The 115343-nt window shown below is 65.9% G+C and carries 103 protein-coding genes, 1 other RNA gene and 2 pseudogenes (2 of these 106 running past the window's edge); 48 read left to right on the top strand and 58 right to left on the bottom strand.

Annotation, left to right across the window (positions count from 1 at the left end; all coding sequences use genetic code 11):
* From M2319_RS02635 to M2319_RS02610, 6 genes are all read right to left on the bottom strand, one after another.
* On the bottom strand, positions 1-283 hold the 5' portion of the coding sequence (locus M2319_RS02635; RefSeq protein ID WP_264599871.1) for an adenylosuccinate synthase. 1010 nt of this gene lie to the left of the window's left edge; the window shows 283 of its 1293 coding nt (coding positions 1-283); its start codon is at positions 281-283; its stop codon lies beyond the left edge, outside the window.
* 224 nt (positions 284-507) lie between these two features.
* Positions 508-2199, bottom strand: a complete 1692-nt coding sequence (locus tag M2319_RS02630) for a mucoidy inhibitor MuiA family protein (protein ID WP_264599870.1) — start codon at positions 2197-2199, stop codon at positions 508-510.
* A 91-nt stretch (positions 2200-2290) separates the two neighbouring features.
* A complete protein-coding gene (locus M2319_RS02625) occupies positions 2291-3667 on the bottom strand; it encodes a cation-efflux pump (RefSeq protein ID WP_264599869.1) in 1377 nt (458 codons plus the stop codon).
* 115 nt (positions 3668-3782) lie between these two features.
* Entirely contained in the window at positions 3783-5369 is a 1587-nt protein-coding gene (serA, locus tag M2319_RS02620; protein ID WP_264599868.1) for a phosphoglycerate dehydrogenase, read from the bottom strand.
* Between the two features lie 72 nt (positions 5370-5441).
* Positions 5442-6614, bottom strand: a complete 1173-nt coding sequence (locus M2319_RS02615; RefSeq protein ID WP_264599867.1) for a phosphoserine transaminase — start codon at positions 6612-6614, stop codon at positions 5442-5444.
* Positions 6615-7117: 503 nt separating this feature from the next.
* Positions 7118-7513, bottom strand: a complete 396-nt coding sequence (locus M2319_RS02610) for a hypothetical protein (protein WP_264599866.1) — start codon at positions 7511-7513, stop codon at positions 7118-7120.
* 531 nt (positions 7514-8044) lie between these two features.
* Here M2319_RS02610 and M2319_RS02605 point away from each other — a divergent pair.
* The 4 genes from M2319_RS02605 (at position 8045) to M2319_RS02590 (ending at position 13902) form a co-directional block, all read left to right on the top strand.
* Complete coding sequence (locus tag M2319_RS02605) at positions 8045-9238, top strand: FAD-dependent oxidoreductase (RefSeq protein ID WP_264599865.1); 1194 nt, start codon at positions 8045-8047, stop codon at positions 9236-9238.
* A 4-nt stretch (positions 9239-9242) separates the two neighbouring features.
* A complete protein-coding gene (locus M2319_RS02600; RefSeq protein ID WP_264599864.1) occupies positions 9243-10157 on the top strand; it encodes a glycosyltransferase family 2 protein in 915 nt (304 codons plus the stop codon).
* Between the two features lie 143 nt (positions 10158-10300).
* A complete protein-coding gene (glmM, locus tag M2319_RS02595) occupies positions 10301-11644 on the top strand; it encodes a phosphoglucosamine mutase (protein ID WP_264599863.1) in 1344 nt (447 codons plus the stop codon).
* 605 nt (positions 11645-12249) lie between these two features.
* On the top strand, positions 12250-13902 hold the full coding sequence (locus M2319_RS02590) for a hypothetical protein (RefSeq protein WP_264599862.1): 1653 nt from the start codon (positions 12250-12252) through the stop codon (positions 13900-13902).
* Between the two features lie 24 nt (positions 13903-13926).
* On the opposite strand, the gene M2319_RS02585 is transcribed toward M2319_RS02590, so the two are convergent.
* A complete protein-coding gene (locus M2319_RS02585; protein WP_264599861.1) occupies positions 13927-14853 on the bottom strand; it encodes a DMT family transporter in 927 nt (308 codons plus the stop codon).
* Between the two features lie 346 nt (positions 14854-15199).
* Here M2319_RS02585 and M2319_RS02580 point away from each other — a divergent pair, with 346 nt between their 5' ends.
* Positions 15200-15934 (top strand): outer membrane protein, encoded by a 735-nt coding sequence (locus M2319_RS02580; protein WP_264599860.1) that lies wholly within the window; start codon positions 15200-15202, stop codon positions 15932-15934.
* 170 nt (positions 15935-16104) lie between these two features.
* Here the strand turns inward: M2319_RS02580 and ftsH are convergent, their stop codons facing one another.
* The 16 genes from ftsH to ruvC form a co-directional block, all read right to left on the bottom strand.
* Entirely contained in the window at positions 16105-18024 is a 1920-nt protein-coding gene (ftsH, locus tag M2319_RS02575; RefSeq protein ID WP_264599859.1) for an ATP-dependent zinc metalloprotease FtsH, read from the bottom strand.
* A gap of 149 nt (positions 18025-18173) precedes the next feature.
* Positions 18174-19523 carry a tRNA lysidine(34) synthetase TilS gene (gene tilS / locus M2319_RS02570; RefSeq protein ID WP_264599858.1) on the bottom strand — a complete coding sequence of 450 codons (1350 nt, stop codon included), beginning with the start codon at positions 19521-19523 and terminating at the stop codon, positions 18174-18176.
* A gap of 13 nt (positions 19524-19536) precedes the next feature.
* The gene (ybgF, locus tag M2319_RS02565; protein WP_264599857.1) at positions 19537-20523 is read right to left on the bottom strand and encodes a tol-pal system protein YbgF; all 987 of its coding nucleotides are present in this window, start codon (positions 20521-20523) and stop codon (positions 19537-19539) included.
* A gap of 351 nt (positions 20524-20874) precedes the next feature.
* A complete protein-coding gene (gene pal / locus M2319_RS02560; protein WP_406682064.1) occupies positions 20875-21357 on the bottom strand; it encodes a peptidoglycan-associated lipoprotein Pal in 483 nt (160 codons plus the stop codon).
* Positions 21358-21685: 328 nt separating this feature from the next.
* A complete protein-coding gene (gene tolB / locus M2319_RS02555) occupies positions 21686-23020 on the bottom strand; it encodes a Tol-Pal system beta propeller repeat protein TolB (protein WP_264599855.1) in 1335 nt (444 codons plus the stop codon).
* Between the two features lie 184 nt (positions 23021-23204).
* Entirely contained in the window at positions 23205-24161 is a 957-nt protein-coding gene (locus M2319_RS02550; RefSeq protein WP_264599854.1) for a cell envelope integrity protein TolA, read from the bottom strand.
* A 4-nt stretch (positions 24162-24165) separates the two neighbouring features.
* A complete protein-coding gene (tolR, locus tag M2319_RS02545; RefSeq protein ID WP_264599853.1) occupies positions 24166-24618 on the bottom strand; it encodes a protein TolR in 453 nt (150 codons plus the stop codon).
* 118 nt (positions 24619-24736) lie between these two features.
* Positions 24737-25450, bottom strand: coding sequence for a protein TolQ (tolQ, locus tag M2319_RS02540; protein WP_264599852.1), 714 nt, complete (start codon positions 25448-25450; stop codon positions 24737-24739).
* Between the two features lie 240 nt (positions 25451-25690).
* A complete protein-coding gene (gene ybgC / locus M2319_RS02535) occupies positions 25691-26137 on the bottom strand; it encodes a tol-pal system-associated acyl-CoA thioesterase (protein ID WP_264599851.1) in 447 nt (148 codons plus the stop codon).
* A 73-nt stretch (positions 26138-26210) separates the two neighbouring features.
* Positions 26211-27359 (bottom strand): methyl-accepting chemotaxis protein, encoded by a 1149-nt coding sequence (locus tag M2319_RS02530; protein ID WP_264599850.1) that lies wholly within the window; start codon positions 27357-27359, stop codon positions 26211-26213.
* On the bottom strand, positions 27356-27997 hold the full coding sequence (locus M2319_RS02525; RefSeq protein WP_406682063.1) for a PAS domain-containing protein: 642 nt from the start codon (positions 27995-27997) through the stop codon (positions 27356-27358). Before M2319_RS02525 ends, M2319_RS02530 begins: the two co-directional genes overlap by 4 nt.
* 203 nt (positions 27998-28200) lie before the next feature.
* The gene (locus M2319_RS02520; RefSeq protein WP_264599848.1) at positions 28201-28539 is read right to left on the bottom strand and encodes a hypothetical protein; all 339 of its coding nucleotides are present in this window, start codon (positions 28537-28539) and stop codon (positions 28201-28203) included.
* 136 nt (positions 28540-28675) lie between these two features.
* A complete protein-coding gene (gene ruvB / locus M2319_RS02515) occupies positions 28676-29710 on the bottom strand; it encodes a Holliday junction branch migration DNA helicase RuvB (RefSeq protein WP_264599847.1) in 1035 nt (344 codons plus the stop codon).
* The gene (locus M2319_RS02510; protein ID WP_264599846.1) at positions 29707-30189 is read right to left on the bottom strand and encodes a GNAT family N-acetyltransferase; all 483 of its coding nucleotides are present in this window, start codon (positions 30187-30189) and stop codon (positions 29707-29709) included. The genes ruvB and M2319_RS02510 overlap by 4 nt, the downstream gene beginning before the upstream one ends.
* The gene (gene ruvA, locus M2319_RS02505; protein WP_264599845.1) at positions 30186-30803 is read right to left on the bottom strand and encodes a Holliday junction branch migration protein RuvA; all 618 of its coding nucleotides are present in this window, start codon (positions 30801-30803) and stop codon (positions 30186-30188) included. The genes M2319_RS02510 and ruvA overlap by 4 nt, the downstream gene beginning before the upstream one ends.
* Positions 30800-31321, bottom strand: coding sequence for a crossover junction endodeoxyribonuclease RuvC (ruvC, locus tag M2319_RS02500; RefSeq protein ID WP_264599844.1), 522 nt, complete (start codon positions 31319-31321; stop codon positions 30800-30802). Before ruvC ends, ruvA begins: the two co-directional genes overlap by 4 nt.
* 256 nt (positions 31322-31577) lie before the next feature.
* Here ruvC and M2319_RS02495 point away from each other — a divergent pair, with 256 nt between their 5' ends.
* Positions 31578-33122, top strand: a complete 1545-nt coding sequence (locus tag M2319_RS02495) for a calcium-binding protein (protein WP_264599843.1) — start codon at positions 31578-31580, stop codon at positions 33120-33122.
* Between the two features lie 218 nt (positions 33123-33340).
* Positions 33341-34102, top strand: coding sequence for a sulfite exporter TauE/SafE family protein (locus M2319_RS02490; RefSeq protein WP_264599842.1), 762 nt, complete (start codon positions 33341-33343; stop codon positions 34100-34102).
* A 354-nt stretch (positions 34103-34456) separates the two neighbouring features.
* Here M2319_RS02490 and M2319_RS02485 read toward each other — a convergent pair whose 3' ends face one another.
* From M2319_RS02485 to M2319_RS02450, 8 genes are all read right to left on the bottom strand, one after another.
* Positions 34457-35206 (bottom strand): YebC/PmpR family DNA-binding transcriptional regulator, encoded by a 750-nt coding sequence (locus M2319_RS02485; protein ID WP_111432885.1) that lies wholly within the window; start codon positions 35204-35206, stop codon positions 34457-34459.
* A 161-nt stretch (positions 35207-35367) separates the two neighbouring features.
* The gene (locus tag M2319_RS02480) at positions 35368-36321 is read right to left on the bottom strand and encodes an MBL fold metallo-hydrolase (protein ID WP_264599841.1); all 954 of its coding nucleotides are present in this window, start codon (positions 36319-36321) and stop codon (positions 35368-35370) included.
* A gap of 164 nt (positions 36322-36485) precedes the next feature.
* Positions 36486-38063 carry an alkaline phosphatase D family protein gene (locus M2319_RS02475; protein ID WP_406682062.1) on the bottom strand — a complete coding sequence of 526 codons (1578 nt, stop codon included), beginning with the start codon at positions 38061-38063 and terminating at the stop codon, positions 36486-36488.
* A 270-nt stretch (positions 38064-38333) separates the two neighbouring features.
* A complete protein-coding gene (locus M2319_RS02470; protein WP_264599840.1) occupies positions 38334-39152 on the bottom strand; it encodes a TIGR00282 family metallophosphoesterase in 819 nt (272 codons plus the stop codon).
* Positions 39149-39748 (bottom strand): 5-formyltetrahydrofolate cyclo-ligase, encoded by a 600-nt coding sequence (locus tag M2319_RS02465; protein WP_264599839.1) that lies wholly within the window; start codon positions 39746-39748, stop codon positions 39149-39151. Before M2319_RS02465 ends, M2319_RS02470 begins: the two co-directional genes overlap by 4 nt.
* 49 nt (positions 39749-39797) lie before the next feature.
* A non-coding RNA gene (gene ssrS, locus M2319_RS02460) (6S RNA) lies at positions 39798-39952 on the bottom strand.
* A 94-nt stretch (positions 39953-40046) separates the two neighbouring features.
* Entirely contained in the window at positions 40047-40421 is a 375-nt protein-coding gene (locus M2319_RS02455) for a cell division protein ZapA (protein ID WP_264599838.1), read from the bottom strand.
* Between the two features lie 53 nt (positions 40422-40474).
* Complete coding sequence (locus tag M2319_RS02450) at positions 40475-40756, bottom strand: DUF4164 domain-containing protein (RefSeq protein ID WP_111432880.1); 282 nt, start codon at positions 40754-40756, stop codon at positions 40475-40477.
* 333 nt (positions 40757-41089) lie between these two features.
* On the opposite strand from M2319_RS02450, the gene tkt reads away from it, so the two are divergent.
* From tkt to M2319_RS02395, 11 genes are all read left to right on the top strand, one after another.
* A complete protein-coding gene (gene tkt, locus M2319_RS02445; protein WP_264599837.1) occupies positions 41090-43084 on the top strand; it encodes a transketolase in 1995 nt (664 codons plus the stop codon).
* Between the two features lie 107 nt (positions 43085-43191).
* Positions 43192-44199, top strand: a complete 1008-nt coding sequence (gene gap, locus M2319_RS02440; protein WP_264599836.1) for a type I glyceraldehyde-3-phosphate dehydrogenase — start codon at positions 43192-43194, stop codon at positions 44197-44199.
* 168 nt (positions 44200-44367) lie between these two features.
* Positions 44368-45561 carry a phosphoglycerate kinase gene (locus M2319_RS02435; RefSeq protein ID WP_264599835.1) on the top strand — a complete coding sequence of 398 codons (1194 nt, stop codon included), beginning with the start codon at positions 44368-44370 and terminating at the stop codon, positions 45559-45561.
* Positions 45562-45873: 312 nt separating this feature from the next.
* Positions 45874-46518 carry a thiamine phosphate synthase gene (locus M2319_RS02430; protein ID WP_264599834.1) on the top strand — a complete coding sequence of 215 codons (645 nt, stop codon included), beginning with the start codon at positions 45874-45876 and terminating at the stop codon, positions 46516-46518.
* Positions 46515-47567 carry a tetratricopeptide repeat protein gene (locus tag M2319_RS02425; RefSeq protein WP_264599833.1) on the top strand — a complete coding sequence of 351 codons (1053 nt, stop codon included), beginning with the start codon at positions 46515-46517 and terminating at the stop codon, positions 47565-47567. Before M2319_RS02430 ends, M2319_RS02425 begins: the two co-directional genes overlap by 4 nt.
* Positions 47568-47772: 205 nt before the next feature.
* Complete coding sequence (gene efp, locus M2319_RS02420; RefSeq protein ID WP_264599832.1) at positions 47773-48336, top strand: elongation factor P; 564 nt, start codon at positions 47773-47775, stop codon at positions 48334-48336.
* 39 nt (positions 48337-48375) lie between these two features.
* Positions 48376-49167 (top strand): inositol monophosphatase family protein, encoded by a 792-nt coding sequence (locus M2319_RS02415; RefSeq protein ID WP_264599831.1) that lies wholly within the window; start codon positions 48376-48378, stop codon positions 49165-49167.
* Positions 49168-49268: 101 nt separating this feature from the next.
* Entirely contained in the window at positions 49269-50267 is a 999-nt protein-coding gene (locus M2319_RS02410; RefSeq protein ID WP_264599830.1) for a flagellar motor protein MotA, read from the top strand.
* Between the two features lie 3 nt (positions 50268-50270).
* Positions 50271-51299 carry a peptidoglycan -binding protein gene (locus M2319_RS02405; RefSeq protein ID WP_264599829.1) on the top strand — a complete coding sequence of 343 codons (1029 nt, stop codon included), beginning with the start codon at positions 50271-50273 and terminating at the stop codon, positions 51297-51299.
* 104 nt (positions 51300-51403) lie between these two features.
* Positions 51404-52051: a CatB-related O-acetyltransferase gene (locus tag M2319_RS02400; protein WP_264599828.1), complete on the top strand. Its 648-nt coding sequence runs from the start codon at positions 51404-51406 to the stop codon at positions 52049-52051.
* Between the two features lie 133 nt (positions 52052-52184).
* The gene (locus tag M2319_RS02395) at positions 52185-53474 is read left to right on the top strand and encodes a hypothetical protein (RefSeq protein WP_264599827.1); all 1290 of its coding nucleotides are present in this window, start codon (positions 52185-52187) and stop codon (positions 53472-53474) included.
* Positions 53475-53562: 88 nt separating this feature from the next.
* Here the strand turns inward: M2319_RS02395 and M2319_RS02390 are convergent, their stop codons facing one another.
* Positions 53563-55401 carry an ABC transporter transmembrane domain-containing protein gene (locus M2319_RS02390; protein ID WP_264599826.1) on the bottom strand — a complete coding sequence of 613 codons (1839 nt, stop codon included), beginning with the start codon at positions 55399-55401 and terminating at the stop codon, positions 53563-53565.
* Positions 55402-55717: 316 nt separating this feature from the next.
* Here M2319_RS02390 and rpmE point away from each other — a divergent pair, with 316 nt between their 5' ends.
* On the top strand, positions 55718-55933 hold the full coding sequence (gene rpmE, locus M2319_RS02385) for a 50S ribosomal protein L31 (RefSeq protein WP_264599825.1): 216 nt from the start codon (positions 55718-55720) through the stop codon (positions 55931-55933).
* 93 nt (positions 55934-56026) lie between these two features.
* Here the strand turns inward: rpmE and rcdA are convergent, their stop codons facing one another.
* A complete protein-coding gene (gene rcdA / locus M2319_RS02380) occupies positions 56027-56569 on the bottom strand; it encodes a protease adaptor protein RcdA (protein ID WP_264599824.1) in 543 nt (180 codons plus the stop codon).
* A 576-nt stretch (positions 56570-57145) separates the two neighbouring features.
* Positions 57146-57340 (bottom strand): DUF1192 domain-containing protein, encoded by a 195-nt coding sequence (locus M2319_RS02375; RefSeq protein ID WP_264599823.1) that lies wholly within the window; start codon positions 57338-57340, stop codon positions 57146-57148.
* Between the two features lie 168 nt (positions 57341-57508).
* On the opposite strand from M2319_RS02375, the gene M2319_RS02370 reads away from it, so the two are divergent.
* The 3 genes and pseudogenes from M2319_RS02370 to M2319_RS02360 form a co-directional block, all read left to right on the top strand.
* Entirely contained in the window at positions 57509-58516 is a 1008-nt protein-coding gene (locus M2319_RS02370) for an NAD(P)H-quinone oxidoreductase (protein ID WP_264599822.1), read from the top strand.
* Positions 58517-58687: 171 nt separating this feature from the next.
* The gene (locus M2319_RS02365) at positions 58688-59935 is read left to right on the top strand and encodes a GNAT family N-acetyltransferase (protein WP_264599821.1); all 1248 of its coding nucleotides are present in this window, start codon (positions 58688-58690) and stop codon (positions 59933-59935) included.
* A gap of 162 nt (positions 59936-60097) precedes the next feature.
* A pseudogene (locus M2319_RS02360) lies at positions 60098-60823 on the top strand (DUF1013 domain-containing protein); the annotation flags it as partial.
* Positions 60824-61304: 481 nt separating this feature from the next.
* Here the strand turns inward: M2319_RS02360 and M2319_RS02355 are convergent.
* Both M2319_RS02355 and M2319_RS02350 read right to left on the bottom strand, forming a co-directional pair.
* Complete coding sequence (locus tag M2319_RS02355; protein WP_264599820.1) at positions 61305-62096, bottom strand: SDR family NAD(P)-dependent oxidoreductase; 792 nt, start codon at positions 62094-62096, stop codon at positions 61305-61307.
* Positions 62097-62423: 327 nt separating this feature from the next.
* Complete coding sequence (locus tag M2319_RS02350) at positions 62424-64328, bottom strand: propionyl-CoA synthetase (RefSeq protein ID WP_264599819.1); 1905 nt, start codon at positions 64326-64328, stop codon at positions 62424-62426.
* On the opposite strand from M2319_RS02350, the gene M2319_RS02345 reads away from it, so the two are divergent.
* The 4 genes from M2319_RS02345 to M2319_RS02330 all read left to right on the top strand — a co-directional run bounded on the left by M2319_RS02345 (position 64327) and on the right by M2319_RS02330 (position 67740).
* Positions 64327-64569, top strand: coding sequence for a hypothetical protein (locus M2319_RS02345; RefSeq protein ID WP_264599818.1), 243 nt, complete (start codon positions 64327-64329; stop codon positions 64567-64569). The genes M2319_RS02350 and M2319_RS02345 overlap by 2 nt on opposite strands.
* A complete protein-coding gene (locus M2319_RS02340) occupies positions 64566-65327 on the top strand; it encodes a sulfite exporter TauE/SafE family protein (protein WP_264599817.1) in 762 nt (253 codons plus the stop codon). The genes M2319_RS02345 and M2319_RS02340 overlap by 4 nt, the downstream gene beginning before the upstream one ends.
* 153 nt (positions 65328-65480) lie before the next feature.
* Positions 65481-67121 carry an acyl-CoA synthetase gene (locus M2319_RS02335; RefSeq protein WP_264599816.1) on the top strand — a complete coding sequence of 547 codons (1641 nt, stop codon included), beginning with the start codon at positions 65481-65483 and terminating at the stop codon, positions 67119-67121.
* A 184-nt stretch (positions 67122-67305) separates the two neighbouring features.
* Positions 67306-67740, top strand: coding sequence for a hypothetical protein (locus tag M2319_RS02330; RefSeq protein WP_264599815.1), 435 nt, complete (start codon positions 67306-67308; stop codon positions 67738-67740).
* A 339-nt stretch (positions 67741-68079) separates the two neighbouring features.
* Here the strand turns inward: M2319_RS02330 and M2319_RS02325 are convergent, their stop codons facing one another.
* Positions 68080-68247 carry a DUF465 domain-containing protein gene (locus tag M2319_RS02325; protein WP_264599814.1) on the bottom strand — a complete coding sequence of 56 codons (168 nt, stop codon included), beginning with the start codon at positions 68245-68247 and terminating at the stop codon, positions 68080-68082.
* 189 nt (positions 68248-68436) lie between these two features.
* Here M2319_RS02325 and M2319_RS02320 point away from each other — a divergent pair, with 189 nt between their 5' ends.
* The gene (locus M2319_RS02320; RefSeq protein WP_264599813.1) at positions 68437-68694 is read left to right on the top strand and encodes a YdcH family protein; all 258 of its coding nucleotides are present in this window, start codon (positions 68437-68439) and stop codon (positions 68692-68694) included.
* Here the strand turns inward: M2319_RS02320 and M2319_RS02315 are convergent.
* Positions 68674-69381 (bottom strand): GGDEF domain-containing protein, encoded by a 708-nt coding sequence (locus tag M2319_RS02315; RefSeq protein WP_264599812.1) that lies wholly within the window; start codon positions 69379-69381, stop codon positions 68674-68676. The two genes, M2319_RS02320 and M2319_RS02315, sit on opposite strands and share 21 nt — an antisense overlap.
* 379 nt (positions 69382-69760) lie before the next feature.
* Between M2319_RS02315 and purE the strand changes: the two genes are divergently transcribed.
* The 4 genes from purE to M2319_RS02295 all read left to right on the top strand — a co-directional run bounded on the left by purE (position 69761) and on the right by M2319_RS02295 (position 72958).
* The gene (gene purE / locus M2319_RS02310; RefSeq protein WP_264599811.1) at positions 69761-70258 is read left to right on the top strand and encodes a 5-(carboxyamino)imidazole ribonucleotide mutase; all 498 of its coding nucleotides are present in this window, start codon (positions 69761-69763) and stop codon (positions 70256-70258) included.
* A gap of 6 nt (positions 70259-70264) precedes the next feature.
* Positions 70265-71380, top strand: coding sequence for a 5-(carboxyamino)imidazole ribonucleotide synthase (locus M2319_RS02305; protein WP_264599810.1), 1116 nt, complete (start codon positions 70265-70267; stop codon positions 71378-71380).
* A gap of 133 nt (positions 71381-71513) precedes the next feature.
* Entirely contained in the window at positions 71514-71741 is a 228-nt protein-coding gene (gene rpsU / locus M2319_RS02300; protein WP_264599809.1) for a 30S ribosomal protein S21, read from the top strand.
* A gap of 353 nt (positions 71742-72094) precedes the next feature.
* Complete coding sequence (locus M2319_RS02295; RefSeq protein ID WP_264599808.1) at positions 72095-72958, top strand: tetratricopeptide repeat protein; 864 nt, start codon at positions 72095-72097, stop codon at positions 72956-72958.
* Between the two features lie 6 nt (positions 72959-72964).
* Here M2319_RS02295 and M2319_RS02290 read toward each other — a convergent pair whose 3' ends face one another.
* The 6 genes from M2319_RS02290 to M2319_RS02265 form a co-directional block, all read right to left on the bottom strand.
* Positions 72965-73909, bottom strand: coding sequence for a hypothetical protein (locus M2319_RS02290; protein WP_264599807.1), 945 nt, complete (start codon positions 73907-73909; stop codon positions 72965-72967).
* 172 nt (positions 73910-74081) lie between these two features.
* Positions 74082-75479: an NAD(P)(+) transhydrogenase (Re/Si-specific) subunit beta gene (locus M2319_RS02285; RefSeq protein WP_264599806.1), complete on the bottom strand. Its 1398-nt coding sequence runs from the start codon at positions 75477-75479 to the stop codon at positions 74082-74084.
* Positions 75480-75492: 13 nt separating this feature from the next.
* Positions 75493-75954, bottom strand: a complete 462-nt coding sequence (locus M2319_RS02280) for a proton-translocating transhydrogenase family protein (protein ID WP_264599805.1) — start codon at positions 75952-75954, stop codon at positions 75493-75495.
* 14 nt (positions 75955-75968) lie between these two features.
* The gene (locus tag M2319_RS02275; protein ID WP_264599804.1) at positions 75969-77099 is read right to left on the bottom strand and encodes a Re/Si-specific NAD(P)(+) transhydrogenase subunit alpha; all 1131 of its coding nucleotides are present in this window, start codon (positions 77097-77099) and stop codon (positions 75969-75971) included.
* Positions 77100-77111: 12 nt separating this feature from the next.
* Entirely contained in the window at positions 77112-77396 is a 285-nt protein-coding gene (locus tag M2319_RS02270) for a hypothetical protein (protein ID WP_264599803.1), read from the bottom strand.
* A gap of 192 nt (positions 77397-77588) precedes the next feature.
* On the bottom strand, positions 77589-78977 hold the full coding sequence (locus tag M2319_RS02265; protein WP_264599802.1) for an ABC1 kinase family protein: 1389 nt from the start codon (positions 78975-78977) through the stop codon (positions 77589-77591).
* A 357-nt stretch (positions 78978-79334) separates the two neighbouring features.
* On the opposite strand from M2319_RS02265, the gene M2319_RS02260 reads away from it, so the two are divergent.
* Entirely contained in the window at positions 79335-80300 is a 966-nt protein-coding gene (locus M2319_RS02260; RefSeq protein WP_264599801.1) for a polysaccharide lyase, read from the top strand.
* 12 nt (positions 80301-80312) lie between these two features.
* Here M2319_RS02260 and M2319_RS02255 read toward each other — a convergent pair whose 3' ends face one another.
* The 3 genes from M2319_RS02255 to M2319_RS02245 form a co-directional block, all read right to left on the bottom strand.
* Positions 80313-81548 (bottom strand): MFS transporter, encoded by a 1236-nt coding sequence (locus tag M2319_RS02255; RefSeq protein ID WP_264599800.1) that lies wholly within the window; start codon positions 81546-81548, stop codon positions 80313-80315.
* 541 nt (positions 81549-82089) lie between these two features.
* Positions 82090-83085: a heme-dependent oxidative N-demethylase family protein gene (locus M2319_RS02250; protein ID WP_264599799.1), complete on the bottom strand. Its 996-nt coding sequence runs from the start codon at positions 83083-83085 to the stop codon at positions 82090-82092.
* A gap of 136 nt (positions 83086-83221) precedes the next feature.
* Positions 83222-83563 carry a hypothetical protein gene (locus M2319_RS02245; RefSeq protein WP_264599798.1) on the bottom strand — a complete coding sequence of 114 codons (342 nt, stop codon included), beginning with the start codon at positions 83561-83563 and terminating at the stop codon, positions 83222-83224.
* Between the two features lie 476 nt (positions 83564-84039).
* Here M2319_RS02245 and M2319_RS02240 point away from each other — a divergent pair, with 476 nt between their 5' ends.
* On the top strand, positions 84040-84621 hold the full coding sequence (locus tag M2319_RS02240) for a DoxX family protein (RefSeq protein WP_264599797.1): 582 nt from the start codon (positions 84040-84042) through the stop codon (positions 84619-84621).
* A gap of 56 nt (positions 84622-84677) precedes the next feature.
* Here the strand turns inward: M2319_RS02240 and M2319_RS02235 are convergent, their stop codons facing one another.
* Positions 84678-85016 carry a hypothetical protein gene (locus tag M2319_RS02235; RefSeq protein WP_264599796.1) on the bottom strand — a complete coding sequence of 113 codons (339 nt, stop codon included), beginning with the start codon at positions 85014-85016 and terminating at the stop codon, positions 84678-84680.
* A gap of 234 nt (positions 85017-85250) precedes the next feature.
* Here M2319_RS02235 and M2319_RS02230 point away from each other — a divergent pair, with 234 nt between their 5' ends.
* From M2319_RS02230 to M2319_RS02220, 3 genes are read left to right on the top strand one after another with little or no spacing between them, the layout of a single operon-like run.
* Complete coding sequence (locus M2319_RS02230; RefSeq protein WP_264599795.1) at positions 85251-85529, top strand: type II toxin-antitoxin system ParD family antitoxin; 279 nt, start codon at positions 85251-85253, stop codon at positions 85527-85529.
* On the top strand, positions 85457-85828 hold the full coding sequence (locus M2319_RS02225) for a type II toxin-antitoxin system RelE/ParE family toxin (RefSeq protein ID WP_319801759.1): 372 nt from the start codon (positions 85457-85459) through the stop codon (positions 85826-85828). The genes M2319_RS02230 and M2319_RS02225 overlap by 73 nt, the downstream gene beginning before the upstream one ends.
* Positions 85829-85837: 9 nt before the next feature.
* Complete coding sequence (locus M2319_RS02220) at positions 85838-86206, top strand: hypothetical protein (RefSeq protein WP_264599794.1); 369 nt, start codon at positions 85838-85840, stop codon at positions 86204-86206.
* A 101-nt stretch (positions 86207-86307) separates the two neighbouring features.
* Here the strand turns inward: M2319_RS02220 and M2319_RS02215 are convergent, their stop codons facing one another.
* A complete protein-coding gene (locus tag M2319_RS02215; RefSeq protein ID WP_264599793.1) occupies positions 86308-88182 on the bottom strand; it encodes a M3 family oligoendopeptidase in 1875 nt (624 codons plus the stop codon).
* Between the two features lie 264 nt (positions 88183-88446).
* Between M2319_RS02215 and M2319_RS02210 the strand changes: the two genes are divergently transcribed.
* The 3 genes from M2319_RS02210 (at position 88447) to M2319_RS02200 (ending at position 93745) form a co-directional block, all read left to right on the top strand.
* Positions 88447-90003, top strand: a complete 1557-nt coding sequence (locus M2319_RS02210) for a sigma-54-dependent transcriptional regulator (RefSeq protein ID WP_264599792.1) — start codon at positions 88447-88449, stop codon at positions 90001-90003.
* 129 nt (positions 90004-90132) lie between these two features.
* Positions 90133-91785 carry a L,D-transpeptidase family protein gene (locus M2319_RS02205; protein WP_264599791.1) on the top strand — a complete coding sequence of 551 codons (1653 nt, stop codon included), beginning with the start codon at positions 90133-90135 and terminating at the stop codon, positions 91783-91785.
* A 256-nt stretch (positions 91786-92041) separates the two neighbouring features.
* The gene (locus tag M2319_RS02200; RefSeq protein ID WP_454557346.1) at positions 92042-93745 is read left to right on the top strand and encodes a DUF882 domain-containing protein; all 1704 of its coding nucleotides are present in this window, start codon (positions 92042-92044) and stop codon (positions 93743-93745) included.
* Positions 93746-93833: 88 nt separating this feature from the next.
* Here M2319_RS02200 and M2319_RS02195 read toward each other — a convergent pair whose 3' ends face one another.
* The 4 genes from M2319_RS02195 to M2319_RS02180 all read right to left on the bottom strand — a co-directional run bounded on the left by M2319_RS02195 (position 93834) and on the right by M2319_RS02180 (position 98699).
* Positions 93834-96521 carry a sensor histidine kinase gene (locus M2319_RS02195; RefSeq protein ID WP_264599789.1) on the bottom strand — a complete coding sequence of 896 codons (2688 nt, stop codon included), beginning with the start codon at positions 96519-96521 and terminating at the stop codon, positions 93834-93836.
* On the bottom strand, positions 96521-96778 hold the full coding sequence (locus M2319_RS02190; protein WP_264599788.1) for a hypothetical protein: 258 nt from the start codon (positions 96776-96778) through the stop codon (positions 96521-96523). Before M2319_RS02190 ends, M2319_RS02195 begins: the two co-directional genes overlap by 1 nt.
* 34 nt (positions 96779-96812) lie before the next feature.
* On the bottom strand, positions 96813-97190 hold the full coding sequence (locus M2319_RS02185; protein WP_264599787.1) for a response regulator transcription factor: 378 nt from the start codon (positions 97188-97190) through the stop codon (positions 96813-96815).
* A 117-nt stretch (positions 97191-97307) separates the two neighbouring features.
* Positions 97308-98699, bottom strand: a complete 1392-nt coding sequence (locus M2319_RS02180) for a helix-turn-helix domain-containing protein (protein WP_264599786.1) — start codon at positions 98697-98699, stop codon at positions 97308-97310.
* A 250-nt stretch (positions 98700-98949) separates the two neighbouring features.
* On the opposite strand from M2319_RS02180, the gene M2319_RS02175 reads away from it, so the two are divergent.
* The 8 genes and pseudogenes from M2319_RS02175 (at position 98950) to M2319_RS02140 (ending at position 106523) form a co-directional block, all read left to right on the top strand.
* Entirely contained in the window at positions 98950-100290 is a 1341-nt protein-coding gene (locus M2319_RS02175; RefSeq protein ID WP_264599785.1) for a substrate-binding protein, read from the top strand.
* A 72-nt stretch (positions 100291-100362) separates the two neighbouring features.
* A complete protein-coding gene (locus tag M2319_RS02170; RefSeq protein ID WP_264599784.1) occupies positions 100363-101391 on the top strand; it encodes a branched-chain amino acid ABC transporter permease in 1029 nt (342 codons plus the stop codon).
* A gap of 3 nt (positions 101392-101394) precedes the next feature.
* Complete coding sequence (locus tag M2319_RS02165; RefSeq protein WP_406682060.1) at positions 101395-102588, top strand: branched-chain amino acid ABC transporter permease; 1194 nt, start codon at positions 101395-101397, stop codon at positions 102586-102588.
* 11 nt (positions 102589-102599) lie between these two features.
* Complete coding sequence (locus tag M2319_RS02160) at positions 102600-103355, top strand: ABC transporter ATP-binding protein (RefSeq protein WP_264599782.1); 756 nt, start codon at positions 102600-102602, stop codon at positions 103353-103355.
* Positions 103352-104179 (top strand): ABC transporter ATP-binding protein, encoded by an 828-nt coding sequence (locus M2319_RS02155; RefSeq protein WP_264599781.1) that lies wholly within the window; start codon positions 103352-103354, stop codon positions 104177-104179. Before M2319_RS02160 ends, M2319_RS02155 begins: the two co-directional genes overlap by 4 nt.
* A gap of 125 nt (positions 104180-104304) precedes the next feature.
* The gene (locus tag M2319_RS02150; RefSeq protein ID WP_264599780.1) at positions 104305-104970 is read left to right on the top strand and encodes a hypothetical protein; all 666 of its coding nucleotides are present in this window, start codon (positions 104305-104307) and stop codon (positions 104968-104970) included.
* Positions 104971-105089: 119 nt separating this feature from the next.
* Positions 105090-105380, top strand: a pseudogene (locus M2319_RS02145) (co-chaperone GroES); the annotation flags it as partial.
* Between the two features lie 141 nt (positions 105381-105521).
* Positions 105522-106523 carry a hypothetical protein gene (locus M2319_RS02140; protein ID WP_264599779.1) on the top strand — a complete coding sequence of 334 codons (1002 nt, stop codon included), beginning with the start codon at positions 105522-105524 and terminating at the stop codon, positions 106521-106523.
* A gap of 111 nt (positions 106524-106634) precedes the next feature.
* Here M2319_RS02140 and M2319_RS02135 read toward each other — a convergent pair whose 3' ends face one another.
* The 3 genes from M2319_RS02135 to M2319_RS02125 all read right to left on the bottom strand — a co-directional run bounded on the left by M2319_RS02135 (position 106635) and on the right by M2319_RS02125 (position 111077).
* Positions 106635-107798, bottom strand: a complete 1164-nt coding sequence (locus tag M2319_RS02135) for a NapC/NirT family cytochrome c (protein WP_264599778.1) — start codon at positions 107796-107798, stop codon at positions 106635-106637.
* Positions 107799-107880: 82 nt separating this feature from the next.
* Entirely contained in the window at positions 107881-110304 is a 2424-nt protein-coding gene (gene torA, locus M2319_RS02130; RefSeq protein WP_264599777.1) for a trimethylamine-N-oxide reductase TorA, read from the bottom strand.
* A 125-nt stretch (positions 110305-110429) separates the two neighbouring features.
* Complete coding sequence (locus M2319_RS02125; protein ID WP_264599776.1) at positions 110430-111077, bottom strand: TorD/DmsD family molecular chaperone; 648 nt, start codon at positions 111075-111077, stop codon at positions 110430-110432.
* A 149-nt stretch (positions 111078-111226) separates the two neighbouring features.
* Between M2319_RS02125 and M2319_RS02120 the strand changes: the two genes are divergently transcribed.
* Positions 111227-111934, top strand: a complete 708-nt coding sequence (locus M2319_RS02120; RefSeq protein ID WP_264599775.1) for a response regulator — start codon at positions 111227-111229, stop codon at positions 111932-111934.
* 127 nt (positions 111935-112061) lie between these two features.
* Here M2319_RS02120 and M2319_RS02115 read toward each other — a convergent pair whose 3' ends face one another.
* Entirely contained in the window at positions 112062-114470 is a 2409-nt protein-coding gene (locus M2319_RS02115) for a hybrid sensor histidine kinase/response regulator (RefSeq protein WP_264599774.1), read from the bottom strand.
* 195 nt (positions 114471-114665) lie between these two features.
* A protein-coding gene (locus M2319_RS02110; RefSeq protein WP_264599773.1) for an NAD(P)/FAD-dependent oxidoreductase crosses the window boundary here: on the bottom strand, positions 114666-115343 show its 3' portion. It continues 648 nt past the right edge of the window; 678 of the gene's 1326 nt are visible here — the last part of the coding sequence; its start codon lies off the right edge, out of view; it ends in the stop codon at positions 114666-114668.

Genomic DNA, 115343 nt, shown 5'->3' with positions numbered 1-115343 from the left:
GGCTGACGGTGACGCCCTGGTCCTTCAGCCGGCCGATCTCGGCGATCAGGGCATGCGGGTCGAGCACCACGCCATTGCCGATGACGCCCAGCTTTCCCTCGCGCACGACGCCGGACGGCAACAGGCTCAACTTGTAGGAAACGCCGTCGATGACCAGCGTGTGGCCGGCATTGTGCCCGCCCTGGAAGCGCACCACCACATCGGCACGCTCGCTCAACCAGTCAACGATCTTACCCTTACCTTCGTCGCCCCACTGCGAGCCGACGACAACCACATTCGCCATTAACGCGCCCCGAAATACGCTCTTTTTTTCCGCTGAGTCTTGCTGGAGCCCTGCGGCTCCCACCCATTTGCGGGCGCGCGACTATAACCACTCGGCCGGGCCGTGGCGAGACCTTCCAATGTCTCAGCGGGGGACGGGCGGCGCCCCGGCCCGATTCCGCGCCGGGGCTGTGTCGCAAAGGTCACGTGACCCGATCAGCTTAGACGCCGAAGGACCTGGCGCGATCAGCGCACCGGGCCGTCATTCCACATGATCCGCTCGTCGTCCGGCCAGCGCACGGTATAGCCGATGAGGATCTCGCGCGCCTTTCCGGCATCGAGATCGAAGGCCCAGCGCACGACACCGCGCCTGCCGTCGACATCGGTCGTGGTCGGCTCGGTGGTGTCCGACGCCCGCTCCACCTCGATCTTCTCGTTCTCCGACTGCGGCAGCCGGTCGTCGATCTCCATGCGCATGGTGCGGTCGTGGCGGTTGGTGACGGTGATGCGATAGCGGCGCTGGTCGATCTTGTCGGTGGAGAGCATGCCGCGCTCGCCCTCGCTTTTCTCCAGCGTGATCCGTTCCACGACCACCGCCGGATCGGCACCGAAGCCGAACGCGACCTCCTCCTTCGGCGCAATGAAGCCGATCCCGCCCTTGCCGACGAAGACGCCGTCGCGGAAGAGCTGAACCTCGCCCGGCAGGATCGGCCCCGCGCCTTCGTTGTCGAAGCGCACGGTCAGATAGGCCGTCGGATCGAGCACCGGCACGGAGCGCACGACGAGTTCCGGAGAGATGGTGTCGCTGCCGATCTTCAGGGTCTTCGGCGTGCCGTCGCCAACGATCGAGGTGCGGCCGGGAATGCGGTAGACGAGGTCGAAACCGCGGGTCTCAAGGGCTGCGGCGCGCTCGGTGGCGGGCATTGCCCGGACCATCGCGCCGCCGGCCGGCGCTTCCATGGGCGCGGCCTCCGCCATTTCATTGTCGGCGAACATGCGCATCGTCTTGCGGCTCTGGGCCACTGGCACCGGCCGCGGCTTCGGCGCGATGCGGACGATCAGCGGACTGAGCTCCGGCGCCTCGGCGCGCCCGCCGGGCCGTGCGGTGGAAAGGGTCAGCTCGGCGTCGGTCCAGTCCTCGCCGGTCGCCTGGGTGACGACGGCCCGGCGCACCAGTTCCAGCGACGGCGCCTCGCCATCAAGCGACAGCCGCGCGTCATAGACCGGACGCCAGACCGCGCCGGCCGCCGCATAGCGCAGGGTCAGAGCGGCATCCGCCGCCGTGTCGGCAACGACGGAAATGCGGGCCTGATAGGTCGGCTTTGCCTCCGGGAAACTCTCGTCCTGCTGGTCCTGCAGGCGCGCGATCTCGTCCTTGATCTCTTGGAGGCGGACGGTCGATGCGCGCACCGTCTCGCGCAGCGTCGAGAGCGAGGTGCCGAACTTGCCGAGCATCTCCGACCAGTCCGGAGCGGGGCGTTCGCCCTTGAGGTCGAACAACTGCTTGGGCGCTTCGGAGACGATGTTGCGCACGAAGCGGATCTGCTCGTTGGCCGTGGCGATGGCGTCTTCGACCGCCTGGCGCTCGCGCTTCAGGACCTCGATCCTGGCGCCGATCTCGCCCGGCACGTCGTGCGGCTTCGGCATCATCCGGCGCATGTCGACCGAGACGATCTCCAGCCCGGCCGTCGCCTCGGCTTCGACCCGCACCGAATCCGGATCGAGGCTAAGCGGCAGGTTTTCAAGGACGATGACGGATTCGCCGGCCGGCACCGCGGCCGTCGCGTCGCGGGCCACGGTTGCTCCGTCCGGATAGACCTCCACCTGGGCGATCCGCGAGGGTGCCGTGACATCGGCGGCCCATGCCGGGGGGAGAGCCGTGCCCGTCCCCATTGCCGCAACGAGGAGCGTTGCCGCGAAAATGCCGATCGGTTTCATCTGCCGAATTCCTCCCTCAGGAAACGCGTGAAAATCGTGCCCGCGATTGTGCCCGCAAATGCGGCGGCCTGTGGGCGCCGCAGGATGTCGCCTAGCGTTCCGCGCCGTGCGGCTCGGCGTGGGTGACGATGCGGCGCACGCCCGGATGGCTCTCCCGGAACGCCCGCTCGAAGCGGTCGACCGCGGTATGGACCTCGTCGACGCTGCGGGTCCGGTCGACCCAGCAGTGCAGCGTCACGAACAGGCCGAGGCGGTTGCGCCGCACCCGGACATCGTGGATGTGGGTGACCAGCGGATGGCTTTCGGCAAGCACCTCCAGCTTGTCGACCACCTCCAGGATCATCTCCTCGGAGACGTCGGCACCGTCGACGCCGATGACGTCGGCGGGCTCGATATGGCTTTCCACCTCGACGTCGTCGCCGAGCTCGTTGCGAATCGCCTCTTCCAGGCCAGAGGCGACGTCATGCGCCTTCCAGTAGGGCCAGTCGGCATCGACCTCGATGTCGAAACTGACCGAGAGCGCGTCGCTGACATGCTGCACCGTCAGATGATGCACGGCGACGCCGCGCCGGGCCGCCACCAGCATGACCTTGTCAAAGATCGTCTCGTCGTCGAGCGCGACGGGATGGGCGGTCAGCGAGATGTCGGCGTCCTCGATCTCCCGGTGCACCCGGTCGATGAACTTGGCCTTGATCGCATTGACCCGGTCGAAGGCGAAGGTGCGGCGGACATTGACGTCGGCATCGATGAAGACCGTCGATCCGCCACGTCGGATCCGTGCCCGCTTCAGGGCCAGCACGCCCTCGGCGTCCCGGGCGATATTGGCGATGATGTCGGCATAGCCCGCCGGTGCCGTGTCGGTCAGGGACTCAATGGTGCGCCGCCCGAGCCGGTAGCCGGCAAGCCCGACGACGATGGCAACCACAATGGCGGCAAAGGAGTCGCCGGCCGGAAAGCCCGCCCACGTCGCCGCAAGCCCGATCAGCACCGCCGCGGAACTCCACAGGTCCGAGGCGAAATGCAGCGCATCGGCGGCAAGCGCCTCGCTGCGCGTCGCCTCCGCTGCCCGCTTCAACGCCCGGGAGCGGTTGAAGTCGACGACCATCGACCCGCAGATGACCGCAACCGCCCACCAGGTGACCTCGACGCCGTTGCCCGGTGCGATCAGCCGGTGGATGGCCTCATAGACGATCCAGCCGGCGATGACGAAGAGCAGGCCCGTCTCGGCGAGCGCGGTGACGCTCTCGATCTTGCCGTGGCCGTAATGGTGTTCCTCGTCCGCGGGCTTGTCGGAAACCCGCACCGCAAAGAAGGTGATCGCCGTTGCGCCGATATCCATCAGGCTGTGGAAGGCATCGGACAGGATACCGAGACTGCCGGTGGCGAGCGCAACGGTAAACTTGCCGATGGTCAGCCCGACGCTGGCCAAGAGCGAGATGAGCGCGACTCTGGTCTTTTGCGAGGTCATCGTCTGTCCGGCCCGGCGGCGGTCCTCAATGCGGGCCGTTCATAGCACGAGCAGACGACAAAAAAAGCCGCGCGGCGAACCGCGCGGCATTCTCTCATAGGTTTTAGCACCGCCGTCAGAAGGCGAGCGGCGCGACCTGGACGACGCTCGGCAGCGCCAGCACCTTGGCCAGCACGTCTTCGGCGATCGGCCCGTCGACCTCAACGAGGCTGATGGCATCGCCGCCGCGCTCCGAGCGGCCGAGATTGAAGGTGGCAATGTTGACGCCGGCATCGCCCAGCACCGTGCCGAGATTGCCGATGAAGCCCGGCTTGTCCTCGTTGGTGACGTAGAGCATGTGGGGGCCGAGCTCGGCCTCCATGTTGATGCCCTTGATCTGGATGATGCGCGGCTTGCCGTCGCCGAACACCGTGCCGGCCACCGAACGCGACTGGCGCTCCGTGGTGATGGTGAGGCGGATATAGCCCTCATAGGCGCCCTGCTGCTCGCGCCGCACCTCTTCCACATGGATGCCGCGTTCCCGGGTCATCGCCGGGGCCGAGACCATGTTGACGGTCTGCAGCATCGGCCGAAGGACGCCGGTCAGCGCCGCAGAGGTCAGTGCACGCACGTTCATCTCCGCGACCGTGCCCTCATACTCGATCTTGATCGCCTTGATGCCGGTCTGGGTGAGCTGGCCGGCGAACAGGCCGAGAAGTTCGGCAAGCCGGACGAACGGCGTCAGCTTCGGCGCTTCCTCGGCCGAGATCGACGGCATGTTGAGGGCGTTGGTGACGGCGCCGTGCAGCAGGTAGTCGGACATCTGCTCGGCGACCTGCAGGGCAACGTTCTCCTGGGCCTCCGAGGTCGAGGCGCCGAGATGCGGCGTGCAGACGACGTTCGGCGCATCGAAGAGGACGTTCTCCTTGGCCGGCTCGGAGGTGAAGACGTCGATGCCGGCGCCGGCGACCTTGCCGGACTTCAGGGCCTCGGCCAGCGCCTCTTCGACGACCAGACCGCCTCTGGCGCAGTTGATGATGCGCACACCGTCCTTCATCTTGGCGATCGCCGCCGCGTCGATGATGTTGCGGGTCTTGTCGGTCAGCGGCGTGTGCAGGGTAATGAAGTCGGCGCGGCGGAACAGCTCATCGAGATCGACCTTTTCGACCCCGAGAGTCATCGCCCGCTCCGGCGACAGGAACGGATCGTAGGCGATCACCCGCATCTTCAGGCCGATGGCGCGCTCCGCGGCGATCGAGCCGATATTGCCGCAGCCGATGATGCCGAGCGTCTTGGCGGTGATTTCCGTGCCGACGAATTTCGACTTCTCCCACTTGCCGGCCCGTGTCGAAGCATCGGCCTCGGGAAGCTGGCGGGCGACGGCGAACATCATGGCGATGGCGTGCTCGGCCGTGGTGATGGAATTGCCGAAGGGCGTGTTCATCACGATGATGCCCTTGGCGGTCGCCGCCGGCACGTCGACATTGTCGACGCCGATGCCGGCCCGGCCGATGACCTTCAGATTGGCGGCATTGGCGATGATCTTTTCCGTCACCTTGGTGGCGGAGCGGATGGCGAGGCCATCGTAGTTGCCGATGATCTCGGCGAGCTTGTCCTTGTCCTTGCCGAGGTCCGGCTGGAAATCGGCATCGATGCCGCGATCCTTGAAGATCTGCACCGCGGTCGGCGAAAGCTTGTCGGAAATGAGAACCTTGGGAGCCATGGGAGTATCCTCATGCGGCACCGGCGAGCGCCGGCGCCTTAAAGAAAGACTGAGTTCGGAAAGGCGCGGGGATCAGGCCGCGTGGGTCGGAACCTTGACGGAGGCATAGGCCCAGTCGAGCCACGACATCAGCGCTTCCAGGTCGGCGCGTTCGACGGTAGCGCCGGCCCAGATGCGAAGGCCCGGAGGCGCATCGCGGTAGGAGCCGATGTCGTAGGCGACGCCCTCCGCGTCGAGCGCGGCCGTCAGCGCCTTGGCAAAGCCGGCCTGGCCCGCGGCATCGAGCGCGGTGATGTCCGGATCGACGATGGTCAGGCACACCGAGGTGTTCGAGCGCGTCAGCGGATCGGTGGCGAGGAAGTCGATCCAGTCGGTCCTGTCGACCCACTCCGCAATCACCGCCGCATTGGCGTCGGCCCGTTCGACGAGGCCGTCGAGGCCGCCGACCGACTCGGCCCAGGTGAGCGTGTCGAGATAGTCCTCAACGCACAGCATCGACGGCGTGTTGATGGTCTCGCCGCGGAAGATGCCCTCGTTGAGCTTGCCGGCCTTGGTCATGCGGAAGATCTTCGGCAGCGGCCAGGCCGGGGTGTAGGTCTCCAACCGTTCAACGGCCCGCGGCGAGAGGATCAGCATGCCATGCGCCGCCTCGCCGCCGAGCACCTTCTGCCAGGAGAAGGTGACCACGTCGAGCTTGTCGAAGGGCAGCTTCTGGGCAAAGGCCGCGGAGGTGGCGTCGCAGATGGTCAGGCCCTCGCGGTCGGCCGGGATCCAGTCGCCGTTCGGCACGCGCACACCGGAAGTGGTGCCGTTCCAGGTAAAGACCACATCGTTGGAAAAATCGACGGTCGTGAGGTCCGGCAACGCGCCGTAATCGGCTTTCAGGGTTCGCGCGTTGTCGAGCTTCAACTGCTTGACCACGTCGGTGACCCAGCCGGCGCCGAAGGATTCCCAGGCCAGCATGTCGACGCCGCGGGCGCCGAGCATCGACCACAGCGCCATTTCCACGGCGCCGGTATCGGACGCGGGAACGATGCCGATGCGGTAGTCGGCGGGAACCTGCAGGATCTTGCGCGTGTCGTCGATGGCCTTGGCGAGCTTCGCCTTGCCGATCTTGGCACGGTGCGAGCGTCCGACGGCGGCGTCGGTAAGGACCGAGGGCGTCCAACCGGGACGTTTGGTGCAGGGGCCTGAGGAGAATTGGGGATTTGCCGGCTTGCTGCCCGGCATGGCAGGTGCTGTCATGTCTCTACCCTTCCAGATAGTAGCCCCTCGTTGGGGAGGGGTGTCCCACTGGCGCGTATAGACCTCGCGCCGGCGGAGCGCAACAGGCTTTGACGTGAATTTACCGTGACACTGTCGTCGGCGATCGCTCCTGCGGTTCGGGAAACGACCGGCAAGGGCCGCTTTGCGACCGCGGTCGGCCGCCGCCATGGGGCGGATCACCGCACCGACGTTTCGCCGGCTACCGTCCGCACTTCTGCCAGCCATGAAAGCTCGTGGATTGCGGGAAATTTCCCCTGCCGCCAGGCTGGCGCGCCATCCGGACAACTGGAGACGTGGACGCCGCAAAGGTTACCGATGCGCTGGTCGGCGGTGCCCCATGGTCAACGGACCGTTACCGGGAAAGCGCCCGGCAACGGACGGCTAACCATTTGCAGCATAACGAATTGTTAGGATTTGGCCGGCGCGGGGAGCATTCCCCGGCCAGCCGCTGCCCGATTCGAGACTGGTAAAAACTGTCCCTGTTACAAATACCGATCGTCAAAAATCCGACGCTTGCGAATGCTTTCCACAATAACGCGGCGAATCTTGATGTAGTCGATGGGAATCGGTCGCGTATCGATTTCGCATTTGAAGATGAAGCGATCGAGATTGTTCTTGATGTGGAAGAGTTCCCTGTCCGTGACGTTCATATCGCCGGCGATATCCGTCGCCAGAAGCTCGATGTCTTTTTTTCGCAAGGTTCTCATCGGTTCAGGAATCCCATGTTCGCCCCCCGGCAGATGACCGGCATGAAGCGCCCGAACCGTGAATCCATCAATGACGCGCTCGGCGTTTGCTGAGCGGACCTTTAACGGAACCGCTACATTTCGTTTCGAATTTGCCTTTGATTTGAAGGGTGGCGGTAAGACTACCCTCACTGCAGGACCGGCCGCGAGCGCCTGTCAGGGCTAGCCGATTGAAAGGCCGACGCATTCCCACCTCACTGTATACAGTGCCCGCGCAATCCGACGCGAGGCGCGGCACGCCTACAACCGGTCCCGAAATGGGTCACACCGGAACGTGTACTCATGGTCGCGAATATCGATGCCTGGCAGATGCGCCGTCCGGCCCCTTGCCCCGCTCCGGCGAAAGCGCTCTCGTCGCGTTAGACGGCCAACGCGACCGGGCGTGCGGAACCCGACGCTAACGCCCCCGCGCCGCGGGAGCGTTCCGCGGCCGATGTCGAGGCACGGTGCAGAAACGGCCCCCGACATTTGAGCCGGCAAATGAATCCGGTGGCATGCCCGGCGGGATCGGCATGCGTTGCCGCGAGCGCTATGACGACAGGGCAAACGTCGGATTTTTCCGTTGTATACAACCAGATTTTGAGGCAAGACAGGCGCTCATACCGCTGATCGGCACGCCTCCCCGTGCCTTTCGTCTCCCCTGTAGCGCGTGTCAGGCCAACCTTGAGGAATACGGGACGCACCATTGCCATCGTCGGCGCCGGCCTGCTTGGCTGCCTTGGCGCCATCGCGCTGTCGCGTCGCGGCAGGCGTGTTGTCCTGTTCGAGCGCGATGGCGATATTCTCGGCCGGGCCAGCCGCTTCAACGAGGGCAAGGTGCATCTCGGCTTCACCTACGGCCTCGACCGGTCCGGCGAGACCGCCGCCCGGATGTTCGCCTATGGCATTCGGTTCAAGGAGGAACTGGCCCGCCTGCTGGACCGGCCGGTCGAGGAATTCTTTCTGCACCAGCGCTGCATCTATGCCGTTGCCGGCGATTCCGCGCTGGCGCTGGAGGACGCCCTCCTGCACCTGGACACCCTCGACGGCCTCCATGCGTCCCATCTGGCGAGTGGCGGCGCGCCGGCGACGGCGTCCGGACCCTTCATCCGCCGGCTGACAGGGCGCGAACTTGCGGCCCGGTTTTGCGACACGGTAACGGCGGCTTTCGATGTGGCCGAACCGATCCTCGATTGCGACCGGCTGTGCGACGGCGTCGCCGCCGCCGTGCGGGCCGAGCCCGGGATCGAGATCGTCGCCGGCTGCGCCGTGCATGCCATCGAAGCCGCGCCGGTGCCCACGGTCGTCGACGCGGACGGCAACCGCCACGGCCCCTTCGATCGGATCGTCAATGCGGCCTGGGACGGCATGCCGGCGATCGAGCACAACAGCGGCCGCCCGGCCGAGGGCCACAGCCTCAGGGGCAAGACGGGTTTCGTCGCGGAAGTCCGGAAGGGCATGCCGGAGGCCCCGGTGACGTTCTGCTGGGGCATGTATGGAGACATCGTCCCGCAATCGCGCGACCACGCCTACGTCTCCTGGTACCCGTCCTGCCGGATGGGGTTCACCACCGGCGTCTCCGCCGGCTCCGGCTGGTTCGATGCCGTCGCCGAGTCCTTCGATTTCGACCGCGCCTACCAGGATTGCCGCGCGGCGTTCTCCCGGCTGCTGCCGAACCTGGAACTGGCAGAAGAGCCCGCCGCGAGCCGCGCCGGGGCGATTCTGGCGCATGCGCGAACCGACCTCCAGGACCCCGGCAGCGGCCTGCACCGGCGGACCGATTTCGGCATCCACCCCCATGACCGGGTGCTGGCGGTCAACACCGGCAAGCTGTCCTGCGCGCCGGGGCTGGCGGCCCAACTTGCGGAAATCGCCTGAGACCATGGCGAGGGAGCGACCACCCGTCAGCATCTGCATCCCGGCCTATCGGGCACAAGGGTTCATCGAAGAGACGCTCGATTCCGTCCTCGCCCAGACCTGGCCCGTCGACATCGCCGTCTCGGTCGACCCCTCTGACGATGCCACGGCGCAAACGGTGCGCAAGATGCTGGCCGGCAGGCAGGCGCGGGTCGTCGAACAGCCGCAGCGCCTCGGCTGGCTCGGCAACTGCAATGCGGCGCTTGCCCTGGCGAGCCGGGACCACGCCATGCTGATGCCCCATGACGACGCGCTCGACCCGGACTATGTCGCCACCTGCATGGAGACACTCGCGGCGACGCCCCGGGCGGTCCTTGCCTTCACCGATATCGACGGCCTCAACAAGGCGGACGTCCTCGGCACGGAGCCATCGGAAACCGGGCCGACCCGCCAACGCGTCGCCGCCATGTTCCGCCGGCATTTCCCGGCCATCGCCTTTCGCGGCGTCTTTTCGCGCAAGCGCGCGCGACACCACGCCGTCCCCCGGACCATCTCCGGGTTCGGCGCCGATTCCCTGTGGGTTCTGAGGATGGCCGTTAAGGGCGATATCGTGCGCATACCGGGCCCGCTCTATCACAAGCGCTTCCACGACCAGACCGCCCACCAGCCCTGGTATCGCGCGTTGCCTGCCGAACGCGACGAGATGTGGATCGCGCATTGTGTGGAAGCCTTGCGCACCGTGGCGCTGCAGCGCCCGGACGTGTTGCTGGACGCCGACCTGCGCCGGGCCTGGCGCCAGCGGCTTGCGCGCGTCGAGGTGCGCTTCCACACACCGCCCGGCCTGCCCGCCGAACTCGACCCGGACCGGCCGCTTCTGCCGCAGGCCGTTCGCGTCTACCGCCGCATAGCCCGGCGCACGCCGCCCTATTCCTGGAGTTGAGCCGGCTCCGCGACTGCAAACACCAAGAGAAACCGTGTGTTACAGTCGCACACCATTTTTGAACGCTTTTCGGGGACCATTGCGGCTATAAGACCCCAATCCATTCCTCGATATGAACGACAATCGCCGTGACGGGAGGCGATATGACACGCAAGTTTTTCGGAACCGACGGCATGCGCGGCCGCGCCAACACCTGGCCGATCACGCCGGAAATCGCCCTCAAGGTCGGCATGGCCACGGGCCTTGTCTTCACCCGCGGCGAGCACCGCCACCGGGTCGTCATCGGCAAGGACACGCGGCTCTCCGGCTATATGATCGAGACGGCGCTGGTCTCCGGCTTCACCTCGGTCGGCATGGACGTCTTCCAGCTCGGGCCGATCCCGACGCCGGCTGTCGCCATGCTGACCCGCTCGCTGCGCGCCGATATCGGCGTCATGATCTCCGCCTCCCACAACGCCTATCACGACAACGGCATCAAGATCTTCGGACCCGACGGCTTCAAGCTCTCCGACGACATCGAGGGCGAGATCGAGGCAATGATCGAGACCGACCTGACCGAGCGTCTCGCCGTCTCCGACAAGCTCGGCCGCGCCAAGCGCATCGACGGCGTCCATGACCGCTATATCGAGGCGGCCAAGCGCACCCTGCCCCGCAATCTCAGCCTCGACGGCCTCCGGATCGCCATCGACTGCGCCAATGGCGCCGCTTACCGGGTCGCCCCGGAAGCGCTCTGGGAGCTCGGCGCCGACGTCGTGCCGGTGGGCGTCACCCCCGACGGCTTCAACATCAATGACGGCTGTGGCTCGACCAGCCCGGCGGCGCTGGCCGAAAAGGTCTACGAGGTCCGCGCCGACATCGGCATCGCGCTCGACGGCGACGCCGACCGCGTCCTCATCGTCGACGAGAAGGGCCATGTGGTCGACGGCGACCAGTTGATGGCCGTCGTTGCCGAAAGCTGGAAGGAGGATGACCGCCTCTCCGCCCCCGGCATTGTCGCCACGGTGATGTCCAATCTCGGCCTGGAACGCTTCCTCGGCTCGCTCGGCCTGACGCTGGACCGCACCAAGGTCGGCGACCGCTACGTGGTCGAGCGCATGCGCCAGATGGGCTTCAATGTCGGCGGCGAACAGTCCGGCCACATCATCCTGTCCGACTTCGCCACCACCGGCGACGGCCTCGTTGCCGCCCTTCAGGTGCTGGCCGTCGTCAAGAAGCTCGACAAGCCGGTGAGCGAGGTCTGCCACCGCTTCGACCGGGTGCCGCAGATCCTGGAGAACGTGCGCACCCGTGGCGCCAAGCCGCTGGAAAACGAAGCCGTGCTGAGCGCCATCCGCGACGCGGAGACGAAACTCGGCAATTCCGGCCGCATCGTCATCCGCCCGTCCGGCACCGAGCCGGTCATCCGGGTGATGGCCGAGGGCGACGACGAAGTGCTCGTGGCGCGCCTCGTCAAGGAGATCTGCGGCGCCGTCGAAGCCGTCGTCTGACGGGCTTCGCACGGCCACACTCCCTGCCTCGCGATCGCGCGCCGGCGCGCAGCAAGAGATGGCAAGGCCCCCTCTCGGCGCCCGTCGCATCGCCGGACCGCCCCGCCATCGCCACAAAAATCCGCCGGTTGGCGCCACCAATGCGCCCGGCCCGCGATTTTTTTTGCATTGGCATACCTAGAATTTTGTAGGCATGCCGCGACCGGCGGAAATATATACCGCGAATATCTTTCATCGCGTGATGAAAAGTCGCGACGCCGGTAACGAATTGCGGCTCGGCGATATTTGACACATCGGTGGATACATCGTCCCGCGCCGCGCGCATGAGCCGCCCGACAGGCTTCCACAACAAATGCAAAGCGGCTTTGATCTGAATGTATATTTTTCAGATGTGATTTTATACTAGTATATTAGAAATATGCCACATTCCGAACGTTCCGGAACTGGCAAATTCCACTTCCTATTCTTGCCGTTTCACGGATATTCTCTGACCGTCGAACCGTGTTGCCATGTGATCGCCATCTCGAAGCGTCCAGGCACCGGCTCGCGCGTTTGCGGAACGGTCCGTCGGATGGATCGCGGAAACCAGGGAAGGGGAAGGGCTCATGGCGACCGGCAACTCTTATGTCGACTCGATCAGTTGGGGAAACTGGGGCTGGTACAATCCGGGCGGCAGGGTCGTCATCAAATACTATTTCGACAACGACTATTCGGTCTGGTCGAACTCCGAAAAACATGCCTACCGCACCGCGCTCCAGGAATGGGCGAAGGTCGCCAATTTCACCGTCCAGGAAACCCAGAACGAGAGCGAAGCCCAACTCGTCGAGCACAGCCTCAGCAACGCCCAGATCAATGCCAAATACGGCGTGCAGCCGGGCTCGGTGCTGTTCGGCGTCCACGACACCCCGCAAACGGCCGCATCGAGCTTCGACGGCAAGGCGCACGGCTACTACAATTATCAGGCCTATAGCTGGCCCTCCTCCGGCATCGCCTACGATACCGGGGGCCTGAAGAAGGGCGGCTGGGGCTACACGACCATGCTCCACGAGCTCGGCCATGCGCTGGGCTTCGCCCATCCGCACGACAATGGCGGCGGCTCACCGCAGATGCCGGGTGTGAGCAGTTCCGACGACCTCGGCTACAACAAGCTGAACCAGAGCCTCTACACCGTGATGTCCTACAACAGCGGCTGGGAAGCGGTTCAGCGGCCGGAAATGAACGACGTTTCCGACTACGGCTACAATTACGGCCTAGGCGCCTACGACATCGCCGCGGTCCAGATCAAATACGGCGCCAACACGACCTATGCCAGCGGCAACAACACCTATGTCATCCAGAACAACGGCGCCTGGATGTCGATCTGGGATACCGGCGGCACGGACCGCATCGTCTACAGGGGCTCCCACGATGCCGTGATCAACCTCAACGCGGCGACGATCGACGGCACGGCCCATGGCGGCGGCTACCTCAGCTACGTGAAGAACGCCGGCAGCCAGAAGCACTATGGCGGCTTCACCATCGCCGACGACTTCACCAACGCGCTGGCCAACCGCAACGGCGAGACCGGCGTCATCATCGAGAACGCCGTCGGCGGCAGCGGCGACGACAAGATCACCGGCAACGGCGTCAACAACAAGCTGATCGGCGGCGCCGGCGACGACACCATCTTCGGCCTCGGCGCCAACGACAAGCTGATCGGCGGCAACAACGACGACCTCCTCTTCGGCGGTGGCGGCAACGACCGCGTCGCCGGCGGCAAGCACAACGATACCCTCGCCGGCGGTTCCGGCAACGACTGGGTCGCCGGCGGCGCCGGCAGCGACAGGGTCAACGGCAACGGCGGCGACGATCGCGTCCTCGGCGGCGCCGGCAACGACACCCTCGCCGGCCAGTTCGGCGACGACAAGATTTACGGCGGCAACGGCTCCGACTACCTCAACGGCAGCCAGGGCAACGACCTCCTGCAAGGCTCCAAGGGCACCGACCGCCTCATCGGCGGCGGCGGGGACGACACCCTTTACGGCGGCAAGCACGCCGACGAGTTCGTCTTCGGCGGCAAGACCGGTCGCGACATCATCGAGGATTTCCATGTCAATTCGGACCTGATCGACCTGTCGGCCTACAAGAGCCTGCACGACATGTCCGACCTCACGATCTACATGCGCCACGGCGACACGGTGATCCGGTTCTTCAACAACGTCATCGTCCTCGACGACGTCAGCAAGGGCGCCCTCGACAACGGCGATTTCATATTCTGACGGCCGCCCGGCGGCTGCCAGTTCCTAGGACCGGGCGCCGCCGGGCCGGTGCCGCGGCCGGGCAACGGTGATGCCCGCCAGCACCATGGCAAAGCCGGCAAAATCCATCGTCGTGAAGTGCTCGCCGAGGAAGGTGACGCCGACGGCGAGCGCAAAGGCCGGCACCAGATAATTGGTCAGCGCCGTGAAGCCGGCACCTGCCGAAGCGATCAGCGGGAACAGTACGATGCCGGCGATCGCCGTCGGAAAGATGCCGAGAAGCGCCAGCGAGGCGAGGGTCTCCGCGCGCTCCGCCGCATAGCCGTCCGGCGCCGTGACGAGCGCCAGGGGCAGGGCCATGGCGCTTGAGGCGACGATCATGCCGGTTGCCCGCTCCAGCCCCGCCATCGGCCGCATCAGCCGCACCGTCACCGCCTGGCTGGCATAGCCCAGGGACGCCGAGACGACCGCCAGCGCGCCGAGAAGCTGCATGTTGCCGGCATCGAACGACAACAGCGCGCCCGGCCCGATCAGCACGACGACGCCGGCGAACCCGGCAACGAAGCCGATGCCCTTGCGCACGGTCAGCGGCTCGTCCTTGAGGAGCGCCGCCGCCATGACGATGACGACCAGCGGCACCGCCGCCATCAGGACGCCGGCAAGGCTCGACGAGATGTACTGGGTTCCCCAGGAAATCAGCCAGAACGGCGCGACGGTGCCGACGAAGGCGAGCCAGGCAAAGCCGGCCCAGTCGCGCGGCCGGCGCGACAGCCCTCCGCCGCTGATGAGGAGCACCGGGATCAGGACGGCGGTCGCCAGAAGCACCCGCCACGCCACCACCCAGACCGGCGCCACCTCGCCGACGGCCACCTTGGTGAGCGCGAAGGACGAGCCCCAGACGACGACCAGGACGGAAAGATCGGCCCAGTCGCGCATCGGATGTCGGGTGGCTGCGTGCGGCTCCGGGCCCATCAGATCCTTCCATTGTGCGGGCAAGCGGCAAACGCCGTCCCCTGCCCCCGACGACGAACCGGGCCAAGGCCGCTCGCCGTTCCGGCGCCGGGCGCCCGCGCCCCGGCCCGCCCTTCTTATCGCAATCCCCGCGCCGGGCAACAGGATCGCCGGTCGCAGGTGCAAGATCGAAACCTTTTGTTTACAAAAGTTTCCATCGTTAAATATTCGGTAATATTAATATTCGTGGTTAAAAATCTCGGTTAATTCAGCCTTAAGATTTTCCTCCCATAGTTCTGCCCTGAAGTAAGGGTCCGGGGTGTTGCGTCGAGTGAGTGACCGGGACCGGCAACGGAAGGGATGAGTAATGGGCAGCCTGAAGAAAACGATCCTGTCGACGTGCGCAGCGATGCTGCTGTCGTCGACGGCCTTTGCGGCGGATCTCCTGGAACCGCCGATCATTGAGCACACGCCGGAGGTCATTCCGGTGGAAGTCGGCGCCGGCTGGTACCTGCGCGGCGACATCGGCTATGCGGTGATGCAGGCGCCCGACGCCTACTGGAACGGTACCAATTTCCACGGCGAGTCCCTCGACGACACATGGACGGGCGGCGTCGGCTTCGGCTACGACTTCACCGAATACTTCCGCAGCGACCTCACCTTCGATTACCACGGCAATTCCGAATTCCGGGCCCGCACGCGCTGCGCCCCCGGCTGCGGCACGACCCGCGAGCGTTCGACGCTCGACGCCTGGAGCATCATGCTGAACGGCTATCTGGACATCGGCACCTGGCAGGGTTTCACCCCCTATGTCGGCGCCGGTATCGGCACCACCTACATCAAGACCGACAACGTCATCGGCCGCAATCCGGTGCCGCCCGCCAGCCGCTTCGAGGGCGGCGAACAGTGGAACCTGTCGGCCGCGGCGATGGCCGGCGCGTCCTACGAGATCGCACCGGGCCTGCTGGTCGATGCCGGCTACCGCTATCTGTGGATGGGCGACGCCATCTCCGGCAACGCCCGCGGCTTCCGCGGCAAGGTGCATTTCGAAGACGTGGCCGCGCACGACATCCGCGTCGGCCTGCGCTACATGATCGAGTAGCACGGAAAAGATCACGTATTCCGGCGGCAACGCCGGAGGGGCTGCCGGGCGCGGTGGAGGTTTCATGCCTCCGCCGCGTTTGCGTTTCGGGCGGCCCCAAAGATATGCGAACAAAAAAACGCCCGGGCGCTCCGCCCGGGCGTTTGTTGTTTCCAATCGCGGCAGGCCGGTCAGGCCTGCGGCTGCGGCTCCATTCCGCCGGCATCGTCCTCGCGCGGACGGGTGCCGCCGGCCTTGGGGACCGCGGACGACCGGCTCGGGGGCGGCTCGTCGCCGGAATCCCGGATCGGCGCCTTGCCCTTCAGGAGATCCATGATCTCCTTGCCGGAGAGGGTCTCGTATTCCAGGAGGCCCTTCGACAGGGTGTGCAGCTCGTCGATGTTGTCGGTGAGGATCTGGCGGGCCTTGCCCTCCGCCTCGTCGATGATGCGACGGATTTCCTCGTCGATGATCTTGGCGGTGTCCTCGGAGATGTTCTGGTGCTGGGTCACCGAATGGCCGAGGAACACCTCTTCCTGGTTCTCCCGGTAGCGCAGCCGGCCGAGCTTCTCGCTCATGCCGTATTCCATCACCATCGCGCGGGCCATGTTGGTGGCCTGCATGATGTCGTTGGAAGCGCCGGTGGTGACGTTCTCCTCGCCGAAGATCAGCTCCTCGGCGACCCGGCCGCCGAACAGCATGGCAAGCCGCGCCTCCATCTCCACCTTGCGGATCGACAGGCGGTCGCGCTCCGGCAGGTTCATGGTGACGCCGAGCGCCCGGCCGCGCGGGATGATCGTGACCTTGTGCAGCGGGTCGTTGCCGGGCGTGTGCAGGCCGACGAGGGCGTGGCCCGCCTCGTGATAGGCGGTCAGCTTCTTCTCGTCCTCGGTCATGGCGAGGGTGCGGCGCTCCGCGCCCATCATCACCTTGTCCTTGGCGTCCTCGAACTCGGCCATGGTCACCATGCGCTTGCCGCGCCGGGCGGCAAGGAGGGCGGCCTCGTTGGTGAGGTTCATCAGGTCGGCGCCGGAAAAGCCGGGGGTACCGCGGGCCAGCACCTTCAGCTCCACGTCGGGAGCCAGCGGCACCTTGCGCACATGGACCTTGAGGATGCGTTCCCGGCCGATGACGTCCGGGTTCGGCACCACCACCTGGCGGTCGAAGCGGCCGGGGCGCAACAGCGCCGGATCGAGCACGTCGGGCCGGTTGGTGGCGGCGATCAGGATGACGCCCTCATTGGCCTCAAAGCCATCCATCTCGACAAGGAGCTGGTTGAGGGTCTGCTCGCGCTCGTCATTGCCGCCGCCAAGACCGGCACCGCGATGGCGGCCGACGGCGTCGATTTCGTCGATGAAGATGATGCAGGGCGCGTTCTTCTTGGCCTGTTCGAACATGTCGCGGACGCGCGATGCGCCGACACCGACGAACATTTCCACGAAGTCCGAGCCGGAAATGGTGAAGAACGGCACGTTCGCCTCGCCGGCGATCGCCCGGGCGAGCAGCGTCTTACCGGTGCCCGGAGGGCCGACCAGCAGCACGCCGCGCGGGATGCGCCCGCCGAGCCGCTGGAACTTCTGCGGATCGCGCAGGAATTCCACGATCTCGTGCAGGTCTTCCTTGGCCTCGTCGACGCCGGCCACATCCTCGAAGGTGACGCGGCCATGGGCCTCGGTCAGAAGCTTGGCCTTCGACTTGCCGAAACCCATCGCCTTGCCGCCGCCCGACTGCATCTGCCGCATGACGAACAGCCATATGCCGATGATGAGGAGCATCGGCAGCCAGTTGATGAGGACCGCAATGAACGAATAGTTGTCGCCGGCCGGCTTGGCGGTGATGCTGACGCCCTTCTGGCGCAGGCTGTCGATGTAGGACGCATCGCGCGGCGCGTAGGTCTGGAACGTCGTGCCATCGGTCAGGTGGCCGGAGATGTTCTGTTCCTGGATCACCACGTCGCGCACGTTGCCGCGGTCGACGTCGCTCAGGAACTGCGAAAAGGCGATTTCCTTGGAGCCGGTGCGCTGTCCGGGGTTCTGGAAAAGCTGGAACAGCGCAATCAATAGGAGGCCGATAATGACCCAGAGCGCAAAATTGCGGAAATTTGTGTTCATTTTGGTCCCTTGCATCCGGAAGACGCGCGCACGGCAGCGCCGGCGCAGCGTTCCGTTGTCCTCGCGAGGTAAGATAGGTTCCCCTGCCACCCTTGCCAAGTCATGGGCCTGTCAAGTCGCTGCAACTTTTTCTTAACCTAAACGAATGGCTAATCCGTGGCGAACGCACCGACGCCTTGGATATCCCCGCAAAGGGAACGCTCAGTGAGTCCCCGCGGTTCCTGCCAGACGGCGGAAAACGGCACGGCCGGTCCGGCATTCGCGAGCCGCACGGAAAGCGCGGGAACGGCGGCAAGCCGCCCCGCGGCGAAGGCCGCCGGCACGGTCTCAAGCGCAGCCGCGGGCATGCCCGCAGCCGTTGTGAGCCCGAGCGCCGCACGCCCGTCCCGGCCGAGCGGGCCGACGACGACCGGCGTCGCCGCATCCTTTGCCAGCGTCACTTTGAAGCGGTGGTCCCAGATCGCCTTTTCGCCCGGAAACAGCGGGATTTCCGGCATGCCCGCCCGGCCCGCCTCGCGGTAGAACCAGAGCCGGCCGCGGCGCGCCTCGACGACGACGCCGGCAAGCGTGCGTTTCATGCGCCGGCCGGTATCGCCGGACCGGATCGCCGCAACGAGGGTCTCCAGCCGCTCCTGGCGCGGCGGATAGACGGTGCCGCCAATGGACGACAGCAGCCGCGCCACGAGCCGCAGCGCGATCTCGTCCGGGCAATCGGCAAAGACCGTCGGGTCGAGCGCCCCGAAGCCGCCCGGATGGAACCGGGCGAAGGTGGTGAGGCGCCCCGATGCCTCCGCATCCAGGGCGTCCGACGCCTTTCGCATGCGTCGCGCCGTCGCCGCCAGCCGCTCCGGCGTCAGCCCTTCGGCGGCAAGGACGGGCAACAGCCTGCGCAACCGGATGCGCTCAAAGGCCGTGTTGTCGTTGGAGGGATCCTCGATCCAGTTGATGCCGGCCGCCTGGAGCGTCACCACGAGCCGCGCCTTCGGGATGTCGAGGAGCGGCCGCAACAGCCGGACGCCGCCGATCGCGCGCGCCGGCGCCATGGCGGCAAGGCCGTCGACGCCGCTGCCGCGGGCAAGCCGCATCAGCACGGTTTCCGCCTGGTCCTCCAGATGGTGAGCGGTGACGATCGCAGTAAGGCCGGCGAGCACGGCCCGCTCGGCCAACAGCCGGTAGCGCGCCTCGCGCGCCGCCGCCTGCAGGTTCGTCTTCGGCTTGTCGCCGGTCCAGCAAAGCGTTTCGTGGCCAAGGCCGAGCGCGGCGGCAAGCTCCGCGACCTGGGCCGCCTCCCCGGCCGCCTCCGGCCTCAGCCCGTGATCGACGGTGAGGACGGCAAGCCTCGGCGCGTTGCTGCGCCGTCCGGCCCAGCGCGCCGCCAGCACCATCAAGGCCGTGGAATCGGCGCCGCCGGAGACCGCAAGGCCCACGGCCTCCTCGCCGGCGAGCGGCGAGAACAGCGCCTCCAGCTCGTCGTCGCGGATCGGATCGGCGGCGGTCATTACGGTTGTCGGGTCAGCCCTTGCAGCCGGCGCTGCGCATTTCCTTGGTGACGCGGGAGCGCAGCGCCTGCGAGGCGTTGCCGTGGTTTTCCAGCACTTCCGAATAGGTGGCGCAGGCCGCCCCCGTCTCGCCCATCGCCTTCAGCGACTGGCCGAGCTTGAACAGCGCGTCCGGCGCCTTCGGGTCGGTCGGGTGCTCGGTGTAGACGGCGAGATAGACGTCGGCGGCGTCCTGGTAGCGGCGCTGGCCGAAAAGGCTCTCGCCGAGCCAGAAGCGGGCGTTGACGGCAAGGTCGTCATCGCCGTGGAAGTCGAGGAAGTTGCGGAACGCGGTCTCGGCCCGGGCGTAGTCGCCGGCGAGGATGTAACCATAGGCAACGTCGTAATCGGCGCGCGGATCGCCGCCACGGGCAGGGGTGACGTCACTGCCGCCATCCGCCGGTCCCGGCGCCGTCAGATTGTTGCCGCCGGCGAGCGTCGACAGGTCGAGCGGCTGGCCGATCGCCCGGCCGATGGCGTCTTCCTGGCTGCCGGGCTGCGGCGCGTCGGGCGCTTCCAGCACCATGGTGCCGAGGGTCTGGTCGTCATTGGACGATTGCGGCTGGGTGGAGAACTGGCTGTTGTTCGCCGTGTTCCGCTGCGGCTGCGGCTGCGTCGCCTGGGAACGCCGGCCGGTGCCGCCCGGATTCTCAAGCTGCTGGAAGCGGAATTCGTTGTCTTCCTGCATCCGCTGGAGCTGGTCCGTCAGCGTACGGACCTGGTAGCTGAGGTCCTCGACCTGGCCGGTCAGCTTGCGGATCTGCTCCTCGAGCTGGCTCATGCGCAGCGACTGCGAGGCGTTTTCGCGGCTCGACGACCCGAAGAACCCGCCCTGGGCGAGGATGATCGGCGATTTGAGCTCGCTGGCGGCAACGCCGGTGTCGGAAAGCCCGATCGTCGCCAGCACCGCCGCGGAAAGGGCGACCGGCAGAATGCGGTGTCGGATGCCGCTGGTGATCATGGTGTCCTTGCCTCGTCGTTGCACCGTCCGGAAAATGAAAACCGGCGTCTATCGGGCAACGCGCCCGACCTTTCGAAAAGACCGCGGACGGCAGGCCGCAAATAAACGCGCGAAACCGGCCAAAGTTTGACGGCCCCGGTCAGGGCCGCCGCTCCGGCATCGGCTGTAGCCGCACTATAAAGGGATTCACGAAAAAAGGGGCGTGCCTTTTCAAGGCCGCCCGCCAGTCCGACCGCAATCGCGCGGCGCCAACGTCCGAAGTGCCGCGGTACCCCAAATCGAAACGACGCCGGAGCCCGTTGTCGGGGCCCCGGCGTCGCCGTCGGATAGGGGCGGAACGTGGCGTTGGCGTCAGCTTCCGGCGCCGCTGACGACGGAGACCGCACGGCGGTTCTGCGACCAGCAGGATTCGGCCGAACAGACGGCGACGGGCCGTTCCTTGCCGTAGGAAATCGTGCGCAGCCGTCCCGGCGAGACGCCCTGGCTGGCGAGATAGTCGCGCACGGCAGACGCGCGCCTTGCGCCGAGCGCCAGGTTGTATTCGCGGGTGCCGCGTTCGTCGGCATGGCCCTCGATGGTCAGCGAGTACTGCGAGTACTGCGCCAGCCAGCGGGCCTGGCCGTCCAGCGTCGAGCGGGCCGAGGCGTCGAGCGACGAAGAGTCGACGTCGAACAGCACACGGTCGCCGACATTGACGACGAAGTCTTGCGGGCTGCCCGGAGCAACCCCGTTGATATTCGATTCCGGTTTGTTCGCGCAGGCCGCGACGGTCAGAGCCACGACGGCCACTGCGAACAGTCGCATTGCACCTGCAAAACGCGCGTTACTCAGCATGCGATCACTCCCAAAAAGTCCCACCCAGTAATGATCAGGGTTACCAGTGCGATGGTTAAGCCGCGGTTTTCCAGAATGGTAAACACTTCGTTGCGGCGGTTTCCAGAACAATTCCGGCGCAAGGAGGCCCCCAGCCGCCGAATTCCGCTGTCTGATGGCAATGAATGCGGTCAAGACTATGTCCGCATTGCGCCAAATCGGTGATGAACGCCGCCTGGGCGGCGCAAAACCCTTCGCCGAAACAACGTTGTGGCCAACTGTGTTCCTGCGGCAACAGTCCCCGGCATCAATTCAATCGGTTAGCCACACCGTTCGGCCGGCCAGCCCTTTACGGGAGCGGCGGCGACCAGGCCGGGTCGGAGGCGAAGGACGGCGTTCCGATCTGCCGCTCGTGCCGGCCCGTCAGGTCGATGGCCCACAGCTTCGGCCCGCCATTGGCGCCCGGCGTCTCGCGGAAGAACATCAGCACCCGGCCGTTCGGCGCCCAGGTCGGCCCCTCATTGTGGAAGCCTTCCGTCAGGATGCGCTCGCCGCTGCCGTCGGTCCGCATGACGCCGATCTGGAACTTGCCGCCGACCTGCTTGGTGAAGGCGATGAGATCGCCGCGCGGCGACCACACCGGCGTCGAATAGGAACCGCTGCCGTTGCTGATGAGCCGCGCGCCGCCGCCATTGGCGCCCATGACATAGAGCTTCTGGCGCCCGCCGCGGTCGGATTCAAAGACAATCTGGCGCCCGTCCGGCGAATAGCTCGGGCTGGTGTCGATCGAGGGCGAGGAGGTCAGACGCGTCGTCTGGCGGGTCCTCAGATCCAGCGAATAGATGTTGGCGTTGCCGTCCGACTGCAGGCTCATCACCACCCGGTTGCCGTCCGGCGAGAAGCGCGGCGCAAAGGTCATGCCCGGGAAGTTGCCGACCAGTTCGCGCCGGCCGGTCTCGATGTCGAGCAGATAGACCCGCGGCTGGCCGTCGGCATAGGACATGTAGGTGACGACCTGGTTCGACGGGCTGAAGCGCGGCGTCAGCACCAGGTCGCGGCCTTGCGTCAGGTAACGCATGCGTGCGCCGTCCTGGTCCATGATCGCCAGCCGCTTGACGCGCTTGGTCTTCGGCCCGCTTTCGTCGACAAAGACGATGCGGGTGTCGAAATAGCCCTTCTCGCCGGTCAGTCGCTCGTAGATCGCATCGGCGACGATATGGGCGATGCGGCGCCAGTTGTCCGGCGAGGTGAAATATTGCTGGCCGGTCATCTGCTCGCCGGCAAACACGTCCCAGAGCCGGAATTCGACCTTCAGCCGCCCGTCGGGCTGCTGGGTGACGGCGCCGACGACGAGCGCCTGGGCGTCGATCACGCGCCAGTCGCCGAAGCGCGGCGGCTGGCCGACATCCGGGTTCTTCTGGATGAAGGAGGCCGGGTCGAGCGGTTTGAACAGGCCCGAATTCTTCAGATCATTGCTGATCACATTGGTGATGTTGCGGCCGATCTCTGCCGACGCACCGGAGCCGACGAAATCCGGCAGCGCGATCGGCAACGGCTCGATCACGCCCTGGGTGATGTCGATCTCGATCAGCGCCGAGGCCGGCAGCGCACCGGCCGCCGTCAGCACGCATGCAGCGACCGTCGCGCGGACGAGTGTCGCGATCCTTGACAGTGACGACCGCATTGTCTGCTCCCAGCCCCGTTTGGTCCGCGACACAACGATATCGACCATCCCGTGGTTCCCCTTCGTGTTCCGTCTCGTCAACGCTTCTGCCTTATCGCGTGACAACTTTCCAGCGCACAGTTGGCCGATCCCCATGACGAAACGATGGCCGCCGTCGCTGCGGATCGTGCCTTGCCGCCGGAACTCACCCGCCGAGCATCTCGCGCGGATCGAAATTGACGATGACCTCTTCCCAGGCATCGTATTTGTCGGCCGGCAACTGGTAGGGCTGGCAGCGCAGGACCGCGCGCGTCGCCGCACTGGCAGCGGCCCGGAAGAACGGGCTCGACCCGGAATTGACCACCTTGGGCGGCGCCGCGACCGTGCCGTCCCGGTTCAGTTGCATCTTCACCTTGACCAGCAGCCCCTCGGCCTCGGCCGCGCCGATCGGCGGGCTCCAGCAGCGGCCGATCTGGCCGCGCAGCGAATCGAGCTCCGATTGCGTCATGCGAGCATTGTCGTTGCCGCGCCGGGCGCCGAGCGAGGCCGGCTGGTTGTTGCGCTGCGAGCCGCCGCCGGCCGGCTGGACCTTGTTGAGAAGGGCCGCCACCTGGTCGTTCCGCTTGTCCTTGTTCTGCGCGGTCTCTGTCCGCTTCGGCGGCGTCGGCTTGGAGCGCGGCCGCACGGTGTCCGGGATCTCCGACGGCGCTTCGGCCTGCTCCTGCGGCTGCGGCTCGGGCTCCGGCACGGGTTCGGGCTCCGGCGCACTCTCCTGCGCGGGCTCGGGTTCCGGTTCGGGCGGCGCAGGCTCCGGCTCGGGCGCCGGTTCCGGTGCGGCCGGCTCCGGCGTTGCCTGCTGCGGGGTCGGCTCCGGCGTCGGCGGTGTCGGTTGCGGCGTCGGCTGGACGCCGGGCGGCTCGGGCTGTGGTTCCGGTTCAGGCTCCGGCGTCGGTTCGACCTCGGCCTCCGAGGGCACCTCGCGGATTTCCTTGGCGGTCCGGTCGCCGCGCTGCAGGTCCGTCAGTTCGGAGATCGGCACCAGGTCGACGGGCAGCGATTCCACGGCCGTTACCTCGAACGGCGTCGCATCCGGCAGGGCGAGCGTGCCCCACAGGATCAGGCCGACATGGACGACTGCCGAGGTGACGAGCCCGACACGCACGTGATCAGCCTCCCTGTTCCTCCAGCGTCACCAGCCCGATCCGCTTGTAGCCGGCGGCGCTGATGCGCCCCATGATCTGCATGATGACGCCGTAGTCCGCGTCCCGGTCGCCGCGCACATAGATGCGCTCGTCGTAACCGGTCTTGGCGATCGCCTGCAGCTTGGCGACGATCTCGTCCGGATCGATCTCGGTGTCCTGGATGAAGACCTGGCCGGAGTTGCGGATCGAGATGGTGATCGGCTCGGTGTCGCCCTCCATCGGCTTGGCGCGGGTCTCCGGCAGGTCGATGGGAACGCCCACGGTAAGGAGCGGCGCCGCCACCATGAAGATGATCAAAAGCACCAGCATGACGTCGACGAACGGCGTCACGTTGATCTCGCTCATCGGCGCATGGTGCACCTTCCGGCGCCCGCGCCTGCGACCGCCCTTGTAGGCGGGCTTGACCCCGGCACCCATGCCTATGCCTCAGCCCCGGCAGGGGCCGGCGGGCGCACGTAGAGGGATCTGCAATCGGTCATCGTTAGTCCCCACGAAAATGACAGGTGCTCTTGGCGGCCGGCGGCGCGGACGGCGCTCACAGGCGCTCGTCGATCTGGCGCGACAGGATCGCGGAGAACTCGTCCGCAAAGCCTTCCATGCGGCCGCTCAGCTTGCCGACGTCGTTGGCGAACTTGTTGTAGGCGATCACCGCCGGGATCGCGGCAAAGAGGCCGAGCGCGGTGGCGAACAGCGCCTCGGCGATGCCCGGCGCCACCACCGCCAGATTGGTGTTCTTGGAGGCCGCGATCGCCTGGAACGCGGTCATGATGCCCCAGACCGTGCCGAACAGGCCGATGAACGGCGCCGCCGCGCCGACGGTGGCCAGGAACAGGAGCCGGTTCTCCAGCCGCTCCACCTCGCGCGCGATCGTCACGTCGAGCACCTTGTCGATGCGGATGTTGAGCGAGCCGAGCGCCGCCCGCCCCTTCTCATGGCTGCGCTTCCACTCCCGCATGGCGGCGACGAACAGCGCCGCCAGCGCGTGGTTACCGCGCCCGGAGAGCGAGCGGTAGAGCTCCTCCAGCGACTGCCCAGACCAGAAGATCTTCTCGAACCGGTTCATCTGCGAGCGGGTGCGCGCAAAAAGGATCGACTTGTCGATGATGATCGCCCAGCACCAGATCGATGCCAGCAGAAGTCCGATCATGACGAACTTGACGACGATATGGGCGTCAAGGAACAGGGTCAGCAGCGACAACTCGCCGACCGGGGCCTCCAGGGCCGACTGGGCCAAATCCACCGGGTTCATGTAAAAAAGACCTCTTGTCCGTCTCGATAGTGGTCGCCCGGCGTCACCAGACGAGACTTCCGCGCAAAACCGTCACCGGCCGCGTATTCGCCTGTCTGATCGCCAAACATGTCAAAACTTGGAACGTTTGCCGCTCGCAAGGTCTACCCGCTTATGCCCCGCACCAGCAAGACTTCGGCAAGGTTAATAGAGCATTAACGAAAGTGGAGCCGGAAAAGTTTCCGCGCCGACGCGCACCGGTCAGCCCGCGACGACGCCCAGTTTTTCGCGCATTTGCGGCGGCAGGCGGCGCGGCCGGCCGGCGGCATTGATGACGGCGGCGGTGACCGCCGCGCCGATCAGGACCGTCTCCCCGCGGCGCACCACCTGGTCCAGAACCATCCGCGCGCCCCGCAATTCGCGGAATCGCGTCTCCACGGTCAGGACGTCGTCGATCCGGGCCGAGGCATGGAAATCGATCTCCATGTGCCGGACAACGAAATGCAGCGCCTCACCGCCGTGGCCGGCGGCAAGCTCGTTGTGGTGAATACCGCAAAGGCGCAGGAAATCGGTCCGCCCGCGCTCCAGGAATTTCAGGTAGTTGGCGTGATAGACGATGCCGGAAAAGTCCGTGTCCTCGTAGTAGACGCGGACCTGCAAAAGGTGATGGCCGGCCTCGATGCGGCCGGCAAGCGCAATGTCATCCATGTGAAAGGTCGTCGAAGGTCGAGGGTTTGTGAACGGCGGTCGGCGGCTCGAAAGAAGCCAACCGCCCTCCCCTTTACCCCACCTTTGTGACGACGGCGAGGAATTCGCCCATTTCGCCGCGCAGATCGTCCAGCGACTTCTGCTGATCGGCGAGCTGGCGGGCCGACGTCATCACCTTTTCCGCTGCCTGTGCAGTGACTTGGGCCACCTCCTGGACGTTGGTGATACTCGTCGTCACATCCCGCGTTCCGCTCGCCGCCTCGGCGATGTTGTGGCTGATCTCGCCGGTCGCCGCGCTCTGCTCCTCGACCGCGGAGGCCACCGCCGTGGAGGTCTCGCTGACCTTGTTGATGGCCGAATTGATTTCCTCGTTGGCCTTCACGGCCTGGGTGGTCGCGGCCTGCAGGCTGTTGACCTGCACCGAGATCTCCTCAGTCGCGGTCGCCGTCTGGCCGGCCAGCGCCTTGACCTCCTGGGCAACGATGGCAAAGCCCCTGCCTGCCTCGCCGGCCCGCGCCGCCTCGATGGTGGCGTTGAGGGCAAGGAGGTTGGTCTGCGCGGCGATGTCGTTGATCAGGCTGACCACCTCGCCGATGGTCTGGGAGGCGCCCGACAGGCCGCGGATTTCCGCGTCCATCGCCGCCGACTTGGCGACCGCGCCGTTGGCGACCTCAGCCGACAGCACCATCTGCCGGTTGATCTCGGTGATCGAGCTGGTCAGTTGTTCCGTGGAGGCAGCGACGTTCTGCATATTGGCCGAGGCCTGCTCGGCGCCGGCCGCCGCGGTCAGCGACTGCTGATTGGCGCTGTTGGCCGAATCGGTAACGTTCGCCGCCGCACCGTTCAGATCCTCGACCGCTGCCGAGACCGACTGGACGATGCCCTGGAGCTGGGTCTCGAACTTGCCGGCGAGATCGCAGAACGAGTCGTGGCGCTGCTTGATGCCGGCCATCGCCGTGTTGATGCTGCGCGCCGCCCCGGCGAAGGCGCCGACCATGCCGCGCTCCGCGATCAGGCGGAAGTGCTGGTTCTTGTTGACGTAGTCGAGGCAGGCCTTGGACTCGCGCAAATAAGCGTCGGTCCGGTCGATGAGGAGATTGATGGCGTGCATCAGCTCTCCCATGTCGCCCTTTTCCGTGATGTTCAGGATCCGGGCCTCGAAGTCGCCATTGGCGACCGCCTTGCAGACTTCCGTCGCTCGTCTCAGGGAAGATTTTCTCATGCCCACACGCACCGTTCCGTTTCCTTGTCATAGCCCTGGCGCCGGCGTCCCGACGGCCGGGACCCGTGCCGCTCCTTGCCGACGGTTGCGATAAATTCGTCATAGTCCATGCCGAGGTCGTCGAGCATGGATTCCAGCATCTTGGTCGACGCCGTCAGGCCGTCCTTGGCCGAGGCGTGCCGGTGCTCCTCTTCGCGCAGCTTGGCGTAGAGCGGGATGATGTGCTCTTCCAGGATGCGCCGGTCCGGCACCCGCCGGTTGGAGTGGTAGCCGATGATGTTGCCCTTCATGTCGAAGCTCGGCGTGGCATGGGCATAGACCCAGTAGTGGTCGCCGTTCTTGCAGCGGTTCACCACATAGGCGAAGATCTCGCTGCCCGACTGCAGCATGCACCACAGCACCTTGAACATCACCCGCGGCATCTGCGGATTGCGCAGGATCGAGTGCGGCTGGCCGATGAGTTCCTTTTCCGTGTAGCCGGAAATATCGATGAATATCTTGTTGGCGTAGGTCAGGTTGCCCTTCAGGTCGGTCTTCGACACGATGATGTCGTTCTCCGGGAAGGTTCTCTCCACGCCTGAGAGATGCACCTTGTCGTTGCGCTTCAAGACCTGACTCCTCGCTCGCGGCCAGCCCATTCTGATTGTTGCTGGACGGTTGTGCCCGGGCGCGAGTTTCACGAGAAAGGCGTAAATGACTGGTTAAGCAAACCTTCGAAAGCAATTAAAATTGTAAGAATTCAATGTATAATATGGAATCACGAACAATAATATAGTAGTATTCTCTGTCGGAAACCATAGTATTCATAAATCATCGAGCCGGCGACGACGCCGGCAACACCTTACCGCCCGCGCAGCCGCGCGCCGAGCGCTTCCTCCATCAGCCTCAAACACCGTCCGCGCAGCGCCGAGGCGGCGAAGTGATAGTAGTTGAGCTTGCAGGCAACGTCGGTGTGGAGGGCGCTGCGGTTTTCGTCTTCAAGCTCGACCCAGGCGATCACCGGCACGTCGTTCTTGCTGGCATCGACGCAGACCCAGTAGCTATCCGCAAGCACCAGCTCCATTTCCTTCAGGTCCGCAAAGTGCAGTCGCAGCGGCGTGCCCCAGCGGCCGCGGGCGCGGCGCCACAGATTGTAGGTGCGGGCGTCTATGCGGTCCGGCCGCTGCGCCAGGACCGGCACTGCGGCAAGCCGCGCATCGAAATCGGTCAGGTCTTGGTGTCCTCGCCTCGTATCGTGCCGGCAGCCCATTCTGCCTGAGGACGGGGAAGAAACGCCAGCCTCGCGGAAAGGTTGCTTCCAGCAAGGACCGAAAAGCCTACTCGTCTTCCGTGAAAAGTCCCATCTGCGCGGCGATCGGCGGGGGCGCCGCAAGGCCGAGATGCTTGAAGGCGTGCGGGGTGAGGATGCGCCCGCGGGGGGTGCGCTGGACGAAACCCTTCTGGATCAGGAACGGCTCGACGATTTCCTCGATGGCATCGCGCGGCTCCGACAGCGCCGCGGCAATCGTCTCGATGCCGACCGGTCCGCCGCCGAAGCTCATGGCGATGGTCGTGAGGTAGCGCCGATCGAGGGAATCGAGCCCGGCCGCGTCGACCTCAAGCTGCCGGAGCGCCCTGTCGGCCGCCGCCCGGTCGATGGCATCGACGCCGGCGACGGTGGCGAAGTCGCAGACCCGGCGCAGGAGCCGGCCGGCGATGCGCGGCGTGCCGCGCGCTCTTCTTGCGATCTCGTTGGCGCCCTCCTCGGTGATGCCGGTCGCCATGATCCGCGCGCCGCGTTTCACGATCAGTTCCAGCTCTTCCACCGAATAGAAGTCGAGCCGCACCGGAATGCCGAAGCGGTCGCGCAGCGGCGTCGTCAGAAGGCCGAGCCGTGTCGTCGCCCCGACCAGGGTGAACTTCGCCAGATCGATGCGCACCGACCGCGCCGCCGGCCCCTCGCCGATGATCAGATCGAGCTGAAAATCCTCCATCGCCGGATAGAGGATTTCTTCGACCGCCGGATTGAGCCGGTGGATTTCATCAATAAAGAGGACGTCCCGCTCTTCCATGTTCGTGAGCAGCGCCGCGAGGTCCCCGGCCTTGGCGATCACCGGACCGGAGGTGGCGCGGAAATTGACGCCGAGCTCGCGCGAGACGATCTGGGCGAGCGTCGTCTTGCCGAGCCCCGGCGGGCCGACGAAGAGCACGTGATCGAGGGCCTCGCCGCGCCGCCGCGCCGCCTCGATGAAGACCTTGAGGTTGGAGCGCGCCTGGGCCTGGCCGACGAAATCGTCGAGCTGCTGCGGGCGCAGGGTCCGGTCCTCGTCCTCCTCGCGCACCTCGGCCGAGATCATCCGGTCATCGCTCATAGACACATTTCCAACTCGATTTCGTCGCGGATCGGGATGCCGTTCGCCCCGATCGCGGGGATCTCAGGCTTCAGCTTGCGCGCCGCATCCATCGCGCCCGGATAGACGGCGACGATCCGGAATCCCCGCCGCTGATAAAACCGCAAAGCATGGAGATTGTCATTGGTGGTCACCAGCCAGACCTTTGAGCAGCCCTTTTCCCGCGCCTCGAAGAGCACCCGCGCGACCAGCGCCTGCCCCGTACCGCCGCCCTCGAAAAAACTGTCGAGGGTGACGATCTGGAGTGCATCGTCTTCGATCCGGTAGCTAGCAAAACCCTTCAGCGTGCCGTCCCGGTCGACGGCGCGAAAACCAGACAAGCTGGCGGCCTCGATCACCTCGCCGCGAGCGACGATGGTCGGGGCGCCCCAATATTTGGTCAGGAAGTCGGCGATCCAGTCGGCATCGGATTCCGGGATCAGGTCGACCGGCGCGGTCACGTCGCCAGTTCCTTCAGCGCCAGCCGGATGAGCGTTTCCGTCGTCGCCTCCTCGCCGACCTGGCGGGATGCCGCGTTGACGGCGGCGCTCGCCCGTATCTGCTGGTAGCCGAGATTGACGAGGGCGGAGACCGCATCGGCGACCGGCCGCGGCGCGCGTTTCTCCGCGATGTCGTCGACGAGCTGGATATGCCCGAGATCGGCGTCGGCATAGCTCGGCGCCTTGTCACGAAGTTCCGCCGCGATGCGTTCGGCCACCTTCTTGCCGACCCCCGGCGCGCGGGTGATCTGGGCGACGTCCTTCAGCGCGATCGCGGTGGCAAGGTCCGACGGCTTCATGATGCCCAGCACCGCGAGCGCCACCTTGGCCCCGACCCCCTGCACGGTCATCAACAGCCGGAACCATTCCCGCTCGGCGTCCGACAAAAACCCGTAGAGCCGGATCAGGTCGTCGCGCACATAGGTCTCGATGGACAGCACCGCCGCCTCGCCCGCCGCCGGCAGGTTCTGCAGCACCCGTGCCGGGCAATGCACCTCGTAGCCGACGCCCTGGACGTCGAGGATGACGTAGTCGTCGCCGAAACTGTCGACGACGCCCTTCAGCTTGCCGATCATCGCCCGCCTCCCGCGGCCATCGCGATCCGCGCGCTCGCCGAGCCGCGATGGTGCGCATGGCAGAGCGCGATCGCCAGCGCGTCCGCCGCATCGTCGCTGTCGAAGGTCGCCTTGGGTAAAAGCACCTTCACCATCACCCTTATCTGTCCCTTGTCGGCATGGCCGGCGCCGACGATCGCCTTCTTGATGGCATTCGGCGCGTACTCGGCAACGGAAAGCCCCATGCGGCCGGGAACGAGCAGCGCAATGCCGCGCGCCTGTCCGAGTTTCAGGGTCGCCTTGGCGTCGCGGTTGACGAAGGTCGCTTCCACCGCCGCCTCGTCCGGCCGCACCTTCGCAACGACGGCATCAAGCGCATCATGCAGCGCCACCAGCCGCTCCGCCAACGTGCCCTCGATCGGCGGATGCACCGTGCCGGAGGCAACAAAGCCGATATTGTTGCCCGACACCTCGATGACGCCCCAGCCGGTGTGCCGCAGCCCCGGATCGATGCCGATGATTCGAATCGCCTTTTCCATGACAGGATTTTTAGCGCGTTGCCGGCACAAAAAGGTAGGCCGGCAATTCACGGCACCGCGCTGACCGGCCGCTAACGTTTTCGCGGGCGCGCGCAGATATGCCGCAGCACGTGTCGAGTGGTGTTTATACACTGTAAACGGGCCCGACATATCCTTGCGCTAACCGTGAGTCGCGCCAAACCCAGCGTCATTTCAACCAAACCGCATCGAAACCTATCGTTATTTTACCGATCGACGCCACGAGGAGCCCGTCATCATGGCAAGCAATTCATTCGACAATCTGATCATCGGCACCGCCGGAAACGACACGCTTGACGGTACGACCCAAAGAGACCTGCTTCTCGGCCTGGACGGCAATGATTACATTTTTCTTTGGACCGCTTCGGCCGATACGCTCGTTGGCGGCAATGGAGAGGACCATCTCGAAGTCGTCAATGCCAGCGACAATCGATTGGCTGGCGGGACCGGCGACGATTTTGTCAAGGTCTGGGACGGCTTCGACGCGACGGATGGGGCCAGAGATAACAACACGCTGGAGGGCGGCGCGGGTGACGACCATCTCGAAGTCATTAGTGGCAGCAACAACCGATTGATTGGCGGTACCGGAGACGATTTTATCAAGGTTGAGGATAGCTACGGTGGGACCGGAGCTTTAAGCCGCAACAACACGCTGGAGGGCGGTGCGGGAGACGACCACCTCGAAGTCGTAAACGGCAGTGACAATCGATTGATCGGCGGTGCCGGAGACGACTACATCCATATCTGGGATCGCTCCGACCCAACTGTTGGAACCAGAAATAACAACACGTTGGAGGGCGGCGCCGGTGATGACCATCTCGAAGTCGTGAACGGCAGTGACAATCGATTGATCGGCGGTGCCGGAGACGACTTTATCAAGATCTGGGATGACTTCGACGCGACGGCTGGAGCCAGAAACAACAACACGCTGGAGGGCGGCGCGGGAAACGACCACCTCGAAGTATCCTCGGGCAATAACAACACGCTCATTGGCGGCGGGGGACGGGACACCCTGCGTGGCTATGGCGAGAATGATACTGCCGAATATTCCGGCAATCGCGACGACTACAAAATCGTCAAAATGGGTAACGGCGACCTCAAAATCATTGACCAACGCGGCGTCCCGGAAGACGGCGCCGACGAACTGTACGGCATAGAGAAAATAGCTTTTGCGGACGGAACCGTGTGGGTCGGCGACCTTAGCCTCGATCAGGTCGACGGCACGGCAAGGAGCCAAAAACTCGCCGGCGGAGCCGGCGACCAGACGATTTTCGGAAAAGCCGGCAATGACACACTCGCCGGAAACGGCGGAAGAGACGAAATCTTCGGCGGCAAAGGCAGCGACAGTTTGCTTGGCGGCGCCGGCAAGGACGAGTTGTTCGGCGGCAAGGGCAGCGACAGCGTCCTTGGAGGCACCGGCAAGGACCTGCTGCTCGGCGCCCAGGGAAAGGACATGCTTGCCGGCCAGGCCGGCCGCGACAAGATCTACGGAGGTGCCGGCGAGGATCGCCTGTTCGGTGGTAACGGAAAGGACGCCCTTTTCGGCGGAAACAACGATGATTTGCTGTCCGGCGGGATCGGCGATGATCGCCTGGTGGGCGGCAAAGGCAACGACACAGCGCTGTATGCCGGCGGCAAAGGCCGCTACGAGATTACCGAGACCAGCAGCGGCAATATCAAGATCACCGACCACCAGGGTCACTTCGGAACCGACATCCTGAGTAGTATCGAGCAGATCAGTTTCGGCGGAAAGGTTTTTGACCTCGACGACCTGCTGAGTTGATCGCCCGGGCTGTTCGAGCGGCGACGGAACGGGTGGCTTGCGACGCGGGTGCAGGTGCTCTTCGCGAAAGCACAGGTGCCGACGGCCGGCGGCGAACGTTTTGAAGCGCCGCTTCCGTCGTTGGCCGGTCTGACCGCCCCTGCCCATATCCGTTGACATGCCGCGCCCGACCCGGAATTGTGCGCCGGTCCCGCCCGTCGCTTCCGGCATCCGCGCAAATGTTGTCCTGGACCGCACTGATCACCGAGCCGGCGATGCTCGTCCTCATGGGTGTCGCCTTCGTCACCGCGCTGGTGCGCGGCTTTTCCGGCTTCGGCGCGGGCATGCTGTTCATGCCGCTGGCGGGCGCCCTGTTCGATCCCAAGCTCGCCATCGTCATGATCTGGATGATCGACAGCGTGCCGGCCTTCCCGATCCTGTTTCCGGCGCTGAAGAAATGCGTCTGGCGGGAGATCATCCCGATGGCGATCGCCGCCTTCGTCGGCGTGCCGATCGGCATGTACCTGTTGAAGACCGCCGACCCGGTGCCCGTGCGCTGGACCATCAGCCTGCTGACGCTGGTGCTTGCCGCCGCGCTCTGGTCCGGCTGGCGCTACCGGGTCCGCCCGAACATGCCGACCACCCTCGGCGTCGGCTTTTCCTCAGGCTTCCTCGGCGGCTTTGCCGCCATCCCCGGCCCGCCGGTCTTGATGTTCTGGATGAGCGGGCCGGCTTCCGCGTCCGTCGCCCGCGCCAACATCATCGCCTATTTCGGCATCCTGATGGTGCTGAACGGCGCCAACCTCTTCGCGCAAGGCTTCATCACCCTGGAGAGCCTGCAACGGTCTCTGATCCTGGCGCCGATCTATCTCGCCGGCGTCCTCATCGGCAACCGCATGTTCGGCCTCGCCAGCGAGGCCACGTTCCGCCGCATCGCCTACGCGCTGATCATCGTCTTCGCGCTGTTGGGGTTGCCAGTGCTGGATAGTGTGCTGGGGTAGAGCAGGGACGGCACCCGATCACGAGTGGCAGGGGCAGCCCCACACTCTCCCCGTCACCCCGGGCTTGACCCGGGGCCCATTGCCCCTGTCCATACGGTATGTCGCCGATTGTGGGAACGCAGTCGAAACAAGGATCGAGGCCGGACGAACGATCGCGACGACATACCGTGTCGAGACGGGCAATGGATCCCGGCTCTCCGCTGCGCTCCGGCCGGGATGACGACGGAGGGTACGGTCCGCCCGGTGCACAAAACGCACCGAATTGCCCCCCGATCCCGCAGGGATCGCAAGCCCGAACGGGCGCCGGCGCCGATGCGCCGTAAAGCCTGCGTGGCGCCTGAACGCCACGCTCACTCACGCCGCGGCGATCTTCTCCATCACCTCGTCGGAGATGTCGTAGTTGGCATAGACGTTCTGGACGTCGTCATCGTCTTCCAGGGCGCCGATCATCTTCATCAGCGTTGCCGCCTTTTCCTCGTCGACCGGCGACAGGGTCTGCGGTTTCCAGATGGCGTTGACCGATTCCGCCTCGCCGAGGGAGTCGGCCAGCGCAGAGGAGACGTCGCCGAGGTCCTCGAAGGCGCAGGTGATGACGTGGCTTTCCTCGTCCGACTGGACGTCCTCGGCGCCGGCCTCGATGGCGGCGTCAAGGACGGTTTCCGCGTCGCCCGCGGAGGCCGGATAGACGATCTCGCCGACCCGGTCGAACATGAAGGACACCGAGCCGGTCTCGCCCATCGCCCCGCCATTCTTGGCGAAACAGGCGCGCACATTGCCGGCGGTGCGGTTGCGGTTGTCGGTGAGGGCCTCGACGAGCACGGCAACGCCGCCGGGGCCGTAGCCCTCGTAGCGAATTTCCTCATAGGTCTCCGCGTCGCCGCCTTCGGCCTTCTTGATCGCCCGCTCGATATTGTCCTTCGGCATCGACTGGGCGCGCGCGTTCTGGATCGCAAGGCGCAGCCGCGGATTGCCGTCGGCGTCCGGGCCGCCGACCTTGGCCGCCACCGTGATCTCCTTGGAGAGCTTGGAGAACTGCTTGGAGCGCTTGGCGTCCTGCGCGCCCTTGCGGTACATGATGTTCTTGAATTTTGAATGTCCGGCCATGGCTCGTCTCTGTCGTTGCGGGCCGCAGGGTATGTGGGCGAGAGGCGGCGGCGGGCGTCTTCCCGCGCGCGCCACGCGGCACGGGCGCGGCTGGTCGTTGGAAATTTCGGCTGCTTATATCAAAAGAGCCGGCGAAATCCAGCCGGGCATGCGCGTTCCGGCTACTCGAATTCCATCTCCATGAACACCGCCTGGGCGTTGCGCCGCGACAGGGTATCGAAATTCGGCAGCTCGGCGAACGCCGACTGGTCGATGCCGGCGGCCTCCGTCATGTCGCCGCCGCGCTCCAGGACGGCCCCGACTTCGGAGCGCAGATTGACCAGAACGTCGAAGGTCTGGGCAATCCCGGCCGACAGCGGCGCCGGCCGGCCATGACCCGGCACGACGATCTCCGGATCCAGAACCTCCAGCGCCTTGAAGGCGGCGATCCAGCCGGCGCTGTTGGAAACGGGCAGAACGCCGAGCATGCGGTCGAGGAAGACGACATCACCGGCAAAGGCGATGCGCTCCTTCGGCAGCCAGACGATCGTGTCGCCGGGGGTGTGGGCCGGCCCGGCCATTTTGATGAGCATCTTCGTGCCGCCGACCTCTAGCTCCAGTTCGCTCTCGAACGTCCGCTCGGCCGGCACGGCCTCGGTGCCGGCCAGAGCGTCCTCACCGATGAGGTTGGTGAGCATGAAGAACTGCTCGTCCGCGCGAGCGGTCTGGTCGCGAACCGCGGCATCGGCCGCAATGATCTCCGCGCCCTTTGCCTTGAAGTACCCGTTGCCGAGCCAGCGATGGTCCTGGCCGCCGGTGTTGATGACGGTGACGACCGGCTTGTCGGTGACCGTTTGAAGGGTTTCTTCGATCATCGCCGCACCCCTGGCGCTGCTGCCGGAATCGATCAGCACCACGCCATCCTCGGTCACCACGGCGCCGAAGGTGGCGTTGTTGGCGAGATTGTCGGCACTGCGCTGGCCGAGCGGGCCGACCAGCGCATAGACGTTATCGGCGACGGGGACGACCTGGAGAACGCCGGCACGGGCCGGCAAGGCGGAGAGAACAACAAGGGCGGCAACAAGAAGGCCGGCGGCGCGAAGACGGCGCGTCCATCCGTGAGCAAGACTGTGCATGGGGATTCCGGTTGGTTTTTCGGTTCTGTCGCGGGCGACCATGCCTCATTACACAAAATTATTCAAATTACAGAATATAATGATTTGGAAAAGAAAATGGCGGGCCACAGGGGTCCGCCACCAGAAGCTTTGAAAAACGCCGGCGCTTGAACGCCAAACCGAAGCTACGCGTTTTTCGCCGGATCGAGCGTGATCTTGTAGAGCTCGTTGTCGCCGCGATCCATCAGCCGCACGGTCATCTGCTCGGTCGCACCGTCGATGTCGACGAGGCCGAAGAACTGCAGGCCCAAGGAGGGCGGCAGGTTGGCGCCCTGCTCCTTGGTCGGCGCCTTGATGAACTTCAGCTCCGGGCCAAAGGTCATGTCGAGGTCGTTGGGGCCGAAGGTGCCGGCATGGATCGGGCCGGAGACGAACTCCCAGAACGGCTCGAAATCCTGGAACTGCGCCTTGTCCGGATTGTAGTAATGGGCCGCCGTGTAGTGGACGTCGGCGGTGAACCAGACCGTGTTGGTGATGCCGGCCTGCTTGATGAAGGAGAGCAGCTCGGCGAACTCCAACTCGCGGCCCTTGGCCGGGCCGTTGTCGCCATTGGCCACCGCTTCGGCGCCGGCCTGTTCCTTCCAGTTGTCCCAGACGACGAGGCCGATCGGCATGTCGCAGGCGATCACTTTCCAGGTCGCGGTCGACTTGGAGAGGGCGTCCTTCAGCCAGGCCATCTGCTCGGCACCGAGGATGCGGGAATCGGGCGTCATCTCGGTCTCCATCGCCGGGCCGTTCGGGCCGCGATAGGAGCGCAGGTCGAGGAAGAAGACGTCGACGAGCGGGCCGTAGGCGATCTTGCGGTAGACCCGGCCGGGCTCGGCAGGCGTGAAGCGGATCGGCGTCATCTCGTGGAAGGCCTTGGCCGAGCGCGAGCGCAGCACGTGGATCGACTTCTCCGAATAGCGGTCGTCGTTCGAGAGGTCCTTGGCGCTCGACCAGTTGTTGACGACCTCGTGGTCGTCCCACTGGAAGAAGGTCGGGCAGACGGCGTTCATCGTCCGCACATGCTCGTCAAGGAGGTTGTACTTCCAGTTGCCGCGGAACTCGTCGAGCGTCTCGGCGACCTTGCGCTTTTCATCGACCAGCACCTTGTTGACCCACTTGGTGCCATCCTTGAGGTCGACCTCGTCTTTCATCACGCCGTCGGCATAGATGGTGTCGCCGGAATGGATGAAGAAGTCGGGGGTGTGCCTTGCCATGGTGCCGTAGGCCAGCATGCCGACCTCGTCGATGCCCCAGCCCTGGCCGGCGGTGTCGCCCGACCAGGCAAAGCGCACGTTGCGCTTCTCGCGCGGTGCGGTCCGAAACCGGCCGACGATCGGCTCGGAGACCGCGTTGGCGTCGGCAAGGTCGACCGCGGTCATGCGGTAAAAAATGTCCTGGTCGGAGGCGAGGTCGGTCAGCAGCCGTTTGACGGCGAGGTCGTTGGCCGGAACGGCGTCGAGGCTGGCAAGCTGGCGCGCATCGGCAAAGCTCTCGGTGGTCGCCACCTCGAAGCGGACGCTGGCCGGACGGTCGGTCCGGGTCCAGATCACGCCGGAGCTGGTGTCGACGTCACCGGACTGGACGCCGTGGGTGAAGACGGGCCGCGCATTGGCGCGCGAATAGAACGGCATGGCAAGGCCGGAGCCGGCGACGAGGCCGGCCGCGCCGGCGGAGGCCAGAAAGCCGCGGCGGCTCAGCTTGAGCATCTGAGTCATTGGAGATCCCCTTGTGCGAAAATTTGCTGCGGCTCGGATGACGACCGCCAAGGGGAAGCCTGACGCTGTTCGGTGACAGCGTTTTGTCTATTCCATTATGGTTATGTGAAAGAGAGGATATCGCTCCCGGCGGGAGGCCCCTGTCGAAAATTCATCGATAGAAAGCAACGGCTTGATCGAAAGACCGCGGCCTCGCCAAGGGCGCGGAAAGCCGAATGTGACAGCCCCGTCGCGGCACCGTCACGGAAGAGCGCGCAAAGGTCGAGCACCCTACCAGAAGGACGGCACGGTCTCTTCCAGCCGCCCGCCGAGCCGGAGCGGCGCAACGGCCGTCGCCAGGCCAGAGACCTCGTCGATCTCCACCGCCACGCCCGACAGCGTCGCCCGCCCCAGCGCCGGCGAGAACCGCGCCTGCGGGATCTTCTTGGTGAAGCGCTGGATCGGCTCGTCCTTGTCCATGCCGACGACGGAATCGTAGTCGCCACACATCCCGGCATCGGTCATCAGCGCGGTGCCGCCGGGCAGGATCTGGTGGTCGGCTGTCGGCACATGGGTGTGGCTGCCGACGACGAGGCTCGCCCGGCCGTCGACGAAATGGGCCATCGCCTGCTTCTCGCTGGTCGCCTCGGCGTGGATGTCGATGACGACGGCATCGACGTGCTCACCGAGGACGCAGGCGGCAAGCTCGCGTTCGACGGCCGCGAACGGATCGTCGAGCTGGTTCATGAACACCTGGCCCATGGCGTTCATGACGAGCACCCTCGCCCCGTTGCGGGCTGTGTAGACCCCGGCGCCGCGGCCGGGCGTTCCCGCCGGATAGTTGAGGGGGCGCAGCAACCGGTCCTCGCGGGCGATGAAGACGAGCGCCTCGCGCTGGTCCCAGACATGATTGCCGGTGGTGATGACGTCGGCCCCGGCGTCGAGGAAACCGCGGGCGATGTCTTCGGTGATGCCGAAGCCGCCGGCCGCGTTCTCGCCGTTGACGACGACGAAATCGAGCTCGTAGCGGTCGACGAGGCCGGGCAGCCGGTCGAGAACGGCGGCGCGGCCGGCGCGGCCGACGACGTCGCCCAAAAACAAGAGCCTCATATCGCGCCCTCCGTGTCGGGTCCCGTTTCCGTGCCCGCATCGGTGAAGACCATGGCGAGCGGCTGGTCGTGCGACTCGGCCGGAACGCTGTCCACCCGCTGGCACCCATAGGCGACGCCGACGAGCAGCGGTTCGTGGCCGTCGGCCTCCATCGCCGCGATTGCCCGGTCGTAATAGCCGGCACCGTAACCGATTCTGTTGAGCGAGCCGTCATAGGCGGCAAGCGGCACCAGCATGATGTCGGGCCGCACCGGCTCCGCCTCCGGTCCTGGCTCCATCAGCCCGAACCGCGCCGGCACCAGCGCATCCGGATCGCCGTCCCAGGCCCGAAAGACCAGCGTTTGCGCATCGAGCACCACCGGCAGGCAGAGCCGTGCGCCCTGCCCTCTCAAATGCGCCATCAGCGGCAGCGGATCGATCTCGCCGCGAATCGGCCAGAAGCCGGAGACGGCGCGGCCTGAGACCGGCCCGAGCATGCCGGCCTGGGCGACCAGCGCGGCGGCCGCCGCCGTCTGCGCCTCGGTCCCGAGCTCTGCCCGCCGCGCCAGCACGTCGGCGCGAATCCGGGCCTTCTGCTGCTGCGGGGTCTCGGTCATGGCAACGAAATGCTTTTGGGAATTGGGGACCGCCAGGGTCCGGTGGAGAGGTGAAGCCGCACGGCCGTTGGAGAATGCGATCCCGGGTACCTACAACGTAGGTGGGCGCCGTTTGAAAGAACCCACGGGTTCAACCAGGGACAGCTCCCTTAAGGATCGATAAGGCCCCGGGGAAAAGACTCCTGACGCACCGCGCAGCAACACCGAAGACGAGATATAGGACCCGCCCCCGGCAAAAGCCAGAGGTCTCAAACACGGTCCTTGCACCGGCACCGCCAGAGACATCAGCGCCGAGGCCTCAGCGGCCGGCGCCGTTCGGCCGGTCCAGCGTTTTCGCCAGGTCCTCGATGCGCGCCGCCGCCGCGTTCAGCTTTTCCGCAAACGCCTGTTCGGAGCTTTCGGTGCGCTCCAGCAGTGCCTTGCGGCTTTCGCGCAGGGACTCCAGCTCGGCCTCCAGGCCCTTCATCTGCTGCTCGACGCTTGCCAGCATGTCGACGGCCATGATCCCGGCCATCACCGACAGCCGCTGGTCGCCGATTTCCCCGAACGCCGTCTTCAGCTCGCCGATATAGCCGTCGAAGCGGCGGGCGAGCGCGAACAGCCGCTCCTCCTCGCCGTCGTCGCACGCCATCCGATACTGCCGGCCATTGATCGTTACGCTGACCTGCGCCATCCGCTGTCCTAACGCCCCCCGGATCTCCGTGCCCCCCGAACCCGAAATGATCCCTAACCACCGTGATCGTTCAAGACGGCGCGGATCGTCTCCATCGCCGAGACCAGCCGCCGCGACACCTCGCGATTGGTGTCTTCCAGCCGGTCGGCCCGGGCCAGCGCCGAATCGAGATCCTGCGCCAGCTTCGACCGGTCCTCGCCGAGCCGCTGCAGCTCGTCCTCGGCCGTGGCAAAGCGCTCGCCGGCCTCCACATGCCGGTGCACGGCGGCCTCGAGTTGGCTCAGCGCCGTATCGAGCCGCCCCATCACGGTCTTCACGTTTGGGGTGTCCGCCATGCCCCTGTCCGCCAAAACGAGCCTCGGCCCGTGTTCGTCCTATCCGGTCGTTCCACCTTGCGGCGGCGCGCCGGCGATCATCGCGAGAAAAGAAGGTGCTCAGTAACTTGCGGGCGGAAGATTAGGCGCCGTGTGAAGTCACCGTCAATGGTGTGTGGTCACGTTCTTGGCGGACATACCCCGAATACATTGACACAAAACGCCTTCCTGTTATCACTCTGGCCCATTCCCCAAGCGCCTGCAGCCGCAATCGGCGCCCGGCGCCATCACACCGACGGTCCCGGCGCCTCCCGTGAGTCGGGCCTTGCCGCAACGCGATCGAGTGTTCATCACATGACCGACATCTCCAAGCATGACCAGATGGCGAACGCGATTCGCTTTCTCGCAATCGACGCCGTCGAAAAGGCGAACTCCGGCCATCCCGGCCTGCCGATGGGCGCGGCCGACATCGCGACCGTCCTGTTCACACGTTTCCTGAAGTTCGACCCGACCGATCCGCACTGGCCCGACCGCGACCGCTTCGTGCTGTCCGCCGGCCACGGCTCGATGCTGCTCTATGCGCTCCTGCACCTGCTCGGCTACGAGGATTTCCCGCTCGAGCAGCTCGAACAGTTCCGCCAGCTCGGCAGCCGTGCCGCCGGCCATCCGGAATTCGGCCACGGCGCCGGCATCGAGACCACCACCGGCCCGCTCGGCCAGGGCATCGCCACCGCGGTCGGCATGGCGCTCGCCGAGCGCCTCGCCAATGCCCGCTATGGCGACGACGTGGTTGACCACATGACCTATGTGCTCGCCTCCGACGGCGACCTCATGGAGGGCATCAGCCACGAGGCGATCTCGCTCGCCGGCCACCTGAAGCTCGCCAAGCTGGTGGTGCTCTACGACGACAACGGCATCTCCATCGACGGCCCGCTGTCGCTCGCCGAATCGGGTGACGCCGTCGCCCGCTTCGAGGCCGCCGGCTGGAACGCCACCCGCGTCGACGGCCACGCGCCGGAAGCCATCGCCGCAGCGATCGAGGCCGCCCGCGGCAGCGACCGTCCGACGATGATCGCCTGCCGCACCGAGATCGGCTTCGGCGCCCCGACCAAGGCCGGCACCTCCGGCGTCCACGGCTCCCCGCTCGGCGAGACCGAGGCGGCCGGTGCCCGCGAGAAGCTCGGCTGGACCGGCGGACCGTTCGAGGTCCCGGCCGACATCCGCGACGCCTGGCGCATCGCGGGCCTGCGCTCCGGCCAGGCACGCAAGGAGTGGGCAAAGCGCTTCGAGGCCCTCGACAACGAGACGAGGGCCGAGTTCGAGCGCCGCCTGCGCGGCGACCTGCCGGCCGGCCTCGGCGAGGCGATCAACGCGTTCAAGGCCAAATGCGTCGCCGAAAAGCCGAAGGTGGCGACCCGCAAGGCCTCCCAGAACACCCTCGACGTCATCAACGAAGTGGTGCCAGAGACGATCGGCGGCTCGGCCGACCTCACCGGCTCCAACAACACCCGCTCCGCCGACATGGCCGCGATCAGCGCCGAGGACTTCTCCGGCCGCTTCATCCATTACGGCATCCGCGAGCACGGCATGGCAGCCGCCATGAACGGCATCGCGCTGCATGGCGGGTTCATCCCCTATTCGGGCACCTTCCTGTGCTTTGCCGACTATTGCCGTCCGTCCATGCGCCTGTCGGCGCTGATGGGGCTCCGGGTCATCTACGTCATGACCCACGATTCCATCGGCCTTGGCGAGGACGGTCCGACGCACCAGCCGGTCGAGCACCTGGCGAGCCTCAGGGCCATGCCGCACATGCAGGTGTTCCGCCCGGCCGACATCGTGGAGACCGCCGAATGCTGGCAGGCGGCGCTGGAATCGAAGACCGCGCCGAGCACCCTCGCCCTCACCCGCCAGGGCCTGCCGACCCTGCGCGAAGAGGACGAGGAGACCAACCTGTCGGCCCGCGGCGCCTATGAGTTGCGCTCCTCCGACGAGGACGCCAGGGTCTCGATCTTCGCCTCCGGCTCGGAGGTCGAGATCGCCGTTGCCGCCAAGGAGGCCCTTGACGGGGCAGGCATTCCGACGCGCGTCGTTTCGGTACCCTGTTTTGAGCTTTTCGAGCAGCAGTCTGACGCCTATAAGTCTGAGGTGATCGGCTCTGCCGAGATCCGCGTCGCCGTGGAAGCCGCAATTCGCATGGGTTGGGACCGCTTCATCGGCGAAAACGGCATCTTCGTCGGCATGAGCGATTTCGGCGCCAGCGCGCCGGCCGAGCTGCTCTACGAGCATTTCGGCATTACTGCCGAGAATGTCGTTGCCCGTGTCCGCGAGCGCCTCGAAGCGGCACAGTGACGCAATAGCCCCTAACCGATATTTCCCATAGGGTTTTCCCGAGGGACATATTATCAATCTTGAATGTGACTACGCCTGGTTCGACACCGCGAAGGAGGGACTGTGAAATGGCTGTCAAGGTAGCAATCAACGGTTTTGGCCGCATCGGCCGCAATGTTCTGCGTGCGATCGTGGAAACCGGATGCAAGGACATCGAAGTCGTCGCCATCAACGACCTCGGTCCGGTGGAGACCAACGCGCATCTGCTGCGCTACGATTCGGTCCACGGCCGGTTCTCCGGCAAGGTGACCGTCGACGGCGACACCATCGACTGCGGCACCGGCCCGATCAAGGTCACCGCGATCCGCGACCCCAAGGAGCTGCCCTGGGGCGAGATGGGCGTCGACATCTGCTTTGAGTGCACCGGCATCTTCACCGCCAAGGAGAAGGCCTCCATGCACCTTGAGGCCGGCGCCAAGCGCGTCCTGGTCTCCGCGCCGGCATCCGGCGCTGACAAGACCATCGTCTACGGCGTCAACCACGACACGCTGACCGCCGACGACCTGGTCGTCTCCAACGGTTCGTGCACCACCAACTGCCTGGCGCCCCCGAGCTTCGTGCTGAACAAGCTGATCGGCATCGAAAAGGGCTTCATGACGACCATCCACGCCTATACGGGCGACCAGCCGACCCTCGACACCCTGCACAAGGACCTCTACCGGGCCCGCGCCGCGGCGATGTCGATGATCCCGACCTCGACCGGCGCCGCCAAGGCGATCGGCCTCGTCATTCCGGAGCTGAACGGCAAGCTGGACGGCGTCGCAATCCGCGTGCCGACCCCGAACGTGTCGGTCGTCGACCTGGTCTTCAACGCCGGCCGCGAGACCTCGGTCGACGAGATCAACGCCGCCATCCGCGAGGCCGCCGACGGCCCGCTGAAGGGCATCCTCGCCTATACCGACGAGAAGAACGTGTCGATGGACTTCAACCACGACCCGGCCTCCTCGACCTTCGCCACCGACCAGACCAAGGTCATGGACGGCAAGCTGGTCCGCATCCTGTCCTGGTACGACAACGAGTGGGGCTTCTCCAACCGGATGCTCGACACCGCCATCGAGATGGGCAAGTACCTCTAAATCCGCGACCGCCGGGCGGATCGGCCAGTGTCGATCCGCCGGGTCCGTTTCGAACCGTAACCGGCCGCGGCCCGGGATTGCTCCCGTCGCGGCCGTTTTCGTCTCCGTCAGTTCAGCCACGCCAGCGTGCGGCTTTTTCAGCGCCGCCGCGCTCACGGGAGGACCACGATGAGCAAGTTCAACACAATCGACGACCTTAACGTTGCAGGAATGCGCACCCTGGTGCGCGTCGACCTCAACGTGCCGATGAAGGACGGCAAGGTCACCGACGACACCCGCATCCGCGCCGTCGTCCCGACCATCAAGGAGCTTTCCGACAAGGGGGCAAAAGTCCTGCTCCTGGCCCATTTCGGCCGCCCGAAGGGCGAGAAGAAGCCGGAGATGTCGCTCGAGCCGGTCGCCGGCCCGCTGTCGGACGCCCTCGGCAAGCCGGTCACCTTCGTCACCGACTGCATCGGCGATACCGTTGCCGAGGCCGTCGCCAGGATGGCCGACGGCGACATCGCGCTCCTTGAGAACACCCGCTACTACAAGGGCGAGGAAAAGAACGAAGACGATTTCGTCGACGCGCTTGCCGCCAATGGCGACGTCTATGTCAACGACGCCTTTTCGGCCGCCCACCGCGCCCACGGCTCGACCGAGGGCCTGGCGCACAAGATGCCGGCCGCGGCCGGCCGCGCCATGCAGAAGGAACTGGACGCCCTTGAGGCCGCGCTCGGCTCGCCGAAGCGCCCGGTTGTCGCCGTCGTCGGCGGCGCCAAGGTCTCGACCAAGATCGACCTTCTGGAGAACCTCGTCTCCAAGGTCGACGGCCTGGTCATCGGCGGCGGCATGGCCAACACCTTCCTCGCCGCCAAGGGCGTCGATGTCGGCAAGTCGCTGTGCGAGCACGACCTCGCCGAGACCGCGCGGCGCATCATGATCGCCGCGGAAGCCGCCGGCTGCACCATCGTGCTGCCGGAGGACGCGGTGGTCGCCAAGGAATTCGCCGCCGGCGCCGCCAACGAGACCGTCGCGCTCGATGCCATCCCGTCCGACGCCATGATGCTCGACGTCGGCCCGGCCTCGATCAAAGCCGTCACCGCCAAGATCGACGAGGCCGCGACGCTGGTCTGGAACGGCCCGCTCGGCGCCTTCGAGATCCCGCCCTTCGACGCCGCCACCGTGGCCGCCGCGAAGCACGCCGCGAAGCGCACCAAGGCCGGCGATCTGCTCTCGGTCGCCGGCGGCGGCGACACCGTCGCGGCCCTGAAACACGCCGGCGTCAAGGACGACTTCACCTACGTATCGGCCGCCGGTGGCGCCTTCCTGGAATGGATGGAAGGCAAGCCCCTGCCGGGCGTCGAGGCCCTGCGCAAGTAGGCGCTGGAGCGATTTCGCACGGCGCGCCGGCGTTCGCCAATCGACGCCAACGGCGTCGCAAGCGCGAACGCGCGCCGGCGCCGTCGCGCCGAAAAGCCCACGTGGCGCTTGAAACTAAGAAAAGAATCGCCGGCGGTTTGCCCCGCCGGCGTTTTTGTCGGCGGGCGCTGCACCGCCCTCTCGACGCGGCCAGACGAACAAGATATCTCCGGCAAGATGATGGGGTCCCATTTTTTGCCGCCTTTTTGTGATCGGTGCCCCCAAGGTCCGGTAGCTGGCAAGGCCACCGGTCGACAGAAAACCGAGCCCGAGATGACAACGCCACGCCCCCGCCTCTTCCTGGTGACGCCGCGCGCCGTCCCGCTGAGTGCTTTCCTGCCGAAGCTAGAAGCGGCGCTGTCGGGTGGTGATGCCGCCTCGCTGCTGATCACCCCGGACATGGACGAGGAGGCCGGCTTCCAGAAGGTCGCCGAGGCCGCCGCGTCGCTCGCCCAGAAGAACGGCGTCGCCGCCATCGTCGCCAATGACAGCCGCGTCACCGGCCGTGCCGGCGCCGACGGCATCCATATCGACACCGGCATCGACGACCTCACCGATGCGCTCGAGCGCTTCCAGCCGAAGAACTTCGTCGGTGCCGGAAGCCTCTTCGACCGCCACACGGCGATGCTCGCGGCCGAACGGGGCGCCGACTACGTCTTTTTCGGCCGCATCGACCGAGAGGAAGCGCCGGGGCCGCATCCGGCCAACATCGCGCTCGGCGAGTGGTGGTCGAGCGTGTTCGAACCGCCCTGCGTGGTGATGGCCGGCGCCGACCTCGCCTCCCTCGACGTGGTGCTCGATGCCGGCGCCGATTTCGTGGCCTTGCGCGCCGCCGTCTGGGACCATCCCGGCGGCCCGGCCGAGGCGGTCCAGTTCGCCAACGCCCGCATCGACGCCTTCGGCGGAGACGCCCCATGACGCTGCGCCTGATCGCGGCGCTCGCCCTCCTTCTCGCCGCCCCCGTTACAGCGATTGCCCAGGCGCCGCAGCAGGATGCGGCCCCGCCGGCAGGCAAGTTCCTGCAGAACCCGGTCAGCGACTACCTGTCCGAACAGAAGGCCGGCCCGCAGGCTCCCGGTGCGGATGCCGGCGCGGCAACAGGCGACGGGGCCGACGAGACGGCAGCGGACGGCCCACCCGTCGACCTTGCCTACGGCGCCTACCAGCGCGGCCTCTTCCTGACCGCCCTTGCCTACGCCATTCCGCGCGCGGAAAACGGCGACAAGGCGGCCCAGACGCTGATGGGCGTCCTCTATGAAAACGGCAAGGGCACCAAGCAGAACCTGAAGGAGGCCGCGAGCTGGTACAGGATCGCGGCAGGGAATGGCGACCGCGAGGCCCAGTTCCGCCTCGGCACCATGTATCTGGAAGGCCAGGGCGTCGAAAAGGACCGCAAGCGCGCCATGGACCTTTTCGAACAGGCGGCAAAGGCAGGACAGCCCAACGCCATGTTCAACATCGGCATCGCCTATCTGGACGGCGAGGACCGGCCGCGCAACGTTCCCCGCGCCGCCGAGCTCTTCGCCAAGGCGGCGGACGCCGGCATCGCCGATGCCCAATACGCGATCGCCCAGATGCACATGTTCGGCGTCGGCCGGCCGATCGACCAGGAAAAGGCGACGGACTGGCTCGGCCGCGCCGCTCGCAACGGCTTCGTCGACGCCCAGGTCGAGTATGCGATCCGGCTCGCCAACGGCAAGGGCACGCCGCGCGACGACGTCGCCGCCATCGCCTGGTTCGAGCGCGCCGCACGGGCCGGCAACCCGGTCGCCATGAACCGCCTCGCCCACATGTACCTGCTCGGCCGCGGCGGCACCTATGATCCGGCCGAGCCGGCGAAATGGCACCTGATCGCCCGCCAGCTCGGCCTCTCCGACCTGCAGCTCGACGGCTTCTGGGAAACCCTGCCCAAGGAGGTTCAGGACCGCGCCAAGGATCTCGCCGCCAACTGGATCCTCGGCAAGTAGGCCTTTGGCGAGGCCCGCCCCGACGCTCTGAGACTTGAAACGGCGGCGCTTTTGTGGTGCAGAAAGCCCCGACGCATCAAGGGCCGACACCGGCCGACCGATCGGCGCGAAAGGCGCCGCTTCCCATCGGCGCCATTTGCGCCTTGCCACAGCCACGACCGGCCTTCGCCCCGCCGAAGAGCCCCCGCACCCGGAACCGACCGACATGAAGATCAACGGCAACGAAATCCGCCCCGGCAACGTGATCATGCACCAGGACACGCTCTGGGTCGCCGTCAAGACCCAGCACGTCAAGCCCGGCAAGGGCGGCGCCTTCGCCCAGGTGGAACTGAAGAACCTCCTCGACGGCCGCAAGCTCAACGAGCGTTTCCGCTCCGCCGACACCATCGAACGCGTCCGCCTGGAACAGAAGGACTTCCAGTTCCTCTATGCCGAGGGCGAGATGCTGGTGTTCATGGACACCGACACCTATGAGCAGATCGAGCTGCAGACCGACTTCGTCGGCGACCGCGCCGCCTTCCTGCAGGACGGCATGACCGTCACCCTGGAAATGCACGAGGGCCGGCCGATCGGCATCACCCTGCCCGGCCAGGTCACGCTCGAAGTCACCGAGGCCGACGCCGTCGTCAAGGGCCAGACCCAGTCCTCCTCCTACAAGCCGGCGGTGCTGGAAAACGGCGTCCGGGTCATGGTCCCGCCCTTCGTCTCGGCCGGCGAGAAAATCGTCGTCGACACCAACGAACTGGAATACGTCCGCCGCGCCGACTGACGCGGCGGCGACACCGCCAACGAAAAAAGAGATTGTATTATGGCGCGTTCAGCCCTCTTGAACGTCATGGTTCAGGCCGTCATGAAGGCCGGCCGCAGGCTCGCCCGCGATTTCGGCGAGGTGGAAAACCTCCAGGTCTCGCGGAAGGGACCGGCCGACTTCGTCTCCGCCGCCGACCGCAAGTCGGAGGAGATCCTCTTCAACGAGCTGCAGAAGGCGCGCCCCGGCTACGGCTTCCTGATGGAGGAGTCCGGCACGACCGAAGGCGACGGCGACAACCGCTGGATCGTCGATCCGCTGGACGGCACCACCAACTTCCTGCACGGCCTGCCGATCTTTTCCATCTCCGTCGCCCTGGAGCGCCAGGGAACGCTGGTCGCCGGCGTCATCTACAATCCGGTGAGCGACGAGCTCTACACGGCTGAGCGCGGCTCCGGCGCCTTCCTCAACGACCGCCGCCTCCGGGTCGCCACCCGCCACGACCTCGCCGACTGCATCATCGGCACCGGCATGCCCCGCTTCGGCTATGGCGACCATGGCAAGTTCCTGAAAGAGCTTGCCACGGTCATGGGCGAGACCGCGGGCGTGCGCCGCTGCGGCTCGGCCGCCCTCGACCTTGCCTGGACCGCCGCCGGCCGCTTCGACGGCTTCTGGGAGCGGGCCCTGTCGCCCTGGGACATCGCCGCGGGCATCGTTCTCCTCCGCGAGGCCGGCGGATTCGTCACCGACTTGGACGGCCGCGACCGCATGCTGGAGGCCGGCAACATCTGCGCCGGCAACGAGGACATCCACCGCCGCCTCATGGCGTTGCTGAAAAAGGCGAGCGGCTAATCCCTGGCGCCAGGGTTAAAAAACGGTTCCGATTAGCGGTTTTTGCTGCGGGTAAAACGCGCTATCACTGACCTCGTCCTTCCCGGGCCAGTGGAGCGAATATGGCAAAGGATCTCGATCCCTACCGGCTTTCCAGCCCCCAGGTCTTCCTGTGGCGGATGATCATCTTCCTGGTCATCTTCGCCTTCGTGGCGCTGATCCTCTACCGCCAGATCGTCACCGCGTTCATGAGCAATCCGGGCCTCAACGGCCTCATCCTCGGCGTCGGCCTGATCGGTATTTTCCTGACATTCCGGCAGGTTATCCGGCTCTTTCCGGAGGTCGCCTGGGTCAATTCGTTCCGCCTCGGCGAGCCCGGCATCGAGGTTCGCCGCCCGCCCGTGCTGCTCGCCCCGATGTCGACCCTGCTCGGCGACCGCATCGGCGAGATGGCGATCTCGACCCACACCATGCGCTCGATCCTCGATTCGATCGGCATGCGCCTCGACGAATCGCGCGACATCTCGCGCTACCTGACGGGCCTCCTCGTCTTCCTCGGCCTTCTCGGCACTTTCTGGGGCCTGTTGCAGACCGTCTCCTCGGTCGGCGCCACGATCAACTCGCTGGACGTCGCCTCCGGCGATTCCAACGTCATCTTCGAGGACCTGAAGGCCGGGCTCGAGGCGCCGCTGACCGGCATGGGAACGGCGTTCTCCTCGTCGCTGTTCGGTCTTGCCGGCTCCCTGGTGCTCGGCTTCCTCGACCTGCAGGCCGGCCAGGCCCAGAACCGCTTCTACAACGACCTTGAAGACTGGCTGTCGACGGTCACCGACCTGACGCCGGAGGAGATCGCCGAACAGCGCGGGCCCAGCGGGACGACGGCGGAAGACCTCCGGATCGCCATGGAACGCATGGCCAGATCAATGCAGGAGGGCGGCTCCAACCGCACCGCCTCCCACGCCATGGCCAATCTCGCCGAGGGCATCCAGGGCCTCGTCCAGCATTTGAGGTCGGAACAGAAGACCATGCAGGAATGGGCCAAGAACCAGGGCGACCAGCAGCAGCACATCCGCGAACTGCTGGAGACCCTCAACACGGCCTTCAAGAAGGCGAAGGACTGATCGATGGCGCTCGCCCGGACCAGACGGCGCGAGGCGCGGGCCGACTACTGGCCCGGTTTCGTCGATGCGATGGCGACGCTGCTGCTCGTCATCATCTTCATGCTGTCCGTGTTCATGCTGGCCCAGTTCTTCCTCAGCCAGGAGATCACCGGCCGCGACGCCGTGCTCAACCGGCTGAACGCGGAGATCGCCGCCCTGAAGGAAGCGCTGGCGCTGACATCGGCGGAAAACAACAGCCTGACCGAGACCCTTGCCGTCTTTGAATCCAACCTTTCCGACGCCGAAGAGGAGCAGGCGCGGCTGCAGGGCCTGCTCGACGCCCAGACCGGCGCGGCCGAGAGCGCCGGCGGCCAGCTTTCCAGCCTGCAGAACACGCTCGACGAGAAGGAGCGCATCAGCCAGCGGGCGCTGGCCCAGGTCGAACTCCTCAACCGCCAGATTGCGGCGCTGAGGAAACAGATCGCCGCGCTGGAATCCGCCCTCGATGCCTCCAAGGACAAGGACCGCGAGGCCCAGGCCAAGATCGCCGACCTCGGCAAGCGGCTCAATGTGGCGCTCGCCCAAAGGGTCCAGGAACTCGCCCGCTACCGCTCCGACTTCTTCGGCCGCCTGCGCGAGATCCTCTCCAAGCGCTCCGACATCCGCGTCGTCGGCGACCGCTTCGTGTTCCAGTCCGAAGTGCTGTTCTCCGCCGGCAACGACGCCGTCAATCCGGAAGGCGAGGAAGAGCTCGACAAGCTCGCCGAGGCGATCAACGAGCTCGGGGCCCAGATCCCGCCGGAGATCGACTGGGTGCTGCGCGTCGACGGCCACACCGACAAGCGGCCGATATCGTCGCCGCGCTTCCCGTCCAACTGGGAGCTGTCCGCCGCTCGCGCCATCTCGGTCGTCAAATACCTGATCTCCAAGGGCGTGCCGGCAAAACGCCTGGTCGCCGCCGGCTTCGGCGAGTTCCAGCCGCTGGAAGACGGCGAAACGGACGAGGCCTACGCCAAGAACCGCCGCATCGAGCTGAAGCTCACACAGAGATAGCCTTTTCCGACAGGAGCGCGCACCGATGATCAGATAGGACCTTTCGACCTCGTCAGCCCGCCTGCCCCGCAGGCCCCCTCCCGTCGAAGCGAAAAGGTTCGATCATGCCGTTTTTGAACAAGGACGCGCGCAACCCCGTCACCATGCCGGACGGAACGGTCCTGGAAGAGGTCGTCTACCTGAAGAACGCCATCGATATCCCGCAGATCGAGGCCGGCGACTACTCCTACTACAGCTCCTTCAATCGGCCGGAGAGCATCGCTTCCGCGATTGCTCCCTATCTGTTTCCCCACAGCCGGGAAAAGCTCATCATCGGCAAGTTCGCCCAGATCGCCCACGGCACGCAGTTCATCACCAGTTCGGCGAACCATCCGATGGGCGGCGTCACGGCCTATCCGTTCCGGCTGTTCAATCTGGACACCGTGCGCGACTACACCGAATTGCCGGTCAAGGACACGGTCGTCGGCAACGACGTCTGGTTCGGCCATGAGGCGATGGTGATGCCGGGGGTGACCATCGGCGACGGCGCCATCATCGCCGCACGCGCCGTCATCACCCGCGACGTCGCCCCCTACACCATCGTCGGCGGCAATCCGGCGGCCGTCATCCGCAAGCGCTTTTCCGACGAGGTGATCGCCGATCTCCTGGAAATCCGCTGGTGGGACTGGCCACTGGAGCTGATCGAGGAAAACCTGGAAGCCCTTGAGACCGCCGACATGGAGCGCCTGAAGGCCGTGCACCGGTCCCTTTGAACGCACCAAAACGTGACTCCCTTACGGGATTGCGGAATTTCGACAGATCGACAACCATGTGTTGGCGGGCCCACCCGCCCGTCAACGCGAAGGAGCGATCGCGAAAGGAGCAACCGCAAGGGACAGAAGACCCGTGTCCGCTGGCCGCGTCTTTCTCACCGGCTTTGCCGTCGCCGTCCTTGCCGGCGCGCTTTGTCTCCTTGCGGCCTATGCCGCCGGCATCGGCGGCGCACCGGCACCGCCCGGGGAGCGGGCCGCGACGCCGGTCGAGGTTCCGGTCCCCGATGCCGCGACCCTCGCCAAAGCCCTCGATGTCGCCGCTAATGCGCAGATTGCCGCCGCAGAACAGACCATCGGCGAGGAGCAGATCGTTGCCGAAAAAGAACTGGCGCGGCTGACCGAGCAGCTTGAGGGCATCACCGAAGACCTCGACACGATTTCCAAGCGCGTCATGCGCAGCTACCACGGCCAGACCCGCAGCAGCGGCAATCGCAGCTGGCGGACGCCGCCGCAACGGCCCCGGGTCTATGCCGGCAATTCCGAAATGCTCGCCCGGCGACGGCTCTACCGGAGCCGCGAACAGGCCCTTCAGGAAAAACGCGCCGCCTCCGAGGCAAAGATCGCGACGATGCGCGAGCAGCGCGAGCGCCTGGAGGCTGCGGAAGGCGAGCCGCTGCCGCAGCGCGTCGCCGCCATCGGCGACCGCGACGCCCTCATCGCCGATGCGGCAAAGCGGGCCGAGCGCCCGGCAAGGATCACGCTGGAGATTCTCTCCGAGATGTGGATTGGCGAGACCTATGACGCCCACCTGACGATCGGGAGGGGCGCGGAAGGCATTGCCGCCGGCGGAACCTTTCGCGCGGCAACGCCGGAGCCGGAGGCCTTGTCGGCCGACGTCGCCGCGGCCCCGGATGTGGGGGCGGCCCTTTCGGGAAGCGGCTTCGCCGTCGAGCCCGAGGCCGTTACCTGGGTGACCGTGCCGCTCGGCCGCTCCGACGTCATTTCCTGGAAGGTAACGCCCGGCGCCACAGGCGCCCGCACGCTGACCCTCACCGTCCGCCAGCGCATCGCTGTCGGCGAGGAGACGATCGAAATTCCCGTGGAGTCCTTCCCCCGCGCCATCACCGTCCATGTCGACCTCGTCACGCGGATCGGCACGACGCTCGGCGCGGTCGATGCGACCACCGGCAAGATGAAGTCCATCTACGAGGCGGTGATCGGCTTCGGCGGCGCTTTCACTGCCCTCGGCTTTATCGGCGGCCTCCTCTCCGGCTTTGCCGCCTGGATCCGCAAGAAGATCGTCGGCGCGCCGGAAAAAGACAGCCGAAAAACGAACGGCGGCCCGGAAAGGCCGCCGTTACAGGAAAGATCGGAAAACGAAACCGGGCGGCGCGCGGCCTCAGACGCTTTCCCAAAAAGTTGATAGACTTTTTGGATAAGAAATCGCGTCAAAACAAAGACCTAAAGCATGTTGCGTGTTTCAGAAAAAACGCAACATGCTTTAGGCGCGCCTATTCCGCCGCCTTGACGTCGCCATTGCCGTTCAGCGCCGCAGCGCCCGTCTCGAACTGCAGCTTGGCGAGCCGGGCATAGAGCCCGCCCTTTTCGACGAGGCTCTGGTGGTCGCCCTCTTCCACGATCACGCCCTTGTCGAGGACGAGGATGCGGTCGGCCTTCAGCACGGTCGCCAGCCGGTGGGCGATGACCAGCGTCGTGCGGTCCTGCATCAAGGTCTCAAGCGCTTCCTGCACCTGCACCTCGCTCTCCGCATCGAGCGCGGAGGTCGCCTCGTCGAGGAGCAGCACCGGCGCGTCGTTGAGGACGGCGCGGGCGATGGCGATACGCTGGCGCTGACCGCCGGACAGCGTCACACCGCGCTCGCCGACCAGCGTGTCGTAGCCGTTTTCCAGCGACAGCACGAACTCCTCGGCATGGGCGGCGCGGGCGGCGGCCTTGATCTCGTCGAGGCTCGCCTCGGGCCGACCGTAGCGGATGTTCTCCGCGATGCTCGCACCGAAGACGACCGTATCCTGGGGGACGAGCGCCATGCGCTTGCGCAACGCATCGAGGTCGACATGGCGCAGGTCGACGCCGTCGAGCCTGAGCGTGCCCGCGGTCGGGTCGTAAAAGCGCAGGATCAGGTGGAACAGCGTCGACTTGCCGGCGCCGGACGGGCCGACGAGGGCCACCGTCTCGCCCGGCTGGATGGTCGTCGTGATGCCGGAAAGGACGCCCGCCTGCGGCACGCCGGGATAGGCAAAGCTGACCGCCTCGAAGGAAACCTCGCCGCGCACCGGCTCCGGCAGGGGCTTGGGATCATCCGGCGTGCGGATGGCGCTGCGGGTGTTGAGGAGTTCCGACAAACGCTCCGCGGCGCCCGAGGCGAGCGCGATCTCGCCCCAGACCTGGCTGAGCTCGCCGAGCGAGGCCGCCGCGATCACCGAATAGAGCACGAACTGGCTGAGCGAGCCTCCGGTGAGCCGCCCGGCCAGAACGTCGGTCGCGCCGATCCAAAGAACGCACACGATGCTGGCAAAGACGATGAAGATGGCGATGGCGGTGAGAACCGCGCGCGCCTTGGTCGAGGCCCGTGCCGCCTGGAACGCGCGCTCCACGGCGGCGCTGAACCGGTTGGAGGCGAACTCCTCGTTGGTGAAGGCCTGCAGGGTGCGCACCGCGCCGATCGCCTCGGAGGCATAGGCTGACGCATCGGCCAGCGTGTCCTGGGCAAAGCGCGACTTGCGCCGCACCTGGCGCCCGAACACGATCATCGGCACGACGACGAAGGGAATGGCCAAAAGCACCATGCCGGAAAGCCGCGGGCTGGTGACCACCATCATGATCATGGCGCCGACGAAGAGGAGGAAATTGCGCAGCGCCTGCGACGCCGTGGCGCCGACGGTCGCCTTGATCTGGGTGGTGTCAGCCGTCAGCCGCGAGACCACCTCGCCCGACTTGGCGGTGTCGAAGAAGGCCGGCGACAGCCGCGTGATATGGGCAAAGACGGCCGCGCGCAGATCCGCCACCACCCGCTCGCCGAGCCAGGTCACGTAGTAGTAGCGGCAGGCGCTGGCGATCGCCAGGGCAGCCGCGACCACCACCAGCATCGCGAAATACTTGTCGATGAGGTTGGTCTCGGCGCCGGAAAAGCCGTGGTCGATCATCCGCCGGACGGCCAGCGGCACGATCAGCGTCGCCACGGTCGCGGCAAGCAGCGCCACCAGCGCGGCAAGCAGATGGCCGCGATAGCGCATCATGAACGGAATGAGGGTCGCCAGCGGGCGCAGCGAGCGGCTCTTGCGCCCGTTGTCGGTGTCCTGGCGGGCGGCGGAATGTCTTCTGCGTGCCAAAGCGTGTCCTCTTTTTCCGTTGGCTTAGCGTCTCAGGGCCTTGCTGACAATCCCATGAATATGATCGGATCCCTTGCTCGGGGCCGCACTCCCGGCAGGCCTTGCCCGAAACGCCGCGGTCCGACAATCCGCATAAGCACGTCCCGCCCCTTGTTTCACGGTCCCGCTTCGGCTATATCCAGCCTCGATTTCGCATCGGCTGCGGGCTATTCCGGTTCGCGGCCGTGCTTTTGTGCTTCAACGGCCCGCCGCGCGATACCCGGCACGAGGCCGCCGCGAGCGAGACGACCTGCTTTTTGACGAAAGGACCCGTCCGATGAAGAAGGACATCCACCCCGACTACCACACCGTGAAAGTGGTGATGACGGACGGCACCGAGTTCGAGACCCGCTCCTGCTGCGAGGGCAGCGAGCTGCGCCTCGACATCGATCCGACCACCCATCCGGCCTGGACCGGCGGTCAGCAGCACCTGATCGACCGCGGCGGCCGCCTGTCGCGCTTCAAGAACAAGTACAAGGGCTTCCTCGGCTAAGCCCTGCCGCCTCCGGTCTGTCCGGACGGACAAACAAAAACCCCGGTCGCCGCGCGGCCGGGGTTTTTCGTTGGTGCCGGGATTGGCCGCGGCTCAGTCGCCGGCCGGCCGGAACGCGTTGGCGAGCTGGCTGAGCTGGGCGGCGACGGGATTGCTGGTCGCCTCCTGGGGCGCAGCGGGCGTCTTCCGGTAGATCGCCGCATCGAGGATGCGGATGCGCTCCTGCAGGCGGACCGAGCGGGCGATCAGGTCCTTCAGCCGCATCGGCAGCATTTCCCACCCCGGGCCCGTGCAGGGCGAGGACAGGCTGTCGAGGCGCACCTTCGACTTTTCCTCGCCGGCCTGCTCGTGCGTCATCTCGCCCTCATTGACGGCCCGCTGCAGCAACAGCCAGGAGGCAAGCTGCATCAGCCGCGTCGTCAGGCGCATGGATTCGGTGGCGTAGGTGAGCGAGGAGGCGCGGTCGAGCGATTTCGATTCCTCGCGGCCCTCGCTGTCCAGATAGGCAGCAGATTCCTCTACCAGCGCCATGCCCTCGCGGAACAGCGAAAGGAAATTCTCCGAGTTCGCCAGTCGCTCCGCGAACGGGACCGGTTCGGCATAGCCGGGGTCATTCGTCGAATTCTTGTCTTTCATGGCACTCGCTACCCTTAACTCGTTCGGCAAACGGCACATCGTGCCGCCATCGACCGCGTGTCCCGGACCGGGACGATCACACCCCAACGAGCAACGACCGTGCCAGACCGCCATCCTTACCCAACCGGCGATACTATACCGATCAAAAAAGGTAAAAAAAGAGCCGCTCGCGGCGGCTCTCAGGAAGTTAACAGGGAGGCGTCAAACAGAGTGGACAGGAGCCACTCGCAATCCAGATGACTGGACATACTTAGTAAACACCGAGAAAGCTTAATAGGTGGTTAATAGACCGGAAAAACCCCAACCAAGCTTAAAGACAATATTAAATTATAGAGCCGTCTCCACAACCCGAAACCCGGTAAATACACATAGAAAACATCGGATAAACGGGGAAAACGCATGTTTTCAAGTATTAAATACGTATCAATTGGTTCCGGAAAAACACCAGTCGTATCTTTCCTGAAAAATTATCGCAGATCATGGTCGCGCGGACAGCAAAAACCGAATCAGTCCCGAATCGGCACAGCGATCGTCCCGGCGCTTGCGGCCGAACGAAGTCCCGGCGGCAACGTTGCTTCAGCTCTTGAAGACGCTGTCAGCCGCCGACCGGGTCGCCTCGCGGGCAAGGATGGCATCTTTCAGGCGCCCGATTTCCGCTTCCAGCTCGCCGATCCGCTCGGTCAGCTCGGCCACCGACAGCGTCGAGATGTCCTCGCCGACCCGGTGGCCGGCCCTCGGCGCCTTCGCCGGGCCCTCGTCGTCGAAAAACATGGCGTGCCTCCTTGCCGGATGTCCTGTCCCAAAATAGGCCCGATGGCACGCTTTGTCAGCGTCGGCGATCGACCGCAGGCGAGACAGCGGCGCGCGCCTGCGTTGTCACGCCCGGGGCGAAAGGATACATCGAAGGAAATCGACCCGAACGCCGGAGGATGCCCGCCCATGACCGACACGATCCCCGAGACCATGACCGCCATCGTTATCGACACCCCCGGCGGGCCCGAGGCGCTGGTCCCCGGGCAGCGGCAGGTGCCGCATGCCTATGAGCACGAGATCCTCGTCAAGGTGTCCGCCGCCGGCATCAACCGGCCGGACGTGCTGCAGCGCCAGGGCCTCTATCCGCCTCCGAAGGGTGCCTCCGACATTCCGGGCCTGGAGATCGCCGGCACCGTCGCCGCGGTCGGCCGCAACGTCACGCGCTGGAAGGTCGGCGACGAAGTGACGGCGCTGGTGCCGGGCGGCGGCTATGCGGAATATTGCGCCGTCAACGAGGCGACCGCGCTGCCCGTCCCCGACGGCCTTTCCATGGTCGAGGCCGCCGCCCTGCCGGAGACCTTTTTCACCGTCTGGTCCAACGTCTTCGACCGTGGCCGGCTCACCGAGGGCGAGGTGTTCCTCGTCCATGGCGGCACCTCCGGCATCGGCACCACGGCGATCCAGATGGCAAAGGCGTTTGGCGCCAGGGTGATCGCCACCGCCGGCTCCGACGACAAATGCGCCGCCTGCAAAAAGCTCGGCGCCGACGAGGCAATCAACTACCAGACCACTGACTATGTGGAGGCCGTCAAGGCAGCCACCGACGGCCACGGCGCCGACGTCATCCTCGACATGGTCGGCGGCGACTATATCGAGCGCAACTACAAGGCCGCCGCCGTCGAAGGCCGTATCGTCCAGATCGCCTTCCTCAACGGTCCGACCGCCGACGTCGATTTCCGCCGGCTGATGATGAAGCGGCTGACCCATACCGGATCGACGCTGCGCGCCCGCGAGGTACCGTTCAAGGCGGCGATCGCCAAGGCCCTTGAGGAAAAGGTCTGGCCGCTGATCGCCAGCGGCGCGATCAGGCCGGTGATGGATTCCACCTTCGATCTGAAGGACGCCGCAAAGGCCCATGAGCGCATGGAGTCGAGTGGCCATATCGGCAAGATCGTGCTGACCACCGCAAGCTGACATCGGCGTCTGAGGCTCGTTTACGCTCCGTTAACCGCAATCGCCTCGCGCCGCCGCAAAGGGCGGCCGGGGCCGCACCGTTTCAGCAAAAATAAAGAGCTGCCGGCGACACTCGCCCCCAACAGATCCGCGCCGGCGGCGCGCGGATATCGGGGAACGGAGCCAGGCGTCTTGCAGCGCTCGATCGTATCGCCAGAGATTGCCGGAACGGCGGCACCGGAGCGCAAGGCGCGACCGGCGGCGGCGGAGCTTGCGGCCGGCAGCGGCCTGCGCATCGATGCCTTCGAGACGATCGAGGCGGCGGCGCGGCCCTGGCAGGCCCTGGAGCGGAACGCTGGCGCCGGCCTGTTCCAGTCCCATGCCTGGGCGCGGGCCTGGGCGGCAACGGCCGGTCCTGCCCATGGCGAGGACATCGAAGTCTTCGTCGGCTATCTCGACGGCGTGCCGGTCCTCCTCAACACCTTTGCGATCAAGCGAGACGGTCTCTCGCGCATCGCCTTTCCCATCGGCGGCATCCATGCGGCCGAGTGCGGCGGGCTCTATGCCCCGGAGCTGCTATCGCGACCGGACGGCGCGCGGCTGATCGCGGATGCCCGGCGCGTCATCGCCGGGCGCCTTTCCGCCGGGGTCATCCTGGAGCCCTGCCTCGGCGAGGCCGCGCTGATGGCCGAGACGACGATCGCCCGGCGCGGGCTCGCCTTTGCCGGCTCGCTGCCCGACCCGGTCCAGCTCTGTCACCTGGCGCCTTGGGAGGTGTTCGATCCCGCGCACCGCAAGTCCCGCCACCGGGCCGAGGACCGCCGCAGCGCCGCACGGCTTTCCCGTATCGCGCCGGTGCGCTTCGAGGTGACGACTGACCCGGCCGCATGTGCTGCCGCCCTCGGCGATCTCCTGCGCCAGAAATCCCTCCAGTTCCGCGCCGCCGGCATCCCCGACCGCTACGGCGACCCGGCGGTCGTCGCCTTCTTCGAGCGGCTGGCGACCGTGGGCGCCGGCACCGAGCCCATCCTCGGCACGCTCCATGTCGGCGAGCGGGTCGCCGCGACCATCTTCAGCGTCGGCTTCGGGGAGACGGTGTTCGGCCTCGTCACGGCGATCAGCGACGATGCCGAGCTGCGCCGCGGTGCCCCCGGCTTCGTTGCCTTCGAAAAATACCTGCAGGCGCTGTGCGAGGGCGGCCGTTACCGCACCGTCGATTTCGGCGTCGGCGACAACGGCCTGAAGGAGCGCTGGTGCGACGACGCCCGCCCCCTCTCCTACCGCTACGAGATCATCGGCCCGTCCGGCATCACTGCCGGCCTTGGCGCCGCCGCCACCGAGATCGCCAAGCGCACCGTCAAGGCGAATCCGCGGCTTGCCGGCTTCTACCGCCGCCTGCGCCGCCACGTGGCCGAACGGCGGACATCGCCCCGGACCTGACCCGGCCCGGCGCCGCGCCAAAACTCCGCTCTTTCCCGGATAATCCATCCCGGCGATTGCACGCCGGGGCGTTACGACCTATATTCGCGGCCATTCCCCGTCAATTTGACGATATGGGCCTTTGCCGGCAGCCCGGCAAAGCACGGAGGAGGAGCATTTGAAATGACGTCGACGCCGTTGATGCCAAAGGCGACCGCCGTTTGGCTTGTCGACAACACCGCGCTGAGCTTCGAGCAGATCGCCGCGTTCTGCAAGCTGCATCCGCTCGAGGTGAAGGCCATCGCCGACGGCGAGGCCGCGCAGGGAATCAAGGGGCTCGATCCGCTTCTGACCGGCCAGTTGACCCGCGAGGAAATCGACAAGGCCGAGGCCGACCCGAAGCACCACCTGAAGCTCGCCGAGCGCAAGGTGCGGGTGCCGGAGGCCCGCCGCCGCGGCCCGCGCTACACGCCGGTGTCGCGCCGCCAGGACCGGCCGAACGCCATCCTCTGGCTGGTGCGCAACCATCCGGAGCTGAAGGACAGCCAGATCATGCGCCTTGTCGGCACCACCAAGCCGACCATCCAGGCGATTCGCGATCGCACCCACTGGAACGCGGCGAATCTGTCGCCGATGGACCCGGTGACGCTGGGCCTGTGCTCGCAGATCGAGCTCGACCTGGAAGTGGAAAAGGCCGCCAAGAACGCCCCGCGCCCGCCCGTGGAAGAAGCCGGCTCAACGCTGCTCTCCGTCGAGGAGACGACCGCACCGCCGGTCCGCGACGCCGACGTCTTCAGCAACACCGGCACCCCGTCGGAGCCGGAGCCTGAGGAAGAGGAATACGATCCGGCCCAGGTCTTCGCCAAGCTGACGAGCCTGAAGGGCTCCAGCAAAGACGAGGACGAGGAGCCTGACGAGGAAGACACGACCGGCGAGGAAGAAACCTCCGGCGAGGAAGAGACCTCCAGCGAGGCGAGCGAAGACAGCGCCGAAGAAGAGGCGGGTTCGGGCGAAGAGAGCCCCAGCGAGGAGAGCGGCGAGGACCGGAAGCCCGAATAGGCTCGATCCTCCAAAGTCCGCAGCAGAATCGAAAACGGCGCTACCCGCGGGCAGCGCCGTTTTTTGTTGGGAACCGCTCCCGGCAGCGCTCGTCGGAATGACAAGGCGGGAAAGACATCCGGCTTGGCCAACAGGACTTTCCCTTTAGACCAGCGCTGCTGCCATGCTGCGCTGGATTGCTTCGCTCCGCTCGCAATGACGGCGAGTTGAAATTCAATAAACATTTCAACGTCATTGCGAGGGTCCGAAGGACGGGGAGCGGCGCGTGACGCGAGCCTGGGCAGGCCGACGCGGCAATCCAGAAACAGCCTTTCAGCAGACCTTGCGAGGCTCAGCTCTCGTCCGGCACCGCGACGGTGTAGTTGAGCGGCAGGCGGCCGCCGTCGGCATAAACCGTCTGGCCGGTCATGTAGCTCGCCTCCGAGGAGGCAAGGAACGCGGCGATGGCGGCGATCTCGTGCGGCTCGCCGATGCGGCCCATCGGGGTGCGCGACAGCACCTTCTTGCGGGCCGCCTCGTCGGTGGTGATGGTCGACAGCATGTCGGTCATGATCGAGCCGGGGCCGATCGCGTTGACCCGGATGCCGTGGGGCGCCAGCGACAGCGCCATCACCTTGGTGAGCTGGTTGACCCCGCCCTTGGAGACCGAATAGGGCACGTTGTCCGGGATCGCAAAGACCGCGTTGATCGACGACATGTTGACGATGGCGCCGGGCTCGCCGCCGGCCTCCACCCGCTCCACCATGTACCGCGCCACCGCCTGGCTGACGAGGAACATGCCCTTCAGATTGATCCGAAGGACCCGGTCGAAGTCGGCCTCCTCCAGGTCCAGGAACGGGCAGCCATGGATGATGCCCGCATTGTTGACGAGGACGTCGATCTCGCCGTGCTGTTCCAGCGTCGCGGCAACGAGGTTCCGCACGTCGAGCTTTTCGCCGACATCGCAATGGACGAAGCTGACCGTGCCGACATCGGCAAGGCTTTCCGCGGCCTCCTGGCCGCGCTTCTCGTCGACGTCCGCCAGTACCACCTTGGCACCGTCATTGGCGAACCGCCGGGCGATCGCATAGCCGATGCCGCGGGCGGCGCCGGTAACGATCGCGGATTTTCCTTCAAGCCCCATATCAGCCTCCGCATGGTCCTTTAGTCGGCGGCACTCTAGAGCAGCCCGCTGTCGGTTGGAACAGGGGGCAGGACGTGTTTTCCCCGACTTTGCCGCCCGGGCCATGACAGCACCCGCGCCGCCCGACACGGCGAGCGCCGACATCCGGCGCACGGGCGCAGCAGGAAAACCAAATTAGACCCTGTCAAAACGCCGCGCCAAATCGGGCGAATGGGCCCAACTCGTGCCGGCGACCAGGCAAGCGCCCGGCGAAACGGCAAAAGAAAAGGGCGCCGGCCATTTGGACGACGCCCTTTCGTAAAATCGGCGGCAATGGCCGGCGTCGGATCAGCCGACGCCATGCTCCTTCAGCGCTTCCATGATTTCATCGAGGATCGCCGGATCGTCGATAGTCGCGGGCATCCGGTATTCCTCGCCGTCGGCGATCTGGCGCATGGTGCCGCGCAGGATCTTGCCCGACCGCGTCTTCGGCAGCCGGTCGACGGTGACCGCGATCTTGAAGGCGGCGACGGGGCCGATCTTCTCGCGCACCAGCCCGACCAGTTCCTTCTCGATCTCCTCGTGCTCCCGGTCGACGCCCGACTTCAACACGACGAAGCCGCAAGGCGCCTGGCCCTTGAGCTGGTCGTGAATGCCGATGACGGCGCATTCGGCGACGTCCGGATGGCTCGCCAGCACCTCTTCCATGCCGCCGGTGGAGAGCCGGTGGCCGGCGACGTTGATGATGTCGTCGGTGCGGGCCATGATGAACAGATAGCCGTTCTCGTCCATGTAGCCGGCGTCGGCCGTCTTGTAGTAGCCGGGGAATTCGGCGAGGTAGCTCTCCTTGAAGCGCTCGTCGTTCTGCCACAGCGTCGGCAGGCAGGCCGGCGGCAGCGGCAGCTTGACGACGATGTTGCCGAGCGTGCCGGCCGCAACCGGATGGCCGGCATCGTCGAGGATCTGCACGTCGTAGCCGGGCATCGCCACCGTCGGCGAGCCGTAGACCACCGGCAGCATGCCGAGGCCGACCGGGTTGGCGGCGATCGCCCAGGCGGTCTCCGTCTGCCACCAATGGTCGATGACCGGCACCTTGAGGTGCTCCTCGGCCCACTGGATGGTGTCCGGATCGGCGCGCTCGCCGGCCAGGAACAGGGTCCGGAACGTGCCGAGGTCGTAGTCGCTGATGAGCAGTCCCTTCGGGTCATCGCGCTTGATGGCGCGGAACGCCGTCGGCGCGGTGAAGAGGGCGGCGACATTGTGCTCGGCGATCACCCGCCAGAACACGCCCGCATCGGGCGTGCCGACCGGCTTGCCTTCGAAGACGATGGTCGTGCAGCCGTGCAGGAGCGGCGCATAGACGATGTAGGAATGGCCGACCACCCAGCCGACGTCGGAGGCGGCCCAGAACACCTCGCCCGGATCGATGCCGTAGATCGCGTTCATCGACCATTTCAGCGCCACCATGTGGCCGCCATTGTCGCGCACGACGCCTTTCGGCTGGCCGGTGGTGCCGGAGGTGTAGAGGATGTAGAGCGGATCGGTCGAGGCGACGGGCACGCAGGGCACGTCGCGGCCGGCGGACTGCGCCGCCTCCATGGCGGCGAGCATGTCGACGTCGCGCTCGCCGTTGAGCCGCGCCTCCACTTCCTCGCGCTGGACGATGAAGCATTTGGCGGGCTTGTGGGTGGACAGGTCGATGGCACCGTCGAGCAGCGGCTTGTAGGCGATGACCCGGCCCGGCTCGATGCCGCAGGACGCCGAGATGATCGCCGTCGGCTTGGCGTCGTCGATGCGCGTCGCCAGCTCCTTGGAGGCAAAGCCGCCGAAAACCACAGAATGGACGGCGCCGATGCGGGCGCAGGCCAGCATCGCCATCACTGCCTCGGGGATCATCGGCATGTAGATGATGACCCGGTCGCCCTTCTGAACGCCGTTATCGAGGAGGACGGCGGACATCGCCTTCACCCGGTCGAGCAGTTCGGCGTAGGTGTAGGAGGCCTTCCGGCCGGTAATCGGGGAATCGTAGATCAGCGCCGCCTGGCCGGGCCGGCCGCGCTCCACATGGCGGTCGAGGCAGTTGTAGCACGTGTTGCAGGTGGCGCCGGGAAACCAGCGGCCATAGGCGCCGCTGTCGGCATCGAATACCTTGTCGTAGGGCGTGAACCAGTCGATCTCCTCGGCCGCGTTCCCCCAGAACCCGTCCGGGTCGTTCTTCCAGCCCTCATAGACCTCGTTATACCGGCTCGCCATGGCGCGTTTCTCCCAACTGCAGGTTTCCGGCAAATTGGGCAAATTCAACGGACAAATGCAAGTCGGCGATGTTACGACTTTCCGACTAAGCAACGCCGCTTATGGCCGAAAACGATCCGAAGCCGCTTCCAAGGACGCACGGAAGCGCATCCCGGCAACCGCAGGCGTGCGGCCGATCGCCGGCATCGCGGCCAAGATGCTTGACGCGGAGCCCGATCTGACGTCGATGTGGCGGCCATGATCTCAGACCCGATGTTCTACTGGGCCGCGGTGCCGGCCGTGCTCCTCGTCGGCCTGTCGAAAGGCGGTTTCGGCGGCTCCTTCGCCCTCCTCGGCACCCCGCTGATGGCCCTTGTCATCCCGCCGCTGCAAGCCGCCGGCATCATGCTGCCGATCCTCGTTGCCATGGACATCGTGGCGCTGACGGCCTACCGGCGCCGCTTCGACAAGAGGACCATCGCCATCCTGGTGCCGGCCGGCGTCATCGGCGTCACCATCGGTTGGCTGACGGCGGCGATGATCACCGCCGCCCATGTCCGGCTCATCGTCGGCACCATCGGCCTGTGGTTCACCCTCGACTATCTCCTGAAGCGCAAGGGCGAGCGGGCACCGGCCGAACACAACATCGCCAAGGGCGGCTTCTGGGGGACGGTTGCCGGCTTCACCAGCTTCGTCAGCCACGCCGGCGGCCCGCCGTTCCAGATGTACGCCCTGCCGCTGAAGCTGGAGCCGGTGCTGTTTGCCGGCACCTCGGCGATCTTTTTCGCCTCGGTCAACGCGGTGAAGCTCGTCCCCTATTTCGCCCTCGGCCAGTTTTCGACCCAGAACCTGACGACCTCGGCCGTACTCCTGCCGCTCGCCCCCATCGGCGTCATGAGCGGCGTCTGGCTGGTCAAGCGCATCCCCATGAAGCCGTTCTACCGCATCGTCTATTCGGCGGTGTTCCTGGTGTCCTGCAAGCTGATCTGGGATGGCATTTCCGAACTCGCCCTCCGGTAAAGCGCAGTTGCGGACCGCCGCGATTTGGTCTTAGGTCACTGCAAAAAAATGACTGCCGCTGCCCGGCATGGCGGCGGCGATGACGCGCGACAGGGACCCCGGACGAGACGGTCCGGGTGACGGCAATGCGCGACCAGGGACGAGGAAACCGCCGTGACGGAACAGCCCAACCAGTACGACCTTCATCTCGACAAGACCCCCGCCAACTACCAGCCGCTGACGCCGCTGACGCTGCTGCAGCGCTCGGCCCTGGTCTTCCCCGACCACGTGGCGATCATCCACGGCAACCAACGCACCACCTATGCCGAGTTCTACGCCCGCTGCCGGCGGCTCGGTTCGGCGCTGGCAAAACGCGGCATCGGCAAGGGCGACACGGTCTCCGTCATGCTCGCCAACACGCCGCCGATGCTGGAGGCCCATTACGGGGTGGCGATGGCCAATGGCGCCGTCGTCAATACCCTCAACACACGGCTCGACGCCAAGATCATCGCCTTTTCCCTCGACCACGCCGAAACGAAAGTGCTGATCGTCGACCGCGAGTACTCCGCCACCGTCAAGGAGGCGCTGACCCTGACGGAAAAGGTGACGCCCCTCGTCATCGACTATGACGATCCGGAATTTCCGCAGACGGGCGAGCGCCTCGGCGATCTGGACTACGAGGAGCTGCTGGCCGAAGGCGACCCGGAATTCGACTGGCCGATGCCGGACGACGAATGGAACGCCGTCTCGCTCAACTACACCTCCGGCACCACGGGGAACCCGAAGGGCGTCGTCTACCACCACCGCGGCGCCTCGCTGCTCGCCAACGGCAACGTGGTGACAGCAGCGATGGGCAAGCACCCGGTCTATCTCTGGACCCTGCCGATGTTCCACTGCAACGGCTGGTGCTTCACCTGGTCGCTGTCGGTCGTCGCCGGCACCCATGTGTGCCTGCGCTGGGTCCGCGCCGATGCGATCTGGAAGGCGATCGCCGAGCACAGGGTCACGCATCTGTGCGGTGCGCCCATCGTCATGTCGACCATCCTCAACGCTCCGGCGGAGGACAAGCGCGACCTCGACCACACCGTGGAGTTCATGACCGCGGCTGCGCCGCCGCCGGAGGCCGTGCTCGCCGCCATGGGCGACAACGGCTTCAACGTCACCCACCTCTACGGCCTGACGGAGACCTACGGCCCGGCCGTCGTCAACGACTGGAAGGACGAGTGGCAGGCGCTGGAAGGCCCGGCCCGCGCCGCCCGGAAGGCGCGCCAGGGCGTGCGCTACGCCGCCCTGGAAGACCTCACCGTGATGAACCCGGAGACGATGGAGAAGGTGCCGGCCGACGGCGAGACCATCGGCGAGGTGATGTTCCGCGGCAACCTCGTCATGAAGGGCTATCTGAAGAACCCCTCCGCGACCGATGCCGCGTTCCGCGGCGGCTGGTTCCATTCCGGCGACCTCGGCGTCCTCCACCCGGACGGCTACATCCAGCTCAAGGACCGCTCCAAGGACATCATCATTTCCGGCGGAGAGAACATCTCCTCCATCGAGGTGGAGGACGTGCTCTACAAGCACCCGGCGATCGCGGCGGCCGCCGTCGTCGCCAAGCCGGACGACAAATGGGGCGAGACCCCGTGCGCCTTCCTGGAACTGCGGCCGGGGGCCGAGGTCACGCCCGACGAGGTCATCGCCTATTGCCGGGAGAACCTTGCCCACTTCAAGGTGCCGCGCCACGTCCATTTCACGGACCTGCCGAAGACCTCGACCGGCAAGATCCAGAAATACGTGCTGCGCGAGCAGGCCAAGGATCTCTGACGCACGCCCGTGCAGGCGGACACCTCCCGGGCAGCGCTTTTTTGGTGTCTTGAACAGTGCCCGGTCCCTCGCCCATCATGGGACCGTTATTGACGAGACCGATTATGGCGTCCCGCCGCCGTGACCGCGCCGACGATATCGTTTGCGCGGCCGGGGCGGGCAACCGACAGGAGATTTGAGCAAGATGTCGATCATCCCCCCGTCGGGCGGCGGCTACGGCCCGGGCACCGGACGCCCGAAAGCCCACAAGGAATTCAACCTGCCCGGCTGGCTGCTGATCGTGGAGTTCGTCGTCATCGGCGCGCTCGCCGCCTGGGCCGCCAAGCGCTTCGCCGGCCTGCCCTGGCTGCCGTCGGCCATCGCCGGCATGGTCGTCTTCGTCGGCCTGATGAGCCTTCTTTACAAGACCCGCTGGTTCTTCTGGGTGTACCTGGCGATCGTCACGCTGGTGCCGGCGCTGATCTTCGGCGATTTCATGAAGTTCCATGTCCCCGAGGAATGGGCCTGGGCGTCAGGCATCGCCCTTGCGCTCGTCAGCGGCTGGGCGCACTGGGCAGCGCGCTCGGAAATCTATGACGAGGACGAGACCGCGCCGCCGCAAGAGCCGCCCAATGGCTGACGACCGATAGGGTCGGCGCTTGCCAACGGGTAACAGGCGCCATGTCGTGCCTCGCACCGCCGTCGAGCAGTCGTGCGCAATGGTCCTGGGCGCGACGTCGCCGGGCACAAAACACCGGCCGCGGAGCAGACCGCCCGCGCCCCAGTCGTCGATTTCAGAAAAATAAAACAGGTATCCGCCAGAACCGCACGGATAGCGGCGGCGGGATCGGAATGATCGCAAAAGGCCGACCGGCGAATTATGCCAATGGCGCCGCGAGCAGAACCTCAGGTCTTGGCGTTCGGGTCCCGCTCGCGGATTTCTAGGACGTGGTTGACGTTACCGTCGCAGAAGCTGATCTCAAGATGTTCGGATGCGCGAAATCTCGTCCTTCAGAAGCAGTTTCTTGCGCTTTAACTCGGCTACGTGGAGATCGTCATACCCCGGATGGGCCAGTTCCTCTTCGATTTCCCGTTCCAGCGCGTGATGCTGTTCTTCGAGGTTAACGAGAGCGGCATTCTGAGACATGTCGAAAAGCCTCCTTCTATCCCAAGTTTGACAACACAAGTGTGACATATGGGAACCGGTCTGTCGAAAAAAAAGTCCCCCTCGCAGCCCCGAATCACCCCTTTTTGCGGGGTTGACCGCGTATACCCTGAAGACGTGCTTCCGGTGCCCGGTAACACCGTGCTATCGTGGTGAAATTCCTGTTTAAAAATGATCGCCGGAGGGGCTCCGCCTCCGCATCTGAACGGTGAGGTTGCGCCGTTGGACGTCGAAGAAAAAGCTGCAGCGGAAGCAGAGCTGGCGCGGCTGCGCGAAGAGCACCGGGATCTGGATACCGCCATCGAGGCGATGGTCGCCAATGCCCGGGCCGATCACTTGCAGGTTCAGCGGCTGAAGAAGCGCAAGCTGGTGTTGAAGGACCGGATCAGCCAGCTCGAGGACGACACCCTACCGGACATTATCGCCTGAGCCGAAAACCGCCCTGGCATAGGCCTCGCGGCGGCGTCTCTTGTCGCGGTACATCGCCGCGTCGGCCTCGTCGAGAACGGTCTCGCAGGCGCCCTCCGTCTCCAGCGGCGCAACGCCGGACGACAGGTGCAGCGGGATCGGCGTTCCGAAATCGCAAAGCGGGTTTTCCTCCACGAAGGTGACGAGGGCCCTGACCCGCTTCACCGCCTCCGCCGGCACCGTGTTCCACAGGAGCATGGCGAACTCGTCGCCGCTCAGCCGGCCGACGAGATCGGATTCGCGCACGTTTTCCAGGAGCAGCCGCGCCACATGGCGCAACGCCGCGTCGCCGACCCGGTGGCCGAACCGGTCGTTGATGGTCTTGAACCGGTCGACGTCGAAAAAGACGAGCGTCGCGGACACGCCGTAACGGCCGCTGAAGGCCTTGGCGCGTTCCAGTTCCCGCATGAAGCCACGCCGGTTGAAGACGCCCGTCAGTTCGTCCTCGTCGAGCTTGCCCTCCAGGTCCTTTATCCGGCAATCGAGCGTGTGGATCAGATGCTCGAAGGCATGGACGATCTGGCGGGCCTCCGGTGCGAGGTTCCGCAAAAGGATGTCGTTTATCGCTGCCGGACCGGCCTCGGACGGGTGGACAAGAACCACCTCGTCACCAGCCCGAACGGCAGTTTGCACATGCTGGTCTTCCATGGCGCTCTCTTTCGCGGTTACCGCAATCCGGCGCAACAAGTTTACGGCCTGATAGTACGACCGCCATTGCGATTTCCTCACTTAGACCAATAAAAATTTAGCGGTGCAACCAGGGGAAGCATTAGCGCATTTTCAGCAACGCGCTAATATGCAGAGACCATTAAAGAATCCGGCGAATAAATATTTCCGCGACAAAAACGCCGCAGGGCACGGCTCGCGCGACGGGCGAGTTGCGTGCAATGCATACACTCCCGATAGCGCCGCCGAAGAACCGCGATTCGCCGCCTTGCGCCGCCGAAGCCCGTCCCTATAATCCCCGGCTTTCCGACCCGGCGCCGGCCCACGGCCCGGCATCCGGCCCTGTCCGCGAGGTAATCCAATGCCGTTAACGGCCGCTCCGGTCGCCATCATCATGGGCAGCCAGTCCGACTGGCCGACCATGCGCCATGCCGCCGAGACCCTCGACGCCCTCGGCATCGCCTATGAGGCGCGGATCGTCTCCGCCCACCGCACGCCGGACCGGCTCTACGACTTCGCCAAGGGCGCGAAAGACCGCGGCCACAAGGTGGTGATCGCCGGGGCCGGCGGCGCCGCCCACCTGCCCGGCATGACGGCCTCCATGACGCCGCTGCCGGTGTTCGGCGTGCCGATCGAGTCGCGCACCATGAAGGGCATCGACAGCCTCTATTCGATCGTCCAGATGCCGGCCGGCATTCCGGTCGGAACGCTCGCCATCGGCCGCTCGGGCGCCGTCAACGCCGCGCTGATGGCCGCAAGCGTGCTGGCGCTCTCCGATGCGGCCCTCGCCGACCGGCTCGATGCCTGGCGCGCCCGCCAGAGCGAGGCGATCGCCGAGGCCCCGAGCGACGAGGACTGAGCGGCAATGGCGCGACTTTCCCCCGGTGACACCATCGGCATCCTCGGCGGCGGCCAGCTCGGCCGCATGATCGCCATGGCGGCCGCCCGCCTCGGCCTCAAATGCCACGTCTATTGCCCGGACGCCGCCTCGCCGGCCTTCGAGGTCGCAGCGAAAAGCACCTGCGCGCCCTATGAGGACGAGGCGCAGCTTGCCGCCTTTGCCAAGGCCGTCGACGTCGTCACCTACGAGTTCGAGAACGTACCGGATACGACGGCCGCCGTCCTTGCCGCCCATGTGCCGGTGCGCCCCTCGCCGGAATCCCTGCGCGTCTGCCAGGACAGGTTGACCGAAAAGACGTTCCTCGCCGACGCCGGAATCGCAACGGCGGCCTTCCGCAAGGTCGACAGCCTTGAGGAGCTAAAGCAGGCGCTCGGCGAGATCGGCACGCCGGCAATCCTGAAGACCCGCCGCTTCGGCTATGACGGCAAGGGCCAGACGATGATCCGCGACGCCGCCGGGGCCGCGGACGCCTGGGAAGAGATCGGCAAGGCTCCGGCGATCCTGGAGGCGGTCGTCCCCTTCGCGCTGGAATGCTCGGCGATCGTCGCCCGCGGCGCCGACGGCGATACCGCCGTCTTCGACATCGCCGACAACCGCCACGAAAACCACATCCTGAAATTCTCCACCGTGCCCGCCCCGATCGCGCCGGAAACGGCACAGCTTGCGGCCGACATCGCCCGGCGCATCGCCGGCGCCCTCGACCATGTCGGCGTCCTTGCCGTGGAGCTTTTCGTCGTCCGCAACGGCGAAGCCGAGAGCCTCTTCGTCAATGAGCTCGCCCCGCGGGTCCACAATTCCGGCCACTGGACGGAGGATGCCTGCGCGGTCTCCCAGTTCGAGCAGCATGTGCGGGCGATCGCCGGCTGGCCGCTCGCCGTGCCGCGGCTTGTCTGCCCCGTCCAGATGGAGAACCTGATCGGCGCCGATGTCGAGCGCTGGCAGGAGATCCTTGCCGAGCCCGGCGCCCGGCTCCATCTCTATGGCAAGGGCGACACCCGCCCCGGGCGCAAGATGGGTCATGTGAACCGGTTGACCCCGTCGAACGGCAGCTTCGGAACCTTCCCGAAAGTGCCGCTTTGACGTGGACAACCTGTGGCGATTCTGCTATCCACTGCGCCACATTTGCGACGCGACAGCGGCGCCAAGGGATCGTTCGCCCGTTTTCGGCGGAAATCCCGGCAAGATCACACGAAACCAACACAGGAACTGACGCGTGCAGGTACTCGTCCGCGACAACAACGTCGACCAGGCTCTGAAGGCGCTGAAGAAAAAGATGCAGCGCGAGGGCATCTTTCGTGAAATGAAGCTTCGCGGCCACTACGAGAAGCCGTCGGAGAAGAAGGCCCGCGAAAAGGCCGAAGCCGTCCGGCGCGCCCGCAAGATCGCCCGCAAGCGGGCACAGCGCGAAGGCCTGCTGCCGGGCAAGGCGCCGCGCCGCTAGGGCAACGCTAAAACGGCGCCGCGCGGCAAGCAATGCCGCAGCAGGCGCCGGCACGCCCGACCCGGACGGCGCAGCAAAGGTCGCGCAAGCCGGATAATGGTGGGCCCCGCGCCGGACGCCTCCGGCGCCGATTGTCATGGGGCGGCGAAAGCGCCGCCCGATCCTGCCGGACCTCGAAACGACCTTCCGGACAGACCATACGCCGGCCAGCGTCCGGCCCCGCGCCACGGCCCCCGACAAAAGGGCATTCCGACGGGCGCGGCAAACCGCCGGACCGCCGTTGCGCCGCGCGGTTGTTCGCAAAAAGCGACGTGTGCTAAATGTTTTCCATGAAAATAGCCCGGGAAAATGTCATGGGGTATCCCGTCTCGGCCATCAGAAGGTTTCGCGCCGGCAGCCTTGCCGCTGCAATCCTCGCCGTTGGCCTCGCCGGCTGCCAGGTCGATTCCGTCTCCGGGCCGACGGCGAGCGAGCTCGACCCCTATACCGGCTCCAAGGAAAACATCGAAAGCCTGTCCGCGGTGCTGGAAGCCAACCCGCGCGATCCGCACGCCTACAACATGCGCGGCACCGCTTTCGGCAAGGCCAACAAATCCGAACAGGCGATCCAGGACTTCACCCGCGCCGTCGAACTCGACCCGTCCTATTACCAGGCCTACGCCAACCGCGCCCTCGTCTACCGCAACATGGGCCGCATGGACCTGGCGCTCGCCGACTACAATCGCGCCCTGTCGATCAATCCGAACTACGATTCCGCCTATGTGGCGCGCGGCAACATCTACCGGCAGCATAACCAGGCGGGCCTTGCCCTCAACGACTACAACAATGCGATCCGGCTCAATCCATCGGACCCGCGCGCCTATCACAACCGGGCGCTGATCTACCAGGCGCGGAACCAGCACGACAAGGCGGTCGACGACTTCTCGCGCGCCATCGGCCTCGATCCGAAGGCCCCCGCCCCCTATAACGGGCGCGGCGTCTCCTATCTCGCCAAGGGCAATCCCAAGGCGGCGCTGGAGGACTTCAACTGGTCGCTGGAATACGACCGCAAGACCGCCAGCGCCTGGGCCAATCGCGGCGTCGCCCTGGAAGAGCTCGGCCACAAGAACGAGGCGATCGGGTCCTATAACCGGGCCATCGCCCTGGAAGCCACCAACAAGACCGCCCGCGAAGGCCTCGGCCGCCTCGGCGCCACCTACAGCCGATCGCGCACGTAACATCCGTCAGCAGGCCATGACGGCACAGCTATCGCCGGTCTCGATCGACCGGCGCATAGCAGCCAGAGGCGCATCCTCGTCAAAGACGACGCCCCCGCCCGCCTGCACAACGCCGAGCGACGTCCACAGGCCGTCGAGATCGGGATCGACCGGCGTTGCCCGCCAGTCCCCGTAGAGCGTCATCAGCACCCCGGTGCCCGTCGCCGCATCCGCTGCGGCAAGCGTGCGCTCAATCGGCCAGAAATCCGTGAAATCGCCGCCCGATACCAGAACGCCGCGAAGCGCGTCCCTGAGGTTCCTGGCGCCGTTCGTCCGCTTGCGGATTTCCGTATCGGCGACGAGCGCGAAGATCGCCCCACCCCAGTAGGTGCGGCCCCAGGTCGGCGTGTTGTCGAGGCCGTGGTCGCCGGCCTTGGGCAGGCCGTGCGGCATGCGCGTCACGAACTCGCCCCAGACCTGCGTCCGGTCGAGATCCCCGGCCTGCATCCGAGCGATGGACTCCACATAGACCGCGAGCCCCTCGGCCAGCCAGTCGTGGTTTCGGCGCATGCGCGGCAGCGCCAGGTGCACCATCTCATGCACCATGATCCAGTCGCGCCTCAGGTCGGCAACGTCGCTGGCCTCGCCGACCATGACGCGCAGATAGGCGCCCCGGTCGCCGAACGCCTTGCCGGACCGGACACCGGTCCCGCCAACGCCGACGACGTCAAGTTGCACCCGGTCGACCGGAAAGCGCCCATAGTAGCCGGCAATGACCTCCGCCGAGCGTCGGATCCAGGCAGCAAGGGCCGCCTCGGGCAGCCGGAAGTCGCCGCGATAGGACACCGACAGCGTCGCCCCGCCGACGGCGATCTCCTGGCGTACCGGTTCGCTCTGCTGCGACAGCGTCGGCACCACAGCAAGGCCGAGTGTCAGGACCGCAATCGCGATCCGACCGGAAATCCACGCCATGGCGTCCTCCTTCGCTTTGGTCAGGAAGAGGCCAGCCTATCCACACGCGAGGCACAGCGGGCATCAAGCCGTTTCAGGATGTCGTGAAGGACCGTTGACGTGCCAGACAAGAAAAGGGCGCCTGCCGGTCGGCAGACGCCCTTTCCAATCGGTATTCCGGATTTCCCGGTTCTTACGCTTCCAGCGCCTTGACGATGCCCTCGACCATCTTCTTGGCGTCGCCGAGCAGCATCATGGTGTTGTCGCGGTAGAACAGCGGGTTGTCGATGCCGGCATAGCCGGACGCCAGCGAGCGCTTGGAGAACATCACCGTGCCGGCGTTCCAGACATGCAGCACGGGCATGCCGTAGATCGGCGAGGACGGATCGTCCTCGGCGGCCGGGTTGGTGACGTCATTGGCGCCGATGACATAGGCGACGTCCGCCTGGCTGAACTCCGAGTTGATGTCTTCCAGCTCGAAGACCTCGTCATAGGGCACGTTGGCCTCGGCCAGCAGCACGTTCATGTGGCCGGGCATGCGGCCGGCGACCGGATGGATCGCGTATTTGACCTCGACGCCCTCGTGCTTCAACGCATCGGCCATTTCGCGAAGCGCGTGCTGCGCCTGGGCGACCGCCATGCCGTAGCCGGGGACGATGATGACCTTGCCGGCATTCTTCATGATGTAGGCCGCGTCCTCGGCCGAGCCGCGCTTGACGACCTTGTCGCCGGTGTCCTCGGCCGCTGCCGCCGTCTCGCCGCCGAAGCCGCCGAGGATGACGGAGATGAAGGACCGGTTCATGCCCTTGCACATGATGTAGGACAGGATCGCACCCGACGAGCCGACCAGCGCGCCGGTGATGATCAGCGCCGTGTTGCCGAGGGTGAAGCCGATGCCGGCCGCCGCCCACCCCGAATAGGAGTTGAGCATGGAGACCACCACCGGCATGTCGGCGCCGCCGATCGGGATGATGATCAGGCCGCCGAAGACGAGCGCGGCGATGGTGATCGCCCAGAACGCGGAATGGTTTTCCGAGCCGACGAACCAGATGATCAGGATCACGATCAGGGCAAACAGGCCGAGATTGATCGCGTGCCGCGACGGCAGCAGGATCGGCGCGCCGCTCATCCGCCCGTCGAGCTTCAGGAAGGCAATGACGGAGCCGGTGAAGGTGATGGCGCCGATGGCGACACCGAGCGACATTTCCACGAGGCTCGCCCCGTGGATAGCGCCCGGAGAGCCGATGCCGAAGGCCGTCGGCGCGTAGAGCGCACCGGCCGCCACCAGCACCGCGGCCATGCCGACCAGCGAGTGGAAGGCGGCAACGAGCTGCGGCATCGCCGTCATCGGGATCTTCTTGGCGGTGAACGCGCCGATGCCGCCGCCGATGGCGATCGCGAGGATGATCAGGAACCAGGCATCGGCCGCCGGAGACGCCACGAACAGCGTCGTGACGATGGCGATACCCATGCCGATCATGCCGAACAGGTTGCCCTGCCGGGACGTTACCGGATGCGACAGGCCGCGCAGCGCCAGGATGAACAGGACGCCGGCGACGAGATAGAGAAGAGCCGTGATGCTTGCGGACATCTAGTCAGCCCCCTCAGCTTTTTTTCTTGTACATGGCGAGCATGCGCTGGGTGACCAGGAAGCCGCCAAAGATGTTGACGCTGGCAAAGACCAGCGCGATGAAGCCGAGCACACGGGCCCAGGTGCCGCCCTCGCCGACCATGTCGACGCCGACGGCAAGCAGCGCACCGACGACGATGACGCTGGAGATGGCGTTGGTGACCGACATCAGCGGCGTGTGCAGCGCCGGGGTCACCGACCAGACCACGTAGTAGCCGACGAAGATGGCAAGCACGAAAATCGCCAGCCGGAACACGAACGGATCGATCGCGCCGCCGGTGGCGGCGTGGACGGCCGCGCCCGCGGCATCGCCGATCTGGTCGACATAGGACTGGGCGGCTGCGGCCGCGTCGGTCGCCTCCCGTGCGGACTGGGCGGCGGCATCGGCCGCCGCGCGCGCACGTTCGAGCGCTTCGGCCGGGGTAAGATTAGCCATGAGTGAAGTCCCCCTTAACCGGCGAATGCCGGGTGAACGATGGAACCGTCGCGGGTCAGGACCGTCGCCTTGACGAGCTCGTCCTCCCAGTCGACGGCAAGCGCCTTGGCCTCCTTGTCGATCAGCGTCTCGACGAAGGCATAGAGGTTCTTGGCGTAGAGCAGCGAGGCGGTGGCGGCGATGCGGCCGGGCACGTTGAGATAGCCGGCAACCTTGACGTCGCCGACGGTGGCGACCTCACCGGCGACCGCGCCCTCCACGTTGCCGCCGCGCTCCACCGCGAGATCGATGACGATCGAGCCGGGCTGCATGGAGGCGAGCATCTCCTTGGTGACGAGCTTTGGTGCCGGACGCCCCGGGATCAGCGCCGTGGTGATGACGATGTCCTGCTTGGCGATGTGGGAAGCGACCAGTTCGGCCTGCTTCTTCTTGTAGTCGTCGGACATTTCCTTGGCGTAGCCGCCGGCGGTCTCGGCTTCCTTGAACTCCTCGTCCTCCACGGCGATGAACCTGCCGCCGAGGGACTCGACCTGCTCCTTGGCCGCCGGGCGAACGTCGGTCGCCGAGACGATGGCGCCGAGCCGCTTGGCGGTGGCGATCGCCTGCAGGCCGGCAACGCCGGCGCCCATGACGAAGACCTTGGCCGCCGACACCGTGCCGGCCGCCGTCATCATCATCGGCATCGCCCGGTCGAACAGCCCGGCCGCGTCGATCACCGCCTGGTAGCCGGCAAGGTTCGCCTGGCTGGACAGAACGTCCATGACCTGGGCGCGGGTGATGCGCGGCATGAAGTCCATGGTGACGGCCGTGATGCCCGCCTCGGCCATCGCCTTGACGTCGTCCTCGTGGCCGAAGGGATCCATGGTCGCCACGACCAGCGTCCCCTTCTTGATCGCCTTCAGCTCGTCGGCATTGGGACGGCGCACCTTGAGCACGACGTCGGCGCCGGTGAAGGTCACCTTGGCGTCCTTGGCGATCGTGGCGCCGGCCTTTTCATAGGCTTCGTCGGGGATCCGCGACAGCGCGCCGGCCCCCTTCTGAACGACCACCTCGGCCCCAAGGCCGATGAAACGCTTGGCCGTTTCCGGAGTCAGCGCAACGCGCGCCTCGACCGGATCACTTTCCAGTGGGACTGCAATTTTCATGACTGTTCCGAACTAAGCGACGGTAAGGACTACGAACGCCACCCCGAGAACGAAGACGAGGGCACCGGGTATCCAGCCGCGCGGGCCGGCGAACAGGCCGATGAGTGCGGTGACGATCGCCAGGAAGACGATCAGCGACCCGGTCCAGACCGACCACGACCCGCCGAAGGCGTAAAGGACGAGGGCGACAAGGATGCTGAAGATGTTGGCGACAGAGACCTTGATCAGCGACATGAAGCGCTCGTAGGTCTCGTGGTGGGCGTTGAAATCGGTTGCCGGCTGGCTGGTCTGGCTCATGCTCCCCTCCCTTTGAATCAAGGTACGTCCGGGCTGTTATAGCAAAGCATGCGCCTGCGGCAACGCGGGCGCATAACAGTTTTCGAACCGCCATGCGCAGGAAGGCATAGCACTTGTTGTGCAACGCCGAAAGACCCGGCGGCTCATATTACCGAAGGCGCATGCAAGCACTGCGCCGCCGGCGCCTTTGCCTCATTGCTGAGTCGCGACTGCCTCCAGCGACAGCCCCGTCTCGGCCAGCGCCTCGCGCTGGCGCCGGGCGACGACGTCGATGTCGAAATCCTCGATCTGGCTGTTGAAGAGCTGGTAGAAATTCAGCTCCGCCCCCAGATGCAGGAACACGCCGCCGAGACCGATCGCCGCCCGGTCCATGAACACGAACTCGCGCGGCACCGTCACCGGGCCGCGTTCCTTCAGTGCCTTGTGCACCTGGAAGGCTTCCTTGCGGCCATATTCGGACGGCGAGACGCCGTCGGCCATGGTCCGCACCCGGTCGGTCAGGATCGGCCCGTAGATGAACCGCGCCCAGACATTGAGGATCTCGATGACGTCCTTGGTCAGGCCCTTGAAGCCCCAGCGTTCATAGGCGTGCACCACCCGCTCGTCGTCATTGTCGCGCAGCCCGGTATAGAGGTCGACGACGCCCTTGATGAATTCGGGCGGGAAGATGCGGATGCAGCCATAGTCGAGGAGGTTCATGCCGGCCGGTCGGCCATCCTCCTCGAACACCGTGTAGTTGCCGAGATGCGGGTCGCCATGGATGACGCCGTAGTGGCTAAACGGATACCACCAGGCCTTGAAGAGGGTCTCCGCGACGACATTGCGCTCTTCCAGCGAATGCTCGCGGTATTCCAGCAGCCGCCTGCCCTCGAGCCAGCCCATGGTCAGAAGCCGCTTGGTCGACAGTTCGTCGACGATCTCCGGCACCCGCACCTGGTCGTTGTCGGCGAAGATGCTGTCATAGAGCTTCGTGTGCCGGGCCTCGCGGTAATAGTCGAGTTCCTCGCGCACCCTGGCGCCGATCTCCTTGGCGATCTCGCGGGTGTCGATTGCCGGCTTGGTGCGCCGGTGGATGGAAAAGATGATGCCGAGCTGGTTGAGGTCGGCTTCGACGGCCGATTCCATATCCGGATATTGCAGCTTGCAGGCAAGATTGCGCCCGTCGGTGTGGACCGCCCGGTGCACCTGGCCAAGCGAGGCGGCCGCTGCCGGCTCGTGCTCGAAGGAGGCAAAGCGCTTTTGCCATCCCGTTCCGAGCTCGGCCGTCATCCGCCGCTTGACGAAGGCCCAGCCCATCGGCGGCGCATTGGCCTGCAGCTTGGCGAATTCCGTCGCATATTCCGGCGGCACAGCGTCCGGAATGGTGGCGAGTAGTTGCACCACCTTCATTAAGGGGCCCTTCAGCCCGCCGAGCGCTGCGGCGAGTTCCGCCGCGTTGCGGTCGTGGTCGGCATCGCCGCCGAAAAAGCGCGTGCCGGCCATGCGCGCGGCAAGGCCGCCCATATTGGTGCCGACCCGGGCATAGCGCCGGACCCGGCCGCTGAAGCGATTGGCTTCGCTGTCCTTGATCTTGTCGTTCATCGGGATCGCAAAAACTCACTGGCACATCGTCGACGCGCACCGCCCGGCCGCGTTTCATCCACGCCTAATATGGCATTTCGACGCCCGATGAACAGGCGCGGCGATGCAGCGCGTCGGAAACGCGTGCCAGAACCGCGGCGGCGGCCGCAGGAACCGGCGGGCGCCGGACCCGGATATCCCGTCGCCGGGCACCCACCGGGGGAAAGGGAATTCCCATTCCCACAATCTTTTGGTGTCATTTTTCTCAAAAATACATCTATAGTTTAGTCAGAAAAATGACTTCCAGGGCCGGCGCTCGCAGGCCGGAGCATTTGCCCCTCGAGCGCCCGAATGCGCCTGGAGCACGGGGGAAGCGCCATGTCACAACGCCGGCTGGCGACAGCATATCTGGTCTGTCTTGCCTTTCTGCCGATCATCGCCACCGCGCCCGGCACCAGCGAGGTGCTCGCGGCCTCGCTCTGCGAGCATCCGGTCACCGAAGCGACGAGGCAGCGACTTGCGAGTTGGGATCGCCCCGTCGTCCACGCGGAGATCGCCACCGCCTGGACGGGACGCTGCGACAACTACTGCGAACCGATCGTCGACATGGCGGAATCCTGGCCGTCCGATCACCGTTGGGCGACCCGATCGCTGGCCCGTCGCGACCGCTTTGCCGTGCGCACCGACCACGTCCGCCAGGGCACGGCCGCATTCGCTTTGGACCTTCGCGCCGAGGACGAGGCCTGGGAAGAAGGCAAGTACAAGCAGGAGCTGCGGGTCGCGGGAAACAAGCGCTGCCGGTTCGGCCAGGAGGCCTGGTATTCCTTCTCGTTCCGGATGGACGGCGACTTTCCGAAGACCGGCTCGACGCGCTGGATCATCGGGCAATGGAAGGAAGAGACCGGCGAGAGCCCGTTCCTGGCCCAGCGCTTCGACGACGGGGTCTTTCACATCACCGTCCAGACGAACCATGAGCGCACCACCATCGCCAGCGCCGGCCGGCGCTACAAGCCGGGCATTCCGCCGGCCCTGAGGCGCGCCGGGCTCCTGAGGATGACGCCGGCCCGTCCGCCGAGGCTGCCGGACCCCGCAAAGGGCTGGGTCGACATGCGCTACCGGGTCAAGGGCGGGCGCGACGGCACCGGCCTCATCGAGGTCTGGGCCAATGGCCGGTTCATCGTTCGGGTGACCGGCAAGATCGGCAACGACGTCTTCAAGGGCCCGACCCAGTATTTCAAGATCGGCCACTATCGCAACGTCGACGTGCCCCGGAACCGGTTCGGCCACGGCACCTTCCATTTCGATCGCTTCCGGCGCGGACCGCGCCGTGCCGACGTCGATTGACCGGCAATTCCGTTACGGTGCGGCGGCGCCCGTTGCGCAGGCGCGGCGATGGAGCGCGCCGGAAAGCAGCGCGAACACCACGGCGGCGGCCACCGCATAGACGGCCATGGCGACGAACTGCGTCTCGATGGCAACCCCGAGATCGATCAGCCAGCCCATCAGGCCCGGCGCGATGGCCGTCGACAGCACCGCCGCCGCAACCGCCACCGAGCGGATCGCGCCGATATGGGCGCTGCCGTAAAGCTCCGCCCAGACCGCCGCAAGCACGGCGGAACTGCCGCCCTGGGTCAGGCCGGCGAGCACGAAGAAGAGGAGCGCCAGCCCCGGCTCCGGCGACCAGGCAAGGACCAGCAGCCCGGCCGCCATCGGCAGCAGATAGGCCGGCAGCGCCCGCCGCGCCGACCAGCGGTCGATGATCCATCCGGTGGCGAGGCCGCTGGTGATCGAGGTTGCGGCAAAGAACGGGTAGCCGGCCGCGAACCAGGCAAGCTCCCAGCCCTTGGTCTCCACCAGATGCACCTGGTGGAAGAAGACGCCGGTGACGATGAAGGCCGGCGCCAGCAGCCCCGGCAGCAGCACCCAGAACAGCGGATCGCGCAGCACCCGGGCGCGGGTCCACTCCTCCACCGGCGCCCCACCCTCGCGGCTCGTCGGCAGCGGCGTCCGCGGCTGCCTGGACTGGCGCAAGAGGACCATGGAAAGCGGCACCGCCAGCGCCAGCACGACGCAGGCGACGACCCAGGTCTCACGCCAGCCGATCGCCGCGGCAAGGAACACGCCGATGGCCGGAAAGACGGCCTCGCCGACCGGATGGCCGAGGGCGGCGATGGCGATCGCCCGGCCGCGCTCGCGGTTGTACCAGCGCGCCATCGCCGTCAGCGCCACATGGTCGAGCATGCCCTGGCCGAACAGCCGCAGGCCGAAGAGAGCGAGCGCAAGGACGGCGATGCCGGGCGACAGCGCCATGGCGAGGCAGGTCACGGCCAGCCCGCCGAGGATCAGTCCGCTGACGAGATCGAGCCGGCTGTGGTCGGCGAACTTGCCGATCCAAAGCAGCGTTGCCGCGCTCGCCAGCGTCGCCGCCATGTAGAGCGTGCCGAAATCGCCGTGGCTGAGCCCGTATTCGGCGCGGATCTCGCCGCCGAACAGCGAAATGAAGAAGGTCTGGCCGAAGCTGGAGGCAAAGGTCAGCAGGAAGCCGGCAAAGAGCCAGCGCAGATTGGCGGCGGCAAAGGCCAGGAAGCCCATGGGAAAGACTTTCGAAGGTCGGGGGCGCGTGATCGGGCCGCGGGAGGCGGCCGGGACGCGGCGCCATCCTTGACGCGGCCCGGCCGTCCCTGTCCAGAGGTTTTTGGGGGCAGCGGCGCGAACCGCAGGCCCGCGGGAGCGAAAACCGGGCCCGGTTTTCGGACAAATCCGACGCTCCAACAAGAAGCATTTTTGTTCGGTTTACGATGTCCCTTGGTCCGCAAATCCCCGAGAAAACAAGCCGATGCCGGAGGATCAGACGGTCAAAACGCCGATTTTTTCCCCAATCTCGACCCCTCGCCTGCATCATTGCCGGGCTTGACCCGGCGATCCATGAGGCCTCTGCTTTCAACCCGTTAGGCTGAAATGTGCCGCACGTCACCATGGACCACCGTGTCAAGCACGGCAGTGACGCGGAATGGGCGGGTGCCGGAGTGCTTAAGCCATGAACCGGACAGTCGCGAACAGAAAGAGAGAGCCGGAATGCGATCCAACCTGACCGCATACTGCACTATCAGGCGTCGCCGATAGAGGGCCGGATTCAGGCCGGCTGTGGCGCCCCGGCGATGTCGGAAAGCAGCGCATGGATCGCCGGCGCGGCGCGGGTCAGCCCCTTGTAGCGGAGCTGCTCCGGCGTCATCGCGGCAAGCTGTTCGGCCAGCGCGGTCGCGATCTTTTCCCGTTCCGGATGGGCGCGGACGGCGGCAACCGGGTCCACATGGATGCGGATCGTGAACAGGATATCGCGCGTCTCCGGCAGCCGCATCAGGGTCTGGCGCTCCACCCGCACGGCGAGCTTCTCGGCAAGCTCGGCCGGCGTGAGCGCCGCCATGTCCTCCTCATGCGGCTCGGCATGCCTCAGCTTCGTGTCGGTATAGAGCGACCAGTTGAACCGCTCCACGGCGCTGCCCGGCGCCAGATTGTCGAAGATCCGCTCCACCACCGTCAGCATCCGCCCGGCGAACCCCGGCACCGGATCATGGATCGCGCCCATCGGCTTTGCGAATTTGTCCGCAAGCTGCCAGGACGACGGAAAACAAACCGCCGCCGCCGCGAGACGCCAGCCCTCATCGCCCTTGCGCATCAGGCAGAGGTCTTCCTGCACGAGAAGCGCCGCGAGTTTCAGGGGGGCATCGGCGAAGTCGGAGAAGTGGTAGTGGCGGTCCGCCGAATGGGCGGCAGCCTCGGCGCCCCGATGACGCGCCGGCCGGCCCACGCCGCTGCGACCGTTGATCCCGACCTCGCCGAGCACCGCACGAGGCCGGACCGTGACGCCGTCGCGATCCATCTCGTGGAGGCCCGGTCGCTGGCCGGTCGCGGAGGCGAGCACCACCTTCAGGATCTCCGCCTGCGCCGCAAGCGTGCCCTCCTCAGCCCGGAACACAGCCGCCTCGTCGGCGGCGAACAGCGCCCCCTTCTCGGCAAGGTCGTGCGCGAAGCAATCGTCAACCTCGACAATCGCCTCCGGCCCGATCGGCTTCAGCCCGATCGAGAAGGGTTTTGTCGTGAGATAGGGCTTGCGGACGAACGAGCGCATGGGAGCGGTTTAGACGCGAGGACGACGGCGAGCAATACGTGGCGTTGTCGCGTCGACCGACGCCACGCAAGGCTGCAAGGAAAAATCGCCCGAGCGATCGCCGGGCGATTTGGAGGCGAGAAAGAGGTGGCACCGATCAATTGCAGCCCACCGGGCCGCCCGGGAGGAGTTCTTCGCGCCTCGGGCGGCATTTCCGGACGATCATCGAAGCGACGCCAGGCATCACATAGGGGCCCATTCGGGACTGCCGCCCGCCGCCCCGGAAATGGCCGTAGCCATGGCCCCGATGCCGCCGACCGTAGCGGAAGCGTTTGGCGTGATGGCGCTTCACCCGCCAGCCGGCCTTGATGAACCCGGCCGCCTCGGCATGGGCAAGCAAGGCCCTGCCCGGCGGGATGATCGGATGGGCGCTCGCAGTGCCGTGGAACGCCGTCAGCAGCGCCGCCAGTGCCAGTCCGGAAAGAAATGTGCGTTTCATGGGTCGTCTCCTTCGTCCTTGAAGATGCGCTGCGGAGCATCCCGCCGCGCGCCGCGTCCATCCGCGATCCTTTCAACATGGGACGAGGGCCGGCGAGGGAGTGTGATGGAGGTCATGTTTGCGGCGATTGCCGAGCGGTTCGGCACAGGACGGCCGAACGGCATCAACGACCGCACATCCCGGGTGCAGACCTGCGGGCTCCACAAAAGAGCGCCCCCCGGCATCGCGGCGAGCGGCAAGGCTCACGGCAAGTCTACTTGGATATGTTTTGCGAAATTAAATTATAATCAATAAAATATTCCAAATGCATGTAACAACTCCAAATCACAAGCGTTGACTCGTGAATTTAACATGTCAATATGACGGAACGCCGCATGCATGACGCGCCGCCGCAGTCGAAACGACTTGCCAGGGCCCGCATCATGCCGCGCCGGATCAAATAAATACCATCAAAAATAACATTTATAGGGAAGAATATGAGTCTCACAAGCTTCGATGGCGCGGCGCAGCGCCCGATCCTGGCGTTCATGGCGCCGTTCTACACAGCCTTTGCCCAGCCTCTGGGATGGCTTCTCTTCCGCATCATCATCGGCGGCATTCTGGTTGTGGAGGGTTGGCCGAAGATACAGGCTCCCTTCGCGCAGACCGGTTTCGTGGAAGGGATCGGCTTTTATCCCGGCTGGTTCTGGTCGCCGGCGCTGGCCGCCGTGCAGTTCTTCGGCGGGCTCATGATCGTCCTCGGCCTGTTCACCCGGCCGGTGGCCCTCGCCGTCGCCTTCATGCTGTTCGTCACGCTCGTCTTCCACGTCACGCACCCCTATGGCGATGCCTTCCTGACGGCCGCGGGCCTGGACGCGCTCGGGCGGGATGCGGACGCGTTCCTCACGGCGGCGGGCCAGAGGCGGCTCCTGGACGATGGCGGCGCGGCGTTCCTCGCCCATGTCCAGAGGAAGGCGGAACTCGCCTCGACCTTCTGGTTCGCCGGCGCCGCGATCATCGCCGCCTTCGGAGGCGGCCGGATCTCGCTCGACCGGATGCTCCTTCGCCGGGAATTTTAGGGCGCATTGGCGCGGCTCCGTTCACGTCGCCGCGCCACCGCGACCTCTCTGAGCGCTCACCGGCAGGCGGGATCGCTCGCCGGGAACAGCGCATCGAGGCATTGACGCCGCCGGATCAGCATCGAAGCGACGCCGGGATGCACATAGGGACCCAGCCGCGACGACCTGCGCCCGCCCCGGAAACGGCCATAGTCGTGGTGCCGGTGCCGGCGATCGTAGCGGAACCGCTTGGCGTGGCGCCGCTTCGCCCGCCAGCCGACCTTGATCACCTCCGCGTCCTCGCCATGGGCGAGATAGGCCTTGCCCGGCGGGATGATCGAATGCGCGCTCGCCGCGCCCTGGAACGCCGTCAGCAGCGCCGCCAGTGCCAGTCCGCAAAGAAATGTGCGTCTCATGGGTCGTCTCCTTCGTTCGATGCGCCGGAGGCGCGCGCCGCGTTCTTGCGACCGTTTCAACATGGGAACCACGCGGACGAAGGAGTGTGATGGGGATCATGTTCGGGGCGATTGCGTGTCCTGACGGGCATCGAACCCGCCAAACCGCAACGATCCGGCCGCGCACCGCCCAGAAAAAGGTAGGAACAAATCCCACCTTGTGGCATCATTTCGCCAAGCGAAGGAGTTCCTCACATGGCAAACGGGAAGAAATCCTATTCCGTCGGCACGCGCTACGAAGCGTTCATCGCACGGCAGGTCGAGGAAGGCCGCTTCAACAACGCCAGCGAGGTCGTGCGGGCCGGCCTGCGGATGCTCGAAGACTACGAAACCCGCCTTGGCGACCTGCGGGACGCGATCGCGAAGGGCGATGCCGACATCGAAGCGGGCAATGTGTTTGAATATGCCGGCGCGCAGGACCTGACGGACGATATCGTGAAGCGGGGCATGGAACGATTGAACCGAAAAGACTGATCCTGTCGGCCCGGGCGCGGGACGATCTCACCGAGATATTTTTTTATGTTGCCGAAGATAGCGTGGAGGTCGCCACCGCTTTTGTGGCGGACATTCACGCCAAGATCGAGTGGATCGCCAAAGTCGACTTCACCGGCTCGCCGCGCGACCACATCAGCGAGGGGTTGCGCGCCTTTCCCTATCGGAAGCGCTGCATTTACTACCGCTCTTATCCGGATCGTATTGTGATTGTGCGGGTTTTGCACGGAGCCAGGGATGTGACCCTGCAGGAGTTTGACGACCCGTCCCGGGCATCCTGATTCCTTAGGATGTTCGCATTCGCGCAGTATTCAAATTCAAACGGCAGAACACTATCGACGAAGGACGGGCGCGCTGGCAAGATTGCAGCCAACCCTCCCGTCTCGGCAGGTGAAAAATGGAAAAGAGAGGATAACGAGCAAATGGCCACAACCTGTTTCTTCAGCGAAAAAGTTCTGGACCAAGGTGGAGAGCTTTCCATGGATGTCGAATTGGGACGGTCATCCTTCTATGCTGGATGTGCGACCCCGTCTGGAACTGGCGAAGAGAGCATTTATCTCAGCATCAACGGCAACAGCGTGATTATGGACCGCTCAATGGCGACGAAATTCGTAGAGGCCGTTATGAAAGTTGGAAGATATCATCAACTGATCGAATAGCCTTCTGTCTTATCCATATTACAATCTCAATAGTCCTAGATGGCTTTTGCTTGCAACGTGTGTGGGGCAGCGAAGAAACGCGACACGCCGCACTACCCCCCTCACTCCATCCCTTCCAACTCATCGATCATCCGCGAAATCACCCCCAGCCCCTTCTGCCAGAAGGCCGGGTCTGACGCGTCCAGCCCGAAGGGCGCCAACAGTTCGGAGTGATGCTTCGTGCCGCCGGCTTTCAGCATGTCGAAATACTTCTCCTGGAAGCCGGTTTCGGCCTCCTCGTAGACGGCGTAGAGCGAATTGACGAGGCAATCACCGAAGGCATAGGCGTAGACGTAGAAGGGCACGTGGATGAAGTGCGGGATGTAGGTCCAGTAGGTCTCGTAGCCCTCTTTCAGCGCCACGGCCGGGCCGAGGCTTTCGCCCTGCACTTCCAGCCAGATGCGGCCGATCTCGTCCGACGTCAGTTCGCCCTCGCGCCGCGCTTCGTGCAAGCGGCGCTCGAAGACGTAGAAGGCGATCTGGCGCACCACCGTGTTGATCATGTCCTCGACCTTCTGGGCGAGCATGATCTTGCGGAGCTGCGGGGTCTCCGCCTTCTTCAGCATCGCCTGGAAGGTCAGCATCTCGCCGAAGACGCTGGCGGTCTCGGCCAGCGTCAGCGGCGTCGGCGCCATCAGCGCGCCCTGCGGCGCAGCCAGAACCTGGTGGACGCCGTGGCCGAGTTCGTGGGCAAGCGTCATGACGTCCCGCGTGCGGCCCTGGTAGTTGAGGAGCACGTAAGGATGCGCGCTCGGCACTGTCGGGTGCGAGAACGCCCCCGGCGCCTTGCCGGGGCGCACCGGCGCGTCGATCCAGTTGCGCTTGAAGAAGGTGTCGGCGATCTCCGCCATCTTCGGCGAAAAGCCGCCATAGGCATCGAGCACGGTCTTCGACGCCTCGTCCCAGGAGACCTTGCGCCGGTCGGTGTTCGGCAGTGGCGCGTTGCGGTCCCAATGGGCGAGCCTGTCCATGCCGAGCCAGCGCGCCTTCATGGCGTAGTAGCGGTGCGAGAGCTTCGGATAGGCGCCGGTGACGGCATCGACCAGCGCCGCTACCACCTCCGGCTCGACCCGGTTGGCGAGATGCCGGGAATCGGCGACGTCGCCGAAACCGCGCCAGCGGTCGGAGATCTCCTTGTCCTTGGAGAGCGTGTTGGTGATCAGGGTGAAGGTGCGAAGGTTCTCCGAGAAGGTTTGGGCCAGCGCCTCGGCCGCGTCCTTGCGCTTAGCCTCGTCCGGGTCCTGCAGCAGGTTGAGGGTCGCCTCAAGGCCGAGTTCGCCGGCTTCCGTCTGGAAAGACAGCCCGGCCATCGTCTCGTCGAACAGCCGGTTCCAGGCACCCGCCCCGGTCACCGACTTTTCGTGGAAGAGACGCTCGATGTCGTCCTCGAGCTGATACGGTTTTTCCTTGCGGATGTCCTCGATCCACGGGCGGTAGTGCGCGAGCCCCGCGTCCGCAAAGCCCGCCTCGACGGCAGCATCGTCGACCCGGTTGAGCTCCAGCTCGAAAAACAGCAGATGGACGCTCGCCGCCGTCACCTTTTCCTGCACGTCGCCATAGAACTTCGCCCGCGCCGGATCGGTGGTCTGGCCGGAATAAAGGAGGCTCGCATAGGACATCAGCCGGCCGAGCAGCTCCTGCAGTTCCTCATATTCGCGGATCGCGGCAACGAGCTGACCGATATCGCCGCCCGGCGCGAGATAGCCGGCAAGCCGCCCCTTGCGCGTCTTCTCGAAGGTCTCCGCCTCGTCCTTCGCCCGCTTCAGGTCGCCCTTGACGGCGTCCGACTGCGGCCCGTCGTAAAGGTCGGTGAGGTCCCATTCCGGCAATGCGCCGAGATCGCCGGCGGCCGCCGCGCCCCCGTCGTCCGGGCTGTGGACGGGCTTGTGGAAAACTCCGGGAAACCCTGTGGCGGCATCGGTGGAAAAGGCGGTCATCGGCGGTCTCTTGAAAAGGAACGGTGGCGGCGCGCGGCGCCGGGCGGAACGGGTTTCATATCGTGTCGCGGCGGACGGGTTCAACGGCCGCGCCGCGCCTTTATGAGCAAATATCGCAAGGGCGGTGCAAATAAAGTCCGGAGCAGGCGTTTATTAACCCGTTCCCTCCATGATGACCCGAAATGAGACAGGCGCATGCAAACGGCGGAGCCGATTTATCCAGCGCCGTCTGAACGAGTAGGCGAGCGATCCGGACCGGGACCCATGACCAAACGCATCCTCATCGTCGACGACGATCCCGTGCAACGCAGGCTCCTGGAGGAGGCGGTCAAGCGCTTCGGCTTCGGCGCCGTCGTGGCGGAGGGCGGCGAACAGGCGCTCTCCATCCTCAACGGGCCGGAAGCCGCCGATATCGGCGTCGTCGTGCTCGACATCGTCATGCCAGACCTCGACGGCATGGGCGTGCTGACCCGCATGCGCGAGGCCGGCATCACCATCCCGGTGATCGTCCAAACCGGCCAGGGCGGCATCGACACCGTGGTCGGCTCCATGCGCGCCGGCGCCTACGACTTCGTCGTCAAGCCGGTCTCGCCAGAACGGCTGGAAGTCTCGATCCGCAACGCGCTTAAGGTTACTGCCCTTGAGGGCGAGGTTAGCCGCATCAAGCGGTTCCGGTCCGGCACCCTGACCTTTTCCGATATCGTCACCTCCAGTCCGCCCATGGAGCGGGTGATCCGGCTCGGCGAGCGCGCGGCGACCTCCAACATCCCGATCCTCATCGAGGGCGAATCCGGCGTCGGCAAGGAAATGGTCGCCCGCGCCATCCAGGGCTCCAGCGAGCGCGCCGCGCGCCCGTTCGTCACCGTCAACTGCGGTGCCATCCCGGACAATCTCGTGGAATCGATCCTCTTCGGCCATGAGAAGGGTGCCTTTACCGGCGCCGTCGACAAGCATGTCGGCAAGTTCCAGGAGGCGAACGGCGGCACCCTCTTCCTCGACGAGGTCGGCGAGCTGCCGGCCGAGGTCCAGGTCAAGCTGCTGCGCGCCCTGCAGGAGGGCGAGGTCGACCCGATCGGCGCCCGCCGTCCGGTCGCCGTCGACTTCCGGCTGATCTCCGCCACCAACCGGCGCCTTCTGGACCTCGTCAAGGAAGGCCGGTTCCGCGAGGACCTCTATTACCGGCTCAACGTCTTTCCGATCTGGATTCCCCCCTTGCGCGACCGCCGCGAGGACATCCCGAAGCTCGTCCAGCACTTCATCGCCCGCTTTGCGGCCGAGGAAGGCAAGCGCTACGTCAACTCCGTCGCCCCTGCCGCCATGCAGATGCTGATGGCCTATGACTGGCCGGGCAACATCCGCCAGCTTGAGAATGCTGTCTTCCGCGCCGTCGTGCTGTGCGACGGCGAATGCCTGACCGAAGACGAGTTCCCGCAGATCGCCTACCAGACGCAAGGAAGCACGCAGCCGACCGGTGCGCCATCCCTTGATCCAGCCGCAGCGGCTGCCGGGCCGAGCGAGCCTTCCCGGCCCGCGGCGCCCTCAGCCTCCGCGCCCGTCCCGCCACAGCCTGCCCCGGCAGCGCCCGCCCCGAGTGATGCCTCGCGCCAGACGCCCTTCGGGTTCCTGCGCGCCCTCGACGACACCGGCCATGTCCGCCCGGTCGACGAGGTCGAAGCCGACATCATCCGCATCGCCCTTGACCACTATCGCGGCCGCATGGCGGAAGTGGCCCGGCGCCTGAAGATCGGCCGTTCGACGCTCTATCGCAAGGTCCGCGACTACGGCCTCGATGCACCGGCCGACGACGAGGCGGCCGAATAGGCCGATCACGCGACTGTTCATTGAAATCGGACGCGCGAGCCCCCTTTTAAGGGGGACGTGTTCAGCCGCCCTTGGCCGCGAAACGCTCGCGGTCGCCGACCGACACCCCGTTCCAAAGGGAGCCGCTACGTGACCGGACGCATGCCGCTATCGAGAGCCCTCGCCATCGCCCTTATCGCCGCCGGCCTCCAGGCCGGCAGCCCGGCCGCAGTGCGGGCCGAACCGGACACGGCCTTTTCCGAAGCGCTCGCCGCGCACCGCCCGAGCCTCGATCCGGTCGCAGAAGACCTGCACCTCCTCCTGTCGGGCAGCGCCGGCGCCCTCACCTTCGACGACAAGCGCCATATCGCAGCTCTCAAGGCCTTCTATGCCGACCGCAACTGGCAGCCGGCCTGGACGGATGGCGGCGCGCTGACGGAGCGCGGCCTCGACCTCCTCGACCGGCTCGCCCATGCCGACGAGGACGGGCTCGACCCCGCGGCCTACAAGGTGCCCGAGGCCGACCCGGGCGCCGTTGCCGGCACCACGCCGCAAAAGGCCGCACAGTTGGAAGTCGCCGTCGCGCTCGCCGCCCTCACCTATGCGGAGGACGCCCAGGCCGGGCGCATCGATCCGAAGGACATTTCCGGCTACATCAAGCAGCGCCCGGTGCGCCCCGACCCGATCGAGGTCTTGAAGCGGCTCGCCGAGGCCGAGGACGCCGGAAGCACGCTGCAGGGCTACAACCCGCCCCACGAAGGCTACCGGCGCCTGCGCGCCAAGCTCGCCGAACTGCGGCGCCAGCGCGACGAGGCCACTGCCGAGCGGCCCGAGCCGCTGCCGGCCGGCGACAACGCCCGCCTCGGTGACACCGACCCGCGCCTGCCGCTCCTTCGCAAGCACCTCGACCTCGCCGAGGCCACGGGCGATGCCGCGTATTTCGACGAGGAGGTCGACGCCGCCCTTCGCCGCTTCCAGGAGGAGCACCGGCTGACGTCGGACGGCATCCTTGGGCCGCGCACGGTCGCCGCCCTCAACGGCACCACCGCCTCCGATCCGATCCCCGACATCATCACCGACATGGAGATCTGGCGCTGGTTGCCGCGCGACCTCGGCCGCAACCACGTCTATGTCAACATTCCGGAGTTCCTGGTCCGCGTCGTCGACAACGGCCGCGTCGTCCACCGGGCGCGCGTCGTCGTCGGCAAGGTGCACAATCAGACGCCGGTGTTCTCCGACGAGATGGAGCACATCGTCGTCAATCCGTACTGGAACGTGCCCTATTCGATCGCCACCAAGGAGATGCTTCCGAGCATCCGCGCCAATCCCGGTGCCTATTTCTCGCGCCGCGGCTACGAGGTGGTCTATCGCGGCCGTGTCGTCAGCCCCTATTCGGTCGAATGGTCGGCGGCGAGCCTCAGGAACATCCGCATTCGCCAGCGTCCGAGCGCGCGCAACGCCCTCGGCCGGCTGAAGTTCATGTTCCCGAACAAATATTCCATCTACCTGCACGACACGCCGTCGAAGAACCTGTTCAAGCGCAACCGCCGCGCCTTCAGCCATGGCTGCGTGCGCGTCCAGGACCCGCTCGAACTCGCCGACGTCCTGCTCGCCGGCAGCGGATGGAACGCCGCGCGACTCAAGAGCATCTTCGGGGGCGGCGAGCGGCGCATCGACCTCGACCACCACATCCCCGTTCACCTGACCTATTTTACGACCATCGTTAACGGGCGCGGCGAACTGAAGCGTTTGCCGGACATTTACGGCCATCACGAGCGCCTGAAGAAGGCCTTAAAGCTGTGAATTGCAGCCCGGATGGGCCGAAAACGGCGGACAACGGTCGATTTTTCCGAAAATCCGGGCTATTTTTGCCGCCGATGCCGTGGAACCGTCATTTTTGGCGGCTATTCCGCTCTGCGGTAAATCGACATTAACCTATCCGGGCGTACATCAAGTAGGCTTGGGGGCCAGCGCTTCTTCAGCGCGAAACAGTACGGGACGTGTCTTGTCGACAACGAACGCCGGTTTTGTAGCACATGGCGTGCCCGGTTTGGCGAAGCTGATTACCGCGCTCTTCGCGGCGGTTTTCTGCGTGACCGCATTTGGCGGATCCGCCTTTGCCGAAACCCGCGCCCTGACGCTCTACAACACACACACCCACGAACGCGCGACCATCACGTTCAAAAAGAACGGGCGGTACGTCGCTTCCGGCCTGCGCGACCTCAACCGGTTCCTGCGCGACTGGCGGCGCAATGAGTCCATCAAGATGGACCCGCGCCTGTTCGACCTGATCTGGTCGGTCTACCAGAGGACCGGCACCAGCAAGCCGATCCACGTCGTCTCCGGCTACCGCTCTCCGGCCACCAACAACATGCTGCGCCGGCGCTCGCGCGGCGTCGCCAAGTTCAGCCAGCACACGCTCGGAAAGGCGATGGACTTCTTCATTCCCGGCGTGAAGTCCTCCAAGATCCGCGTCATCGGCCTGCAGCAGCAGGTCGGCGGCGTCGGCTACTATCCGCGCTCCCATTCCAAGTTCATCCACCTCGATACCGGCCGTGTGCGCCACTGGCCGCGTATGACCCGGCGCCAGCTCGTCCAGGTCTTCCCCAACGGCAACACGCTGCACGTGCCGTCCGACGGCAAGCCGCTGCCGGGCTACAAGACCGCGCTCGCCCGCGCCAAGTCCGGCAAGAGCCTCGCCCAGCGCTCGACCCGCGTCGCCTCGCTTACCGCGCCGACCACCGGCTCCCGCAATAGCGGCTGGGACGAAGGCGTGCTGCGCGAGAAGGGCACCGGCAAGGGCTTCCTGAGCGCCCTGTTCGGCGGCGGCCTCGACGAGGAAGAGGATGGCGGCGGCGTCGAGGCGAGCGGCGGCACCCAGGTCGCAGCCGCGCCGAAGGCCGTCCGCACGCAGCAAGTCGCCACGCGGCGCAGCGGGCCGGTCCCGCCGGCTCCGGTCGGCAATGACGGCCAGACGCGCGTCGCCCTTGCGACACCGACCAACAATTCCCTGTTCGGCAGCAATGTCGGCACCGACAACACCGAGCCGGCACCGGCGGAGACCGCGGCCGAGCCCGCAGCGCCCGAGGCGCCGGCAGCGGCTGAAGAGCCGGCATTCGTGATCCGGGCCGATGCCCCGCCGCCGCGGCCGAAACCGGTCACCGAGACGGCCATTGCCGCCCTCGTCGACGATACCGCGATCCCGCGCCTGAAGCCGGCCGTGCCGACCCTGGTCGCGTCGGCCAACACAGCCGAGGCGGACGCCACCGTCACCGCGACCATCCCGCGTGACGGCACAGAGGTCGCCGCGATCGACGAAAACGACACGGCCGCCGTCCTCGGCTATGCCTCGGCGGTACCGCCCTCCAAGCCCGGCTCGATCTTCGACGAGACCCGGCGCCTGGCCGACACCGCCGTCCCGTCGGCCTCGCCGCGGCCGAACCCGCGCCCGCGTGCCCTGGCCAGCCTGAAGGGCGATGCCCGCATTGGCGCCGACGGCACGACGATTGCCCGGTCCGACGACCCGAACGATCCGACCGGTCGCATGATCAACGCGCCGCGCCTCTTCGTCGACGCCCATTCCGCCGGCACCACGGCCTTTGCCGAGCTCTACCACCCCGACCAGCGCAGCATCGCCTACTTCATGTCGGTGCCGGCGCGCACGGTGGTCAACGACTTCTCGGGCAACCCGCCGGCCGCCCTCAGGATGGACGCTTTCAGCGGCACCGCGATCGCCGCCCTGCCGACCCGCTCGATCTACTGAGCCGACGTCACACGGCGCAGACAAAAAGCCAAAAAAGCCCGGCGGATCGCTCCGCCGGGCTTTTTCGTTGGTCCCGAGGATTGCCGTCCTATTCTGTCGCCTTGCCGGTGCGGCTTTCCAGCGGCAGGATGATGCGGAAATAGCTGGTGTCGTCATTGGCAAAGACGATGACGAGGTCGCCCTTCATCGCCCGCATGATGGCGCGGCTGATCGGCAGGCCGAGGCCGGCTCCCTGGTCGCGGCTGGCGCGGCTGCCGCGGGCGAACTTCTCGAACACCACCGTCGCATCCTGGCGCGAAACGCCGCCGCCATTGTCGATGATGTCGATATGGACGACGGGCCCGCGCACATTGGTGCGCACATGGATGCTCGGCTCTTCCGCGGCATTGTATTTGACGGCGTTCGACAGGACGTTGATCAGCACCTGCCGGAGCCGGTCCGAATTGGCCATGATGCTGACCCCCGTCGGGTCCGGATCGACGGTGACGTCGACCTCGGAATTGCGGGTCATGCTGTCGACGGCGGCCAGCGCCGCATCGATCGCCTGGCGCGCATCGATCGGCTCCACGTCGACGACGGAGGCCCCGGCCTCCAGCCGGCTGATGTCGAGGAGTTCGTCGAGGAGCCGGGTCAGCCGCCGGCTCTCGTCGTGGATGATGGAGACGAACCGGTCGCGCTCGTCCTCGCTGAGGCTCTTTTCGGTCATCAGGATTTCGGAGAAGGAGCGCACCGAGGTCATCGGCGTGCGCAGTTCGTGACTGACCTGGCTGAGGAAGTCGTCCTTGTGGGCATCTAACGCCCGCAGCCGTTCGTTGACGTTGCGGAGCTGCTGGGCGGTCCGCTCCTGCTCGATCGATTTCTCCGACAGCCGACGCGAAGTCTCGATCAGCCGCTGGGTCTCGTCGGCAATGTCGAAGAGATCGGTGATCTCCACGGTCTGGCGTCCGGCAATGCGGGTGACCATGGCGTGGGCCGAGGCCGCGCCGATCGAGCCGGCAAGCTCGCGCTCCAGGCGGCCGATCACATCATCGGTTGGATGCGGCAGGCCGCCGGCCCTGCCCTGGCTGCGCGACATCTCGTCGAACAGCCGCCGCGCCGGTTCGGCGCCGAGGATGCGCTGGGCGAGGATGAAGAGATCCTCCGATTGCGCCGTGCCGACCTGTACGCCGGCCGGACGCCCGCCCGTGGTGCGGTAGACGTCGACGAAGAGCGCACCCTGCAAGCGCTCTAAAGCCCCCGGTGCCACCAGGCTGGAGACGACGAGGAAGGTCAGCGTGTTGAGGCCGACGCTCCAGATCACCGCATGGACCAGCGGGTCGATCCCGGTAAGGCCGAACAGCGCCTGCGGCCTCAGCAGCGCGATCCCCCACGGGCCCTCGGCAAGGAATGCGGCCGTGCCGGCAAAGTCGCCGGCAAAGCTCGGCAGGAACAGCGTGTAGGCCCACAACAGGAAGCCGACATTGAGACCGGCGATCGCCCCGATGCGCGTCGCGCCGCGCCAGAAGATGCCGCCGATGAGGCTCGGCAGGAACTGGGCGACGCCGACGAAGGCGATGAGGCCGATGGCGGCGAGCGCCGACGAGCCGCCGCTGACCCAGAAATAGAGGAAGCCGAGGCCGAGGATGAGCGCGATGCTGATCCGCCGCGAGATCAAAAGGAGGTTGCGCACGTCGCCGCTGACGGCCGGGTTGGAGGCCAGCAGCCGCATCGCCATCGGCATGACGATATGGTTGGAGACCATGGTGGAGACGGCGATCGCGGCGACGATGACCATGGAGGTCGCGGAGGAAAAACCGCCGAGGAAGGCGAGCAGCGCCAAGTCGTCCCGCTGCGAGGCGAGCGGCAGGGTCAGAACGAAGAAGTCCGGATTGCTGCCCTCCGGCATCATCTTCAGGCCGACGATGGCGATCGGCATGATGAAGAGGGTCATGCCGAAGAGGTAGAGCGGAAACAGCCAGGACGCCGTCGCCAGGTGCCGCTCCTCGATGTTTTCGACAACGGTAACCTGGAACTGGCGCGGCAGGCAGATGACCGCGGCCGCGGACAGGAAGGTCAGCGTCGCCCAGCGCGGCCCGAAAATATCTCCGGCGCCGCGGATATCCTCCATCGACACATTGGCAAAGACGTCGTCGAAGCCGCCCGACAGGCCGAAGGTGGCAAAAACGCCGACGGCAATCAGCGCCACCAGCTTGACGATCGCCTCAAGGGCGATGGCCGCGACGACCCCGTGGTGGCGCTCGTTGGCGTCGAGGTTTCGGGTGCCGAAGAGCACGGTGAACAGCGCCATGCCGGCGGCGACCCAGAACGCCGTGGAGACGACGTCGGCCTCGCCGGCGATGATCTGGTAGCTGCGCGTCACCGACTGGAGCTGCAGCGCGATATAGGGCGTCGTCGCGATCAGCGCGATCAGCGTGACCAGCACGGCAAGGCTCGGGCTCTTGCCGTAGCGCGAGGAGATGAGGTCGGCGATCGAGGTGACCCGGTGGACCCGGCCGATGCGCACCAGCTTGCGCAAGAGCCACCACCAGCCGATGAAGACCAGCGTCGGCCCGGTATAGATGGTGACGAACTCCAGCCCGCTGCGCGCCGCCGAACCGACCGCGCCGTAGAATGTCCAGGACGTGCAGTAGACCGAGATCGACAGGGTGTAGATGACCGGCGACTGCAGCCAGCCGATCGGGCCGCGCCGGTTGCGCCGGTCGACGATGAAGGCGACGGCGAACAACAGCGCCACATAGCCGAGGCAGACCGCGAGCAGGAAATTGACGGACAGCATCAGGGCGCCGGGTCGTGCGACGACACGGTCGGATCGCTCTCGGCGAATCGCCGCGCCAGCAGGAAGGCGCCCGCGATCAGGCAGATCCAGACGGAAAACACATAGAGCAGCGGCACCGGGATGCCGGCGATCTTGTGCGGGATCAGCGACATGCCGATGATCGGCGGCATCAGGACGGCAACGCCGACGATAACCAGGACAATGGCACGGTCCCGGGTCTGGCGATGGAGGAACTGGACTTCCGTATGGTCGCTCATGGCAGGCGCCTCAGGGAGCGAGCCGCCGCAGCGGCTATGCGGGGCGGCCGTCGGCGAGCTTCACGACGGCGGCGACGATCTCGGAATTCGCGAACGGTTTGGTGATGAAGAGATCCGCACCGCATTCCAGTGCCGTATCGCGGTCCTCGCGCTGGCCCTTGGCGGTCAGCATCAGGACGGGCAGCCGGTCGGCGCGCCGGTCGGCGCGCAACTGGCGCAGGATCTCGTAGCCGTCGATTTCCGGTAGCATGACGTCGAGGATGAGCACGTCGGGCGTGTCGGCCAGCGCCTTGTCGAGCGCCTTGCGCCCGTCCGTCTCGACGGCGACATCGAAGCCCGCCCGTTCCAGAAGGAAGGTGAGCGATTCCACGATGTTCGGTTCGTCCTCGGCCAGCAACACGCGTTTTGCCATTGGTCTTGCTTCCTCCACTGCGCACTGGTCTGATGCAGGCGTCGGCGCGATTACACGATAATTGGCGCGGAGTGGCAATTGAGGAATTGGTGTTATTCCTCGCGCCGCCGTGCGCTGCTATTCGGCAAAGGGATCCTCCACCCGGTGCAGGCAGGACCGGCGCGGGCAGAGGCGGCAACTGGGCCCGACCTCCTCCACCAGCGCCCGCGGATCCGGAGCGTAGACGGTGAGGGCCGCATCGCCCTCGCGCATCACCAGCATGTCGGTGACATAGTGGCGGGGGCGTCCGAAGCCGGTCGGCCCGACGCCGGTCGCCCGGGCGACGAACACGAAGCGCGCGCCGGAGGGAAACAGCACCCGCTGGGGCAGCACCGCCTCCGGCGAGGCCTGCGCCCGGTACAGCACCCAGAGCGGACAGGCCGCGGCGTAGCGCGGCACGGTCAGACCCTCAAGGCCGAGCATCTCGATGATGGTGCCGGCGGCATTGGCCCGGAAATAACCGAAGCGCGGCACCTCCCGGCCCGGCGGCAGCGCGGTCAGCCTCAGGCACACCGATTCCACCGTCGCCGCGAACGCCTCGGCCAGCGCCTCGATGTCGTAGCGAAGGTCGGCGCTGCGCGAGACGAAATCGGCAAGCGGCATCAGCACGGCGCCGGTGGCATAGTCCATCAGCCGGCGCCGCGCCCGGTCCCGCGCCGCCGCGGTCTCGATCGGCGGCTGCCGGCACAGCGTCTCCACGATCTCCTGGAGATGCGCCTGGGCAAGCGCCCGCGCCTCGTCGCGCCGCGCGCCGGGATGCAGCGATGAGAGCCGGGATCCAAGCGGCGCGGCGGCCGCGTCCAGTTCGGCAAAGCGGTTCTGACGCTCGCCGAACAGCGCCTCGACCTCGTCGACCGGGGTCAGCCTGCGGTCGCTCGCCTCCACCTTGTCGAGATAGGCGGCAAGCGCCTCGGCGATGCCGGTCAGCGTCCGGCTTTCCTCGTTGACGATGTCGGTGAAGCGCTGGCGGCGCGCCTGCGGCACCTCCGGATAGTCGGACAGGATCTCCGCGGCCGAACGGATCGCCGCGATCCGCGTCAGCATGCGGTGCACCGTCTCGCTGAGGAACGGATCGTTGGAAAGCCGGTCGGCAAGGATCTGCGCGCGCACGGTCGCCTCGCGCTCCGACTGGGCAAGCGCCGCCATACCCTGCGCCCAGCCCGGAAAGCGGCCGACGAATTCGTTGGTGCGGTGCTCCTCGATCCCCACATCGGCGAGTTCGGGAAGCTGGGCGATCTCGCTCAGCCGGTCGAGCAGCCGCTTGCCGGTATCGTCGTCGAGTTCTTCCACGGTGAGATCCACCGCCTCGGCCGTGCGCCGCAAAAGCCCGCCCGCGATCCGCCGCTTGTTCCATTCGATGAGGTTCAGATAGGACGCGGAGATGCCGATCCGGCGCGCGAGCTCAGCCTGGGTGAGGCCGATCTCGCGCCTGCGTTGTCTTATGCGGGTGCCGAGAATCGACGATTCCACGGGGATTTTGCTCCCTTTGCGGGTAGTGTGGCGATCGCTCGCTTGTCAATTATTGACAACTTAACATCCAAATAATGAAATAGATTTACAGAAAAAGCAATTAGTTCCAATTGCTTATTGTGTATTTGACAGCGTTCGTTCAGTTTGGCGCCGGGCGAGACAATCGTCCGTGGGCCGAAAAGAGCCTGGACGCCAAAGGCCGGCCATTCGGCTTAACCCTAGGGAAACGCTGCAAGGGAGAGTTTTTTTCATGAGCAAATTATATGTAAACCGTCGCGGCCTGCTGAAAGGCACGGCCGCTGCCGGTGTCGGCCTTGCCGCACCGACGATCTTTACCAGCCGCGCCTGGTCCGCCGAATACATGAACGAGCCGACCGGCGACACCGTCACCCTCGGCTTCAACGTGCCGCAGACCGGCGCCTATGCCGACGAGGGCGCGGACGAGCTGCGCGCCTACCAGCTCGCGGTCGAGCACCTCAACGGCGAGGGCGACGGCGGCATGCTGACCACCTTCTCCTCCAAGGAGCTGAAGGGCAACGGCGTCAACGGCAAGAAGGTCGCCTTCGTCACCGGCGACACCCAGACCAAATCCGACGCCGCCCGCGCCAGCGCCAAGCGCATGATCGAGAAGGACGGCGCGGTGATGATCACCGGCGGCTCGTCCTCGGGCGTCGCCATCGCCGTGCAGGGCCTCTGCCAGGAAGCCGGCGTCATCTTCATGGCCGGCCTCACCCACTCCAACGACACCACCGGCAAGGACAAGCGGGCCAACGGCTTCCGCCACTTCTTCAACACGGAGATGACCGGCGCCGCGCTGGCCCCGGTGCTGAAGAACAACTTCGGCTCCGACCGCAAGGCCTACCACCTGACCGCCGACTACACCTGGGGCTGGTCGCAGGAAGGCTCGATCAAGAAGTACACCGAGGAACTCGGCTGGGAGACGGTCGCAGCCGTGCGCACCCCGCTCGGTGCCGGTGACTTCTCCCAGTACATCACGCCGGTCCTCAACTCCGGCGCCGACGTGCTGGTGCTCAACCACTACGGCCGCGACATGGTCAACTCGCTGACCCAGGCGGTCCAGTTCGGCCTGCGCGACAAGGAAGTGAACGGCAAGAAGTTCGCCATCGTCGTGCCGCTGTTCTCGCGCCTGATGGCCCAGGGTGCCGGCGATGCCATCAAGGGCATCTTCGGCTCCACCAACTGGCACTGGTCGCTGCAGGACGAGGGCTCCAAGGCGTTCGTCAAGTCGTTCGGCCAGAAATACGGCTTCCCGCCGTCCCAGGCCGCCCACACCTGCTACTGCCAGACCATCCTCTACGCCGATGCCTGCCAGCGCGCCGGCACGTTCCGCCCGTCGGGGGTCGGCAAGGCTCTGGAAGGCTTCACCTTCGATGGCCTCGGCAACGGCCCGACCGAGTACCGGGCGGCCGACCACCAGTGCTTCAAGGACGTCCTGGTCGTGAAGGGTAAGGAGAACCCCTCCTCCAACTACGACCTTCTGGAAGTCGTCGAAGTCACCCCGCGCGAGCAGGTCGAGTATCCGGCCGACCTGCTCGGCGGCGAGCTTGGCCCGTACAACGACGGCGCCTGATCACCCTGCCTTTTTGCAAGCAACACGGTCGCCCCTTCGGGGGCGGCCGACCTTTCGACGTGAGCGAGATCCATGGACGAGATTCTGCTGCAAATCCTCAACGGTCTGGACAAGGGCGGCGCCTATGCGCTGATCGCGCTTGGCCTGACGATCATTTTCGGAACGTTGGGCGTGGTGAATTTCGCCCACGGCGCCCTGTTCATGCTCGGCGCCTTCTGCGCGGTCACCGTGAAGGCGTTCCTGGGCATGGAAAAGGTCACCCTCGACCCGACCCAGACCACGGCCTGGGGCACGCCGATGGAAATCCGCCAGCCCTATATGGAGGCCTGGTTCGGTGAGTTCGGCCGCCTCGTCGTCGACTTTTCCGTGCCGTTCTCGGTTCTCGTCGCCATACCCGTGATGCTGATCGTCGGCATCGCCATGGAGCGCGGCCTGATCCGCTTCTTCTACAAGCGCCCGCACGCCGACCAGATCCTGGTGACCTTCGGCCTCGCCATCGTGCTGCAGGAGATCATCAAGTCCTTCTTCGGCGCCAACCCGATCCCGCAGCCGGCCCCCGAGGCCGCCCAGGGCATGATCGACTTCGGCGTCGCCCTCGGCTTCGATGCCGGCAACGTCGTCTACCCGGCCTGGCGTCTGATCTACTTCCTGTTCTCGCTCGGCGTGATTGGCGCGGTGTTCGCCTTCCTGCAGCTCACCACCTTCGGCATGGTCGTGCGCGCCGGCATGGCCGACCGCGAGACCGTCGGCCTCCTCGGCATCGACATCGACCGCCGCTTCACCATCGTCTTCGGCATCGCCGCCGTCGTCGCCGGTCTCGCCGGCGCCATGTACACGCCGATCCTCAGTCCCGACTACCACATGGGCATGGACTTCCTGGTGTTGTCCTTCGTCGTGGTCGTGGTCGGCGGCATGGGCTCGCTGCCCGGCGCGGTGCTCGCCGGCTTCCTGCTCGGCATCCTGCAGAGCTTTGCCTCCATGAACGAGGTCAAGGACATCTTCCCGGGCATCGACCAGATCATCATCTACCTGATCGCCGTCGTCATCCTGCTGGTCCGGCCGCGTGGCCTGATGGGCCGCAAGGGCGTGATGGAGCACTGAGTTATGAGCCTTACAATGAACCGCAACGACGTGCTTCTCCTGATCGGCTTCACGATAGTGGTGTTTGCCGCACCCTTCATCTTCACCCCGATCGGCGCCGGCTATCCGGACCTTCTGCAGAAGTTCGCGATCTTCGGCATCTTCGCCCTCGGCTTCAACATCCTGTTCGGCCTGACCGGCTACCTCTCCTTCGGCCACGCCGCCTTCCTCGGCGTCGGCTCCTACACCGCGGTCTGGTCGTTCAAGCTGCTGTCGATGAACCCGCTGCCGGCGATCTTCTTCGCCATCCTGTTCGGCGGCCTGTTTTCCGCCGTCATCGGATATATCTCGCTGCGCCGCTCGGGCATCTACTTCTCGATCCTGACGCTGGCCTTTGCCCAGATGTGCTACAACCTCGCCTATTCGGTGCTGACCCCGATCACCAACGGCGAGACCGGCCTGCAGCTCGACCAGTCCGACCCGCGGATCCTCGACACCGCCGCCGGCATCGACTACGGCGCCGCACTGCCGGTCTCCAACTTCTTTGGCATCGACATGAACTCCACGACCGAGATCATGCTGTTCGGCCAGGACTTCCAGTTCAACGCCGGCTACTATTTCTGCGCCGTCCTGTTGATCGTGTGCTTCTTCATCTCCATGCGCATCTTCCGCTCGCCCTTCGGCCTGATGCTGCGCGCGGTGAAGTCGAACCAGAACCGGATGAGCTACACCGGCCTCAACACGCGGCCCTATGCGCTCGCCGCCTTCATCATCTCCGGCATGTATGCGGGCCTTGCCGGCGGCCTGATGGCCGTCACCGACCCGCTCGCCGGTGCGGAACGCATGCAGTGGACCGCCTCCGGCGAGGTCGTGCTGATGACCATCCTCGGCGGTGCCGGCACCCTGCTCGGCCCGGTGATCGGTGCCGGTGTCATCAAATATTTCGAGAACATCTTCTCGTCCTTCAACGAGGGCATCCTGATGCAGGCCTACAGCTTCCTGCCGGAGACCCTGCAGCATGCCCTGGTCTCGGTTTCCTCGCTGTTCGTCGGCGAGGGCTGGCACCTGACGCTCGGCGCCCTGTTCATGCTGATCGTCATCTTCCTGCCCGGCGGGCTGATGGAAGGCTTCAGGCGCATCAAGGTCGGGGTCTCCCGGCTGTTCGGCGGCGGCAAGGGCGGCAAGGCGTCCGACCAGGCCTCCGCGGCGGCCGAGTGAGGAGAGAAAAAATGAGCATTCTTTCCGTCAAGAACGTCAACAAGAACTTCGGCGGCCTGAAGGCCCTGAACAACGTCAACCTGACCGTCGAGGCCGGCACGGTGCACGCCATCATCGGCCCCAACGGCGCCGGCAAGTCGACGTTGCTCAACTGCTTCATCGGCCGCCTGGAACCCGACACCGGCACCGTCACCTTCGACGGCACCTCGCTGCTCGGCATCGAGCCGCACGAGATCAACCAGATCGGCGTCAGCCGCGTCTTCCAGACGCCGGAGATCTTCGGCGAACTGAGCCTCGTCGACAACGTCATGATCCCGGCCTTTGCCAAGCGCGACGGCATCTTCACGCTCAACGCCTGGCGCCAGATCAAGACCGAGACGGTGATCCGCGACAAGGCCATGGTCATGCTGGAGGACGTCGGCCTTGCCGCCAAGGCGAACGAGATCGCCGGCCAGCTCTCGCGCGGCGACAAGCGGCGCCTGGAGCTCGCCATGTGCCTGGTGCAGGACCCCAAGCTCCTGCTCCTCGACGAGCCGACCGCGGGCATGGCCCGGGCCGACACCAACAACACCATCGACCTGATGAAGACCATCGCCGACCGCGGCGTCACCATGGTCGTCATCGAACACGACATGCATGTGGTGTTCTCGCTGGCCGACAAGATCTCCGTGCTCGCCCAGGGCACCGTGATCGTCGAGGACATGCCGGAGAACATCAAGGGCAACCCGAAGGTTCAGGAAGCCTATCTCGGAGGCGCGCACCTATGACCGATCTCAATCAGGGGGGCACCGCTCCCGGGAAAAAGCCGGGCCCGTCGCTGCTCGCCGAGGACCCGTTCGCGGGCGCCGCGCCGGGCAAGAAGCCGACGCTGACCACCGGCGGCCAGCCCGCATTCTTCTCCTGCTGGGACGTCCACGCCTATTACGGCGAGAGCTACATCGTCCAGGGCGTCAGCTTTGACGTCCGCGAGGGCGAGATCATCGCCCTTCTCGGCCGCAACGGCGCCGGCAAGACCTCGACGCTGAGGACCATCGCCCGGGTCGACTCGCCGAGCCTGAAGCACGGCGAAATCTGGCTCGACCACAAGCCGCTGCACAACATGCGCGCCCACCAGGCCTCGCTCGCCGGCATCGGCCTGGTGCCTGAGGACCGGCGCATCATCGCCGGCCTGACGGTGGAGGAGAACCTGCAGCTCGCCCAGATCGCGCCGCCCGTCGGCTGGTCGATCGAGCGCATCTACGACCTCTTCCCGCGCCTCGGCGAACGGCGCAACCAGGAGGGCATCACGCTGTCCGGCGGCGAGCAACAGATGCTGGCAATCAGCCGGGCGCTGGCCCGCGACGTCAAGCTCTTGCTCCTCGACGAGCCCTATGAGGGCCTTGCCCCGGTCATCGTGCAGGAGATCGAGCGCACGCTGGAGCAGATCAAGAACCTCGGCATGACCACAATCATCGTCGAGCAGAACGCGATTGCCGCGTTGCATCTGGCCGACCGCGCGATCATCCTCGACATGGGCCAGGTGGTGTTCGACGGCGTCTCCCAGGAGGTGCTCGACAACGCCGACCTGCGCCAGCAATATCTGGCGATCTAGGGCATCGGGCAGAAAAGTGGGTACCGGAACCGTCGACATGTCGGCCACCGGCAGGATTGCGGCAACGCCAGGCGTTGCCGTGCCGGTCAAGGCGTGACCGTCGACGACCGTTTGGGAGCCGCGATATGGACAGGGACGGGTCGGGCGCGAAGGAGACCGTCGCCCTCAGTACCAAGGTCGAAGAGGAATTCATCGCGCCGTTGACGGCGATCCGGGGCTCGCTGGAAATCCTGAGGGATTTCGACGACCTCTCCAGGGAGGAGCGCACCCGGTTCCTGGACACCGCGCTGCGCGGCTGCGTCCGGCTGGAAAAGGCGGTCGCCGGCCTTGCCGAGTCGGTCTACGACGCCGGCGGCGAGACCGGGCACACAAGAAGCGCCAGCGAGCTCTCCCAGGAGGATTACCGGGAATACGCCTCGCGGGTGCATATCCTCGACGACCTCGACGTCATCGAGATCGACTTCAGCAATTTCGTCTTCAAAAGCTCCAAGACCGTCAACGACTTCCACGACGTCATCGACGGTCTGATCGCGACCACCGGCCGCCACTGGTATTTCGTCGTCAACTACAAGGACTGCCGCATCTGGCCGGAGGCCTGGGTTGCATTCGCGCATCGCGGCAAGAAGATCAACGTCACCCATTCGCTGGGCACCGTGCGCTATGTGGAGCGCGAGGCCGACGAGACCAAGGTGACCGACGAGCCACTGTCGGCGAGCTACGATCCGAACCTCTTCGACAGCCGCGACGCCGCCTTTGCCCGCATCGCCGAGCTGAAACAGACCGGCAGATAGGCGCCCTCTCCCGGCGCCTCCGGCGCGATGCCGCCGCTCGGCGGCAGCACGGCATCGTTTACAACCTGGGGTCAGCGGCGTACGCTTGACGAAACGTCACCGATCGCCTCGGGGGTGCCATGGACAAGATGAAGTTTCGCCCGCTTCACGACCGGGTGCTGGTGCGCAGGATCGAGAGCGAGGGGCGCACGGCCGGCGGCATCCTCATCCCCGATACCGCCCAGGAAAAGCCGATGGAAGGCGAGATCGTCGCCGTCGGCCCGGGCGCGCGCGACGTCGCCGGCGCGCTGGTCGCCCCGACCGTGCGGGAAGGCGACCGGGTGCTGTTCGGCAAATGGACCGGCTCGGAGGTCCGCATTGCCGGCGAGGACTACCTGATCCTGAAGGAATCCGACCTCCTCGGCCTCGTCGAAGGCCTGCCCGGCGAACACGGAATCTCCTCCGGCGGCCCGTCGACGAAATCCGTCGAGGGACTGCCGGGAGAGCACGGAACGTCGTCGGGCGGCCCGATCAAGGGCCGCCGCCGGTAGCGGCCACGCAAGGGGCGCGCGATGCTGGGCAGCCTTCCGAAGCTCGCCGACAAGGCCTTCATCATCGGCTTCCTGCTGCCGTCGGTGCTGTTTGCCGTCGCCCTGACGACGATCTTTTCCGACGTGCCGGAAGTCGCCGCCGCGGCAAAGGCGATGGCCCAGGAAAAGGCGCTTGAGAACTTCGTCTACCTGGCGGTGGCGGTTTGGCTGTTCGCGGTGCTGCTGTCGCTCGTCAACACCATCCTCTTCAAGATCCTGGAAGGCTACACGCTGCCCTTCGCCGCGCCCCTGGAAAAGCGGGCCAAAGCACGCTTCGACGCCTTGAAGGCGCGCATCAAGACGCTTGGCGATGCCTGGATCGCGGCCGGCGACACCTATCCGCCGGACAAGCAGAAGGACTATGACGACGCGCTGTTCGAGTTCGTCACCACCTTCCCGTCGGACCGGGACAAGGTGCTGCCGACGCGGTTCGGCAACGCCATCCGGGCCTTCGAGGACTATCCGCGCCAGGTCTACAGCGCCGACAGCATCCCCTTGTGGATCCACCTCTGCACGGTCATGCCGGACGACTTCCTGAAATCCGTGGAGGACAACAAGACCCAGGTCAGCGCCGCCCTGAACCTGACGTTCCTGTCCCTGATCGTCGCGCTCGTTGCCGGCGTCCGGTTCGCGCTCGACGTGGAATGGACCGCGATCGGCTCCCCGCCAGCGGCGGTCGGCGCCATCTGGGCCGAGGCCGAACTCCTCGCCTTCGTCGTCGGCGCCGCGATCGTCGCCCGGCTCAGCTACCTCCTTGCCGTCGAGCGGGCGATCGCCTGGGGCGCCGTCGTCAAGGCGGCGTTCGACTGCTATTTGCCGGCGCTGGCAAAGGCGATGGGGTACGAGCTGCCCGGCCACGGCAAGGAGCGCCGGGCCTTCTGGACCGCCGTCAGCCGCCGCGCCATCTACCACCGCGATTTCGAGCCCTCCCGCTGGCACAAGCGCAAGCCGTCGCGGACGCGCACGCAAAGCCCGAAGAGGTGACGCGCCGGGCCTGCCCCGGCGGCAGGCTGTGTCACCCATCCCGCCCTCGCCGCACAAAAAAGCCGCCCGGATCGCTCCGGGCGGCCTGCTGTTTGACGGGGTGCCTACCGGTCAGTTGATCGCCATGGCTTCCTTGGAGCCGGCGCCATGGACCTGCAGGTAGCGCAGGACGAAGCGTTTTTCCTCCGGCGTCAGGCTGGTCCGCGGGGCGTAGGTGTCGACGTCCGTCTGCCAGGCAAGCGCATCGCGCGAGGCCGGGTCCGGCGGCGAATGGCAGGCGCCGCACTGGCTGGAGAACGTCCGGTCGGCGATCGACCACAGCATCTGGTCGTCGGCGGTCAGGTCGGCGGCCTTGATCCAGCCGTCCAGCGAGGTCCGGACCCAGTCCTGGTTGCCGTCCTCGTAGAAGCGGCTCTCGCCCTTCTTGACCTGGTCGAGGGCGCTTGCCGAGATCGACAGGTTGAGGGCGCGCAGCCCAAAGCCCGCATACTGGCCGCGCACGACCTGGCCCGCCTGCCAGCCCTCGACCCGCACCTTGACGTAGTCGCCGCTGGTCTCCAGCCGGGTCATGCCGACGCCGACCAGAACGGTTGCCAGCTTGCTGGCGTCTTCCGCAGGCTCGGCGACCAGGCCCGTCGTCCGCTTGGCCCAGACATGGTCGCCCGTCAGGTCCTCGGTCCTGGCCATGAAGGCGGCCGCTTCCTGGCGCGCGCGCTTGGCCATGTCCGGCTTGTGGTGGGCGATACCCTTGTGGCAGTCGATGCAGGTATCGCCGTTCTTCATGGCCTCCTGCATCTGCTTGGCCGCGGTCTCCCGCTGCTTGTGGAAATCCATGGTCTCGAAGGAATGGCAGTTGCGGCATTCGCGGGAGTCGTTCGACTTCATAGTCGCCCAGACCCGCTCCGCCATCTCCAGCCGGGTTGCCTCGAACTTCTCCTTGGTGTCGATGCTGCCGATCAGCTTGTGGTAGAGTTCGTTGGAGGCCTGGATCTTGCGGATCAGCTTGGCCGTCCAGGGTTTCGGCACATGGCAGTCGGAGCAGATGGCGCGCACGCCCGAGGCATTCTTGTAGTGAACGGTCTGGGTGTACTCGGCATAGACGTTGTCGCGCATCTCATGGCACGAGATGCAGAACTCCATGGTGTTCGTATACTCCATGAAGGTGTTGAAGCCGCCCCAGAAGACGACGCCACCAATACCGCCGATGATCAGCACCACGCCCAGGCGAAAGGACGTCGTGCGGGACCACAGCATATTCCACCATTTGCGGATCATGTCTCAATTTCCAGTGTAGCAGGGTGTCCCCGGAAGAACGGGCGCCAGAAGGCGCCCGCTCCAATCGCTTGCGTATCCGGTCTTAGGCGACCGGCTCGAAGGTAGTGATGGTCGGAAGGTCTCCGGTGTATTTCTCGATCTCCACCAGCGCGGTGTGGGCGCAGTTGCCCTGGGCGAGCTTGGACGTGCCCTTGTCGAAGGTCAGCACGTTCGGATCGCCGTGCTTGCACAGCGAGCCCTTCTCGCCCGGCTCGGCCGGGTCGTACCAGGCGCCTTCCTGCAGGCGGATCACGTCGCTCTTCATCCGGTCGGTGACGACCGCACCGGCCAGGACCGCACCGCGGTCGTTGAAGATGCGCACCACGTCGCCGTCGGCGATGCCGCGGGCCTCGGCCGCATCGGGGTGGATCCAGACCGGCTCGCGGCCCTTCACCTCGTATTTGTGCCGAAGCTCGGCGTTATCGAGCTGCGAGTGCAGACGATAGTCCGGATGCGACGAGGTCATGTGCAGCGGATACTTGTCCGACATGGCACCGCCGAGCCGCTCGAACGGCTCCATCCAGGTCGGATGGCCCGGGCAGTCGTCGTAATTGTAGCCGGCGATCTTGCGCGACAGGATCTCGAACATGCCGGACGGGGTCGCCACCGGATTGAGCAGCGGATCCTCGCGGAACTTGGCGAACTGCACGTAGTTGCGCTTCTCGTCGGTGACGTCGTACATCCACACCTTCTTTTCGTTCCAGAAGGTATCGAAGTCCGGGCTCTCGATGCCCTTTTCCGCCGCCTTGGCAACGCCTTCGTCGTAGATGTGCTTGAGCCAGCCCATCTCGTCCATGCCGTCGGTGTATTCCGCCTCGAAGCCGAGGCGCTTGGCCACCTGGGAATAGACCCAGAAGTCGGTCTTGGACTCAAACAGCGGCTCGATCGCCTGCTGCATCGCGCACAGGCCGGCATTCTGCTCACTGATGTTGCAGATGTCGTTGCGTTCGAACAGCGTCGAGATCGGCAGCACGATGTCAGCGAACCGGGCCGACTGCGTCCAGTTGATGTCGCTGATGATGATCGTCTCCGGCTTCTGCCAGAAGTCGATCTGCTGGTTGCGATCCTGGTGGTGGTGGAACGGGTTGCCGCCGGCCCAGATCACCAGCCGCAGATCCGGCGTGGTGTATTCCTGGCCGTTGTAGTCGTATTTCTCACCCGCATTGGCCAGCGCCCACGGCACGCGCGAGCACGGGATCGGCGCGGGAACGTCCTTGGAGGCCTCGCCCGCCGGGAAGCCGGCGAAAGACGGGCCGTTGCCCTTCGGCGTGCCGTAGCTGCCATAATGCAGGGTGAAGTCGGCGCCGCCGCCCGGCTGGCCGATATAGCCGAGCATGCAGGCCAGCGTATGGGCCATCCACGGACCCTGCTCGCCATGGTCCTGGCGCTGGATCGACCAGCCCATGGTGATCAGCGTGCGCTTGGAGGCCATGGACCGGGCCATTTCCTTCAGCTTGTCGGCGCTGACGCCGCAGATCTCGGCGGCCCACTCGGCGGTCTTTTCGGTGCCGTCGGGCTCGCCCTTCAGATAGGCGGAGAATTCCTCAAAGCCGGTGCAGTAATTGGCCAGGAACTCCTTGTCGTGCAGGTCTTCCGTCAGCAGCGTGTGGGCGATGCCGAGCATCATGGCAACGTCGGTGCCCGGACGCGGGGCCACCCAGTCGGAGCCGAGCAGCTTGGCGGTCTCGGTGTTGATCGGGTTGACCGAAATCGACGGCTTGCCGGTCGCCTTGTACTCCTCAAGGTATTTGAGGCCGGCATGGTTCGGAACCGACCAGCCGATGCGGCAGCAGACGGCGGGATCGGAACCCCAGAAGACGATCTGTTCGGTGTTCTCGATGATGCTCGGCCAGGTCGAGGAGTCGTAATAGGAAGTGCCGATCACATAGGGCAGGATCACGCGGATCGCGCCCGTGGAGTACGTGTTGACGTCGTCGACGAAGCCGCCATTGAGGTTCAGCAGCCGATAGAGGTTGTTGAAGCAGTTGTGCAGCATCGCCGGCGTGCGCCAGCCATAGGAGCCGCCATAGATCGCGCCGTTGCCATGCTCGTCCTTGACGCGCTTCAGTTCGCTGGCGACGAGATCGAGCGCCTCGTCCCAGGACACGCGCACGAACTCGCCCTTGCCGCGCTCGCTGCGGTCGCTGTTGGCGCCGTCCTTCAGGAAGCCCTTGCGGACCATCGGATATTTGATGCGGGTCGGCGAATACGCCCAGTCGACCAGCGTCGTTCCCTGCTCGACCGGAGCCAGGTCGGCTTCGTGCGGACGCACGGCGACGAGCTTGCCGCCCTCGACCTTGGCGTAGTGAACGCCGAAATGCGAGCCGGTGACGACCTCGCCGTCGGTCACCGCCGCGGCATAGGCCTGGCGCAGCACGGACGGCACCAGAAGCGTGCCGGCACCGAGGGCGGTGAGGCCCTTCAGCACCGAGCGGCGCGAGACTTGTGTGATCGGGTGACTGGTCATGGGTATCCCTTTCCTTCTCAGTCAGGGCACGCCGCTTTCGGTCGTGCCAATCGAAATGGTCTGCCGACCTTCGATAAATCGAGGAGAACGACCGGCGGCCGGCCGGCGTGCCGCCGGGCGGTGTTTCAGTGCGCCTTCAGGGCCCGCTCTTCCGCTTCCAGCAGCGTGCGCAGCACTTCCGCCGCAGCCGCATAGAAGCCGCTGCGGTCGCGATCGCGGCAGAGGTCGCAGAATTCCCAGGCCCAGACGAGGAGATGGTCGCCAAGCAGGGTGCGCCGGCGGGCCGCCGCATCGGCGTCGTCCGCCGCCCGGGCGGTCAACTGGGCGAGCAGCTCCAGTTCCACGGCGATGTGGTCGGCCGGCTCGCGCCGGTCGGCAAGCCACAGCCCCTGCTCCTTCAGGAGCGCCTCCATTTCGGCGGTCGCTTCCTGATAGAGCCGTCCGTCGGCGCCGGTATAGACCGACTCGTAGGGCGGCACGCCCTCGCGCGATCCGCCCGCGCCAAGGAACAGGCGCGCATAGGCGGACGCCAGATCGAGCACCTGGTCCTGCGGGTCGGCCGGATTGGCGGCAACGTCGATCAGCCGGTTGAGGCGGCCGCGAAGCACGTCGTTGCCGGCGGCGAGGTCATGGAATTCGGTGCGGGTTTCCGGCGCCTTCAGGACGGCGAGCGTCTCTTCGGTCTGCTCGCGGATGAACAGGCCCGCGAGCCATTGGTAGAACGCCGGATCGGGAACGGCCGCGGCAGCTTTGTCGAGGCTTTCGGTAGGCATGTGGAGGCCTTTTTTTTGGTCTTTGAATCGGTCTTTGAGACCGTTGGCCACCGACATAGGAATCGGATGTAAACGAGCTTCCCGCCCCGCTTGAACGAACCGTAATAATATGTAACAGGGGTGTAACAAACGCAGCGAGGGGACAACCCGTGGACGATCGCCAGCATGTCCTGATCGTTGAAGATGAACTCTCCACGAGAACGATGCTCTCCGCTTACTTCTCCAAGGAGGGGTTCCGGGTCAGCACGGCCGAGAGCGGCGACCAGATGTGGGCGGTCTTTGCCCGCGACACGGTCGACCTGGTACTTCTCGACGTCCGCCTGCCGGGCAAGGACGGCCTGACCCTGACGCGCGAGATTCGCGACCGCTCCGATGTCGGCATCATCATCGTCACCAGCCAGGCCGACGAGGTCGACCAGATCATCGGCCTGGAGACCGGCGCCGACCACTACGTCACCAAGCCCTACAATCCGCGCGACCTGCTCGCCCGGGCGCGCACGGTGCTGCGCCGCACCAGGGCACCGGCGCCCCAGGCCACCCAGGAGGAGGTCCGGCACTTCGAAGGCTGGTGCGTGAATTTCGGCCAGCGCCGCGTGAGAAACCCGAACGGGTGCGAGGTCAAGCTGACCCGCGCCGAGTTCGAGCTCCTGGCGGCATTTCTCCGCAATCCGCAGACGGTGTTGACCCGTGACGCCCTTCTGGGCGGCGTCAGCCACCGGGAATGGGCGCCGAACGACCGCAGCGTCGACGTCCTGGTCGGCAGGTTGCGCAAGAAGATCGAGAGCGACCCGAACGATCCGCGGATCGTGCTGACCGAGCACGGCGTCGGCTACCGGTTCGCGGCCAACGTCACCTGAGCGGAACGCTGCCCGGCGGCGCCCCTAGAGCGCTTTTCCAAAAAGCTGATAGACTTTTTGGAAAAGAATTCGCGTCAAAACAAAGACCTAAAGCATGTTGCGTGTTTCAGAAAAAACGCAACATGCTTTAGCGTTTCTTGCAGAGACGTTCCCAGACCACGTCGAGTGCGGCAAGCGCATTGGCGCGCGCCGTCTCAAGGGTCGCGACCATGATCAGGTCGCCGCCGTTCTGGGCCGTCGCCTCGAGCGTCGCCGCCATTTCGGCAAGCGCGGTCAGCCCGACATTGGCCGCTGCACTCTTCAGCGCATGGGCCTTGTCGCCGACGCGCACGCGGTCCCCGGCATCCGCCGCCTCGCGCATCTCGGCGACCAGCAGTCCGGTCGACTCCCGCACCGCCTCGATGATCTCCTCCACGAGGTCACATCCGAGCAGGCCCGCATGGTCGGTGAGTATGGTCTCGTCGATGAGCGGGCCCGTTTGCGGCCCGGCCGCCTCTTCGGGCCGCCCGGCAGGCACGATGCCGCGCAGGGCAATGCCCAGTTCCTCGCGCCGGTAGGGCTTGGCCACATAGCCGTCCATGCCGGCCTCGAGGCATTCCGCCAGCCGCGCACGCTGGGTGTTGGCGGTGACCGCCAGGATCGGCACCGCCGAGCGGTGCGGATCGTCGAGCGCACGAATCCGGCGCGCCGCCTCCGCCCCGTCCATGCCGGGCATGCGCAGATCCATGAGAATGACGTCGAAATCGCCCTTGGCGGCCCGTGCGACCGCCGCCGCGCCGTCGCGCACCCGCGTCACCCGGTGACCTTCCAGTTCCAGGAAACCGGTCAGCACCATGGCGTTGACGTCGTTGTCCTCGGCCGCAAGGATCGAGAGCGACGGCAGCAGGGATTGCTCGACGGACATCCGCGGCGCCGCCCGGCGCTGTGCCCGCGGCAGCTCGATCTCGAACCAGAAGGCGCTGCCCTGTCCTTCGACCGAATCGACGCCGACGGTGCCGCCGAAGGCCTCGACGATGCGCTTGGAGATGACGAGGCCGAGGCCGGTGCCACCATAGCGCCGGGAGATCGAGAGATCCCCTTGCGAGAACGGCTGGAACAGCCGGTCGCGCGCCGCCGGCGAAATGCCGATGCCGGTGTCCTCCACGACGAAGCGCAGCCGCGCCTGGCCGACCTTGTCCGTTTTCAGCGCGCTCACCTCAAGCGACACATGGCCTTCGTCGGTGAACTTGATGGCGTTGCCGACGAGGTTGAGCAGCACCTGGCCGAGCTTGGCCGGATCGCCGCGCAGCCGCTTCGGCACGCCCTTGCCCTGGCGGATGGTGAAATCGAGGCCCTTGCGGAACGCCTGATGCTGCATCAGCGCCCTGGTTCCGTCGAGCAGGTGGTCGAGGTCGAACTCGATCGCCTCCAGTTCCAGCCGGCCGGCCTCGATCTTGGACAGGTCAAGGACGTCGTTGAGCAGCGCCAGCAGCGCCTCGCCGGAGGCCGAGATGGCCTCGATCTGGCTGTGCTGGCCATGGCTCAGCGTCGACGACTGCAACAGCTCGGCCATGCCGAGAATGCCGTGGATCGGGGTCTTCAGCTCGTGGCTGACGGCGGCAACGAATTCGGACTTGGCCGAATTGGCCCGCTCGGCCTCCTCCAGCGCGCCGCGATAGTCGGAAATGTCGGTGAGGATGACGACGGCGCCGAGGAAGGATTCGGAGATATCGAGCATCGGCCGCCGCTTGACGGTGAACCGGCGCGGCCCGTGGCGGGTCTGCAGCGTGCGCTCCACATCGGTGCCGGCATCCTCCACCGACAACAGGTCGCCGAGGCCGGCGGTCAGATGCGCCAGGTTCGCCTCGCCGTAATAGACCGTGCCCGGCGTGGCGCCGATGCCGAAGATCTCGCAGGCCGCATTGTTCATGTTCTCGATCCGGCCGCTTCGGTCGAGCAGAATGACCGGGTCGCGCAGGCTCTCGAAGATCGTCAGGTATTTGAGCTTTTCGCGGGTGAGCTCGGCATTGCGCTGCTGGAATTCGCGCAAACGGTCGGTCTCGGCAAGGCCGAACCATTCGCCGCAAAGGCCGAGCTCGATGCGGTCGAACACCCGGTGGACGAACTGCCGGCAGACATGGACCGCCTCCGGATCGAGGCCGGATTCCTCAACGAGATCCACATAGGTCTGGCGATAGTATTTGAGGCCGCCGAGATACATCACCAGCGGCACGCCGCGGGCGCGGTGGGCGCCGGCCTTGTCGACGCCGTACTGGGCCACCGAATCCCGGATATAGTCGAGCTCGGCCGGCAGGTCCGGCGGCGCATCGTAGAGCGCAAGGGCATCGACGATCGTCTGCGAGACGCCGCGCACGGCCGTGCGCCAGGCCTCCGTCAGGGTCGAGCTGTAGGCCGCATAGCCCTGCTCCCGGAAGTGCCGGTACATGCGCTCAAGCAGCCAGTCCTCCGAGGAGATCACCAGCTCGGCGAGCGGCGCCAGCAGGGTCCTCTCGGGAAGACCGGGATCATTCGCAGATGTCGGGACGCGGGCATCCATGCCGGAGATTCCGTAGCGGTGGCCCACCGCGCGACCGGCCGGGAGGGCGCGGGTCCGGCGAGCCTGTAATCAGCACCGCACATGTAGGGCCGAATGCCGCACCGGGCAATACCAAAGTATGATAGGGGCGTCCGACGCCCTGCGATCGGGCGCCGGCGCAAAGCTCGGCTGCGGTGGCCGGAGCCGGCCGCCGCCTCAGGACAGGCCGAAGCGGTCCATCGCCTGGTAGTACGGGAAGATCAGCCGGCCGACCCGCTCCTTGACGCCGTGCATGGAGATGCTGCGCGTCCCCTCCACGACCTCCAGTGGGATGTCGTCGAGCGTGCATTGGTCGGCGGCGAACTCGCCGACGATCTTGCCCATGGTCTGGGCGAGCGCGACGCCGCGGGTGGAAAAGCCGATCAGCGAGAAGATGTCCCTGTCGACGACCTGGAACGACGGCAGGTAGCTGTCGGTGATCGAGCAGTAGCCTTCCCAATAGGTCTCGATCTTCGGGTTCACCCGTTCCAGTTCCGGGAACAGGGTGTACATGCGCTTGCGGGCATGGCCAAGGCCGTAGCCCTCCGCGCCCGGCACGGAGAACACCGCGCCGCCGGAGATGATCCGCCCGTCCGGATCGCAGCGGCAGAAGCCGCCGGACTTGCGCAGGTCGGTGAAGCAGGTGCGCTGCGGCAGGATGGTGTCGAGCACCTCCTCCGACAACGGTTCCGTCGCGCAGTGGAAGAGCCTGACGGCAATGCCGGATTTTTCCAGGTTCGGCGTCAGCGGGTCGGTATAGCCGTTGGTGGCGATGACGACCTTTTTCGCCGTCGCGACATGGCCGTTACACTGCACCGTCGCCTTGCCGTCCTGGTGCCGGACCCGGGTGACCGG

It is taken from the genome of Rhodobium gokarnense (assembly GCF_025961475.1).
Lineage (GTDB): Bacteria > Pseudomonadota > Alphaproteobacteria > Rhizobiales > Rhodobiaceae > Rhodobium > Rhodobium gokarnense.
Note: the sequence above shows the minus strand (reverse complement) of the source record. Positions and strands in the feature narration are given on the sequence as shown.

Coding starts and splice junctions, on each gene's coding strand:
- M2319_RS02630 (WP_264599870.1), bottom strand. CDS start 2,199: ATGAAACCGATCGGCATTTTCGCGGCAACGCTCCTCGTTGCGGCAATG.
- M2319_RS02625 (WP_264599869.1), bottom strand. CDS start 3,667: ATGACCTCGCAAAAGACCAGAGTCGCGCTCATCTCGCTCTTGGCCAGC.
- serA (WP_264599868.1), bottom strand. CDS start 5,369: ATGGCTCCCAAGGTTCTCATTTCCGACAAGCTTTCGCCGACCGCGGTG.
- M2319_RS02615 (WP_264599867.1), bottom strand. CDS start 6,614: ATGACAGCACCTGCCATGCCGGGCAGCAAGCCGGCAAATCCCCAATTC.
- M2319_RS02600 (WP_264599864.1), top strand. CDS start 9,243: ATGGCGAGGGAGCGACCACCCGTCAGCATCTGCATCCCGGCCTATCGG.
- glmM (WP_264599863.1), top strand. CDS start 10,301: ATGACACGCAAGTTTTTCGGAACCGACGGCATGCGCGGCCGCGCCAAC.
- M2319_RS02590 (WP_264599862.1), top strand. CDS start 12,250: ATGGCGACCGGCAACTCTTATGTCGACTCGATCAGTTGGGGAAACTGG.
- M2319_RS02585 (WP_264599861.1), bottom strand. CDS start 14,853: ATGGGCCCGGAGCCGCACGCAGCCACCCGACATCCGATGCGCGACTGG.
- M2319_RS02580 (WP_264599860.1), top strand. CDS start 15,200: ATGGGCAGCCTGAAGAAAACGATCCTGTCGACGTGCGCAGCGATGCTG.
- ftsH (WP_264599859.1), bottom strand. CDS start 18,024: ATGAACACAAATTTCCGCAATTTTGCGCTCTGGGTCATTATCGGCCTC.
- tilS (WP_264599858.1), bottom strand. CDS start 19,523: ATGACCGCCGCCGATCCGATCCGCGACGACGAGCTGGAGGCGCTGTTC.
- ybgF (WP_264599857.1), bottom strand. CDS start 20,523: ATGATCACCAGCGGCATCCGACACCGCATTCTGCCGGTCGCCCTTTCC.
- pal (WP_406682064.1), bottom strand. CDS start 21,357: ATGCTGAGTAACGCGCGTTTTGCAGGTGCAATGCGACTGTTCGCAGTG.
- tolB (WP_264599855.1), bottom strand. CDS start 23,020: ATGCGGTCGTCACTGTCAAGGATCGCGACACTCGTCCGCGCGACGGTC.
- tolR (WP_264599853.1), bottom strand. CDS start 24,618: ATGGGTGCCGGGGTCAAGCCCGCCTACAAGGGCGGTCGCAGGCGCGGG.
- tolQ (WP_264599852.1), bottom strand. CDS start 25,450: ATGAACCCGGTGGATTTGGCCCAGTCGGCCCTGGAGGCCCCGGTCGGC.
- ybgC (WP_264599851.1), bottom strand. CDS start 26,137: ATGGATGACATTGCGCTTGCCGGCCGCATCGAGGCCGGCCATCACCTT.
- M2319_RS02530 (WP_264599850.1), bottom strand. CDS start 27,359: ATGAGAAAATCTTCCCTGAGACGAGCGACGGAAGTCTGCAAGGCGGTC.
- M2319_RS02525 (WP_406682063.1), bottom strand. CDS start 27,997: ATGGGCTGGCCGCGAGCGAGGAGTCAGGTCTTGAAGCGCAACGACAAG.
- ruvB (WP_264599847.1), bottom strand. CDS start 29,710: ATGAGCGATGACCGGATGATCTCGGCCGAGGTGCGCGAGGAGGACGAG.
- ruvA (WP_264599845.1), bottom strand. CDS start 30,803: ATGATCGGCAAGCTGAAGGGCGTCGTCGACAGTTTCGGCGACGACTAC.
- ruvC (WP_264599844.1), bottom strand. CDS start 31,321: ATGGAAAAGGCGATTCGAATCATCGGCATCGATCCGGGGCTGCGGCAC.
- M2319_RS02495 (WP_264599843.1), top strand. CDS start 31,578: ATGGCAAGCAATTCATTCGACAATCTGATCATCGGCACCGCCGGAAAC.
- M2319_RS02490 (WP_264599842.1), top strand. CDS start 33,341: ATGTTGTCCTGGACCGCACTGATCACCGAGCCGGCGATGCTCGTCCTC.
- M2319_RS02485 (WP_111432885.1), bottom strand. CDS start 35,206: ATGGCCGGACATTCAAAATTCAAGAACATCATGTACCGCAAGGGCGCG.
- M2319_RS02480 (WP_264599841.1), bottom strand. CDS start 36,321: ATGCACAGTCTTGCTCACGGATGGACGCGCCGTCTTCGCGCCGCCGGC.
- M2319_RS02475 (WP_406682062.1), bottom strand. CDS start 38,063: ATGACTCAGATGCTCAAGCTGAGCCGCCGCGGCTTTCTGGCCTCCGCC.
- M2319_RS02470 (WP_264599840.1), bottom strand. CDS start 39,152: ATGAGGCTCTTGTTTTTGGGCGACGTCGTCGGCCGCGCCGGCCGCGCC.
- M2319_RS02465 (WP_264599839.1), bottom strand. CDS start 39,748: ATGACCGAGACCCCGCAGCAGCAGAAGGCCCGGATTCGCGCCGACGTG.
- M2319_RS02455 (WP_264599838.1), bottom strand. CDS start 40,421: ATGGCGCAGGTCAGCGTAACGATCAATGGCCGGCAGTATCGGATGGCG.
- M2319_RS02450 (WP_111432880.1), bottom strand. CDS start 40,756: ATGGCGGACACCCCAAACGTGAAGACCGTGATGGGGCGGCTCGATACG.
- tkt (WP_264599837.1), top strand. CDS start 41,090: ATGACCGACATCTCCAAGCATGACCAGATGGCGAACGCGATTCGCTTT.
- gap (WP_264599836.1), top strand. CDS start 43,192: ATGGCTGTCAAGGTAGCAATCAACGGTTTTGGCCGCATCGGCCGCAAT.
- M2319_RS02435 (WP_264599835.1), top strand. CDS start 44,368: ATGAGCAAGTTCAACACAATCGACGACCTTAACGTTGCAGGAATGCGC.
- M2319_RS02430 (WP_264599834.1), top strand. CDS start 45,874: ATGACAACGCCACGCCCCCGCCTCTTCCTGGTGACGCCGCGCGCCGTC.
- M2319_RS02425 (WP_264599833.1), top strand. CDS start 46,515: ATGACGCTGCGCCTGATCGCGGCGCTCGCCCTCCTTCTCGCCGCCCCC.
- efp (WP_264599832.1), top strand. CDS start 47,773: ATGAAGATCAACGGCAACGAAATCCGCCCCGGCAACGTGATCATGCAC.
- M2319_RS02415 (WP_264599831.1), top strand. CDS start 48,376: ATGGCGCGTTCAGCCCTCTTGAACGTCATGGTTCAGGCCGTCATGAAG.
- M2319_RS02410 (WP_264599830.1), top strand. CDS start 49,269: ATGGCAAAGGATCTCGATCCCTACCGGCTTTCCAGCCCCCAGGTCTTC.
- M2319_RS02405 (WP_264599829.1), top strand. CDS start 50,271: ATGGCGCTCGCCCGGACCAGACGGCGCGAGGCGCGGGCCGACTACTGG.
- M2319_RS02400 (WP_264599828.1), top strand. CDS start 51,404: ATGCCGTTTTTGAACAAGGACGCGCGCAACCCCGTCACCATGCCGGAC.
- rpmE (WP_264599825.1), top strand. CDS start 55,718: ATGAAGAAGGACATCCACCCCGACTACCACACCGTGAAAGTGGTGATG.
- rcdA (WP_264599824.1), bottom strand. CDS start 56,569: ATGAAAGACAAGAATTCGACGAATGACCCCGGCTATGCCGAACCGGTC.
- M2319_RS02375 (WP_264599823.1), bottom strand. CDS start 57,340: ATGTTTTTCGACGACGAGGGCCCGGCGAAGGCGCCGAGGGCCGGCCAC.
- M2319_RS02370 (WP_264599822.1), top strand. CDS start 57,509: ATGACCGACACGATCCCCGAGACCATGACCGCCATCGTTATCGACACC.
- M2319_RS02355 (WP_264599820.1), bottom strand. CDS start 62,096: ATGGGGCTTGAAGGAAAATCCGCGATCGTTACCGGCGCCGCCCGCGGC.
- M2319_RS02345 (WP_264599818.1), top strand. CDS start 64,327: ATGGCGCGTTTCTCCCAACTGCAGGTTTCCGGCAAATTGGGCAAATTC.
- M2319_RS02350 (WP_264599819.1), bottom strand. CDS start 64,328: ATGGCGAGCCGGTATAACGAGGTCTATGAGGGCTGGAAGAACGACCCG.
- M2319_RS02340 (WP_264599817.1), top strand. CDS start 64,566: ATGATCTCAGACCCGATGTTCTACTGGGCCGCGGTGCCGGCCGTGCTC.
- M2319_RS02330 (WP_264599815.1), top strand. CDS start 67,306: ATGTCGATCATCCCCCCGTCGGGCGGCGGCTACGGCCCGGGCACCGGA.
- M2319_RS02325 (WP_264599814.1), bottom strand. CDS start 68,247: ATGTCTCAGAATGCCGCTCTCGTTAACCTCGAAGAACAGCATCACGCG.
- M2319_RS02320 (WP_264599813.1), top strand. CDS start 68,437: ATGATCGCCGGAGGGGCTCCGCCTCCGCATCTGAACGGTGAGGTTGCG.
- M2319_RS02315 (WP_264599812.1), bottom strand. CDS start 69,381: ATGGAAGACCAGCATGTGCAAACTGCCGTTCGGGCTGGTGACGAGGTG.
- purE (WP_264599811.1), top strand. CDS start 69,761: ATGCCGTTAACGGCCGCTCCGGTCGCCATCATCATGGGCAGCCAGTCC.
- M2319_RS02305 (WP_264599810.1), top strand. CDS start 70,265: ATGGCGCGACTTTCCCCCGGTGACACCATCGGCATCCTCGGCGGCGGC.
- M2319_RS02295 (WP_264599808.1), top strand. CDS start 72,095: ATGGGGTATCCCGTCTCGGCCATCAGAAGGTTTCGCGCCGGCAGCCTT.
- M2319_RS02290 (WP_264599807.1), bottom strand. CDS start 73,909: ATGGCGTGGATTTCCGGTCGGATCGCGATTGCGGTCCTGACACTCGGC.
- M2319_RS02285 (WP_264599806.1), bottom strand. CDS start 75,479: ATGTCCGCAAGCATCACGGCTCTTCTCTATCTCGTCGCCGGCGTCCTG.
- M2319_RS02280 (WP_264599805.1), bottom strand. CDS start 75,954: ATGGCTAATCTTACCCCGGCCGAAGCGCTCGAACGTGCGCGCGCGGCG.
- M2319_RS02275 (WP_264599804.1), bottom strand. CDS start 77,099: ATGAAAATTGCAGTCCCACTGGAAAGTGATCCGGTCGAGGCGCGCGTT.
- M2319_RS02270 (WP_264599803.1), bottom strand. CDS start 77,396: ATGAGCCAGACCAGCCAGCCGGCAACCGATTTCAACGCCCACCACGAG.
- M2319_RS02265 (WP_264599802.1), bottom strand. CDS start 78,977: ATGAACGACAAGATCAAGGACAGCGAAGCCAATCGCTTCAGCGGCCGG.
- M2319_RS02260 (WP_264599801.1), top strand. CDS start 79,335: ATGTCACAACGCCGGCTGGCGACAGCATATCTGGTCTGTCTTGCCTTT.
- M2319_RS02255 (WP_264599800.1), bottom strand. CDS start 81,548: ATGGGCTTCCTGGCCTTTGCCGCCGCCAATCTGCGCTGGCTCTTTGCC.
- M2319_RS02250 (WP_264599799.1), bottom strand. CDS start 83,085: ATGCGCTCGTTCGTCCGCAAGCCCTATCTCACGACAAAACCCTTCTCG.
- M2319_RS02245 (WP_264599798.1), bottom strand. CDS start 83,563: ATGAAACGCACATTTCTTTCCGGACTGGCACTGGCGGCGCTGCTGACG.
- M2319_RS02240 (WP_264599797.1), top strand. CDS start 84,040: ATGAGTCTCACAAGCTTCGATGGCGCGGCGCAGCGCCCGATCCTGGCG.
- M2319_RS02235 (WP_264599796.1), bottom strand. CDS start 85,016: ATGAGACGCACATTTCTTTGCGGACTGGCACTGGCGGCGCTGCTGACG.
- M2319_RS02230 (WP_264599795.1), top strand. CDS start 85,251: ATGGCAAACGGGAAGAAATCCTATTCCGTCGGCACGCGCTACGAAGCG.
- M2319_RS02220 (WP_264599794.1), top strand. CDS start 85,838: ATGTTCGCATTCGCGCAGTATTCAAATTCAAACGGCAGAACACTATCG.
- M2319_RS02215 (WP_264599793.1), bottom strand. CDS start 88,182: ATGACCGCCTTTTCCACCGATGCCGCCACAGGGTTTCCCGGAGTTTTC.
- M2319_RS02210 (WP_264599792.1), top strand. CDS start 88,447: ATGACCAAACGCATCCTCATCGTCGACGACGATCCCGTGCAACGCAGG.
- M2319_RS02195 (WP_264599789.1), bottom strand. CDS start 96,521: ATGCTGTCCGTCAATTTCCTGCTCGCGGTCTGCCTCGGCTATGTGGCG.
- M2319_RS02190 (WP_264599788.1), bottom strand. CDS start 96,778: ATGAGCGACCATACGGAAGTCCAGTTCCTCCATCGCCAGACCCGGGAC.
- M2319_RS02185 (WP_264599787.1), bottom strand. CDS start 97,190: ATGGCAAAACGCGTGTTGCTGGCCGAGGACGAACCGAACATCGTGGAA.
- M2319_RS02175 (WP_264599785.1), top strand. CDS start 98,950: ATGAGCAAATTATATGTAAACCGTCGCGGCCTGCTGAAAGGCACGGCC.
- M2319_RS02170 (WP_264599784.1), top strand. CDS start 100,363: ATGGACGAGATTCTGCTGCAAATCCTCAACGGTCTGGACAAGGGCGGC.
- M2319_RS02165 (WP_406682060.1), top strand. CDS start 101,395: ATGAGCCTTACAATGAACCGCAACGACGTGCTTCTCCTGATCGGCTTC.
- M2319_RS02160 (WP_264599782.1), top strand. CDS start 102,600: ATGAGCATTCTTTCCGTCAAGAACGTCAACAAGAACTTCGGCGGCCTG.
- M2319_RS02155 (WP_264599781.1), top strand. CDS start 103,352: ATGACCGATCTCAATCAGGGGGGCACCGCTCCCGGGAAAAAGCCGGGC.
- M2319_RS02150 (WP_264599780.1), top strand. CDS start 104,305: ATGGACAGGGACGGGTCGGGCGCGAAGGAGACCGTCGCCCTCAGTACC.
- M2319_RS02140 (WP_264599779.1), top strand. CDS start 105,522: ATGCTGGGCAGCCTTCCGAAGCTCGCCGACAAGGCCTTCATCATCGGC.
- M2319_RS02135 (WP_264599778.1), bottom strand. CDS start 107,798: ATGATCCGCAAATGGTGGAATATGCTGTGGTCCCGCACGACGTCCTTT.
- torA (WP_264599777.1), bottom strand. CDS start 110,304: ATGACCAGTCACCCGATCACACAAGTCTCGCGCCGCTCGGTGCTGAAG.
- M2319_RS02125 (WP_264599776.1), bottom strand. CDS start 111,077: ATGCCTACCGAAAGCCTCGACAAAGCTGCCGCGGCCGTTCCCGATCCG.
- M2319_RS02115 (WP_264599774.1), bottom strand. CDS start 114,470: ATGGATGCCCGCGTCCCGACATCTGCGAATGATCCCGGTCTTCCCGAG.